Source organism: Erythrobacter sp. NFXS35 (assembly GCF_040148725.1).
Classification (GTDB): domain Bacteria; phylum Pseudomonadota; class Alphaproteobacteria; order Sphingomonadales; family Sphingomonadaceae; genus Erythrobacter.
The window spans coordinates 224,455-338,820 of the sequence record NZ_JAGDEB010000001.1; the positions used below are offsets into that span (position 1 = coordinate 224,455).

The 114,366-nt window shown below is 64.6% G+C and carries 106 protein-coding genes (2 of these 106 cut by a window edge); 75 read left to right on the forward strand and 31 right to left on the reverse strand.

The genetic code is table 11. The features are described 5' to 3' along the window. A protein-coding gene (ypfJ, locus tag J3454_RS01150) for a KPN_02809 family neutral zinc metallopeptidase (RefSeq protein WP_349511923.1) crosses the window boundary here: on the reverse strand, nt 1-683 show its 5' portion. The gene continues 181 nt to the left of window position 1, outside the view; 683 of the gene's 864 nt are visible here — the first part of the coding sequence; it begins with the start codon at nt 681-683; the stop codon falls past the left edge of the window. Between the two features lie 105 nt (nt 684-788). On the opposite strand from ypfJ, the gene J3454_RS01155 reads away from it, so the two are divergent. The 5 genes from J3454_RS01155 (at nt 789) to J3454_RS01175 (ending at nt 6,348) form a co-directional block, all read left to right on the forward strand. Next, nucleotides 789-1,541 (forward strand): 3-hydroxybutyrate dehydrogenase, encoded by a 753-nt coding sequence (locus J3454_RS01155; RefSeq protein ID WP_349511924.1) that lies wholly within the window; start codon nt 789-791, stop codon nt 1,539-1,541. Continuing rightward, nucleotides 1,538-3,055: a M28 family peptidase gene (locus J3454_RS01160; protein WP_349511925.1), complete on the forward strand. Its 1,518-nt coding sequence runs from the start codon at nt 1,538-1,540 to the stop codon at nt 3,053-3,055. Before J3454_RS01155 ends, J3454_RS01160 begins: the two co-directional genes overlap by 4 nt. A gap of 87 nt (nt 3,056-3,142) precedes the next feature. Beyond that, on the forward strand, nt 3,143-4,597 hold the full coding sequence (guaB, locus tag J3454_RS01165) for an IMP dehydrogenase (RefSeq protein ID WP_349511926.1): 1,455 nt from the start codon (nt 3,143-3,145) through the stop codon (nt 4,595-4,597). Between the two features lie 9 nt (nt 4,598-4,606). Then, a complete protein-coding gene (locus J3454_RS01170) occupies nt 4,607-5,785 on the forward strand; it encodes an RsmB/NOP family class I SAM-dependent RNA methyltransferase (RefSeq protein WP_349511927.1) in 1,179 nt (392 codons plus the stop codon). 62 nt (nt 5,786-5,847) lie between these two features. Continuing rightward, on the forward strand, nt 5,848-6,348 hold the full coding sequence (locus tag J3454_RS01175; RefSeq protein WP_349511928.1) for a tetratricopeptide repeat protein: 501 nt from the start codon (nt 5,848-5,850) through the stop codon (nt 6,346-6,348). 6 nt (nt 6,349-6,354) lie between these two features. Here J3454_RS01175 and J3454_RS01180 read toward each other — a convergent pair whose 3' ends face one another. Further along, the gene (locus tag J3454_RS01180; RefSeq protein ID WP_349511929.1) at nt 6,355-6,834 is read right to left on the reverse strand and encodes an RNA pyrophosphohydrolase; all 480 of its coding nucleotides are present in this window, start codon (nt 6,832-6,834) and stop codon (nt 6,355-6,357) included. Beyond that, on the reverse strand, nt 6,831-7,778 hold the full coding sequence (locus J3454_RS01185) for an alpha/beta hydrolase (protein WP_349511930.1): 948 nt from the start codon (nt 7,776-7,778) through the stop codon (nt 6,831-6,833). Before J3454_RS01185 ends, J3454_RS01180 begins: the two co-directional genes overlap by 4 nt. A gap of 110 nt (nt 7,779-7,888) precedes the next feature. Here J3454_RS01185 and J3454_RS01190 point away from each other — a divergent pair, with 110 nt between their 5' ends. From J3454_RS01190 to J3454_RS01200, 3 genes are all read left to right on the forward strand, one after another. Further along, a complete protein-coding gene (locus tag J3454_RS01190; protein ID WP_349511931.1) occupies nt 7,889-8,884 on the forward strand; it encodes a metal-dependent hydrolase in 996 nt (331 codons plus the stop codon). A 169-nt stretch (nt 8,885-9,053) separates the two neighbouring features. Then, a complete protein-coding gene (locus tag J3454_RS01195; RefSeq protein WP_349511932.1) occupies nt 9,054-10,445 on the forward strand; it encodes a cryptochrome/photolyase family protein in 1,392 nt (463 codons plus the stop codon). A gap of 67 nt (nt 10,446-10,512) precedes the next feature. Next, a complete protein-coding gene (locus J3454_RS01200) occupies nt 10,513-11,730 on the forward strand; it encodes a serine hydrolase domain-containing protein (RefSeq protein ID WP_349511933.1) in 1,218 nt (405 codons plus the stop codon). Between the two features lie 17 nt (nt 11,731-11,747). Here J3454_RS01200 and J3454_RS01205 read toward each other — a convergent pair whose 3' ends face one another. The 3 genes from J3454_RS01205 to purF form a co-directional block, all read right to left on the reverse strand. Next, entirely contained in the window at nt 11,748-12,110 is a 363-nt protein-coding gene (locus J3454_RS01205) for a PilZ domain-containing protein (RefSeq protein ID WP_502878555.1), read from the reverse strand. 117 nt (nt 12,111-12,227) lie between these two features. After that, the gene (locus tag J3454_RS01210) at nt 12,228-12,944 is read right to left on the reverse strand and encodes an SDR family NAD(P)-dependent oxidoreductase (protein ID WP_349511934.1); all 717 of its coding nucleotides are present in this window, start codon (nt 12,942-12,944) and stop codon (nt 12,228-12,230) included. A 5-nt stretch (nt 12,945-12,949) separates the two neighbouring features. After that, a complete protein-coding gene (gene purF / locus J3454_RS01215; protein ID WP_502878556.1) occupies nt 12,950-14,437 on the reverse strand; it encodes an amidophosphoribosyltransferase in 1,488 nt (495 codons plus the stop codon). A gap of 300 nt (nt 14,438-14,737) precedes the next feature. Here purF and J3454_RS01220 point away from each other — a divergent pair, with 300 nt between their 5' ends. From J3454_RS01220 to dnaE, 5 genes are all read left to right on the forward strand, one after another. Continuing rightward, complete coding sequence (locus J3454_RS01220; protein ID WP_349511936.1) at nt 14,738-15,991, forward strand: lipoprotein-releasing ABC transporter permease subunit; 1,254 nt, start codon at nt 14,738-14,740, stop codon at nt 15,989-15,991. Next, nucleotides 15,984-16,664: an ABC transporter ATP-binding protein gene (locus tag J3454_RS01225; RefSeq protein WP_349511937.1), complete on the forward strand. Its 681-nt coding sequence runs from the start codon at nt 15,984-15,986 to the stop codon at nt 16,662-16,664. The genes J3454_RS01220 and J3454_RS01225 overlap by 8 nt, the downstream gene beginning before the upstream one ends. Nucleotides 16,665-16,715: 51 nt before the next feature. Next, the gene (locus J3454_RS01230; RefSeq protein WP_349511938.1) at nt 16,716-17,003 is read left to right on the forward strand and encodes a hypothetical protein; all 288 of its coding nucleotides are present in this window, start codon (nt 16,716-16,718) and stop codon (nt 17,001-17,003) included. 24 nt (nt 17,004-17,027) lie between these two features. Continuing rightward, nucleotides 17,028-17,507 carry a glutathione peroxidase gene (locus tag J3454_RS01235; RefSeq protein WP_349511939.1) on the forward strand — a complete coding sequence of 160 codons (480 nt, stop codon included), beginning with the start codon at nt 17,028-17,030 and terminating at the stop codon, nt 17,505-17,507. Nucleotides 17,508-17,582: 75 nt separating this feature from the next. Next, nucleotides 17,583-21,191 (forward strand): DNA polymerase III subunit alpha, encoded by a 3,609-nt coding sequence (gene dnaE, locus J3454_RS01240; protein WP_349511940.1) that lies wholly within the window; start codon nt 17,583-17,585, stop codon nt 21,189-21,191. Between the two features lie 69 nt (nt 21,192-21,260). Here dnaE and J3454_RS01245 read toward each other — a convergent pair whose 3' ends face one another. After that, nucleotides 21,261-22,394, reverse strand: coding sequence for an OmpA family protein (locus tag J3454_RS01245; RefSeq protein WP_349511941.1), 1,134 nt, complete (start codon nt 22,392-22,394; stop codon nt 21,261-21,263). 246 nt (nt 22,395-22,640) lie between these two features. On the opposite strand from J3454_RS01245, the gene J3454_RS01250 reads away from it, so the two are divergent. Genes J3454_RS01250 through J3454_RS01260 form a run of 3 tightly spaced genes read left to right on the forward strand, consistent with a single transcriptional unit; the run spans nt 22,641 to nt 25,189 of the window. After that, a complete protein-coding gene (locus tag J3454_RS01250) occupies nt 22,641-24,251 on the forward strand; it encodes a long-chain fatty acid--CoA ligase (protein WP_349511942.1) in 1,611 nt (536 codons plus the stop codon). 11 nt (nt 24,252-24,262) lie between these two features. Continuing rightward, nucleotides 24,263-24,730: a DUF411 domain-containing protein gene (locus tag J3454_RS01255; protein ID WP_349511943.1), complete on the forward strand. Its 468-nt coding sequence runs from the start codon at nt 24,263-24,265 to the stop codon at nt 24,728-24,730. Nucleotides 24,731-24,754: 24 nt separating this feature from the next. Then, entirely contained in the window at nt 24,755-25,189 is a 435-nt protein-coding gene (locus J3454_RS01260; RefSeq protein ID WP_349511944.1) for a DUF1330 domain-containing protein, read from the forward strand. Nucleotide 25,190: 1 nt separating this feature from the next. Here the strand turns inward: J3454_RS01260 and J3454_RS01265 are convergent, their stop codons facing one another. The 4 genes from J3454_RS01265 to J3454_RS01280 are packed head-to-tail and all read right to left on the reverse strand — an operon-like array spanning nt 25,191 to nt 29,419. Next, nucleotides 25,191-26,288: a PA0069 family radical SAM protein gene (locus J3454_RS01265; protein WP_349511945.1), complete on the reverse strand. Its 1,098-nt coding sequence runs from the start codon at nt 26,286-26,288 to the stop codon at nt 25,191-25,193. Nucleotides 26,289-26,328: 40 nt separating this feature from the next. After that, nucleotides 26,329-26,859 carry a molybdenum cofactor biosynthesis protein B gene (gene moaB, locus J3454_RS01270; RefSeq protein WP_349511946.1) on the reverse strand — a complete coding sequence of 177 codons (531 nt, stop codon included), beginning with the start codon at nt 26,857-26,859 and terminating at the stop codon, nt 26,329-26,331. Further along, complete coding sequence (locus J3454_RS01275) at nt 26,859-28,616, reverse strand: lytic transglycosylase domain-containing protein (protein WP_349511947.1); 1,758 nt, start codon at nt 28,614-28,616, stop codon at nt 26,859-26,861. The genes moaB and J3454_RS01275 overlap by 1 nt, the downstream gene beginning before the upstream one ends. Beyond that, nucleotides 28,613-29,419, reverse strand: coding sequence for a uracil-DNA glycosylase family protein (locus J3454_RS01280; RefSeq protein WP_349511948.1), 807 nt, complete (start codon nt 29,417-29,419; stop codon nt 28,613-28,615). Before J3454_RS01280 ends, J3454_RS01275 begins: the two co-directional genes overlap by 4 nt. 125 nt (nt 29,420-29,544) lie before the next feature. Here J3454_RS01280 and J3454_RS01285 point away from each other — a divergent pair, with 125 nt between their 5' ends. The 7 genes from J3454_RS01285 (at nt 29,545) to J3454_RS01315 (ending at nt 37,517) form a co-directional block, all read left to right on the forward strand. Further along, complete coding sequence (locus J3454_RS01285) at nt 29,545-31,194, forward strand: electron transfer flavoprotein-ubiquinone oxidoreductase (protein WP_349511949.1); 1,650 nt, start codon at nt 29,545-29,547, stop codon at nt 31,192-31,194. A gap of 130 nt (nt 31,195-31,324) precedes the next feature. Beyond that, nucleotides 31,325-32,128 (forward strand): 4-(cytidine 5'-diphospho)-2-C-methyl-D-erythritol kinase, encoded by an 804-nt coding sequence (locus J3454_RS01290; RefSeq protein ID WP_349511950.1) that lies wholly within the window; start codon nt 31,325-31,327, stop codon nt 32,126-32,128. After that, nucleotides 32,125-32,841 carry an N-formylglutamate amidohydrolase gene (locus J3454_RS01295; RefSeq protein WP_349511951.1) on the forward strand — a complete coding sequence of 239 codons (717 nt, stop codon included), beginning with the start codon at nt 32,125-32,127 and terminating at the stop codon, nt 32,839-32,841. Before J3454_RS01290 ends, J3454_RS01295 begins: the two co-directional genes overlap by 4 nt. A 42-nt stretch (nt 32,842-32,883) precedes the next feature. Further along, entirely contained in the window at nt 32,884-34,605 is a 1,722-nt protein-coding gene (gene ilvD / locus J3454_RS01300; protein ID WP_349511952.1) for a dihydroxy-acid dehydratase, read from the forward strand. Next, nucleotides 34,586-34,936 carry a hypothetical protein gene (locus J3454_RS01305; RefSeq protein ID WP_349511953.1) on the forward strand — a complete coding sequence of 117 codons (351 nt, stop codon included), beginning with the start codon at nt 34,586-34,588 and terminating at the stop codon, nt 34,934-34,936. The genes ilvD and J3454_RS01305 overlap by 20 nt, the downstream gene beginning before the upstream one ends. Continuing rightward, nucleotides 34,933-36,324 carry an NAD(P)H-hydrate dehydratase gene (locus J3454_RS01310; protein ID WP_349511954.1) on the forward strand — a complete coding sequence of 464 codons (1,392 nt, stop codon included), beginning with the start codon at nt 34,933-34,935 and terminating at the stop codon, nt 36,322-36,324. Before J3454_RS01305 ends, J3454_RS01310 begins: the two co-directional genes overlap by 4 nt. Beyond that, nucleotides 36,321-37,517 carry a class I SAM-dependent RNA methyltransferase gene (locus tag J3454_RS01315; protein ID WP_349511955.1) on the forward strand — a complete coding sequence of 399 codons (1,197 nt, stop codon included), beginning with the start codon at nt 36,321-36,323 and terminating at the stop codon, nt 37,515-37,517. The genes J3454_RS01310 and J3454_RS01315 overlap by 4 nt, the downstream gene beginning before the upstream one ends. Here J3454_RS01315 and J3454_RS01320 read toward each other — a convergent pair. Genes J3454_RS01320 through J3454_RS01335 form a run of 4 tightly spaced genes read right to left on the reverse strand, consistent with a single transcriptional unit; the run spans nt 37,514 to nt 40,404 of the window. Then, nucleotides 37,514-38,305 (reverse strand): hydrolase 1, exosortase A system-associated, encoded by a 792-nt coding sequence (locus J3454_RS01320; RefSeq protein WP_349511956.1) that lies wholly within the window; start codon nt 38,303-38,305, stop codon nt 37,514-37,516. The genes J3454_RS01315 and J3454_RS01320 overlap by 4 nt on opposite strands. Then, on the reverse strand, nt 38,302-38,988 hold the full coding sequence (locus J3454_RS01325; RefSeq protein WP_349511957.1) for an alpha/beta hydrolase family protein: 687 nt from the start codon (nt 38,986-38,988) through the stop codon (nt 38,302-38,304). The genes J3454_RS01320 and J3454_RS01325 overlap by 4 nt, the downstream gene beginning before the upstream one ends. 12 nt (nt 38,989-39,000) lie before the next feature. Then, nucleotides 39,001-39,297 carry an acyl carrier protein gene (locus J3454_RS01330; RefSeq protein ID WP_349511958.1) on the reverse strand — a complete coding sequence of 99 codons (297 nt, stop codon included), beginning with the start codon at nt 39,295-39,297 and terminating at the stop codon, nt 39,001-39,003. Between the two features lie 54 nt (nt 39,298-39,351). Continuing rightward, nucleotides 39,352-40,404 (reverse strand): GNAT family N-acetyltransferase, encoded by a 1,053-nt coding sequence (locus J3454_RS01335; RefSeq protein WP_349511959.1) that lies wholly within the window; start codon nt 40,402-40,404, stop codon nt 39,352-39,354. Here J3454_RS01335 and J3454_RS01340 point away from each other — a divergent pair. The 12 genes from J3454_RS01340 (at nt 40,403) to J3454_RS01395 (ending at nt 55,593) form a co-directional block, all read left to right on the forward strand. After that, complete coding sequence (locus tag J3454_RS01340) at nt 40,403-41,962, forward strand: acyl-CoA ligase (AMP-forming), exosortase A system-associated (RefSeq protein WP_349511960.1); 1,560 nt, start codon at nt 40,403-40,405, stop codon at nt 41,960-41,962. The genes J3454_RS01335 and J3454_RS01340 overlap by 2 nt on opposite strands. Further along, the gene (locus J3454_RS01345) at nt 41,959-43,185 is read left to right on the forward strand and encodes a pyridoxal-dependent decarboxylase, exosortase A system-associated (RefSeq protein WP_349511961.1); all 1,227 of its coding nucleotides are present in this window, start codon (nt 41,959-41,961) and stop codon (nt 43,183-43,185) included. The genes J3454_RS01340 and J3454_RS01345 overlap by 4 nt, the downstream gene beginning before the upstream one ends. Before the next feature lie 203 nt (nt 43,186-43,388). After that, complete coding sequence (locus J3454_RS01350) at nt 43,389-44,030, forward strand: XrtA/PEP-CTERM system exopolysaccharide export protein (RefSeq protein ID WP_349511962.1); 642 nt, start codon at nt 43,389-43,391, stop codon at nt 44,028-44,030. Nucleotides 44,031-44,046: 16 nt separating this feature from the next. Then, entirely contained in the window at nt 44,047-45,567 is a 1,521-nt protein-coding gene (locus tag J3454_RS01355) for an XrtA system polysaccharide chain length determinant (protein ID WP_349511963.1), read from the forward strand. Between the two features lie 19 nt (nt 45,568-45,586). Continuing rightward, nucleotides 45,587-46,594 carry an AAA family ATPase gene (locus tag J3454_RS01360; RefSeq protein ID WP_349511964.1) on the forward strand — a complete coding sequence of 336 codons (1,008 nt, stop codon included), beginning with the start codon at nt 45,587-45,589 and terminating at the stop codon, nt 46,592-46,594. Between the two features lie 2 nt (nt 46,595-46,596). Further along, a complete protein-coding gene (locus tag J3454_RS01365) occupies nt 46,597-48,240 on the forward strand; it encodes a preprotein translocase subunit YajC (RefSeq protein ID WP_349511965.1) in 1,644 nt (547 codons plus the stop codon). A 16-nt stretch (nt 48,241-48,256) separates the two neighbouring features. Then, nucleotides 48,257-49,453 carry an XrtA/PEP-CTERM system-associated ATPase gene (locus tag J3454_RS01370; protein WP_349511966.1) on the forward strand — a complete coding sequence of 399 codons (1,197 nt, stop codon included), beginning with the start codon at nt 48,257-48,259 and terminating at the stop codon, nt 49,451-49,453. 2 nt (nt 49,454-49,455) lie between these two features. Further along, nucleotides 49,456-50,406: an XrtA system polysaccharide deacetylase gene (locus J3454_RS01375; RefSeq protein WP_349511967.1), complete on the forward strand. Its 951-nt coding sequence runs from the start codon at nt 49,456-49,458 to the stop codon at nt 50,404-50,406. Next, complete coding sequence (locus tag J3454_RS01380) at nt 50,403-51,464, forward strand: FemAB family XrtA/PEP-CTERM system-associated protein (protein ID WP_349511968.1); 1,062 nt, start codon at nt 50,403-50,405, stop codon at nt 51,462-51,464. Before J3454_RS01375 ends, J3454_RS01380 begins: the two co-directional genes overlap by 4 nt. Next, nucleotides 51,465-52,685, forward strand: coding sequence for a TIGR03087 family PEP-CTERM/XrtA system glycosyltransferase (locus J3454_RS01385; protein WP_349511969.1), 1,221 nt, complete (start codon nt 51,465-51,467; stop codon nt 52,683-52,685). It begins immediately after the preceding gene. After that, entirely contained in the window at nt 52,675-53,685 is a 1,011-nt protein-coding gene (gene xrtA / locus J3454_RS01390; RefSeq protein ID WP_349511970.1) for an exosortase A, read from the forward strand. The genes J3454_RS01385 and xrtA overlap by 11 nt, the downstream gene beginning before the upstream one ends. Nucleotides 53,686-53,697: 12 nt before the next feature. After that, on the forward strand, nt 53,698-55,593 hold the full coding sequence (locus tag J3454_RS01395; protein WP_349511971.1) for an XrtA/PEP-CTERM system amidotransferase: 1,896 nt from the start codon (nt 53,698-53,700) through the stop codon (nt 55,591-55,593). Here the strand turns inward: J3454_RS01395 and zapE are convergent. From zapE to J3454_RS01415, 4 genes are read right to left on the reverse strand one after another with little or no spacing between them, the layout of a single operon-like run. Continuing rightward, nucleotides 55,590-56,711 carry a cell division protein ZapE gene (zapE, locus tag J3454_RS01400; protein WP_349511972.1) on the reverse strand — a complete coding sequence of 374 codons (1,122 nt, stop codon included), beginning with the start codon at nt 56,709-56,711 and terminating at the stop codon, nt 55,590-55,592. The two genes, J3454_RS01395 and zapE, sit on opposite strands and share 4 nt — an antisense overlap. A 9-nt stretch (nt 56,712-56,720) precedes the next feature. Continuing rightward, on the reverse strand, nt 56,721-57,203 hold the full coding sequence (locus J3454_RS01405) for a PaaI family thioesterase (RefSeq protein WP_349511973.1): 483 nt from the start codon (nt 57,201-57,203) through the stop codon (nt 56,721-56,723). Further along, nucleotides 57,200-58,156: a cupin-like domain-containing protein gene (locus J3454_RS01410; RefSeq protein WP_349511974.1), complete on the reverse strand. Its 957-nt coding sequence runs from the start codon at nt 58,154-58,156 to the stop codon at nt 57,200-57,202. The genes J3454_RS01405 and J3454_RS01410 overlap by 4 nt, the downstream gene beginning before the upstream one ends. After that, nucleotides 58,156-58,935 (reverse strand): succinate dehydrogenase iron-sulfur subunit, encoded by a 780-nt coding sequence (locus tag J3454_RS01415; protein ID WP_349511975.1) that lies wholly within the window; start codon nt 58,933-58,935, stop codon nt 58,156-58,158. The genes J3454_RS01410 and J3454_RS01415 overlap by 1 nt, the downstream gene beginning before the upstream one ends. A gap of 245 nt (nt 58,936-59,180) precedes the next feature. Here J3454_RS01415 and J3454_RS01420 point away from each other — a divergent pair, with 245 nt between their 5' ends. Beyond that, nucleotides 59,181-59,927: an SDR family NAD(P)-dependent oxidoreductase gene (locus tag J3454_RS01420; RefSeq protein WP_349511976.1), complete on the forward strand. Its 747-nt coding sequence runs from the start codon at nt 59,181-59,183 to the stop codon at nt 59,925-59,927. A gap of 7 nt (nt 59,928-59,934) precedes the next feature. Here J3454_RS01420 and J3454_RS01425 read toward each other — a convergent pair whose 3' ends face one another. After that, nucleotides 59,935-60,945, reverse strand: coding sequence for a D-alanine--D-alanine ligase family protein (locus tag J3454_RS01425; RefSeq protein ID WP_349511977.1), 1,011 nt, complete (start codon nt 60,943-60,945; stop codon nt 59,935-59,937). Between the two features lie 144 nt (nt 60,946-61,089). On the opposite strand from J3454_RS01425, the gene J3454_RS01430 reads away from it, so the two are divergent. Both J3454_RS01430 and J3454_RS01435 read left to right on the forward strand, forming a co-directional pair. Then, complete coding sequence (locus J3454_RS01430) at nt 61,090-62,553, forward strand: hypothetical protein (protein WP_349511978.1); 1,464 nt, start codon at nt 61,090-61,092, stop codon at nt 62,551-62,553. A 66-nt stretch (nt 62,554-62,619) separates the two neighbouring features. Beyond that, nucleotides 62,620-63,252 (forward strand): class I SAM-dependent methyltransferase, encoded by a 633-nt coding sequence (locus tag J3454_RS01435; RefSeq protein WP_349511979.1) that lies wholly within the window; start codon nt 62,620-62,622, stop codon nt 63,250-63,252. 72 nt (nt 63,253-63,324) lie between these two features. Here the strand turns inward: J3454_RS01435 and J3454_RS01440 are convergent, their stop codons facing one another. Next, nucleotides 63,325-66,198 (reverse strand): Rne/Rng family ribonuclease, encoded by a 2,874-nt coding sequence (locus tag J3454_RS01440; RefSeq protein ID WP_349511980.1) that lies wholly within the window; start codon nt 66,196-66,198, stop codon nt 63,325-63,327. A gap of 426 nt (nt 66,199-66,624) precedes the next feature. On the opposite strand from J3454_RS01440, the gene J3454_RS01445 reads away from it, so the two are divergent. From J3454_RS01445 to J3454_RS01475, 7 genes are all read left to right on the forward strand, one after another. Beyond that, nucleotides 66,625-67,539: an N-acetylmuramoyl-L-alanine amidase family protein gene (locus J3454_RS01445; RefSeq protein WP_349511981.1), complete on the forward strand. Its 915-nt coding sequence runs from the start codon at nt 66,625-66,627 to the stop codon at nt 67,537-67,539. Between the two features lie 37 nt (nt 67,540-67,576). Next, nucleotides 67,577-70,114, forward strand: coding sequence for a penicillin-binding protein 1A (locus J3454_RS01450; protein WP_349511982.1), 2,538 nt, complete (start codon nt 67,577-67,579; stop codon nt 70,112-70,114). Nucleotides 70,115-70,171: 57 nt separating this feature from the next. Beyond that, on the forward strand, nt 70,172-70,705 hold the full coding sequence (locus J3454_RS01455) for a peroxiredoxin (protein WP_349511983.1): 534 nt from the start codon (nt 70,172-70,174) through the stop codon (nt 70,703-70,705). An 89-nt stretch (nt 70,706-70,794) separates the two neighbouring features. Beyond that, nucleotides 70,795-71,922, forward strand: a complete 1,128-nt coding sequence (gene prfB / locus J3454_RS01460; RefSeq protein WP_349511984.1) for a peptide chain release factor 2 — start codon at nt 70,795-70,797, stop codon at nt 71,920-71,922. A gap of 98 nt (nt 71,923-72,020) precedes the next feature. Further along, nucleotides 72,021-72,674, forward strand: a complete 654-nt coding sequence (locus tag J3454_RS01465) for a class I SAM-dependent methyltransferase (RefSeq protein WP_349513120.1) — start codon at nt 72,021-72,023, stop codon at nt 72,672-72,674. Between the two features lie 89 nt (nt 72,675-72,763). After that, nucleotides 72,764-74,167, forward strand: coding sequence for an NAD(P)H-dependent flavin oxidoreductase (locus J3454_RS01470; protein ID WP_349511985.1), 1,404 nt, complete (start codon nt 72,764-72,766; stop codon nt 74,165-74,167). 2 nt (nt 74,168-74,169) lie between these two features. Next, nucleotides 74,170-74,628 (forward strand): GNAT family N-acetyltransferase, encoded by a 459-nt coding sequence (locus J3454_RS01475; protein WP_349511986.1) that lies wholly within the window; start codon nt 74,170-74,172, stop codon nt 74,626-74,628. Between the two features lie 21 nt (nt 74,629-74,649). Here J3454_RS01475 and J3454_RS01480 read toward each other — a convergent pair whose 3' ends face one another. After that, nucleotides 74,650-75,672 (reverse strand): 2-hydroxyacid dehydrogenase, encoded by a 1,023-nt coding sequence (locus tag J3454_RS01480; protein ID WP_349511987.1) that lies wholly within the window; start codon nt 75,670-75,672, stop codon nt 74,650-74,652. 108 nt (nt 75,673-75,780) lie between these two features. Between J3454_RS01480 and J3454_RS01485 the strand changes: the two genes are divergently transcribed. Then, complete coding sequence (locus J3454_RS01485; protein WP_349511988.1) at nt 75,781-76,278, forward strand: SH3 domain-containing protein; 498 nt, start codon at nt 75,781-75,783, stop codon at nt 76,276-76,278. 148 nt (nt 76,279-76,426) lie between these two features. Here J3454_RS01485 and J3454_RS01490 read toward each other — a convergent pair whose 3' ends face one another. Further along, on the reverse strand, nt 76,427-77,623 hold the full coding sequence (locus J3454_RS01490) for a thiolase family protein (RefSeq protein WP_349511989.1): 1,197 nt from the start codon (nt 77,621-77,623) through the stop codon (nt 76,427-76,429). Between the two features lie 203 nt (nt 77,624-77,826). Here J3454_RS01490 and J3454_RS01495 point away from each other — a divergent pair, with 203 nt between their 5' ends. From J3454_RS01495 to J3454_RS01610, 24 genes are all read left to right on the forward strand, one after another. After that, the gene (locus J3454_RS01495) at nt 77,827-79,257 is read left to right on the forward strand and encodes a coniferyl aldehyde dehydrogenase (RefSeq protein WP_349511990.1); all 1,431 of its coding nucleotides are present in this window, start codon (nt 77,827-77,829) and stop codon (nt 79,255-79,257) included. Between the two features lie 143 nt (nt 79,258-79,400). Further along, a complete protein-coding gene (gene ndhC, locus J3454_RS01500) occupies nt 79,401-79,775 on the forward strand; it encodes an NADH-quinone oxidoreductase subunit A (protein WP_296717084.1) in 375 nt (124 codons plus the stop codon). Further along, nucleotides 79,772-80,389: a NuoB/complex I 20 kDa subunit family protein gene (locus J3454_RS01505; protein WP_349511991.1), complete on the forward strand. Its 618-nt coding sequence runs from the start codon at nt 79,772-79,774 to the stop codon at nt 80,387-80,389. The genes ndhC and J3454_RS01505 overlap by 4 nt, the downstream gene beginning before the upstream one ends. Nucleotides 80,390-80,399: 10 nt before the next feature. Beyond that, nucleotides 80,400-81,191, forward strand: coding sequence for an NADH-quinone oxidoreductase subunit C (locus J3454_RS01510; RefSeq protein ID WP_349511992.1), 792 nt, complete (start codon nt 80,400-80,402; stop codon nt 81,189-81,191). Beyond that, on the forward strand, nt 81,188-82,399 hold the full coding sequence (locus J3454_RS01515) for an NADH-quinone oxidoreductase subunit D (RefSeq protein WP_349511993.1): 1,212 nt from the start codon (nt 81,188-81,190) through the stop codon (nt 82,397-82,399). Before J3454_RS01510 ends, J3454_RS01515 begins: the two co-directional genes overlap by 4 nt. A gap of 35 nt (nt 82,400-82,434) precedes the next feature. After that, entirely contained in the window at nt 82,435-82,611 is a 177-nt protein-coding gene (locus J3454_RS01520) for a hypothetical protein (RefSeq protein ID WP_349511994.1), read from the forward strand. Then, the gene (gene nuoE / locus J3454_RS01525) at nt 82,604-83,272 is read left to right on the forward strand and encodes an NADH-quinone oxidoreductase subunit NuoE (protein ID WP_349511995.1); all 669 of its coding nucleotides are present in this window, start codon (nt 82,604-82,606) and stop codon (nt 83,270-83,272) included. The genes J3454_RS01520 and nuoE overlap by 8 nt, the downstream gene beginning before the upstream one ends. Continuing rightward, nucleotides 83,272-83,442 carry a hypothetical protein gene (locus J3454_RS01530; protein WP_349511996.1) on the forward strand — a complete coding sequence of 57 codons (171 nt, stop codon included), beginning with the start codon at nt 83,272-83,274 and terminating at the stop codon, nt 83,440-83,442. The genes nuoE and J3454_RS01530 overlap by 1 nt, the downstream gene beginning before the upstream one ends. Beyond that, nucleotides 83,439-83,582 carry a hypothetical protein gene (locus J3454_RS01535; protein ID WP_349511997.1) on the forward strand — a complete coding sequence of 48 codons (144 nt, stop codon included), beginning with the start codon at nt 83,439-83,441 and terminating at the stop codon, nt 83,580-83,582. The genes J3454_RS01530 and J3454_RS01535 overlap by 4 nt, the downstream gene beginning before the upstream one ends. Beyond that, on the forward strand, nt 83,579-83,779 hold the full coding sequence (locus J3454_RS01540) for a hypothetical protein (protein WP_349511998.1): 201 nt from the start codon (nt 83,579-83,581) through the stop codon (nt 83,777-83,779). The genes J3454_RS01535 and J3454_RS01540 overlap by 4 nt, the downstream gene beginning before the upstream one ends. Next, nucleotides 83,766-85,058, forward strand: coding sequence for an NADH-quinone oxidoreductase subunit NuoF (gene nuoF, locus J3454_RS01545; RefSeq protein WP_349511999.1), 1,293 nt, complete (start codon nt 83,766-83,768; stop codon nt 85,056-85,058). Before J3454_RS01540 ends, nuoF begins: the two co-directional genes overlap by 14 nt. Next, complete coding sequence (gene nuoG, locus J3454_RS01550; protein ID WP_349512000.1) at nt 85,058-87,073, forward strand: NADH-quinone oxidoreductase subunit NuoG; 2,016 nt, start codon at nt 85,058-85,060, stop codon at nt 87,071-87,073. Before nuoF ends, nuoG begins: the two co-directional genes overlap by 1 nt. After that, nucleotides 87,070-88,209, forward strand: coding sequence for an NADH-quinone oxidoreductase subunit NuoH (gene nuoH / locus J3454_RS01555; RefSeq protein ID WP_349512001.1), 1,140 nt, complete (start codon nt 87,070-87,072; stop codon nt 88,207-88,209). Before nuoG ends, nuoH begins: the two co-directional genes overlap by 4 nt. 52 nt (nt 88,210-88,261) lie before the next feature. Further along, nucleotides 88,262-88,762: a hypothetical protein gene (locus J3454_RS01560; protein WP_349512002.1), complete on the forward strand. Its 501-nt coding sequence runs from the start codon at nt 88,262-88,264 to the stop codon at nt 88,760-88,762. Further along, nucleotides 88,759-89,244 (forward strand): NADH-quinone oxidoreductase subunit NuoI, encoded by a 486-nt coding sequence (gene nuoI, locus J3454_RS01565; protein WP_349512003.1) that lies wholly within the window; start codon nt 88,759-88,761, stop codon nt 89,242-89,244. Before J3454_RS01560 ends, nuoI begins: the two co-directional genes overlap by 4 nt. 133 nt (nt 89,245-89,377) lie before the next feature. Then, nucleotides 89,378-90,001 carry an NADH-quinone oxidoreductase subunit J gene (locus J3454_RS01570; RefSeq protein ID WP_349512004.1) on the forward strand — a complete coding sequence of 208 codons (624 nt, stop codon included), beginning with the start codon at nt 89,378-89,380 and terminating at the stop codon, nt 89,999-90,001. Next, entirely contained in the window at nt 89,998-90,318 is a 321-nt protein-coding gene (gene nuoK, locus J3454_RS01575; protein ID WP_349512005.1) for an NADH-quinone oxidoreductase subunit NuoK, read from the forward strand. Before J3454_RS01570 ends, nuoK begins: the two co-directional genes overlap by 4 nt. A 7-nt stretch (nt 90,319-90,325) precedes the next feature. Then, nucleotides 90,326-92,383 (forward strand): NADH-quinone oxidoreductase subunit L, encoded by a 2,058-nt coding sequence (nuoL, locus tag J3454_RS01580; protein ID WP_349512006.1) that lies wholly within the window; start codon nt 90,326-90,328, stop codon nt 92,381-92,383. Between the two features lie 14 nt (nt 92,384-92,397). Then, nucleotides 92,398-93,948 carry an NADH-quinone oxidoreductase subunit M gene (locus J3454_RS01585; RefSeq protein ID WP_349512007.1) on the forward strand — a complete coding sequence of 517 codons (1,551 nt, stop codon included), beginning with the start codon at nt 92,398-92,400 and terminating at the stop codon, nt 93,946-93,948. After that, on the forward strand, nt 93,948-95,426 hold the full coding sequence (gene nuoN, locus J3454_RS01590; protein WP_349512008.1) for an NADH-quinone oxidoreductase subunit NuoN: 1,479 nt from the start codon (nt 93,948-93,950) through the stop codon (nt 95,424-95,426). The genes J3454_RS01585 and nuoN overlap by 1 nt, the downstream gene beginning before the upstream one ends. Beyond that, entirely contained in the window at nt 95,423-96,148 is a 726-nt protein-coding gene (locus J3454_RS01595) for a biotin--[acetyl-CoA-carboxylase] ligase (RefSeq protein ID WP_349512009.1), read from the forward strand. Before nuoN ends, J3454_RS01595 begins: the two co-directional genes overlap by 4 nt. Nucleotides 96,149-96,165: 17 nt before the next feature. Beyond that, nucleotides 96,166-96,960 carry a type III pantothenate kinase gene (locus J3454_RS01600; RefSeq protein ID WP_349512010.1) on the forward strand — a complete coding sequence of 265 codons (795 nt, stop codon included), beginning with the start codon at nt 96,166-96,168 and terminating at the stop codon, nt 96,958-96,960. A gap of 37 nt (nt 96,961-96,997) precedes the next feature. Continuing rightward, on the forward strand, nt 96,998-98,653 hold the full coding sequence (locus J3454_RS01605) for a ribonuclease J (RefSeq protein ID WP_349512011.1): 1,656 nt from the start codon (nt 96,998-97,000) through the stop codon (nt 98,651-98,653). Then, nucleotides 98,653-98,937, forward strand: a complete 285-nt coding sequence (locus tag J3454_RS01610; RefSeq protein WP_349512012.1) for a DUF1467 family protein — start codon at nt 98,653-98,655, stop codon at nt 98,935-98,937. Before J3454_RS01605 ends, J3454_RS01610 begins: the two co-directional genes overlap by 1 nt. Here J3454_RS01610 and J3454_RS01615 read toward each other — a convergent pair. Continuing rightward, a complete protein-coding gene (locus tag J3454_RS01615; RefSeq protein WP_349512013.1) occupies nt 98,934-101,489 on the reverse strand; it encodes a coiled-coil domain-containing protein in 2,556 nt (851 codons plus the stop codon). The two genes, J3454_RS01610 and J3454_RS01615, sit on opposite strands and share 4 nt — an antisense overlap. A 70-nt stretch (nt 101,490-101,559) precedes the next feature. On the opposite strand from J3454_RS01615, the gene J3454_RS01620 reads away from it, so the two are divergent. From J3454_RS01620 to J3454_RS01635, 4 genes are all read left to right on the forward strand, one after another. Continuing rightward, nucleotides 101,560-101,871 carry an Hpt domain-containing protein gene (locus J3454_RS01620; RefSeq protein ID WP_349513121.1) on the forward strand — a complete coding sequence of 104 codons (312 nt, stop codon included), beginning with the start codon at nt 101,560-101,562 and terminating at the stop codon, nt 101,869-101,871. 109 nt (nt 101,872-101,980) lie between these two features. Then, entirely contained in the window at nt 101,981-103,189 is a 1,209-nt protein-coding gene (locus tag J3454_RS01625) for a hypothetical protein (protein WP_349512014.1), read from the forward strand. 40 nt (nt 103,190-103,229) lie between these two features. Next, on the forward strand, nt 103,230-104,174 hold the full coding sequence (locus J3454_RS01630; protein ID WP_349512015.1) for a hypothetical protein: 945 nt from the start codon (nt 103,230-103,232) through the stop codon (nt 104,172-104,174). Continuing rightward, on the forward strand, nt 104,175-105,596 hold the full coding sequence (locus tag J3454_RS01635; RefSeq protein WP_349512016.1) for a sensor histidine kinase: 1,422 nt from the start codon (nt 104,175-104,177) through the stop codon (nt 105,594-105,596). It abuts the gene before it with no gap. 9 nt (nt 105,597-105,605) lie between these two features. On the opposite strand, the gene J3454_RS01640 is transcribed toward J3454_RS01635, so the two are convergent. Genes J3454_RS01640 through gltX form a run of 3 tightly spaced genes read right to left on the reverse strand, consistent with a single transcriptional unit; the run spans nt 105,606 to nt 108,603 of the window. Then, nucleotides 105,606-105,803 carry a hypothetical protein gene (locus J3454_RS01640; RefSeq protein ID WP_349512017.1) on the reverse strand — a complete coding sequence of 66 codons (198 nt, stop codon included), beginning with the start codon at nt 105,801-105,803 and terminating at the stop codon, nt 105,606-105,608. A gap of 21 nt (nt 105,804-105,824) precedes the next feature. Further along, complete coding sequence (locus tag J3454_RS01645) at nt 105,825-107,111, reverse strand: citrate synthase (RefSeq protein ID WP_349512018.1); 1,287 nt, start codon at nt 107,109-107,111, stop codon at nt 105,825-105,827. Nucleotides 107,112-107,166: 55 nt separating this feature from the next. After that, nucleotides 107,167-108,603, reverse strand: a complete 1,437-nt coding sequence (gene gltX, locus J3454_RS01650) for a glutamate--tRNA ligase (protein WP_349512019.1) — start codon at nt 108,601-108,603, stop codon at nt 107,167-107,169. 65 nt (nt 108,604-108,668) lie between these two features. On the opposite strand from gltX, the gene J3454_RS01655 reads away from it, so the two are divergent. Further along, nucleotides 108,669-110,924 carry a ComEC/Rec2 family competence protein gene (locus J3454_RS01655; protein WP_349512020.1) on the forward strand — a complete coding sequence of 752 codons (2,256 nt, stop codon included), beginning with the start codon at nt 108,669-108,671 and terminating at the stop codon, nt 110,922-110,924. 23 nt (nt 110,925-110,947) lie between these two features. Here the strand turns inward: J3454_RS01655 and lexA are convergent, their stop codons facing one another. The 4 genes from lexA to trpC all read right to left on the reverse strand — a co-directional run. Further along, nucleotides 110,948-111,631: a transcriptional repressor LexA gene (gene lexA, locus J3454_RS01660; RefSeq protein WP_349512021.1), complete on the reverse strand. Its 684-nt coding sequence runs from the start codon at nt 111,629-111,631 to the stop codon at nt 110,948-110,950. Nucleotides 111,632-111,821: 190 nt separating this feature from the next. Further along, entirely contained in the window at nt 111,822-113,003 is a 1,182-nt protein-coding gene (locus tag J3454_RS01665) for a molybdopterin molybdotransferase MoeA (protein WP_349512022.1), read from the reverse strand. Continuing rightward, complete coding sequence (gene moaC, locus J3454_RS01670) at nt 113,000-113,509, reverse strand: cyclic pyranopterin monophosphate synthase MoaC (protein WP_349512023.1); 510 nt, start codon at nt 113,507-113,509, stop codon at nt 113,000-113,002. The genes J3454_RS01665 and moaC overlap by 4 nt, the downstream gene beginning before the upstream one ends. A gap of 177 nt (nt 113,510-113,686) precedes the next feature. Continuing rightward, on the reverse strand, nt 113,687-114,366 hold the 3' portion of the coding sequence (trpC, locus tag J3454_RS01675) for an indole-3-glycerol phosphate synthase TrpC (protein ID WP_349512024.1). It continues 115 nt past the right edge of the window; the window shows 680 of its 795 coding nt (coding positions 116-795); the start codon falls outside the window, past its right edge — the gene reads right to left on this strand; it ends in the stop codon at nt 113,687-113,689.

Sequence of the window (114,366 nt, forward strand, 5' to 3'; positions counted from 1 at the left end):
CCCGGTTCTATCGCCGAACGGTTCTTGCCCGCCCACATCCCGGCATAGCAATCTGCTTGAAGTTCCATCGCCACCTGAAGCCGGTTCGACTGCGACGGGTTGCGCTGCTGTTCGCTTCGCACTTGGGCGGCCAGACCGGTGATGTTCTGGATATGGTGCCCATATTCATGCGCGATCACGTAAAGCCGCGCGAAATCGCCGCCGGTGCCCGCCATCTGTGCCAACTGGTCATAGAAGCTTGTGTCGATATAGATCCCCTGATCTGCGGGGCAGTAGAACGGCCCCGACGCCGATGAAGCGCTGCCGCAGCCTTCGGTCGTCACCTGTCCGCCGCGATACAGATCGAGCACCGGGCGGGAAAATGCGATGCCGTTGCGATCGAACGTTGCCGCCCAGGTGGCATTGAGGCTGGCGAGCGCGGCGCAGGCCTCGGTGGCATAGGCGCTGGTGGCGCAGACTTCGGCCTCGCTCATGTCGCTGGCGGGGGCGGTTGCCGGGGCGGTCTGCTGCTGCACGCCTTCCACCAGTCCAATGGTCTGCGTCGGGTCGATTCCGAACACCAGCGCGCCGACCAGCGCAATCACCAGAGTGCCGCAGCCGATCCCGCCTGCACGGCGCGCGCCGCTGCCCCCGCCGCTGGAGCGAACCTCGATATCGGCTGTGTCGAACGGGCCCAACCGCATGAAAATCTCCTGCTGCGTGCATGGCACTGAGCAATTTGCTGGACAGCCGCTTTCCACGCGGCAAAAGCGAATGCAATTGGCCATGACGTGCAGGAGTTGCGGTGAATGCTCAAGGGTAAGCGCGCACTCGTAACCGGATCGACTTCGGGAATCGGGCTGGCTGTCGCGCGCGCGCTGGCGGCCGAAGGTGCCGAAGTGATTCTCAACGGGTTGGGCGACGCCGATGCCATCGCGCTGCTGTGCGATGAACTGGGCGCGACCTATCATTGTGCCAACCTGATGAACCCGGACGAGATCGCGCAGATGATGGCGGCGGTCGGCCCGGTCGATATCCTGGTCAACAATGCCGGGATGCAACACGTCGCCCCGGTGGAGGATTTCCCGCCCGAGAAATGGGACGCGATTCTGGCGCTCAACCTGTCGGCGGCGTTCCACACCACCCGCCTGGCCGTGCCGGGAATGAAGGCGAAGGGTTGGGGCCGGATCATCGCCACCGCCAGCGCGCACTCGCTCACCGCCTCGCCGTTCAAAAGCGCCTATGTCGCGGCCAAGCATGCCATGGCGGGCTTTACCAAGACCATTGCGCTGGAACTGGCCACCCACGGCATCACGGCAAACTGCATCAGCCCGGGCTATGTCTGGACCCCGCTGGTGGAAAACCAGATCCCCGATACCATGACCGCGCGCGGGATGACCCGCGAACAGGTGATGAACGACGTGTTGCTGGCGAAACAGCCGACCAAAAGCTTTGTCCTGCCAGAAGATGTTGCCGCGCTGGCGGTGTTCCTGTGCGGCGATGCGGCGCGCAACATCACCGGCGCGAACTACGCCATCGACGGGGGCTGGACGGCCGAATGAGCGGGCCGGCGAACGGGGCGCCTGCCCGGCTGCTCATCATGTTGCTGGCAAGCCTGCTGCTTGCCGCCTGTGCACGCGCGCCGATCGCCAGCATTCCCGTATCCGAGCGTGCTGGGATCGAGGAACGCCTGCGGGCCGATATTGCCAAGCTGGCCAGCGACGAATTCGCCGGACGCAAGCCGGGCACCGTGGGCGAGGAAAAGACGCTTGCCTATCTCGAACAGCGGTTCGCCGAGACCGGGCTATTATCGGGGACCGGCGATCCGGGCAGTTACTGGCGCGCGCCGGTCGATCTGGTGTCTGCGCGACCACTCACCAGCAAGCTGCAACTGGCGCGCGGGCGCACTGCGCTGATGGTGCCGGAGGAGGACGGGGTCGCCTTCACCCGCCGCCGCCGCGCGCTGGCGGCGGGCGGCCCGGCAACAGGCGTGCCGGTGGTGTTTGTCGGCACCGGCGAAGGCCCTGTATCCCCCGATACTGTCGCGGGCGCGGTAGTGGTGCTGTTGGGCGCCGAGGGACCGAACCCGTCGCGCAGGGCCGAGCCTTTCCGCGACCGCGCGACGGCTGTGCTGACCGTGCTGCCAGATGCGTCCGCGATCGCTCGTCTGCGGGCGGCAAACGATGTGGAACGGGTCGAACTGGCGAGTGAGGAAGTCGACACGCTCGGCGCCTATGTCACCGACGCCGCGCTCGCCAAAGTGCTGGGCGCGGCCAACTGGCAGCGCCTGAAGGCCCGCAGCAGAGAGGCGGATTTCACTCCGATCGAAATCCAGCTCGCGATCAGCATCGATGCCGCCGCCGACCGGCGCGAGTTCACCAGCCACAACCTTGTCGGTGTGATACCGGGCACTGTGCCGGGGGCGGGCGCGGTGCTGGTGCTGGCGCATTGGGATCATCTGGGCGAATGCGGCCCGCCCGAAGCGGCTGACCGGATCTGCAACGGCGCGGTCGACAATGCCAGCGGGCTTGCGGTGATGCTCGAACTGGCACGGCGGCTGAAATCCGGCCCGCCGCTGGAGCGTGACGTCTATTTCCTCGCCACCACCTCAGAGGAGGCCGGGTTGCTCGGTACACGCGCCTTTGTCCGGAACCCGCCGGTGCCACTCGACGATATTGTGGCCGCCTTCAACCTCGATATGCTCGCGCTGGCGCCGGCGGGCGCGCCGGTGGGATTCGTCGGCGAGGGACGCACCGCGCTCGATCCGCTCATCCTTGCCGAAATTGCGCGCAGCGGGCGCAGCACCGGCGACAAGGCGCTGGCGGAAAGCTTCGTGCCCCGGCAGGATGGCTGGGTGCTGCTGGAACAGGGCGTCCCTGCAGTGCTGCTGTCGAGCGCCTTCGGCAGCCGCGCGGTGCTGGGACCGTTCCTCGCCAACGACTACCACGATCCGTCCGACCACCCCGAGGGGATCGCGCTGGGCGGCGCCATCGACGATCTGCTGCTGCACGAGGCGTTGGTGCGCGTGCTTGCCGATCCGGCGCGCTATCCGGCACCCGAAACGGGCGCACCCTAGCGCAATTGCAAAACCGCGGTTACATGGGCCGCCACGAATCTCCCCCCGATTCCCTCGCCCGCACGCGAACCTACGAAAGTGGCACCCATGGATATCCCGCTCGGCCTGACCTTTGACGACGTGCTGCTCCGCCCGGCGGAAAGCAGCGTGCTGCCGAGTATGGCCGATACCAGCACGCGGCTGACGCGCGATATTGCGCTGAATATCCCGGTGCTGTCCTCGGCGATGGATACCGTGACCGAAGCCGACATGGCGATTGCGATGGCGCAATTGGGCGGCATCGGTGTGCTGCACCGCAATTTCGAAGTTGCCGACCAATGCGCCGCGGTGCGCGCCGTGAAGCGCTATGAGAGCGGCATGGTAGTCAATCCGATCACCATCGACCCCGATGCGACGCTGGGCGAAGCGCAGACGCTGATGCAGCTTCACCGGATCAGCGGGATTCCGGTGGTTGACGCAGGCGGCAGGCTTTGCGGCATTCTGACCAACCGCGACGTGCGCTTCGCCGAAAACCCGATGCAGCCGGTGCGCGAGCTGATGACGACCGAAAATCTCGCCACCGTGCCATTGGGCACCGGGCAGGAAGATGCGCGCCGACTGCTTCACCAGCGCCGGATCGAAAAGCTGCTGGTGGTCGACGATGCCTATCACTGCATCGGCCTGATCACGGTGAAAGACATCGAAAAGGCCGTGAATTACCCGCACGCGACCAAGGACGGCACGGGCCGTTTGCGTGTGGCTGCGGCAACGACCGTCGGCGAATCCGGGTTCGCCCGTACCGAAGCGCTGGTGGATGCCGAGGTCGATGTGATCGTGATCGACACCGCCCACGGCCACAATGTCGAAGTCGCCCGCGCGGTCGAGCGGGTGAAGAAGCTGTCCAACGCGGTACAGGTGATCGCGGGCAATGTCGCCACGGCTGAGGCCACCCGCGCGCTGATCGATGCCGGTGCCGATGCGATCAAGGTCGGGATCGGGCCGGGATCGATCTGTACCACCCGCGTTGTCGCCGGCGTGGGCGTGCCGCAGCTGACCGCGATCATGGAAAGCGCCGCCGAAGCCGCCAAATCGGGCGTGCCGGTGATCGCCGATGGCGGCCTGCGCACCAGCGGCGATGCGGCCAAGGCATTGGCGGCGGGCGCTTCCAGCGTGATGATCGGATCGATGCTGGCAGGCACCGCCGAAAGTCCGGGCGAGGTGTTCCTGTATCAGGGCCGCAGCTACAAGGCGTATCGCGGCATGGGCAGCGTCGGCGCGATGGCGCGTGGCAGCGCCGACCGCTATTTCCAGCAGGACGTCAGCGCGATGAAGCTGGTGCCCGAGGGGATCGAGGGTCAGGTGCCGTTCAAGGGCCCGGCATCCGATGTCGTCCACCAGCTGGTCGGCGGAATCAAGGCGGCGATGGGTTACACCGGCTCGGCCACGATTCCCGAGTTGCAGAAGCGCGCCCAGTTCGTGCGGATCACCAATGCCGGGCTATCCGAAAGCCATGTGCATGATGTCGCCATCACCCGAGAGGCACCCAATTATCCAACGCGATAGGACATTCCCATGATCCCCGCCGCACGTATTCAAGCGGCGATCGAGCTGCTCGACACAATCATTCCTGCCGCTCGCGGGAAGGGCGCACCCGCTGACCGCATCATCGCCGAATATTTCCGCGCTCGCCGCTACGCCGGCTCTAAGGACCGGCGTGCGGTGCGCGATCTGGTCTATCAGGCCATTCGCCTGTGCGGCCCGGTGCCGGAAAGCGGGCGAGCGGCGATGCTGGCCGTGGCGGGGCAGGACCCGGCGATTGCGGCCCTGTTCGACGGATCGCCTCACGGCCCCGCACCGCTGACCGAGGGCGAGCCGGTAGCGAAGACCGGCCTTGCACCCAAGTGGCTGGCAGCCGCCATGCGCGCTTCGGGGCTGGGCGGGCCGGAAATCGCCGCGCTGCTGGACCGCGCCCCGCTCGATCTCCGGGTCAACGCCCTGAAGGCCGACCGCGCGACGATTGTGCTGCCCGAAGCGGGCGAGCCACTCGCCGCGCCGCAAGGGCTGCGGTTCGCCTCGGGTACGCAGGTCGAACAGTGGGACGCTTTCACTCAGGGCCTGATCGAGGTACAGGATCACGGCAGCCAGTTGATCGTGGATGCGCTGCCGGTGGAGCAGGGTGACACCATCATCGACCTGTGCGCAGGCGCAGGCGGCAAGACGCTGGCGCTGGCGGCACGACTGAACAACGCGGCCAGCATCGTTGCGGCCGATACCGACAAACGCCGACTGGGCAATCTGGCTCCGCGTGCCGAGCGGGCCGGGGCGCAGATAGACAATATCGTGCTGCTCGATCCGACCCGCGAGATGCGGGCGCTGGGCAACTGGGCGGGCAAGGCTGATCACGTGCTGATCGACGCGCCGTGTTCCGGCAGCGGGACATGGCGGCGCAGCCCGGAAGGGCGCTGGCGGCTCGACCCGGCGGAACTGGCACGATTGAACGCGCTGCAGGATCACGTGCTGGACATCGGCTCCTATCTGGTCCGCCCGGGCGGAACGATGGCCTTCGTCACCTGCTCGGTGCTGGATGCCGAGGGGCCGGACCGCATCACCGCCTTCCTCACCCGCCATCCCGGCTGGCAGACGACCCCGCTGGCGCTGCCACTGGGCCGTGCGCGCGGGCAGGGCCACAGGCTCGATCCGCTCCATGACGGGACGGATGGTTTTTTCATCGCCTGCTTGCGTTCACCATGATAGCCTAGCATCTTATGACCCAGCCATCCGGTTCCCGGTCTCAAGCCCTGAAGGAGCTTCTGATGCGTTTCGCGCCTGCTGCCGCCGCTCTCTCCCTATGCCTTGCCATCTCGGCGAGCGTGATCAATGCCGGTGCAAGCGACAACCCGGATGCGCGTGCAGAGGCGCTGGTGGCGCAGGGTCAAGCGGCACTGGCTGCGGGCGAGACGCAGGCGGCGGTGGACGCCTTCGAAGCCGCGCTGGCGGTGGATCCGGGCTATACCCCGATCTTCATCGACCTTGCCGAAGCCGCGCGCCAGCAAGGACTCCAGGGCAAGGCGATTCGCTACTACCGTGAGGCGCTGGAGCGGGATCCGGGCAATTTCGCCGCGATATCGGGCGAAGGCGCGGCGCTGGTGGAAAAGGGCGCGCTGGAAAAGGCCAAGCGCAACCTTGCCCGCCTGCAAAGCCTGTGCGGCGATGCCTGCCCCGAAACGGTTGCGCTGGAAAGCAGCATCGCACGCGGTGTTCCGGCACGGCTGGCGGCGGATACCGCAGCCGAAGGTGCCGCTGTCAGCAACTGACGCGGGTCAGATAAACTCGCGGAATTCCGCCAGCACCGCAGTGTAGACATCGCGTTTGAAGTCCACGATCACGTCGGGCAGCAGCCCCGGCGCGATCCAGCGCCATTGATTGAATTCGGGCGGATCGTGCGCTTCGAGGTCGATATCGGCATCGCTGCCGAGGAAGCGGCCGAGGAACCAGTGCTGTTCCTGCCCGCGATATTTGCCCTTCCACACCCTGCCCAGCAATTCGTCCGGTATGTCATAAAGCAGCGGGCGCGAGGCGGGCGCGACCACTTCGACCAGATGCGCGCCGATGCCGGTTTCCTCTTCCAATTCGCGCAGCGCGGCGGTGCGCGTATCTTCGCCGGGATCGATCCCGCCCTGCGGCATCTGCCAGAAGCCGTGCGCCTTGCGGTCGATCCGCTGGCCGACAAACACGAGCCCCTCAGCGTTCAGCAGCATGAAGCCCGCGCAGGGGCGATAGGGCAGCTTCTCGCGGTTCATGCCGGGTTTGCCAGCATGAATGTCATGGCCGCGGCAATCCGCTCCACGTCGGCCTGTGTGCTGGGCACGGCAGCCCGCAGGTTGGTGAAGCTGTGCGTCACCCCGTGCATTTCAATGAACAGGCAATCGCGCCCGGCATCTACCAGCGCCTTGGCATATTCGCGGCCCGAATCGCGGATCGGATCGAGGCTGGCGGTGACGACGATGGTCGGCGGCGCGTTGCTGTGGTCGCCCAGGATCGGGAAGCCGCGCGGGTCGCTGCGGTCGGCGCCGTAAGCCGCATCGAAGAAGCCCATGGTGTCGGCTGTGAGCAGGAAGCCTTCGCTGAACGCCGCCATGCTGCCCGACCCCTCGGCATCGGCGACCAGCGGGAAGATCGGCACTTGCAGCACCACCGGCACGGCTGCGGGGTTTTCGCCAAGCAACTGGCTGACGACGACCGAGGCATTGCCCCCGGCGCTGTCGCCGATGGTGACGATGCCGGTCGCCGCGCGGCCCAGTTCTGCGGGGCTGCCTGCCACCCAGCGCGCCGCCGCCTCGCAATCGAGGATCGCGGCAGGGAAGGGCGCTTCTGGCGCGCGGGCATAGTGGACGGCGACCACCGGCAGATCGAGCAAACCCGCCAGTTCGGTGCACAATGCGTGGTGCGTGTCGAGATCGCCGATCACGAACCCGCCGCCGTGGAAGAACATCACCACCGGGCCGGGCTGGCGCATCTCGCGCGCGTCGTAGAGACGCAGCGGTATGTCGCCTTCGGGGCCGGGACAGGAAAGGTCGCGGATCACGGCAAGGTCGCGGGCAGGGCGGTCGGCCATTCCGTGCAGAGCCACATAGGACGCGCGCGCTTCCTCCAGCGTCATTTCCGCCATCGTCGGCCCACCCATCGCGGCGAGCGCATCGATGAAGGCTTTCATGTCGGAGCGGATATAGGGGGCATCGGTCATTATGGTTCTCTCCCGCAAATTCTTTGGCCGTGCGATAGGCGAGGGAGCAAGACTTTTCCAAGCGCATTTGCACTCGCCGCAGCGGCGCGGGCGCGCTAGGCAGCGAAGCGATGGATAATCTGACACATAGCCTTGTCGGCGCGGTGCTGGGGCAGGCGGGGCTGAAGCGCACCACCGGGCTTGCCATGCCCGCGCTGATCATCGGCGCGAACCTGCCGGACGTGGACGCGGCGTGCTTCTTCTGGCTGGAGGGAACCGAGCATCTCGCGTTTCGCAGAGGCATCACCCACGGCCCGCCCGCGCTGCTGCTGCTGCCGCTGATACTGGCGGGGCTGCTGTGGGCGTTCGACCGCTGGCAGACGCAGCGCGGGAAGCGGCCCGAGGGGCGGCTGCCGGTGCGGTTCGGGTGGCTCTATGCGATGGCCTTCATCGGCTGCCTCAGCCACCCGTTCTTCGACTGGCTCAACGTCTACGGCATCCGGCTGCTGGAGCCGTTCTCCTCGCAATGGTTCTACGGCGACACGCTGTTCATCATCGACCCGTGGCTGTGGGCGCTGCTGATCGGCACCGTGTGGTGGTCGCGGCGGCGGGAGAGAGCGGGGGACGAGTGGATGCGGCCCGCGCGGGTGGGGATTGCAGCGGTGCTGGCGTATATCGGGGTGAACGGGGCGATTTCCTTCGCCGAAGTCCACCGCGTTCGCTCCAACGACATGGGCGACACGATTGCCGTCATCGCCAGTCCCGTTCCGTTGGCCTTCTGGAAGCGGGAGGGGCTTGTCGGAGGCGAGGGCGCTTGGCTGGTAGCTCGCGATAAATTGGCATCTGTTGAGCCCGATGCGCCAGGCGACAACAGGAGCGCCGCAGACAGCGCCCCATTTTTCACGCCGATCGCTGATAAACTGTGCAAGCTCCGCGACCTCACCGAGGCCCGCCGCACCAACTCCCAACTCGGCGCCTTCCTGTTCTGGTCACGCGCGCCCTTTGCGATCCGCGCGCCAGACGGCTCGGTGATCCTCTACGACGCCCGCTTCTACGATCCGCGCGCGCGGGGGCGGTTCTCGGTCGCGCTGCCGGATGTCCGGTGTGAGGAACTACCTGCGCCCTGACAGCGTTGCGCTCGCATCTCCCCTCCCCGTGGGGAGGGGGCGGGGGTGGGGGCTCGGCGGTTCGTTATCGCACGGTCGGAGCGCCCCTCTCCAAGCTGCGCTAGCCCGCTGGGCGGGCAAGCTTCGCTATCCTCTCCCCGCGCGGGGAGAGGGCAAGTAAGGAACCCTTGTGCCAGATACACAACTCGTATGGCTGCGGCGTGATCTTCGGCTGGCTGACAATCCGGCGCTCTATCACGCGGCCAAGGCGGGGCCGGTGGTGTGCGTTTACGTGCTCGACGATGAGAGCGCAAAGCACCACGCCTATGGCGGCGCGTCGCGCTGGCGGCTGCATCATTCGCTCAGCAGCCTTGCACAGAGCCTCGAAGCGCGTGGCAGCAAGCTGATCCTGCGGCGCGGCGATGCGGCGGAGGTGCTGACCGAACTGGCGCAGCAAACAGGCGCAGCCACCATCCACGCCAACCACCACTACGAACCGTGGTGGCTGAATTGCGAACGTAAGCTGGCGAAAAGCCTCGACCTGCAACTCTATCATGGCAACTATCTGATTGTGCCGGGCAGCATCACCACCGGGACCGGCGGGCAGTACAAGATCTACACCCCCTTCAGCCGCGCAGTAAGGGCCGAATTCCCGCCGCGCGATGAACTCCCCGCGCCCGAAATCCTGTCCTCGCCCGATAGCTGGCCCGCCAGCGACGACCTCACGACATGGAGCCTGCTCCCCACCAAGCCCGACTGGTCAGGGGGCCTGCGCGACTTCTGGCAGGTCGGAGAAGAGGCCGCGCAGGAACGCCTGAACTGGTGGCTCGATCACGTCGACGACTACGACGACAAGCGCAACCACCCCAGCGTCGACAAGGTCTCGCGCATGTCGCCGCACCTCCACTGGGGCGAGATTTCGCCGGTGCAGATCTGGCATGCTTTCAAGCACAAGCGCTCGGACGGCTGGCGCACCTTCGAAGGCGAGCTGATCTGGCGCGACTATGCGCAGAACGCGATCCTGCAATTCCCAAAGTATGCGACGCAGAACTACCGCGAGGATTTCGACCGCTTCCCATGGCGCGATCCGGCGACCGACGAAAGCGCCGCGCGCGACCTGAAAGCATGGCAGCAGGGCCGCACCGGCTACCCGATCGTCGATGCCGGGATGCGCCAACTGTGGCAGACCGGGTGGATGCACAACCGCGTGCGGATGATCACCGCCAGCTTCCTTATCAAGCACCTGCTGATCGACTGGCGCGCAGGCGAGCAGTGGTTCTGGGACACGCTGGTGGACGCCGATTATGCCTCCAACGCCACCAACTGGCAGTGGACGGCGGGGACGGGGGTCGATTCCAACATGTTCAGCCGGATCATGGCCCCGCTGACCCAGTCGGAGAAGTTCGACGCGGCGCGCTATATCCGCGAATACGTGCCCGAACTCGCCAAGCTGGACGAACCCGCCATCCACGATCCCGAGGAATTCGGACGGCGACCGCAAGGCTATCCGCGCAAGATCATTCCCCACAGGGCCGCGCGCGAGCGGGCGTTGGCGGCGTTGAAGCTGATGAAGCAGGGCTGAGTGGGCTTGCCCCGGTGTGCTGCACCCGCTTATGCACCTTCGCACAACATTTGAGAGGGCGAGTGACATGGGCGCAGCACAGCGGATTGAAGGAATGGTATCGGGCGCAGCGTTAGCGGCGCTGCTGGCGGGTTGTGCGGGCAGTTATGCTCCGGCGCAGGGCGTCGCCGCCGCCCCGCCGCCGCTGCCCGCCAAGGTCGCGATTGTCCAGCCTCCGGCGCGCGACGAGTCCGATTTGCAGGTCCTGTTCTGGAACGACGCCCAGCGCGCCGAGCGATTCCGCGTGATGGAGCAGTGGTTCGCAGGCCACGAAGTCCCCGCCGCCAAGACCCCGCGTGCGCTGCCCGAGGGCGCGCCGCTCAGCGCACAACTTCAGGCCGACCTGAAGGCGCTGATGGCGGAAACCAACGCCGCCGGGATCATGGTGCTGGAAGACGGCAAGGTCCGCTACGAGGCCTATGGCCTCGGCCTTGGCGAGGCTGATCGCTGGACCAGCTTTTCGGTCGCCAAGAGCTTCACCTCGACCCTGCTCGGCGCGGCGGTCAAGGACGGCTTCATCAAAAGCCTGTCCGATCCGGTCACCGATTACATCCCCGCGCTGGCGGGTTCGGCCTATGACGGGGTTACCGTGCGCCAGCTTGCGACCATGACCAGCGGTGTCGCGTGGAACGAGGATTACACCGATCCCGGCAGTGACGTCGCGCAGATGAACCGCTTCGTGGTCGAATACGGCCCCGATGCCATTGTCGCGCAGATGAAGGCGCTGCCGCGCGAGGCTGAGCCGGGCACGAAGTGGGTCTACAAGACCGGCGAGACAAACCTGATCGGCGTGCTGGTGGAGAACGCAGTCGGCTTGCCGCTGGCCGAATATGCCAAGTCGAAGATCGTCGATCCGGCGGGCTTCGAAGGCGACATGTTCTGGATGGTCGACCCGCGCGGCGGCAATATCGCCGGGTGCTGCCTGTCATTGCGCCTGTCGGATTATGCCCGCATGGGCCAATTCGCGCTCGAAGGCGGCAAGGGCGCAGTGCCCGCAGGCTGGTTTGCCGAAGCGACCGACAGCGTTGTCGATTTCGGCGATAACGGTTTCGGTTATGGCTACCAGTGGTGGACCTATCCGGGCGGCGCTTACGGCGCGCAGGGCATTTTCGGCCAAGGAATCACGCTGGTGCCCGAACGCGGGCTGGTGGTTGCCTATGTCGGCAACTGGTCGCGGGCGAGCGGCGGGCCGGAGCGGCGCAGAATGCTGGAACTGATCCAGAAGATTGCGGAAGAAGCCAAGTAACCAACGTCCGGCCCGTGTCAGATCACCTGCCGATAGACCCCGATATTGCTGTAACGCTGCAGGATATTGTCGTGCACGATCGGGCTCAGCAGCTCGTTGAAGGCGCAGCCGACGATGCAGTTGTCCCACCACACGACCTCGGCCTGAAGCGATTCGAGGCCGGGCAGTGTAAGCCAGCACACCTGGCCATCATGCATCCGGTTTATCGAAGCAGCGGAGAAGCCCGAGATCGACAGATCGTGAACCACACTCTGGAACGCCCGCCCGCCCGATGCGCGCAAGGTCGCCGGAATGGTCAGGCGGGTGCGGGGCGCGCAGCGATCCTCCTGCGCGGCGAGGCGATAGGAATTGGTTTCCGGTGGCATCGCGTTGAACCTCATGTCAGTCGATCGCTGCTGCGTGCAGTGCGTTCTGACAAAGATTGCCCGCAAAATCCCTAAGGACACGTGGCGAGGTGAGGTTAACGTCCCGGTAGGCAGCAGAGATTCTGCCGCGCGTCAGTCGATCCGTTCGCGGTGCAGGCTGTCGAACCCTTCGGTCAGCAGCGCAACGATGCGGTCGGCCACCACCTCGGGCGATTTGACCGTCTTGGGGTCTTCGCCCGGATAGGCGCGGGCGCGCATCTCGGTGCGGGTCGCGCCGGGATCGATGATCGCCACCCGCACTTCGCCGGCGCGTTCACGTTCGGCTGCGTAAGTTTCGAGGATGTTGTCGAACGCGGCCTTGGTCGCGCCATAGGCTCCCCAATAGGCGCGCGGCGCAGCGCCCACGCTGCTGGTGAGGCCGACCACCCGCGCGCCTTTGGCGTTGCGCAGCATCGGATCGAATCCGGCAAGCAGCGCCTGTGTGGCGACCACATTGGTCAACAGCGCCTGATTGAACTGCTTCGGTTCGGCCTGCGCAATCGGTGTCAATTCCGGCAGATAGGCCGCTGCAATCACAAGGATATCGAGGCTGTTCCAGCGCCCTCCTATGGCGCCCGCGAGGCGCGTGACCGCATCCGGCTCGGTCAGGTCGAGCGGCGCGATGGTGGACGTGCCGCCCAGATCATGGATCGCGTCCTCGACCGCCTCCAGCGCTTTGACTTTGCGTGCGACGAGGATGACATGCGCCCCGGCTGCGGCCAGTGCCTTGGCGGTGGCGGCACCGATCCCGCGGCTTGCGCCGGTGACGAGCGCGGTACGCCCGGAAAGCGGTTTTGCAGTATCGGTCATGGCAATTATGCGGCCTTCGGGTCAGCGAAAGGGAGTTCGGCGGTCTTCTGCTCGGCCAGCGCGAGATCGGTCAGCGATGTGGGGTATTCGCCGGTGAAGCAGGCATCGCAGAATTGCGGGCGTGCGTTGTCGCGCTTCTCACGCCCGACCGCGCGGTAGAGCCCGTCGATCGAGATGAAGGCGAGGCTATCGGCCTTGATGAATTCGCGCATCGGCTCGATCTCCATGCGCGCGGCCAGCAGCTTGGAACGTTCGGGCGTATCGACTCCGTAAAAGCAGCTATGCGCGGTCGGCGGGCTGGCGACGCGGAAATGGACTTCGGCTGCGCCCGCTTCGCGCATCATCTCGACGATTTTCATGGAGGTCGTCCCGCGCACGATCGAATCGTCGATCAGCACAATACGCTTGCCTTCGACCAGCGAGCGGTTGGCGTTGTGTTTGCGTTTCACGCCCGAATGGCGCGCCCCGTCTGATGGGGCAATGAATGTGCGCCCGACATAGTGCGAGCGGATGATGCCGAGTTCGAACGGCACGCCGGAGGCTTGTGCAAAACCGATCGCGGCAGGCACGCCGCTGTCGGGCACCGGCACCACCAGATCGGCTTCGCACGGCGATTCGAGCGCGAGCTGCGCGCCGATGGCCTTGCGCGCTTCATAGACGCTGCGCCCAGCGAACACGCTGTCGGGGCGGCTGAAATAGACGTGTTCGAAGATGCAGGGGCGCGGGGCCGGACTACCGAACGGACGGACCGAGCGGATTTCACCGGCGAAATCGACCATCACCAATTCGCCCGGTTCGACTTCGCGGATGAACTCGGCCCCGACCACGTCGAAGGCCACGGTTTCGGAGGCAAACAGGATCGCATCGCCCATCCGCCCCATCACCAGCGGACGGATGCCGAGCGGGTCGCGGCAGGCGATCATGCCTGCAGGCGTCATCACGATCAGCGCATAGGCGCCCTCGACCAGACGCAGCGCGTCGACCAGACGATCGGCGATGGTGGGATAGCGGCTGGTGGCGACGAGGTGGATGATCACCTCGGTGTCCGACGTCGACTGGAAGATCGAGCCCTTGTTGACCAGATCCTTGCGCAGCGTGCCAGCGTTGGAAATATTACCGTTATGCGCCACGGCAAAGCCGCCGCTGGCGAGATCGGCATACAGCGGCTGGACATTGCGCAGGCCTGCACCGCCGGTGGTGGAATAGCGCACATGGCCCGCCGCCATATGGCCGGGCAGTTCGGCAATCGCTTCGGAGGATGAGAAATTCTCCGCCACATGGCCCAGCCCGCGCCGGACGAAGAATTCCTGCCCGTCATAGCTGACGATGCCGGCCGCTTCCTGCCCGCGATGCTGCAACGCATGCAGGCCCAGAGCGGTCGCCGCGGCAGCATCGGACGCGTTGATCGCGCCAAAAATCCCGCATTCCTCGCGCAGCTTGTCGCCATCCGCATCAAGGAAGGGGTGTGTCATATTTGAGGGTGTCATCGGCATCACCAGACCTGTCCGCAGCATTGCTTCCGGGGCGCACCGCTCCAATGGCGATGTGACGGATCAATTACAAGGGATAGCGGGCCGCGCTTACCCGCCTTTTTGCTGACCCGTGTGTGACAACCGGCGGGGCAAGCGGCGACCATCGCGTCCGATGACCCCGTCCTCAATCAGCGAAGCGGTAGGACAACAAGCCCGTCCTCAAGTAGCGAAGCGGTAGGACAACAAGGACTCACGGGATTGCGGCCTTCGCGCGGTCGCACTACAGGCAGCGTTCACCTTACAGGCGGCACTGACCCTCTCATGCTATCCCCCTTCGAATGGATGATCGCCAAGCGTTACCTCTGGCCCGGCAAGGGCGAAGCATTCATTGCGCTTGTCGCCGGCATATCGGTCGGCGTGGTGATGCTGTCGGTCGCCATGCTGGTGATCGTGATGAGCGTGATGAACGGCTTTCGCGCCGAGTTGCTCGACAAGATTGTGGGGCTGAACGGCCATGCCATCGTCCAGGCCTACGGGGGGCGGATCGACGATTGGGAAAGCGTGCTAGAGAAGGTCAGGGCCACTCCGGGCGTCACTGAGGCCTCGCCGCTGATCGAACAGCCGCTGCTCACCAGCTTCGGCGGGCGGGTCGAGGCGGTGTTCGTGCGCGGGCAGACCGATGCAGACATCGCTGACCTCGGCGACAAGGTGGTGCTGGGCGACATGGGCAGCCTGTATGAACCTTCGGCGCAAGGCGGCGCGGGCCGTGTCGCGATCGGAACGCGGCTGGCACAGAATATCGGCGCGCGCGTGGGCGATACCATCACCATCATCAATCCGCAGGGGCGCACGACGCCCTTCGGCACCTCCATTCGTCAGGTGGGCTACGAGGTTGGGGCGATCTTTGAAGTCGGCATCTATGATTACGACGAGAAGTTCGTCGTCCTGCCGATCGCGGATGCGCAGACCCTGCTGCTGATGGGCGATTCCATCGGTATGATCGAAGTCACTGTGGACGACCCTGACCGCGTGGGCGAAATCCTTGCTCCGGTGCAGGACGAGCTGGCGGGGCAGGCGGTGATCGCCGACTGGAAGACGATGAATTCAGCGCTGTTCGAAGCCTTGCAGGTGGAACGCGTGGCGATGTTCTTTGCGCTCTCCTTCATGGTGCTGGTGGCGGCGTTCAACATCCTGTCGAGCCTTGTGATGCTGGTGCGCGCCAAGACCCGCGACATCGCGATCATGCGCACAATGGGCGCATCGCGGCGCAGCCTGCTCAAGATCTTCGTCACTACCGGCACCACCGTGGGCGCAATCGGGACGCTGGCAGGGCTGGCGCTGGGCGCAGTCGTGCTGTTCTTCCGCGAACCGATCGTCGATATCATCGCCTTTACCACCGGGCAGGAAATCTGGGACCCCGAGGTGCGGTTCCTGTCCACCCTGCCTTCGCGCACCGATCCGTGGGAGATAGCCGGGATTGTCACGCTGGCGCTGGTGATGAGCTTCCTTGCGACGCTCTATCCGGCGCTGAAGGCTGCCAATACCGATCCGGTGCAGGTGCTGCGTTATGAATAGTGGTGCTCCTATCGTTGCGCTGAAGGGGCTGAAGCGCAGCTTCGAACAGGGCGGGCAGCGGATCGACGTGCTGCGCGGGGTCGATCTCGACATCATGCCGGGCGAGATCGTGGCGCTGCTCGGCCCGTCGGGTTCGGGCAAATCGACCATGCTGCAAGCGGTGGGCCTGCTCGAAGGCGGGTTCGAAGGATCGATCAGCGTGGCGGGCGAGCGTGCCGAAGACCTCGCCAGCGATCAGCGCACCCGGCTGCGGCGCGAGCATCTGGGCTTCGTCTACCAGTTCCATCATCTGCTGCCGGATTTCGACGCGCGCGAGAACGTGGTGATGCCGCAGATGATCCGCGGAGTGCCGCGCGCCGAATGCGAGGCGCGGGCCGACAGCCTGCTCACCAGCCTCGGGCTCGGGCAGCGCCTCAGCCACCGTCCCAGCCAGCTTTCGGGCGGGGAGCAACAGCGCGTCGCGGTCGCGCGCGCGCTTGCGAACCGCCCCACGCTGGTGCTGGCGGACGAGCCGACCGGCAATCTCGACGAGGCCACCGCGGACAATGTCTTGGCCGAGTTTCTGTCGCTGGTGCGCGGTGAAGGCAGCGCTGCGCTTGTAGCGACGCATAACGAACGCCTCGCCGCGCGCATGGATCGTGTCGTCCGCTTGAAGGAAGGCGTGCTGATCTAGGTTAGGATTTTGCGCGCGCATCCCGGCAGGGTCGGCGCAGGAGATTTGACCATGGCAGACCACCCCAGCACGTCCGGCGGAGAGACACTCAAGACCGGCGAAACCGCCTGGAACGATCGTGCCGCGCTTCATCCCGCCGATGGCGCCGATGGCGTGTTCGACGGCGGCAAGGCGCTCAGCCGCGGCACCTTTGCCGAGATGATTCGGCACCTTGCCAGCTTGCCCGCCGAAACCCGCCGGAATTACGCGATCGAGAAGGCTGGCGACCGGCGATATTCCGCCGATGAAGCAATGGCGCTTGCCTCGCACCCCGATTTCCCCGCACAAGACCCCGGTTGATACAACGCCCACCGGGGGGAATGCATGACCACGATTGCCGATTTCACCGTCACCACCAATCGCGGTGAACCGCTCGACCTGTCGGCCAAGCTCGGCACAGTGCTGTTGGTGGTCAACACCGCCAGCAAGTGCGGCTTCACCCCGCAATATGACGGGCTGGAAAAGCTGTTCCAGCAGTTCAACGACCGTGGGTTCGAGGTGCTGGGCTTCCCCTGCAACCAGTTCGGCGGGCAGGAACCGGGCAATGCCGACGAGATCGCGGAGTTCTGCAAGGTCAATTTCGGCGTCACCTTTCCGCTGATGGCGAAGGTGGACGTGAACGGCCCCGACGCATCGCCGCTGTTCGACTGGATGAAGAAGGAAGCCAAGGGGCTGATGGGATCGACCTCGATCAAGTGGAACTTCACCAAGTTCCTGGTCGACCGCGAAGGCAATGTGGTGAAGCGTTACGGGCCGCAGGATACGCCCGCGAGCATCGCCAAGGATATTGCTAAGCTGCTGTAGATTTATCCCGTGCCTGTGGAGAATTAAGGCGCGGCGGCGCTTCCGAAATCGGCGCAAATTTCTAAAATGCGCGCCATGCCCTTTGCCCCCTTCGTCCCGCTGCGCGTGCTGTCGTCCTTCTCGATGCTCGAAGGGGCGATCGATCCCAAGGGCATTGCCAAGCTGGCGAAGGAACGCGGCTATCCCGCGATCGCGATCTGCGACCGCAATGGGCTGTATGGCATCATGGCCTTCGCGGGCGCGTGCAAGTCCGAAGGCGTGCAGCCGATCATCGGCGCGCTGGTGGGCGTGGCGCGCGAAGGGGTGGAAGGGTCCGGCGCGCGGGCAATCGACTACCTGCCGCTGCTTGCGCAGGACGATGAAGGATACGAAAACCTGTGCCACCTCGTATCGGTCGCGCATCTTGAGCGGCCGTTGGAGTTGGAGCCCCATGTCACGCTGGCTGATCTTCGCGGTCGGACCGGCGGGCTGATCGCGCTGACCGGCGCGGGCGAGGGCGGGCTGACCCGCCTTCTTGCCGATGGCCAGCACGATGCTGCTGCGCGGCTGGCCGATGCGCTGCAATCGCTGTTTCCGGGGCGGCTCTATGTCGAACTCGCACGCGGCGGCGATCCGGTTTGCGAGCGGGCCGAGGAGGCGCTGATCGAACTCGCCTATGCCCGCGATTGGCCGCTGGTCGCAACCAATCCCGCGAACTTTGCCGAGCCGCACGAATACAGGGCGCATGATGCGATGCTGTGCATTGCGAATTCGACTCAGATCGAGGCCGAGGATCGCCCGCATTCCAACCCGCAGGCGTTCGTCAAATCAGCCGCTATGATGCAGGAACTGTTCGCCGATCTGCCAGAGGCAACCGCCAACAGCCTCGTCATCGCCCAGCGCTGCGCCTTCGCGCCGCCGTACCGCAAGCCGATCCTGCCCAGCCTAGCAGGCGATCTGGCGGGCGAGGCGCGGATGCTGGCGGAGGATTCGCGGGCAGGTCTGGTGGAGCGACTGGCGCCCTATTACCCGGAAGCCTGCCGCGCCGAACTGGCCGAAGCGGTGCACTTCACGTCCGCCGATGCGCTGGCCGAGGCAGAAGCCTCCTTTGCCGCGCTCGGTGAGGCGGGGGTGTTCGCCGAGGTGCTGGAATACAAGCGCCGGGTGGAATTCGAGATCGACGTGATCGTGGGCATGGGCTTTCCCGGTTACTTCCTGATTGTGGCCGACTTCATCAAGTGGGCCAAGGATCAGGGCATCCCCGTGGGGCCGGGGCGCGGTTCGGGCGCGGGCTCGGCGGTCGCCTGGGCGCTGACCATCACCGATCTCGATCCGCTGCGGCTGGGCCTGCTGTTCGAACGCTTCCTCAATCCTGAACGCGTGTCGATGCCCGACTTCGACATCGACTTCTGCGAAACTCGCCGCGGCGAGGTGATCCGCTATGTGCAGGCCAAATACGGCACCGATCACGTGGCCCAGATCATCACTTTCGGCAAGCTGAAGGCGCGCGCCGTGCTGCGCGATTGCGGGCGGATCCTGCAGATGAGCTACGGGCAGGTCGACCGGCTCTGCAAGATGGTACCCAACCATCCGACCGACCCGTGGACGCTGCCGCGCACGCTAAACGGCGCGGCCGATTTCAAGCGTGAGTATGACAATGACAAGGACGTAAAGCGGCTGGTCGATCTGGCGATGCAACTGGAAGGCATGCCGCGCAATTCATCGACCCACGCGGCGGGCGTGGTGATCGGTGATCGCCCGCTGGCACAATTGGTACCGCTCTACCGCGATCCGCGTTCGGATATGCCGGTGACGCAGTTCGACATGAAGCACGTCGAAAGTTCCGGGCTGGTGAAGTTTGACTTTCTCGGGCTGAAGACGCTGTCGGTGCTGCGCAAGGCAGTCGACCTGCTGGGGCGGCGCGGGATTACTATCGATCTGGGCGCGCTGCCACTCGACGATGCGGCGGTCTACGATCTGATGAAGGCTGGTAACACCGTCGGCGTGTTCCAGCTGGAATCCGAAGGGATGCGGCGCACGCTGAAAGCGGTGAAGCCGACCAATTTCGGCGACATCATCGCACTGGTCTCGCTGTACCGGCCTGGCCCGATGGACAACATTCCGCTGTTCGGCCAGCGCAAGGCGGGCCTTGTCCCGATCGAATATCCGCACGAGAAGCTCGAAGGCATCCTGGCGGAAACCTACGGCATCTTCGTCTATCAGGAACAGGTGATGCAGGCCGCCCAGGTGCTCGCCGGTTACTCGCTCGGCGACGCGGACTTGCTGCGCCGCGCGATGGGCAAGAAGGTGCAGGCCGAAATGGACGCCCAGCGCGGGCGGTTCGTCGACGGCTGCAAGGCGGTCTCCGGCATCGAGGCCAAACGCGCCAACGAATTGTTCGACTTGATCGACAAGTTCGCAGGCTACGGCTTCAACAAGTCGCACGCGGCCGCCTATGCGCTGCTTGCCTACCAGACCGGCTGGTTGAAGGCGCATTATCCGGAGGAATTCTACGCCGCCTCAATGTGTTTCGACCTGCACCAGTCGGACAAGCTGAACATCTTCGTCGACGATGCGCGGCGTTATCCGAATGGTGATGGCGGGGTCGCGGTGCTGGCGCCGGACATCAACGCCTCCGAAGCGCGCTTCAGCGTCGAGCAGACCGACAAGGGCTACGCGGTGCGCTATGCGCTCGCCGGGATCCGCAATGTCGGCGAAAAGGCGATGGAATCCATCGTCGCCGAGCGTGCGGCCGGCGGGCCGTTCAGCAGCCTCAAGGACTTCTTCGAGCGTCTGCCGCAGGGCACCATGAACCGCCGCCAGCTCGAAGGGCTGATCTGTGCGGGCGCGCTCGATGCGCTGGAGCCGGATCGCGCGCTGCTCTATGCCAATGCCGAGCTGTTGCTGGCGGTGGCCGACGCAGCCATGCGCGAACGCTCGAGCGGACAGGCGGCGCTGTTTGGCGGTGAGGATACCGCAACCGAAGATCTGCGCCTTCAACCGTGCGAGCCGTGGAACCGGAATGAGCGTATGGCGAAGGAGCGCGAGAATTTCGGCTTCTACTTCTCCGCCCATCCGGTGCAGCAATATCGCGATGTCGCCTCGGCCAATGGCGCGCGCACCTATCAGAGCCTGATGGAATCGGGCGCGCCGGCGGGCGGGCGCGGTTCTGCGGTGATGGCGGTGCTGATTGAAGGCATCACCAAGGCTCGCACCCGCAAGGGCGGCACCTTCGTGCGCGCGGATTTCTCCGACTCTTCGGGTCAGTTTGCCGCCGCCTGTTTCGAAGAGGCGCTGGTGCCGCAGTTCGAGCGCTGGGCAGAGGAGGGCGAATGCCTGCTGCTGACGGTCGAACTGGATGCGCCTAGCCCGGATGAGCCGCCGCGTCTGACGGTTCGCGGTGCGCGGCCGTTGGCGGGGGTGGTGGGATCGACCCCGATGCAGTTGAAGGCGGATATCTCCACGCCCGAAGCGCTGCTCGAACTCAAGATCGCGCTCGATGTCGAGGATGGTGGCCAATTCCGCGGCAACGGCGAGGTGCTGGTCAGCCTCACGCTGGAACAGGGCGGTCACGCGCAGATGCGGCTGGGCCGCAACTTCCTGCTGAGCGGCGAACTGGCCGAGCGGCTGGCCGAGGTGCCGGGGATCGCCGATGTCGAACTGGCGCCATTGAAAAGCAAAGCGAGCCTGCGCCTCGTCGCCTGAAGCTTTCAGAGCATGAAAAAGGGGGCGGATCGCTCCGCCCCCTCATTCGATTATCGGGCAAGTTGAACCTTACATCCCCGAACCGGGGCCGTAGGTCACTTCCACGCGGCGGTTCTGCGGCTCGCGCACACCATCGGCAGTGGGCACGCGCGGCTGGCTTTCGCCGAAGGCTTCGCTTGCGATGCGTCCGTCCGGAACGCCGCGTGCGGACATGTAGCTGCGAACGGAGTCGTTACGCCGTGCCGCCAGGTCCATGTTGTACCTCTGGCTGCCGACCGTGTCGGTGTGCCCGGCCAGCATCACTCGCGCCGTGCCGCAATTGGCGTAGGCCGTGATCGCATTATTGAGGATGGTCGCGGCTTCTGCCGTGATCTCCGATTCGTCGAATTCGAAGAATACGATGTACGGCCCTGTGTTGCACTGAGCCTGCGGCGGGGGTGGCGGCGGAGGCGGTGGCGGCGGCGGCGGCGGCGGGGGAGGCGGCGGCGGCGGCGGGGGCGGCGGCGGTGCAGCTTCCCTTCCGCCGAAATTGTACACCAGGCTCGCCAGGATCGAGTGGGCATCATAGTCGATCTCGAACGGGGCACCGTTAGCGGCCGTCAGCCCGAGATTGTCGATCCTGAAATACCGATACTTCAGGCCGAGATCGATATTGTCGCTAACCGGGAAGCGCATGCCGGCAAGACCCTGCCACGCAAAGCCGACCGCATCATCGTCGACCACCGTGCCGACACCTGCGACTTCGACCGGCAGGTTCACTTCGGCAATACCCGCGCCGCCGCCTGCGAAGACCTGAAACCCGTCGTCGCTGCCGAATTCGACCAGCCCGTTGACCATGCCGCTCCAGATTTTCAGGTCGCGCTCGTTTTCTACCACCGTGCCCGACGGAACCGTCACACCGCCCGGCAGGATTCCGGAATTGACCACGGTCAGGCTGTCATAGGAATTGCGTTTGTAGCCGCCCTCAGCCTCCAGCCGGAAGGCGCCGAAATCATATCCGACCACGATATCGGCATCTATACCGATGTTTGTATCGGCAAAGGCGGCATTGGTCTGGGGATCGGTATCGGCCAGATCGATATCGACCTGATCTTCAAGGCTGATGCCCCCGTTCACCCCGACATAGACCTGCCCATCGCGTGCTTGAGCTGGTGCGGCGATCATGGTCGCTGCGCCTGCCAGCAACAGTGCTGTCTTTTTCATTGCGTATTTCCCTCAATTTGAACGTGCGATCGGACTCTAAGCGATCTGTGTGCCACTGGCATGACAAGCGTCATGGCCCGGCACCCCACGCATCAGCGTCCCGAAACGGAAAATGTTTCATACCGTTACGATGAATTGTGGCGGTGATCTGGCGAACCGATTGCCAATCGCGGTTGCGGGAGGCATGAAAGCTGGGGCAGGCTCGGCGGCAAGCTGAGTGAAAAGCAAAAACGCAGGAGAGAGACCATGGCCGCAGGCAAGCTCGGGGCGATGCAGGACTGGACGATGCGGGTAACGCACGTGATCGACCATGCCGCGCGCGAAGCACCATCGCGCGAGATCGTGACCCGCTGGGCCGATGGCAGCGAAACACGTACCGACTGGGCGGGTATCCGCCGCGATGCGCTGAAGATGGCGCAGGCGTTGCAGGCACTCGGCCTGAAACCGGGCGACAAGGTGGCGAGCCTCGCCATGAACCATTCGCGCCATCTGGTGAGCTGGTATGGCGTGGCTGGCATGGGCGGGGTGCTGCACACGGTGAACCCGCGCCTGTTTGACGATCAGCTCGAATATATCGTGAACCACGCCGAAGATCGCGTGCTGTGCTACGACGCGGCATTCCAGCCGATTGTCGACCGGATGCGCAGCCGCTGGCCGATGGTCGAACATTACATCTGCTACGATTCGGGCGAACACGCGCCCGCGTTCGAAGACTGGATCGGCGCGCAGGACGGCCAATTCGAATGGGTAACCGGACCGGAAAACGATCCGTGCATGATCTGCTACACCAGCGGCACCACCGGCAATCCCAAGGGCGTGCAATACGAACACCGCTCGACCGTGCTGCACGCGATGTCGGGCCTGCAGCCAGCGGCGTTCAATTTCTCCAGCGCCTCTGTGATGCTGCCCGTGGTGCCGATGTTCCACGCGGCAAGCTGGGGACTGCCCTATGCCGGTGCGATGGCGGGGATCAAGTTCGTGTTCTCGGCGGTGAACGATCCCGCCGTGCTGCATGATCTGATGCTGCGCGAAAAGGTCACCGACAGCGCGGGCGTGCCGACTGTGTGGCTGGCGCATTTCCAGTATTGCGATGCCAACGGCCTCGACCTGCCGCCGCTGAAGGCCGCCACCATCGGCGGTTCGGCTGCGCCCAAGTTCATGATCGAGCGGCTGATGAAGAACGGCACCCGCGTCCAGCACGCCTGGGGGATGACTGAAACCAGCCCGATCGGCACCGTCGGCGGGCCGACATGGGACTGGGATACGCTCACCTTTGAAGAGAAGGTCGCCAAGACCGCGATGCAGGGCCGCCCGATCTTCGGCGTGGAACTGCGCACCGTCGATCTTGACGACATGGCGACCGAACTGGCCCGTGACGGCGTGACCAGCGGTGCGCTGCAGATTCGCGGGCCGTGGATCATCAAGCGCTATTTCAAGGCCGAGCAAGACGCGGCCAACAACGCAGGCTGGTTCGACACCGGCGATGTCGGCATCCTTCACCCCGACGGCACTTTGCAACTGACCGATCGCACCAAGGACGTGATCAAATCGGGCGGCGAGTGGATCAGTTCGGTCGAGCTGGAAAACGCGGCAGCGGGCCACCCTGCCGTGGCCGAAGCCGCCTGCATCGGCGTTTACCACCCCAAGTGGGACGAGCGCCCGGTGCTGTTTGTGGTAAAGAAGGCGGGCGCCGAACTGACCGCCGACGATGTGATCGAACACCTGAAGCCGATTGTCGCCAAGTGGTGGCTGCCCGATGCGGTCGAATTCGTCGACGATATCCCCCACACCGCCACCGGCAAGATCAGCAAGAAAGACCTGCGTGACCGGTTCAGCGAGTATACCTTGGAAGCGTGAGGGAGAGACCCATGAGACGTTCACGCATTGCCGCCCTGTTCGCGCCGATGGCGCTGCTCGCCTGCACTTCGTCTGCTGCGGCCAGCGTCATCGCGGTAGCCAAGACTCCGTGGTGCGGATGCTGTTCCGAATGGGTTGACCGGATGGAAGCGGCTGGCTTCATGCTCGAGGTGCGTGATGTGCCTGATACTGCCCCTGTCGCCACCGAAGCGGGCGTGCCGGACAATCTGCGATCATGCCACACCGCCATGGTCGAGGGTTATGCAATCGAAGGACACGTCCCGGCCGAGGATATCCGCCGCTTGCTGGCCGAGCGGCCCGATGCGGTGGGGTTGAGCGTGCCGGGGATGCCGATCGGATCGCCGGGAATGGAGCAAGGCGACCGAGTGGACCGTTATCACGTCGTCCTCATCATGCGCGACGGGCGCCACAAGATCTGGTCAACCCGCGGCGGTCCGGCGCCTGTGCACGCCCACTGATAGAGGGCAGGGAGAAAACACCGCATGACCCAATTCTACATTGATCCTTCGCCGGCCAACTTCCAGGCCTTCAAGGACCTGCCGCGCGAGGAGCCGATCCACATGCTCAACCTGCTGCGCTACCGCGACCATGCAGAATTTCCGGAGGGTCACGAGCACGCGAGCAAGGGCTGGAGCGGGCGGCGCGCCTACCAGGAATATGGCAAGACGAGCGGCCCGATATTCAGCCGCGTCGGCGGCAGCATCGTCTGGCGCGGCGCGTTCCAGACCATGGTGACCGGGCCGGACGACAAGGACTGGCACGACGGGTTTGTTGCGCAATATCCCAATGCGGGCGCGTTCTTCGAAATGATCAAGGACGCGGAGTACCAGAAGGCCGTGGTGAACCGCACCGCCGCGCTGGTGGACAGCCGCTTGATGCGGTTTGCGCCGGGGGAAGTTGGCGGGGGGTTCGGGTGAGCTAAAGCAGCCGCAACTGCCCACCCACCTTGGGCGCACTGAACCGCGAGCAATCCAGTTCGAACCGTGCTTTCCCGATCCCCGCCCGCTTGCACGCTACCTTGAACCGCGAGCGGATCAGGTCGGGCCATACGCCTTGCGGGTTAAAGCGACTGTGAAAGTTCGGATCATTGTCGCGGCCCCCTCGTATCTCCCTAACAATGCTCATCACCTTGCCCGCACGTTCGGGGTAGTGGACGGCGAGCCATTCGCGGAACAGCGGCGCGACCTCGTGCGGCAGCCGCAGCGGAATCCAGCCGACGCTTTGCACGCCCAGTTCCGCCACGCGAGCGATGATGCCTTCGATAAATTCATCGGTGATCGCGGGGATGATCGGCGAGATCGAGCAATGCACCGGCACGCCCAGTTCCACCAGCTTGCCCAGCGCCGCCAACCGCTTGGCAGGCGCAGCGCAGCGCGGTTCGAGCTTCCCGGATAGGACCGGATCGAGGCTCGTCACCGAAATCGCCACTGCCACCAGATTGTCGCGCGCCATCGCTGCGAGCAGATCGGCATCGTCCAGCACGCGGTCGGACTTGGTGGTGATGGTGACGGGGTGGCGCGTTTCCAGACACACTTCAAGGATCGCGCGGGTAATGCGGTAATCGCGCTCGATCGGCTGATAGGGATCGGTGTTGGTGCCGAGGGCGATGGGCTTAGGGGTGTAGCCGCGCTTCGCCAGCGTTGTCCGCAGCAACGCCGCAGCGTTGGGTTTGGCGAACAGCCGCGTCTCGAAGTCAAGCCCGGGCGAGAGGTCGTGATAGGCGTGGGTGGGGCGGGCGAAGCAATAGACGCAGCCGTGCTCACACCCGCGATAGGCGTTCACCGAACGGTCGAACGGCACATCGGGCGATTGGTTGAAGGTGAGGATCGACTTGGGCCGTTCCTCGGTCACCGTGGTGCGCAGCTTGACCGGCGGGCCTCCTTCCTCTTTGGCCAGTGTCTCGACATGGTCGCGCCAGTCGCCGTCCACATCGCGCGCAGCAAGGCCGAAGCGGGTGGGGACCGCCCCCGATTGCGCACCGCGCCCTTTGACTGGAGAATGTTTCACGTGGAACATTTACGGAACAAACGGCGCGATGCCAACCCCGAAGAAGGGTTCAGACCTCCCGCAACCGCGGCATCAGGTCCACGAAATTGCAGGGCCGGTTGCGGCTGTCGAGTTGCTCCGCCAGAATCCCGTCCCACCCGTCCTTTACCGCGCCGTTCGATCCGGGCAGGGCGAAGATATAGGTGCCCCGTGCCACTACCGCGCAGGCGCGTGACTGGACTGTGCTGGTGCCGATGGACTTGAAGCTGAGCCAGCGGAACAGCTCACCGAAGCCGGGGATGTCGCGTGCATCCGCGATCATCGCAAGCGCCTCTGGCGTCACGTCGCGCCCCGTCAGGCCGGTGCCGCCGGTGCTGATCACAGCGTCGATGGCGGGATCGTCGATCCATGCCTCGAACTGCGCCGCGAGGCTGGCCGCGTCATCCTTTACGATGGCACGCGCGGCGAGATTGTGGCCCGCGCCAGTTACGCGTTCGGCGAGAATATCACCGGACGAATCGGTATCCGGCGTGCGCGTATCCGACACGGTCAGGACCGCAATGTTGATCGGCTTGAACGTCAGCGTCTCGTCGATCGCCATTACGGTTCGCGCCGCGCCGAGCGGATCGTCTGACCTTGCGGAAACTCCGGCCAGCGTCCTTGCGCCAGCGCGCGGCGGCTAGGCGATTCCGCCCCTGCGGCGCGCTCGTACATCCAGTAATTGCGCATCACGATCGCGACATAGCCGCGGGTTTCCCAATAGGGGATCGATTCCATCCACAGCAGCGGATCGTTCTGGTCGTTGATCTCGTAATTCCAGCGCGAAACCGGGGTCAGGCCCGCGTTATAGGCCGCCATGATCTTGGGCAGCGCGCCGCCGGTCGCCGGGTGATCGCGCAGCATCGCCAAGTGGCGCTGGCCGTATGACAGGTTGACCTGCGGATCGTTGAGATCGGCATAGCTCGCGCCCAGATTGAGCCGTCCGGAGTGATCGCGCGCAGTGCCAGGCATGATCTGCATCAACCCGCGTGCATTGGCCGGGCTGACGGCGTTGGCGCGGAAGTTCGATTCCTGCAGCGCGTGCGCGAAAGCGAGCGAGGGATCAACCTGCCAGCCGTCCACCGGCTGCCACCGCGCCACGGGAAAGCGCAAACTTGGATCGCTGCGGGTGCCATAGGGTGCATTATGCGCCATCCACAGCTGGGTGGCGGGCAGGCCCAGTTCGCGGGCGAACCGGGTGAGTGCGCCATACTGTTGGGCCGGGCCGATCTTCGCTTCGTGGCGCAGCACCTCGTCGGCCAGCGCAGGGCGATCGATCTCTGCCAGCGCAGCGGCGACGCGGACATTGCCGCGATAGGACAGTTGCTCCCAGTCCTGCCGCCCGAATGCAGCCGGCGGGGCATGGGCGGGCAGTTCGATGCCAAGCTGGTCGGCGGCGAGCATCCCGTAGAGCGTTTCGTGCATCTGCGCGGCGGCGGAAAGATACTGCGCCGCCCGATCCGGCTCGCGGCACCGCACGGCGGCCCGGTGCGCCCAGTAATGCCCGGCAGCGGCGAGTTCGGGATTGGATGCGCGTGCGGCGGTGCGGGCAAAGGCATCGCCTGCGTAAGAGCAATGGCCCATCCGCCATGCGGCCAGCCCTTCGACCCACGCGCCTTCGGCCACCCATTCGCCCGAACCTTCGGCGACCATGCGCGCCAGTTCCAGCGCGGCGGCGTCGTTGTTCTCGATATAGTGGCTCCACGCCACCCGCTGGCGCCACTCGGCGCGGGCATCGCTGGATAGCTGCCAGTCGGCCTCGGTCAGCAGGCGCTGGGCCTCGGCGGGATTGTCGCCCTTGATCGCTTCGAGGATGGCAGAGGCGGTGGCGGAGGGCATTGTGCCGTCATTGACCGTGCGCGGCAGGATGCGCTTGGGCGCGGAAGGCTGGCGGGCGAAGCCCTGTTCGGCAGGCAAGGCGGGCAAATATTCGACCCCGCGCTTGGCGCCCATTCGCGCGATCTGTTCGGCCTGCGGAAGCTCCACCCCGGCGCTGAACCATGCGCTGATCTGTTCAGGCGCGACCTTGGGGCTGTTGGCGTGGGTATAATATTCGGCGCGCGCCATCTGGGTCAGCACGCCATCGGGCCGGGCGGCCAACAGCGCCTCGACCAGCGTCCATTCTTCGGCATCGATTGCGGCGAACAGTTGACGGTAATGCGCACGCTCATCAGCGGAGAGCACTGCGGAGACGGCGCCAACATCCTGCCCGGCATTATCCCAGCGCGCTACCAGATCGCCCGATTGCGCGGCTGCGGATACCGGCAGAGCCAGCGCCGCGAGTGCGAACCCGGCAAGTGACAGATGCGCGCGTTTCATTGTGTCGCCGACCATTCCATCCATCTCCGCCAGAACCGCGCTTTCAACCGGGGCACATCCATCATCGCTTCAAGCGTTTCGCTCATCAAAGTCGGAACCTTACCTGCTGTATGGTTGATTTCGCGTAAACCATTCGCTGCGTCGTCGGACAGCATCGGACCGAGCGCGGTTCCCAGAACCAGCAGCCGCTGCGGCGCGGCAAGCGCGATGTGATGCGCGGTTACCGCATCCATTCCTCCCGCTGCACAGGCGGCAAGATCGGCCATCGGCGTGTGACATGCCAGCGCGCTGGCAACATAGACTGCGCCTTCGTCCAGCCCCATTGCTGCGATGATATTGGCAAGCAGGCGGCCCTGCGGCCCTTCGAGCAGCCGTTCACGGTCGCCTTGCTCGGGCTGGGGTACCAGCACCATCAGCGCCGCACCCTTTTCCCCGCGCGGAGCGATCCGGGGATAGCCCTGCGCGGTGTCGAGCCCCGGCGCGTTCAGCCACCAGTCGCGGAAAGCGGCGCAATCGGCCGGGGCCGATTCGCCCAGCAGGTCGCGGCGGAGCGGGCCGGGTGCAGCGGGCTGCGGTGCGGTGCGGGCCGGAACCGCAGCCTCGTTGCCGGCAATGCCGGGTGCCTTGCTTGGCTGGCGACGCGCGCCTGCCCGTGATTTGTCGGGGATTGCGGCGAGCGCCGGCGCCGCCGCGGCCAACCACGCCGTAGCGTCATCGGCGAAGTCGCAGTCCACCCCGGCCGCCTGCCACCAGGCAAAAGCGGCCTCGAATTCGCGCGCAAGGGTCAGGTCTGGGCGGGTCATCAAGGGGTCATGCTATCCAACGCAGGTCTTGACTGTCCGAAACCCAGTTAGCAAGTGGGCGGGACGAGCAATTCGCCGGAATGTGCGGCGCACGCGCCAAAACTATCAAGGATCAGGAAAGCCCCATGAGCGAACGTGAATCAATGCCCTGCGATGTCGTGATCGTCGGCGGCGGGGTCGCGGGCCTCGCGGCGGCGATCAAGCTCAAGCAAATTAATGCCGAACTGGAAGTGATCGTGCTGGAGAAAGGCTCCGAAATCGGAGCGCATATCCTGTCGGGCGCAGTGGTCGATCCAAAGGCGCTGGACGAACTGCTGCCTGAGTGGCGCGATCAAGGCTGTTCGATGGCCGAAACCCCGGTGACGGATAACTGGCACTGGGTCCTGTCGGAAAAGGGCAAGTCCTCGCTTCCGCACGCGATCATGCCGCCGCTGATGAGCAATAAGGGCTGCTACACCGGATCGCTCGGCAATCTGACCCGCTGGCTGGCCGAACAGGCCGAAGCACTGGGTGTGATGGTATTCCCCGGCTTCCCCGCCGCCGATGTCATCATCGACGATGAAGGTCGCGTTGCGGGCGTCATCACGCAGGACATGGGCGTTGCCGCCGATGGCAGCCACAAGCCCGATTACACCCCCGGTATGGAAATCCACGCGAAATACACGCTCTTGGCCGAAGGCGTGCGCGGCAACCTGACTAAGCGGATGAAGGCTAAGTACGACCTCGAAGCCAATTGCCAGCCGCAGGTTTACGGCCTCGGCATCAAGGAATTGTGGGACATCGATCCTGCAAAGCACGTGCCGGGCCGGGTGATCCACACGCAAGGCTGGCCGCTGACCGAAAGCGACACGTGGGGCGGGGGCTTCATCTACCATCAGGCCAATGGTCAGGTGGCGTTGGGCTTTGTGACCGCGCTCGATTACAAGAACCCTTGGATCTCGCCGTATCAGGAGTTCCAGCGCTGGAAGCTGCACCCTGCGGTCCGCGAGATCCTTGAAGGTGGCAAGCGCGTCTCTTATGGCGCGCGCGCAATCAACGAGGGCGGCTGGCAGTCAGTGCCGAAGCTTGCCTTCCCCGGCGGCGCGCTGATCGGCTGCGCGGCGGGCTTCGTCAACGTGCCCCGGATCAAGGGCAGCCACACCGCGATGAAGAGCGGGATGCTGGCGGCGGAATCCATCGCAGCGGCGATTGCTGCGGGGCACGAGAAAACCGAGCTGATGGAGTATGACACGGCGCTGCGGTCAAGCTGGATCGCGGACGAATTGAAGAAGGTGCAGAACGCCCAGCCGGCGGTCGCCAAGTACGGCAACGATCTCGGGACCGCATTGGCCGGCATCGACATGTGGATGCGCACGCTCAAGATCGGCCTGCCGATCGCGATGAAGCACAAGCCCGATTACACCTATACCGGCCGCGCCGATCTTTACCCGAAGATCGATTATCCCAAGCCCGATGGTGTGATCACCTTCGATAAGCTGACCAACGTCGCTTACAGCTACACCAACCATGCCGAGGATCAGCCGGTCCACCTGCAGGTGAAGGACTGGGAGCTGCAGAAGGAAAGCGAGCTTGAGGTGTATGGCGGCCCATCGGCGCGCTATTGCCCGGCGGGGGTCTATGAATGGCTGACCGACGAAGCCACAGGCGAACCCAAGTTCCAGATCAACGCGCAGAACTGCGTCCACTGCAAGACCTGCGACATCAAGGACCCCAACCAGAACATCAACTGGGTGACGCCAGAGGGTGGCGGCGGGCCAAATTATCCGAATATGTGATGGGGCTGCACATCTTTGTCATTGCGAGCGCAGCGAAGCAATCCAGCATCGAACGTGTCGCTCTGGTGCATCGTTAGAAACTGGATTGCTTCGTTGCCTTCGGCTCCTCGCAATGACGAAAGTTTGAAGTTTGCCCACCACCGAAACCGCCTACGCCAAGATCAACCTCGCGCTGCATGTCCGCAGGCGGCGGGAGGACGAGTATCACGAGCTTGAGACCCTGTTCGCCTTCGTCGATGCGGGCGATGTGCTGAGCGCGTCGGCTGCCGCAGCCGACAGCGTCACCACGCTGGGTGAGTTTGCGGGCGTGTTGGACAATCCCTTCGACAATCTTGTTGCCAAGGCGCTGAACGCGCTTCCGCGCCCGCAGGGCCTTGCGGTGACGCTGGAGAAGAACCTGCCCGTTGCGGCTGGCCTTGGCGGCGGGTCGGCGGATGCTGGGGCGGTGTTCAGGATGATCGAGGCCCTGCATGGCTTGCCTGATGATTGGCCCGCGCGGGCGGCCAAACTCGGCGCGGATGTGCCCGCCTGCGTCCTCAGCCGCACCCATATCGGCCTCGGCACCGGCACCGAGCAGCTTGCGGTCGAAGACGACCTCGCCGGAACTCCCGTCCTGCTGGTCAACCCGCGTGTGCCGCTCTCGACCGGGCCGATGTTCAAGGCCTGGGATGGCAAGGACAGGGGCGCTTTGTCGGAAGGCTCAGCGTCCAAGATTGCAAGGGAAGGGCGCAACGACCTCGAAGCGCCCGCCATTTCGCTGTGCTCGGTGATCTCCGATGTGCTGGCCGCTCTGGGAGCGACCGCGCCGTGGCTCGCCCGCATGTCTGGCTCGGGCGCGACTTGCTTTGCGCTCTACGAGACGATTGAAGCCCGCGATGCGGCGGCGGCGGCGATGCCGGCGGAGTGGTGGACCATGGCGGGGCGGCTGCGGTGAGCGAAGCCTTCCGCCAGCTTGGAATGCCCGCGCCGGGCGGGATCGTCTGTGTTGTCGATCACGCTTCCAACGACGTTCCGCATGACATCGACTTGCGGATTCCCGCGCACCTGCTCGGCGAACACATCGCCGTCGACATCGGCACTGCCGAAATTGCCGAAATCCTGAGCCGAGACCACGCCATTCCCGCCCATATCGCCGCCGTCAGCCGTCTTGTGTGCGACCTCAACCGGGAGGAAACCGCCCCCGGTCTTGTCCCCGAAGCCAGCGATGGGCACCCGATCCCCGGCAATGTCGGCGCGGATCGCGAGGCGCGCCTCGACCGCTTCCACCGCCCCTATCACACTGCGCTGGCGCAATGGCTGGACAAGGCCGAACCCGCGCTTATTCTCTCGCTCCACAGCTTCACCCCGCGCCTTGCCGCGCGAGAGGAGGAGCGTCCGTGGCAGATTGGTGTGCTTTACAATCAAGACGACCGCGCCGCACACATCGCCATCCGCATGCTCACCGCCGAGGGGCTGAACGTGGGCGACAACCTCCCCTATTCAGGGCGCGATCTCAATTACACCATGAACCGCCATGCCGAAGCGCATGGACGCCCCTATCTCGGGATCGAGATCCGCCAGGATCTGGCGCAGACTTCCGCAGATCATGCGCGCTGGGCGTTGCGATTGGCGGATGTTGCGCAAAGGGTTGCGTTGGAACTGGCTTGAAGGCAGGGGAAGTTTCAGAAAATCCCCGCAACAGGAAATCTTATGTCGTCCAGGTTTGACAAGTCGAAGCTCCCCAGCCGCCACGTCTCGGTCGGGCCGGAGCGCGCCCCGCACCGCTCCTATTATTACGCGATGGGCATGACCGAGGAAGAAATCGCCGCGCCCTTCGTCGGCGTGGTCAGCGCGGGCAACGATTCCGCGCCCTGCAACACAACCTTGAACGCGCAGGCCGATATCTGCCGCGAAGGCGTGATCGCAGGCGGCGGCACCCCGCGTCGGTTTAACACCATCACCGTCACCGATGGCATCGCGATGGGCCATCAGGGCATGAAAAGCTCGCTCATCAGCCGCGAGATCATTGCGGATTCGGTCGAGGTTTCGGTTAGAGGCCATTGTTATGACGCGCTTGTCGGCTTTGCGGGCTGCGACAAGAGCCTGCCGGGCATGATGATGGCGATGCTGCGGCTCAATGTTCCGTCGATCTTCGTCTATGGTGGATCGATCCTGCCCGGCACCCATCGCGGCGCCGATGTGACCGTCGTCGACGTGTTCGAGGCGGTCGGGCAATACGCTGCCGGCAACTGCCCGCTGACCGAGCTGATCGCACTGGAAAAGGTCGCCTGCCCCGGCCACGGCGCGTGCGGCGGGCAGTTCACCGCCAACACCATGGCCTGCGTCGGTGAGGCGATCGGTTTGTCGCTGCCGAACAGCAACATGGCGCCCGCTCCTTACAGGTCGCGTGACGACATCGCCGTCGCCGCAGGCAAGCAGGTCATGGAACTTGTCGCCATGAACCTGCGCCCGCGTGATATCTGCACCCGCGAAGCTTTCATGAACGCCGCACGGGTGGTCGCGGCGACAGGCGGGTCTACCAACGCCGCGCTGCACCTGCCCGCCATGGCGAGCGAGGCGGGCATCCACTTCGACCTTTTCGACGTTGCCGAAGTCTTTAAATCAACGCCTTACATTGCTGACCTGAAGCCCGGCGGGAAGTATGTCGCCAAGGATATGCACGAGGCGGGCGGGGTCTACATGGCGATGAAGACGCTGCTCGATGGCGGGTTCATCGATCCCAATCCGATCACCGTCACCGGCAAGACCATCGGCGAAAACCTTGAAGAGATCACCTGGAACCCCGATCAGAAGGTGTTCTACGATGTGAAGACCCCGATCACCCCCACCGGCGGCGTGGTCGGCCTCAGCGGCAGCCTCGCGCCTGACGGGGCGATCGTGAAGGTTGCTGGTATGGCGCGGCTGCAATTCAGTGGCCCGGCGCGGGTGTTCGAATGCGAAGAAGATGCCTTCGCCGCCGTCGAACGCCGCGACATTGCCGAAGGTTGCGTGATCGTGATCCGTTACGAAGGCCCACGCGGCGGCCCCGGCATGCGCGAAATGCTGTCGACCACCGCCGCGCTTTACGGGCAGGGTATGGGCGAGAAGGTGGCGCTGATCACCGATGGGCGCTTTTCCGGCGCAACGCGCGGGTTCTGCATCGGGCACGTCTGCCCCGAAGCCGCCGATTGCGGCCCGATTGCGATAGTCGAGGATGGCGACATCATCAGCATCGATGCCGAAGCCGGTACGATCGAACTGGACGTTGCCGCAGACGTGCTCGACGAGCGCCGCAGGGCGTGGCAGCCACGCTCCAACGATTTTCAGGCGGGCGCATTGTGGCGCTATGCCCAGAATGTCGGGCCGGCGCGCTATGGTGCGCTGACTCACCCCGGCGCCAAGGCGGAAACCCATGTCTTTGCGGATATCTAGCGCGGTCGTCCTTCTGCCGCTGGTGGCGGCCTGCGCGGCGGAAAGCCCGCTGCCGCCCGGCGACGCGGTCGATTGCGCGATTGGCGCAGGCGCGGATTTGTCCCCGGTCTGCACGATGGAATGGGTTTCGGGTTCGGCTGAGGTGGTGCTCCATCATCCTGACGGCGGCTTCCGGCGGTTGGCCCGTGATCCCGCCAGTGGCGCGCTCGCGCCGCTGGATGGGGCCGATCCGCTTGTTCCCGAAGCGAGCGCGGGCGAGGTTGAGCAATTCGCCGTGGGCGCCGATCGCTATCGAATTGCGCGCAAGCTGCTGGCCCCGCCGGTGCCGTGACCGCCGCGCAGGTCCTTACCGCCGCACAGATGCGGGACGCTGAACAGGCGCTGTTCGATGCAGGGACGAGCGTTGCGGAATTGATGGAGATCGCGGCAAGGGGCGCGGCTGAGTGGATCCGGCGCGTGGCCGCGGGGAGGAGCGTCACAGTGCTGTGCGGCCCCGGCAACAATGGCGGCGATGGCTATGTTATCGCACGTATTTTGCGTGAGGCTGGAAACGCGGTGGAAGTCATCGCTCCCGTTCCTCCGGCAACCGATGCGGCGAAAGAGGCACGACGCCGCTGGGGCGGGGCGGTCGCGGGTGCAGGGAATGGCGTGCAGGGCGATGTCTTCGTCGATTGCCTGTTCGGATCGGGCCTCGCCCGCCCGCTGGTGGCCGAACATGCGCTGCTGCTGCGCGATCTGGCCGTGCGCCACCGCTACAGGGTTGCGGTGGATGTGCCGTCCGGCATCGCGAGCGATAGCGGCGCGGCGCTGAACGAGCGGCTGCCGCGTTACGATCTGACGCTGGCGCTGGGCGCATGGAAGTTCGCGCATTGGAGCCTGCCGGGCCGCGCGCTGATGGGGCAGATGCGTCTGGTGCCGATCGGTATCGCGGCGATCGAGGGCGCGGCGTTGCTGGTCGAACGTCCGCAGCTTGCAGCGCCTGCTGCCGATAGCCACAAATACCGCCGTGGTCTTGCTGCCATCCTTGCCGGAGCAATGCCGGGGGCGAGCCTGCTGGCCGCTGCCGCCGCGCAGCATGCGGGGGCCGGCTATGTGAAGTTGCTCACCCGCGAAGCCGATCCGCGCACCCCGCCCGATATCGTCGCACACACCGCGCCGCTCGAAGAAGCGCTGAAGGATGATCGCATCGCGGCGGTGCTTATCGGACCGGGATTGGGGCGCGACGGGGCGGCCAGGACGATGCTCGGCGAGGCTTTGCGCCATGCCCGAGGACTGGTGCTGGATGCCGATGCGCTGGTGCTGCTCGCGCCCAATATGCTCGCCAGAACTATGCCGATCCTTGCCACGCCGCATGATGGCGAACTGGAAACCCTGTGCCGCAATTTCGGGGTGATCGCGGAAGGACGCCGCGCCCGGGCGCTGGCGCTGGCGAAGGTCAGCGGCATGACGGTGCTTGCCAAGGGGCCGGACAGTGTCATCGCCGCGCCCGACGGTCGGCTCGCGCTGGCCCCTCCTTCGCCGAGCTGGCTCTCGGTCGCGGGGACGGGCGATGTCCTGGCCGGGATCGCCGTGAGCCGCATGGCGACGGGGAGTGATCCCTTCCCCGCTGCATGCGAGGCGGTTTGGCTCCACGGTGAGGCCGCACGGCGGGCCGGGGCGGCCTTCACGCCATCGCAGCTTGCCGAACGGGTGGCAGAGGCGCTAGCGGCGGCGCTGTGACCCTTTCAGAACTCATTATCCGCCTCGCCGCCAAGGGCGATGGCGTAACCGCCTCTGGCCGCCATGCATCCGGATCTGTGCCGGGAGATACCGTCGATGCCGAAGGAGCTGTCGTTCCCGGGCCGCACCACATCGCGCCCGCCTGCCGCCACTTCGCCACCTGCGGCGGGTGCCAGTTGCAACACGCCGATGATGCGGTGCTGGCCGATTTCGTGCGCGACCGGGTGGTGAACGCGGCCAGCGGTCAGGGGCTGGAGCCGGCCGAACTGCTGCCGGTGCACCTTTCACCCCCCGCCAGCCGGCGCCGCGCCGGGCTGCACGGTCTTCGCACGGTGCGCGGAGCGGTGCTGGGCTACCGCGAGGGCGGATCGCACCGCGTCGTCGATCTGGCCGAATGCCCGGTGCTGCATCCCGCACTCGCCGCGATGATCGCTCCGCTGCGGCGGTTCGTGGCGGCGCATGGCCCCAAGGGGATGGTGGGGATCGACCTGACGCTCGCCGATCAAGGGGTCGAGGCGAACCTGACGCAGTTCCCGCTCGAAGGGCTGGGGCCGACCGAAGCAGCGCTCGATTTCGCGCGCGAACAGGGGTTGGCGCGGCTGACTATCGATCAGGGCTATGGCCCCGAAACCCTGTGGGAGCCCGAGCCGGTGACGGTGACGCTGGCGGGCGTGCCGGTGGGCCTGCCGCCCGGTGCGTTCCTGCAAGCCACCGCCGACGCGGAAAGCCGCATGGTCGCCGATGCCGCCGCCTGGATTGGCGACGCGCGGATGGTTGCCGATCTGTTCGCGGGGCTCGGCACATTTGCTTTCGGCTTGCGTCAGGGGCGCAAGGTGCTGGCCGTGGAGGCCGAACGCGCTGCGCATCTCGCCTGCAAGAGCGCCGGGGCGCTGGCGGGCAACACTGTTCTGGCGCTGCACCGCGACCTGTTCAGAAACCCGCTCCAGCCTGCGGAGTTGAACCGCTTTGATGCCGTGCTGCTCGATCCGCCACGTGCAGGCGCGCGGGCGCAGGTGGCCGAGATTGCCGCCAGCACGGTTCCCCGCGTTGTCTATGTCAGCTGCAATCCATCAAGCTGGGCGCGCGATGCGGCGACATTGGCCGAGGCTGGCTTTCGCCTGACGAAACTTCGCCCCGTCGGCCAATTCCGCTGGTCGACCCACGTCGAACTGGTCAGCCTGTTCGAGCGTTAGGAACGTAAGGCCGCGAGGATCTGCGCTTGCAGCCAGTCGCGGTGCTCCGGCTCGACATAGGCATGGCCCGCGCCTTCGCAGCGCCGGATGCGGGGATCGGATGCGTCCCATGCCGCCGCGAACACTTGCGCAGTGCGATCTGCAGTGGCGAGCAGGATGCGCACATCGCCATCAAAGCGCGCCAGCCCTTCGCGCATTTCCTTTGCAAGGTCGGACGGTTCCCCCGCAGCAGCGACCGAACGGATCAGCCCCCGCGCCAGCTTGCCCAGATTGACGCCCCCACCCAGTAAGCGGGCAACCTCGCGCGGGTTCTTGAGTTTTTCGAGGTAGCGGGCGCGGATCGCGGCGGGGGGCGGGGCGGTATCGGCCGGTTCGCCGTCGGCTTCCTGCTCGATCGTCCAGGGGTTCGACAAGACCAGCCCCGCCAACCCTTCGCCGCCCGCCAGCATCAGCGCCGAGGCGGCATCACAATTGCCGAAAGCAACCACGCGGGTGACATTTGGCGTGATTGCGCGGAAGGCCTCGATTGCAGCAGCGATGTCCTTGGCCGAATGGCGGAAGCCGCGGTTCTCACCCTCGCTGTCGCCAACGCCGCGCCGGTCGAAGCGAAACACCGGAAACCCTGCGCGGGCGATGCGCGCTGCGAGGTGCGCCTGCCCGGAAAAAGCGCCCGAGCGGATCTCGTTGCCGCCGCTGACGATCAGCAGCCCGGTGGTGCCGGGCGCTGTGTCGAGCGTTGCGGCAAGGTGCAACTGCCCGCAGCCGAAAGACAGCGGCAGGCGGCTCATTCGCTCTCCCCCGTCAGGTCGTTGGCGATAAGCGCGGCGAGAGCATAGGCCTGCGCGCGGTCCTCGCCCGGTTCGGCCCGCAGCCATAATCCGGGCCCGCCGAGCGCAGCTTGCGCGATATCGCACTGCCTCTTGGCCAGCGCCGGTTCGGCGGTTTCGAGGTCGCGGATCATGGCGGCGCCCAGCGACCAACCGCCAAGCGTCAATCCTTCGGTGCGGCCGAGAGCCATCAACGCATCGGTCTTTTCCTCGCGCCCGGCCTCGCGTGCGGCGATGGTGCGGGCGCGGATCATGCCGCGCAGCAGCTTGGGGCCGGATTGTGCGGCATAATGCCAGCCGGGCAAGGTCGTGGGCGCCACCAGCGCCCCGGCGCGCAGGCCAAGCACATGGGTCGCGGCAAAGGTGGTCGCCGCAGCTTGCATCCCTGCTTGCCAGGTCGCGAGGGTCTGCCCGCCGAGCGGCGCTAGGCTGTCATTGCATCCGGGCAGATCGGGTAGGAAGCTGTCGATCCCGACTGCGTCGAGCCGCCGCATCACCTCGACCGTGAAGCGCCGCAGCTTGTTCGCCTCGTCGAACCATGCCGGACACACCAGCACGCGCCGCGCACGACCGCGATCGAAAGCGACCAGCAATTCGTCGATGGTCGCGCCGTCAGGCCCTGCGATGGTCCACGTGAAAATCACGAGGGCAGGGGTCTAGCGGGAGGCAAGTTTGGCCTGTGCGAAGGCTCGCAGTGCGCCATAGGTTTCCAGCATCTCGCCATCGACATCGTCATCCTCGATCACGATGCCGAGGCGGTCTTCCATCTCGGTGAGCAGGCCGGCGACCGCCATCGAATCCAACTCGGGCAAATGACCGAACAGGCCGCTTTCCGGCCTGAATGCAGCCGCCTGCGCCGGATCGAGGCCGAGCACGTCGGCGATCAGGCCCTTGAGTTCGGTATCGAGCGCTGCCGCTTCGGCTTCGCTCGGGATGGTTGGAATACTGTTCATCGGCTTGCCCAAAATCCCTGCCATGATCGCTTGGCGCGACCGTGGCCGCGGGGCTTAGCCATGCATAGCCGCGGGTGCAAGCGCTGCGGGGGTGGGCGCGCGGCGCAACCGACGCAGGATTCGCTTGGCGAGCGGGGGCCAGGCTTGTGGCTGTGCCGGGTCGAGACAATCGATGCGGAACCGTGGACGAACATCTTCCATCCAGTCGGCCTTGTAGCTCTGGTCGCCGGTGCCGAAATCGACCAGATTGACCTTGTCGATGTCGATCACGTGCCGGAACAATGCCGCGCTCAGAATGGTGCCAGCGGATAAAGGCTTATGGCTCTCAAGGTGGGCGAGCTTATGGATGTAGGCGATTGAATTCTCGACTGTCCAGCATTGTGCGGCCACAGCCGTCCCATCCGCCCGCGCCACGCCAAGCCGCAACCGGCCCGCCGCGCCTTCGGCCTCGGCAAAGGCGCGCAGCATGGCGGGCTGGTCTTCAGCGGGTTTCCAGCTGGCGGCATAGATCGCTTCGTAATCGGCCCACACGCCCTCATCAAACCGGGTGAGCACCTGCGTTTCGACCTTCTTCGCCTTGCGTTTGAGGGTGGTGCGCAACTGTCCGGGACGGCTTTCCCAATATTCGGCAAAGCTGCGCCCGCGCACCGGCAGGACGTGATTGGTGTCGCACGGTTCGACCGTTACGCGCCAGCCCGCAGCACGAAAAGCGCGGGCGAGCCGCTCTGCCGATCCATCCTCGCCCGGTACGGGTTCCAGCGTCACGCGGTGGCCGCGGGTTTTCAAATCCTGCGCAATCGTCTCAAGCAGCCGGTCGCCCGTCGGGCCTGCGGGGGCAAGCTGACGCCAGATAAAGCTGTACCAATTGCGCAACGGCACAATCCGCCCGTGATCATCGGTCAGCGCCAGCGCGGCGGCGCTATCGGCATCGTTGGCCCCCCTTTCGGAAGCGAACGCGATCAGCGGGGTCAATCCGGTATCGGCCAGCAGCGCATACCATTCAGCCCGGTCGAACGGTGCTTGCTCTGCGGACGCACTGATCGCTTGCAAGACGTTAACGCTATCGTGATACCGCGCTTCGACCACTGAAAGAATGCTCCCGACCATGCCCGACCAGCCCGATCCTGCTCCGCGTCCGCTCGATCACCTTGCCGAACTGGCGGGGTCGGCGGGGTATGGGGACAGGCCCGCGCTGGGCTTGCGCGAGGGCACGCTTAACCACAATCAGTTAAGACAGCGTGTCGCTCGTCTTGCCGGATGGCTGGCGCAGATGGTGCCGACACGCGGAGCGCGGGTGGCAAGCTGGGCGGCCAAGGGTGAGCTTACCTGCATGCTGCCGCTGGCTGCGGCGCGGGCGGGACTGGTGCATGTGCCAGTGAATCCGCTGCTCAAACGCGCGCAAGTGGCGCATATCCTTGCCGATAGCGGGACGCGGCTGCTGATCGGGACGGGATCACGGCTTGCCAGCCTTGAACCCGGCGATCTGCCGCCTGGTTGCGCGGGCATTGGCGAGAGCGAGGCCTTGGCGAGCGCCGAGGCGGCAGACCGCGAGTTGGGGGCTTCCGAGGCCGACCCGGCGGAACTGGCCGCGATCCTCTACACCTCCGGCTCCACGGGCAAGCCCAAGGGGGTGATGCTGAGCCACGCCAACATGTGGCTCGGCGCGGTCAGCGTAGCGCATTACCTCGGTTTGGAACGTGACGATGTGACGCTGGCCGTGCTGCCACTATCGTTCGACTACGGGCAGAACCAGCTCTTGAGCACATGGTTTGCGGGCGGCTGCGTCGTGCCGCTCGATTTCCTGTTTCCCAAAGATGTCGCCAAGGCATGCGCGAAGCATCAGGTGACGACGCTGGCGGCGGTGCCGCCCTTGTGGGTGCAACTGACCGAGCTTGACTGGCCCGAGGATGCCCGCGCGCCCTTGCGGCGGCTGACCAATAGCGGCGGGGCGCTGACGGTGGATCTGGTCAAGGCGCTGAGGGGCCTGTTCCCGCAGGCAGATCTGTTTCCGATGTACGGCCTTACCGAGGCGTTCCGGTCGACTTTCCTTGATCCGGCTCTGGTCGATTCCCATCCCACTTCAATGGGTAAGGCCATACCCTTCACAGAAATTCTCGTCATCGACGATGCAGGTGGGGTGGCGGCTGATGATGAGGAGGGCGAGCTTGTCCATTGCGGGCCGCTGGTCGCGCAAGGATACTGGCAGGATGCGCAGCGCACTGCCGAACGCTTCCGTCCCGCGCCCGCGGCCTCAACCTATGGCGGCACTGCCGTATGGTCGGGCGACAGGGTGCGGCGCGCTCCGGACGGCTTGCTCTATTTCGCCGGGCGGCGCGATGCGATGATCAAGAGCGCGGGCAACCGCATCAGCCCGCAGGAGGTCGAGGATGCCGCGCTGGCGACCGGACTGGTGGTCGAAGCCGTCGCGCTGGGTGTGGCAGACGCAAGGCTAGGGCAGGCGGTGCATCTGGTGGTGCGCATCGCCGGGGAGCATGGGGGCGACGAAGCCGCACGCGCAGAACTGCCCAAACGGCTCCAGCGCGAACTGCCCAATTTCATGCAGCCGCAGCATATCCATTGGCGCGCGGCGATGCCATTGAACCCCAACGGCAAGATCGACCGCACCGCCTTGCAGGCCGAACTTACACAGGAATTTGCATCATGAAACCTGTCGGCCCCATCCCTGCCGGTTACGATGCTATCGGCGGCGAACTCGCAATCGGCGGCAAGCGCGCCAGTGAACTCGTGGCCGATGCCGGACGCACCCCGCTGTTCGTCTATTCCCGCAAGCATCTCGATGCACGCGTGGCGGAGTTGCGCGCCGCGCTGCCGGGGCGGGTGGGGATCAATTACGCAGTTAAAGCCAACCCGCATCTGGCGGTGATCGGCCACATGGCGCCGCTGGTGGACGGGTTCGACATTGCCTCCTCAGGCGAGCTCGCGCTGTGCGCCGCAGTAGGCATCGATCCGGCGCGGATCAGCTTTGCAGGTCCCGGCAAGCGCGATGACGAGTTGGAGGCTGCAATCGCCCTAGGCGTGACCCTGAACTGCGAAAGCGAGGGCGAGGGCCGCCGTGCGCTCGCCATCGGCCAGCGGCTCGGCAAACCGCCCCGAATCGCGATCCGGGTCAATCCCAGTTTCGAGTTGAAGGGTTCGGGTATGAAGATGGGCGGCGGAGCCAAACAATTCGGCGTCGATGCCGACAAGGTGCCGGCGCTCGCTCGCTGGCTGATCGGCGAAGGGGCCGAATGGCGCGGCATGCACATCTTCACAGGAAGTCAGGCGCTGAATGCAGACGCGATCATAGAAGCGCAGGGCAATGTGTTGGAACTGGCCGCGAACCTTGCTGAGGATATCGGCCACGGCTGTCCCAAGCTCAACATCGGCGGTGGCTTCGGCATTCCCTATTTCCCGGGCGACGAACCGCTCGATCTGGCGCGCGTCGGCGCGGCGCTGGCCGAGCGGACCGGAAGCCTGCCGCCTGTGCTGGAGGCCAGCGAATTATGCGTCGAACTCGGACGCTATCTGGTGGGCGAGGCGGGGGTGTACCTGACCCGCATCATCGACCGTAAGGAAAGCCACGGCACCACCTATCTCGTCACCGATGGTGGATTGCATCACCAATTGGCCGCGTCGGGCAATTTCGGCACTGTCGTCCGCCGCAATTATCCTTCAGCAATAGCAACGCGCTACGGGGCACAGCCGACAGAGGAAGTGAACATCGTCGGCTGCCTGTGTACCCCGCTGGACCGGCTCGCCGATGCGGCGTTGATGCCTGCGGCGGATGTCGGCGATCTGGTCGCGGTGTTCTGCGCCGGTGCCTATGGGGCGAGCGCCAGCCCGTCCGCGTTTCTGGGCCATGGTCCGGCAGCCGAAATGCTGGTTTGATCCGCCTGCGCGGCAAGCGTCGTTAACCCGCGCCAATGGGGTGTCCCGATCCGGGAAACCTCGGGATTTGCCGCTGTATAACTAACAATATGTTCACCATTTCCGACGAGAAGAGCCCGATGTTCCGGCGATGACGGATTGCAGGTCGCTCCTGCTGCGTGTCCGAAGCCGCCGAACGCAGAACTGGCCAAGGATTCTCGTCAATGCCCCAATCGCTGCCCCTTTACCGCCTTGCCGCACTCACTCTGGCGCCGCTGGCGCTGGCGGCCTGCGCAAGCGGCGGCAAGGAATTGCCACCGGCGAACTACAGCGACACACCGATCGCGCCGAGCGAGGAATACACCATCGGCCCGCTTGACGAGATCACCATCCACGTCTGGCGCAACCCCGAACTCAGCGCCGACAAGGTGCGCGTGCGCCCCGACGGGCGGCTGACTATACCGTTGGTGCAGGACATCCCGGCGGTCGGCAAGACCTCCACCGAGCTTCAGGACTACATCGCAGGCGAATTGGCGCAGTATATTGAGCAGCCGATCGTATCGGTGATCGTCAACACGCCCGAGGGGAATTTCACCCAGCAGGTGCGCGTGATCGGTGCGACCCCGCAGCCCGCTTCGCTGCCGTTCCGGGCGAATATGACTGCGCTCGACGCGATGATCGCTGTTGGTGGCTTGAGCGAATTTGCGGCTGGCAATCGTTCCAAGCTGATCCGGCAGGATCGCGAAAGCGGCAAGCAGGTCGAATACCGGGTCCGCCTGTCCGATCTGATCCGCCGCGGGGATGCCAGTGCCAATGTCATGCTGATGCCGGGCGATACGATCATCATCCCGGAAAGCCGGTTCTAAGAGGGCACCTGCGCCAATGAGCGAGATCTTCGATGAACTGCGCGCGGCGCTGTGGACCGTCTGGCACAGGCGCTGGATGGCGATTGCGATTGCCTGGGGCGTCTGCCTGCTGGGCTGGCTGGTGATCGCGATGATTCCCAATGCCTACGAATCCAAGGCGCGGGTCTATGTCGATGTCGAGGATGTCTTGTCCAAGCAGCTCGGGATCGCCGGTGACGGCAAGGAAGAAATCACCCGCGTGCGCCAAACCTTGTCGAGCGCGAAGAACCTCGAAAAGGTGATTACCGCCACCCGTCTGGGCGAAGGCATTACCGAGCGCGGCGCGCTCGACGCTGCCATTTCCGAGCTTGAAAAGAAGGTGAAGGTAACGAGCGAGCAGGACAACCTGTTCGAGATCACCGCCGAAATCGGGCGCAGCAACTTGTCCGAGGCCGAAAACGCCGTGCTTGCGCGCGATGTGGTGCAGAAACTGCTAGATATCCTCCGCGAGGAACACGTTGCGGGCAACCGCGCCGGGATTGCGCAGGCGATTACCGATCTCGAACGTCAGCTCGACGGCCGCAAGCGCGAACTGGAAGAGGCCGAGCAGCGCCGCCTGACCTTTGAAGCGGAATATCCCGATCTCGTTGGCGGCTCGGCCAGTCTATCCAGCAAGGTACAGCAATCGCGCGCCGATCTGCGTGCGGTGGATGCCGATCTTGCCGCTGCCGAAAGCGCGCTGGCCGCAATCTCCGGCCAGCTGGCCAACACCCCGCGCACCATCATCGGCGGACGTGACGCGACCGGCCCGCGCGCCGCCCTGCAACAGGCGCAGACCCAGCTCGCCGAATTGCGGTCGCGCGGGTTGACCGATAACCACCCAGATGTCGTCTCCACCACCAAGCAGGTGCAGATCCTCGCCAGGCAGGCTGCGGCAGCGGGGGAGGATGCGGGCGGCACTCCCAATCCGGCGTGGTCGTCGCTGATGGCGATCCGTACCGAGCGGCAGGCCAATGTCGAGGCGCTGCAGGCCCGCCGTGCCGCGTTGCAAAGCGATTTTGCCGCACTGATGGCCAGTCAGGCGTCCGAACCGGCAGTCGCCGCCGAAGCCAACCGCATCAGCCGCGATTATGATGTGCTGCGCGAAAACTATGAAAAACTGCTGCAAGACCGCGAGGCATTGCGGACGCGTGGGCAGGTCGAAAGCAAGGCGAGCCAGTTCCGGTTCGACGTGATCCAGGACCCGACCGTGCCGCGCAAGCCCGCCGCGCCGAACCGTCCGCTGCTGCTGCTGGGCATACTTATTGTCGGGCTTGGCGCAGGGACTGCGACCGCATGGGGGCTGGGGCAGCTTAAATCGAGCTTCGCCACCCCGCAAAAGCTGGAGCGTGAGTTCGATCTGCCGGTGATCGGCTCGATTTCACTGACGATCTCCGAAGCCGCCCGCACGCTGGAGAAAAAGCGCCTGAAGCAGTTTGCCGGAGCCTGCGGCGGGCTCGTGGGCATTTTTGTGATCCTTGTCGCCATCGAGATCGTCTCGGTCGGGACGATTGCGTGATGATGACGGGACAACCGCGATGACCGAACAGGGCAAGATCAACCGCGAAGGTGCAAGGCCTGCGTCGCTGTTCGAGCGCGCCGATAGCGCCTTCGGGCTCGGTCCGTTGGGTACAGGCCCGACGCTGCCGCCGGTACCGCCGATCCCCGAGCCGTTGCGCCGCCCAGCCGCGCCGCAGCCGCAAGCGACCCCGGCCCCGCTGACCGCCACGCCTCCCGTGCAGGCGCAAGCCCGTGCCGAGCCTCAACCTCAACCTCAACCGCAGCCTCAGCCCGAAGCTGTGCGCGCGGTCGCCTTCTGCGGGCCTGACGCCAGCATCGACCGCGATCATCTGCGCAGGGGCGGCCTGATCGTGCCCGAAGACCCGGTTTCCGGCCTGCTGGAGGAGTTCCGCATCGTGAAGCGCGAGCTGCTCGCCGATGCACGGTCTGGCGATACGCCGCTGGCCCGCCGCATTCTGGTGTGCTCGCCGCATCCGGGCGAGGGCAAGACCTATTGCGCCATCAACCTCGCAATCGCGCTTGCCGCCGAACGCGATCTGGAAGTGCTGCTGGTCGATGCCGACGTGGTCAAGCCGGACGTGACCCGGCATCTCGGGATTGAGGCCGGGCAGCGCGGGCTGATGGATGCGCTCGCCGATCCGTCGGTGGCGCCGGAAAGCCTCGTCATTCGCACCGACATTCCGGGCCTGTTCGTGCTGCCCGCCGGAACCGCCAACACGCTGGATGCCGAATATCTCGCCAGCGCGCATACCGGCGAAGTGCTCGACCGGCTGACCGAGGGCGCGCCGAACCGGATTCTCATCTTCGACACGCCGCCCGCGCTGGCGGCCTCGCCTGCGGCGGAACTTGCCGGGCACGTCGGCCAGGCGCTGCTGGTGGTGCGCGCCGATGAAACCGGCCGGGCGGCGCTGGAAGACGCGCAGCAGCTGCTTTCGGCCTGCGGGGATATCAAACTGCTCCTGAATGCGACGCGCTACAGCCCTTCGGGGCGGCGCTTCGGCAGCTATGGGGCCCGAGGGAAATGAGTATGCGTGCAACCCTTCTTGCATTGCCGCTGGTGTGCGCCAGTCTGCTGACCGCCGCTCCAGCCCATGCTCAGGCCCAAGGTCAGGGACAGGAACAGGGTCTCGGCGGGGAGCAGCGATCCAATCGCTTGATCCAGCCCTATATCGAAGTCGGACAGGTGATCTCGGCCCAGCTTTCGCCGGGCGACGAGGTGCTGACCTTCACGCAGGTCGCCGTCGGGGTCGATCTCAACGTGCAGGGCCGCAATTCCGGTGCCGCGGTTTCGCTGCGGTATGAACGCAATATCGGCTACGGCGATGACAGTATCGATACCGACACCATCAGCGGCGTGGCACGCGGATCGCTGGCGTTGATCCCCAATGCTCTGACCTTCGAGGCGGGCGGGCTGGCTGCACGCACCCGGCTTGATGCGGGCGGCGGCACCACCGCCAACCCGCTCGTGCGCGAGGACGCCGAAAGCCGCTTTTACAGCCTTTATGCCGGCCCCACTCTGGCGACCCGCGTTGGCGCTGTTAACCTGACCGGCGTCGGACGGGTGGGCTATAACCGGTTCGAAAACGATGCGCTGCTGGTGGACGCGCAAGGCGCTCCGGTCGATGTGTTCGATGACAGCACGACCTATCTGGGCCAGATCAGCGCTGCGACCGGCGCTGGCGATCTGCTGCCCGTAGGTCTCGCGGTAACGGCGGGCGGCTTCCAGGAGGATATCGGCAACCTCGACCAGCGCGTTCGCGACCTTTACGTGCGCGGCGACGTGACCATGCCGCTCGGCCCCAGCCTCGCGCTGGTGGGCGGCCTGGGTTACGAGAATGTCGAGATTTCCAGCCGCGATGCGTTGCGCGATACCGATGGCAATCCGGTGATCGGCGACGGCGGCCGGTTCGTGACCGATTCTGCCGCGCCGCGCATCATTGCCTTCGATGTCGACGGGTTGCTGTGGGATGTCGGCGTGCTGTGGCGACCGAGTTCGCGCACCTCGCTTGAGGCGCGGGTGGGTGAGCGTTACGATTCCACCACCTATTACGGCACCTTCACCTATGTTCCGAGCCAGCGCAGCGCCTTTGCTGTCAATGTCTATGACGGGGTGACCGGCTTTGGCGGCTTGCTCAACAATTCGCTGGCCGGACTGGACAGCGATTTCGAGGCGATCCGCAATCCGGTGACCGGCGATTTCGGCGGGCTGGTGAACGGCACTGAAGGCCAATCGATCATCGGCGGGCTCGGCTCGGTGCGTTCGTCGGCGTTCCGCGGGCGCGGCGTGCGGGCTTCCTATCAGCGCCGAATGGGCCGCACGACCGCGGCGCTGGGCGCTGGCTATGACCGGCGCACCTTCATTTCCGCACCCGGCACTGTGCTCGCCGCGCTCGATGGCCTGACCGACGAAAGCTATTACGTGATCGGTGGCCTCACCCGCCAGGTGGGGCGCAGCGCCAATCTCACCACCAATGCCTATGTCAACTGGTTCGACGCGGCCGGAAACGGCGGCGATGTCACCGCGATGGGCGCATCGGCAGCCTATAACCAGTCGATCACCCGCCGTCTGACCGGCCGGGCGGCGCTCGCGATCGACTATTTCGACAGCGAATTCAGCGCCGAAGACTTTGCCTTCGCCACCGCACTGGTTGGCCTGCGTTACGATTTCTGACGGGGAGCGACCGCTCATGTACGAACAATATTATGGTTTCACCGCTCGGCCATTCCAGCTGACGCCCGATCCGCAGTTCTATTTCGAGAGTGTCAGCCATAAGAAGGCGATGAGCTATCTCGGCTATGGTCTGGCGCAAGGTGAAGGCTTCATCGTCATCACCGGCGAGGTGGGGGCGGGCAAGTCTACACTGGTGGCGCACCTGATGGAGCGGGTCGATCCGGCGGCGCTGACAGTGGCGCAGGTCGTGACCAGCGCGCTGGATGGCGAGGAACTGGTGCACGTCGTCGCGCAGGCGTTCGGGCTGGCGGTCGAAGGGCACGACAAGGCTGGGGCACTGGGCGCCATCGAACGCCACCTGCAGGACGAGGCCCGCGCCGGGCGGCGTTGCCTGTTGGTGGTGGATGAATGCCAGAACCTCGATCTCGCCGCGCTCGAAGAACTGCGGATGCTTTCCAACTTCCAGCTCGGATCTCACCCGCTGCTCCAAAGCCTGCTGCTGGGCCAACCCGAATTCCGGCGTCTGCTGGCGCATCATCCGGGGCTGGAGCAACTGCGCCAGCGGATTATCGCCTCGCACCACCTCGAAGCGCTCGATGAAGACGAAGTATCCGATTACGTGCGCCACCGGCTTGGCCATGTTGGGTGGGACGGGCATCCGGGCGTGACTGAAGAGTTGCTTGAAGCGCTCTATCGCCACACCGATGGGATCCCGCGCCGGGTCAACCAGGTGATGAACCGCCTGCTGCTGCTGGGCGCGATCGAGGAACGCAGTGATTTGACGCTGGCGATGCTCGATGAGGTTGTGGCCGAGATGGCAACCGATCAGACCCGCGGCGCGCAAGGCCACGGCGATCTGCGGACGGCACCGGTCAGCGCGCTGCAGAATGCCGCACCAGCAATCACCGATAAGCCCGCAAGCACCTCCGACAGCCTGCCAGCGGTCGAGGTCGCCGCGCTGCTGGCGGATCGCGATGCCCGCACCGCAGAACTTGAAGCCGCCATCAGCGAATTGCAGGCCGCAGGCATTGGTCCGCGCGAGCAGGGCGGAGAGGCGCTCTCGCCCGAGGAAACCCTTATCGCCGAAGCGCGTTTTGCCGCGGAACTGGAGCGCATCGAATTGCGGCTGGAAGAGCAGGAGCAATCCTTCCGCCACGTGCTCGCCATGTTGATCGAGTGGCTCGAGGACGACCCTTCGCGCGAGGCTGCGTGACAGTGAACGCGCCGCTTCATCCCCTGCCCGAGCCTGCCGCCCCGTTCCCTGCCGCCCCGTCAATCGTCAACGGTCTTTCGGTCGATGTCGAGGACTGGTTTCAGGTGGGCGCGTTCGAGAACGTCATCGCCCGCAGCGATTGGGACGCGATCGGCACGCGGGTTGAGGACAACGTCGCACGCATCATCGACCTGTTCGCCGAGGCCGATGTGAAGGCGACCTTCTTCACGCTGGGTTGGGTGGCGAAACGCCATCCCGCTATGATCCGCCGGATTGCGGAGGCAGGCCACGAAATCGCCAGCCACGGTTATGACCACGCGCGAGTGTTCACCTTCTCGCGCCGCGAATTTGCCGAGGATATCCGCAAGGCGCGCGACATCCTTCAGGATTGTTCGGGCGTAGCGGTGACGGGCTACCGCGCGCCGAGCTTTTCGATTGACCATCGCACGCCTTGGGCCTTCGCCGAACTGGCCGAGCAGGGCTATGCCTATTCCTCCAGCGTCGCCCCGGTGGCGCATGATCACTATGGCTGGCCCGAGGCCCCGCGCTTTGCCTTCCGCCCACTGGCGTGGTCGCCGCTGGTCGAGCTTCCGGTGACCACTGCCATGCTCGCCGGGCGGCGGGTGGCGGCAGGCGGCGGGGGCTTCTTCCGGGTGCTGCCCTATGGCTTTTCGCGTTGGGCGATCCGGCAGGTGAACCGCGACGAGGGACGTCCGGCGGTGTTCTATTTTCATCCATGGGAAATCGATCCCGACCAGCCGCGCGTCGCGCACGCGCCGCTGCGCTCGCGCATTCGGCATTACGCCGGCCTAGCCAGGATGGCCGACAAGCTGCGCGGGTTGGTGCACGAATTCCGCTGGGGCCGGATGGACATGATCGCCCACCGCGAGGCTGCGCGGGCGGGCGAGTTGCCGGTGCCTGCCGACAGCAGCGCAGAAGAGTTTGCGGCATGAATGCGCCGGTGAAAGCTGGACAGCAGGTGCGCGCTCTCGATTGGCGCGATGCGGACGAGTTGCGCCGGATCGAGGGTTTCGTCGCCGAACACGCAGCAAGCCTGTTCCACCGCCCGGCATGGTTGCAAGGGGTGGAGGTGGGCACGGGCCAGCGCGCCGCCGGGCTTGTCTGCGAACGGCTCGGCGTGGTCACCGGCTGGTTGCCGCTGACCGAGGTGCGATCCGCCTTGTTCGGCAAGGCGTTGGTGTCCAGCGGCTTCGGAGTCGGCGGCGGGATGATCGCGGATAATCCGGATGCGGCGCGAGTATTGGCAAGGGCAGCGGAAGATCACGCCATGCGCGGCGGTTTTGCCGGCATCGAACTGCGCGGCGGGCCGGTGCCCGAGGCATGGGAAGCGTGGAACGACAGGCATTGCGGCTTCCTCCGCCCGCTCGCCCACAGCGACGAGGCCGAGCTCAACGCGATCCCGCGCAAGGCCCGCGCCGAGGTGCGCAAGGGGTTGGCGCTGGGGCATCGCGTGACCATCGGGCGAGGGGCGGATGATCTGGCTGCGCATTACGCCTGCTACAGCGCTAGCGTGCGCAATCTCGGCACGCCGGTGTTTCCGCGCAGGCTGTTCCGGGCGATGCTGGAGGCTTTTCCGGACAGCAGCGACATCCTGACCGTGTGGGACGCCGATACCCCACTGGCGAGCGTGCTCAGCTTCTATCACGAAGGCGCGGTGATGCCGTTCTGGGGCGGCGGCACCTTTGCCGCCCGCGCGGCGCGCGCCAATGAGCGCATGTATTACGAGCTGATGCTCCATGCGCGGGCGAGGGGCATGACCTGCTTCGATTTCGGGCGCTCCAAGACGGGCAGCGGGCCGTATGCCTTCAAAAAGAACTGGGGCTTTGCGCCCCAACCGCTGACCTATGGCGCATGGACCGCGCCGGGGGCGCGGGCGCGCAACATCGACCCCACCGACGCCGGCTACAGCCGCAAGATCGCGCTATGGAAGAAGCTGCCGCTGCCCATCGCCAACATTCTGGGGCCGTGGATCGCGCGCGGGCTCGCGTAGATGGGCGAGATCCTGTTCCTTGCCCACCGCGTGCCATTTCCGCCCGATCGCGGCGACCGGATCCGTTCGCATCACTTGCTCAAGGCGCTGGCGCGGCTCGCCCCGGTGCATGTCGGGTGCTTCGCCGAAGGTGAGCGCAATGGGGAGGCTGCGCTGTCTGAGGTGGCGACTTCGCAGTGCATAGTCCCACGCGGGAAGCCGTTGGCGCTTGCCGGTGTCGAAGCGATTCTGGCGGGCAAGCCAGTCAGCCTGACCGGGTTCCATTCGCACACGCTTGCCGCGTGGGTGCGGCAGACAATCGCCGCGCGCGACATTGGCGCTATTGTCGTATTCTCCGGCCAGATGGGGCAATATGTCCCGGCGGACTTCAAGGGCCGGGTGGTGATTGACCTGTGCGATGTCGATAGCGCCAAGTTCGCCAGCTACGCCGCAGCGGGCGAGCGCGTGTGGCTCAACGCCCGCGAGGCGCGGTTGCTGGCGGCGGAGGAAGAACGGCTCGGCCACCGCGCCGATGCGACGCTGCTGATCTCCGAGGCCGAGGCCGCGCTGTATCGCAGCCGGCTCGCAGTGCCCGATGGCGCCAATGTGCAGGTGATCGGCAACGGGATCGATGCGGATGCGTTCGATCCGGCGAAGGTGGGCAGCCATACGCTGCTCGCCGGATTGTCAGGGCCGCATTTCGTTTTCACAGGCCAGATGGATTACCGCCCCAACGAACAGGCCGCGCTGTGGGTGATCGAGGCGCTGATGCCGAAACTGCGCGCACGCTACCCCGACGCGCTGTTTCACGTTGTTGGTCGCAATCCGACCGCCCGGCTGATGGCGCAGCATGGCTTGCCGGGTGTGCAGGTGTGGGGCGAGGTGCCCGATGTGCGCCCGTTCCTTGCCGCTGCCGACGTGGTGCTTGCGCCGCTCCTGATCGCACGCGGGGTGCAAAACAAGGTGCTGGAGGCGATGGCGATGGCGCGCCCGGTGGTGCTTACCGCCGAAGCAGCCACCGGAATCGCGGCCGAGGACGGTAAGCACTGGCAGGTATGCGAAGCCGATCCGGCCGTCATGTGCGCGCGGCTTGTGCCCCTCCTTTCTGACCCGGATGCACGCTCGCGCATGGGCGCGGCAGCGCGCCGGTTCGTGATCGAGCAGCATGGATGGGCGGCGATGCTGGCACCGCTGGCGGCACTACTGGGCATGGATGGCAAGGATGTGCGCGATGCCGCCTGATCGCGCCGCACTGGCCGTGCCGGAAACCACGCTGTTCGCCCGCGTCCCGACGCCGTGGCGCACGCCATTGGCCGCACTCGCCGCCGTCTGGTTCGCGCTGCTGCTGGTGACCGCGCGCGAATGGGGCGAGATGCTGCACCAATGGTGGAACATCGACACTTATAATCACTTGCTGCTGGTCCCGTTCATCATCGGCTGGCTGGCGGTGTTGAAAGGTGGTGAACTGGCGTCGATCACGCCAAAAGTATTTCTTCCCGGTCTTGCGCTGGTCGCCGCAGCGCTCGGACTGTGGTGGTTTGGCGGTGCCAGCGGGATTAACCTTCTCGCCCATGCCGGAGCCGTCGGCGCGCTTCAGGCGGCGCTTGTCACCGTGCTTGGCCTGCGCGCCGCGCTGCTGCTGGCCCTACCGCTGGCGATGGGCGTATTCCTTGTGCCGTTCGGCGACGAGATTATTCCGCCGCTGCAATTCATCACCGCCGACATCGCCATTGCGCTGACAGGGTGGAGCGGCGTTCCTGCCCGCATCGATGGCATCTACATCGATACGCCTGCGGGCCTCTTCATCGTCGCCGAAGCCTGTTCGGGTGTGAAGTTCCTGATTGCCATGCTGACGCTCGGCGTGCTGGTGTGCTTCACCCGGTTCGAAAGCTGGTCGCGCCGCGCGGGTTTTCTCGCCGCTTGCATCATCGTTCCGATCCTCGCCAACGGGGTGCGGGCATGGGCGACAATCTATGTCGCGCAGCATATCGGAGCGGAAGCGGCGACAGGGTTCGATCACATTGTCTATGGCTGGATCTTCTTCGCCATCGTCGTCGTCGTGCTGCTGGGGATGACATGGCGGTATTTCGAGCGTGAGCCGGACGAGAATGGCTGGCGCTCGGCAACGCTGGCGCGGTGGCACTGGCTCGACCGCGCCGAATCCCGCCGGTTTGCGCCGACCAGCGCTGCACTCGCGATTGCCGGTATGGCTGCGATTGCCGCACTCGGCGCCATGCTCTAGGCGCTCGCCGGTATGTGCGGGATTGCCGGGATCTTTCATGCGGAGACGCCCAAGCCGGTCGATCCCGCGCGGGTTGAGCGGATGTGCGATGCATTGGTGCATCGCGGGCCGGATGGGGCGGGGGTGTGGACCGACCACGGCGTCGGGCTCGGTCATCGCCGATTGTCGATCATCGATCTTGCCGGATCGCCGCAGCCGATGCATTCCGCAGATGCGCGTGCGGTGATTGTCTTCAATGGGGAAATCTACAATTTCCGTGAGCTTCGCCGCGAGCTGGAGCAGGCGGGCTTCACCTTCCGCACGGCCGGCGATACGGAGGTGATCCTTGCCGCGTGGCAGCGCTGGGGACCGGATTGCCTCAGCCGGCTTGACGGTATGTTCGCTTTCGCGCTGTTCGACCGCGAGAAACGCCAGCTGTTCCTGGCGCGCGACCGGTTCGGGGTGAAACCGCTGTTCATGACGTACCTGTCGGATGGCAGCATCGCCTTCGCCTCTGAACTCAAGGGCCTGCTTGCGCACCCGCTGTTACGCCGCCGGGTCAATCCGCAGGCGTTGGAGTCCTACATGACGTGGGGCTATGTGCCCGACGCGCATTCGATCCTCGCAGGGGTGGAAAAGCTGCCTGCCGGGCATTTCTGGCTGCTGCAGCAAGGCCGCGCGCCGGGACGTCCGCAGCGCTGGTGGGACATCGATTTCACCAGCCGTGAGCGCGGGAGCGAGGCCGATCTGTCGGCGCAACTGGTGCACCTGATGCGCGAAGGCGTCCGCTCGCGCATGGTCGCCGATGTGCCGCTCGGCGCGTTCCTTTCCGGCGGGGTGGATTCTTCGGGCGTGGTTGCGCTGATGAGCGAGGCGTCGAGCCAGCCGGTGCAGACCTGCTCGATCGGGTTCGACGTCGCCGCCTATGACGAGACCAGCTATGCCCGTCAGGTCGCTGCCAAGTTCGGCGCGGATCATCAGGAACGGATCGTCGCCACCGATGATTTTTCCGCCATCGACCAGCTTGCTGCGATGTTCGACGAGCCGTTCGCCGATGCCTCGGCATTGCCCACGTGGCGGGTGTGCCAATTGGCCCGCGAGCGGGTGACCGTGGCGCTGTCGGGTGATGGCGCGGACGAGGCGTTCGCGGGCTACCGGCGGCAGGTGTTCCACCACCACGAGGAACGCGCGCGCGCCGTGCTGCCCGCTGGCTTGCGCGGGTCGCTGTTCGGCACGCTCGGACGCGCATGGCCCCAGGCCGATTTGGCGCCGCGTCCGCTGCGTGCCAAGGCGACGTTGCTGGCGCTCTCGGAAAGCGGGGAGGAAGGCTACGCACGTGGACTTTCGGTCACCACGCCGGAAACGCGGGCGGGGCTCTATTCCGACGCCTTTACCTCCAGCCTCGCAGGGTTTCGCGGTGAGGACGAGTTGATCGCGCTTATGCGGCGCGCACCGGGCCGATCCGGCCTCGACCGTGCGCAATATGCCGATCTCACCTTCTGGATGCCCGGCGACATTCTTACCAAGGTCGACCGTACCAGCATGGCGGTGAGCCTCGAGGCGCGGGAACCGCTGCTCGATCACCGTCTGGTGGAGTTTGCCGCACGCCTGCCCGAAGGGATGCGCGTTAAGGGCGGCACGGGCAAGTATCTGCTCAAGAAGTCGCTCGAACGCTATTTACCGCAGGATATTCTCTACCGGCCCAAGCAGGGCTTCGTCACCCCGATTGCCGAATGGCTACGCGGGCCGCTTGCGGGCGCGGCGCGGGGGATTGCCAGCGGCGGGCTGGCCCAGACCGGCTTCTTCGATCCCAAGGCCATCGCTGCGCTGGCAGAGGCGCACATCGCGGGCCGGACCGACCATTCACGGACCCTTTGGCAATTGCTGATGCTGGAAAAGTCGCTCGAACGGCTTGGGGTGTCCTACTAACCTTCGGCGCCGTGGCCCAGCGCCATGTATTCATTGCTCTGCATTTCATTGAGCCGGCTAACCGTGCGCTCGAACTCGAACGCACCGTCGCCCGCCTGATACAGCTCCTCGGGCGCAGCGGCGGCGGTGACGAACAGCTTCACCCGATTTTCGTAAAGTGCATCCACCAGCTTGGTGAAGCGGATCGCCTCGTTGCGGTTTTCCGGCCCCATCTTCGGTACACCGACGATAATGACGGTGTGATAGGCCTGCGCGATGGCGAGGTAATCCGCCGCGCCGCGGTTTGCGCCGCACAGCTTCTTGAAGCTGAACACGCCCACGCCCTTGAGGCTCTTGGGCACATGCAGCGTGCGTCCGCCGCCCAGATCGAGCTCGCCGCTCGGCACGTGGGCCGCATCGTCCGGATCGAAGTCGGTGAGGCGGAAGAACGCCTCGCGCACCTGCGCGGTGGCCGCATCGCCGATGGGGGAGTGCCAGGTTGCCAGCCCGCCGATCCGGTCCAGCCGGTAATCGGTCGGGCCGTTGAGGCTCAGCACGTCCATCCGCGACTCGACCAGATCGATGAAGGGCAGGAACAGCGAGCGGTTAAGTCCGTCCTTGTAGAGGTCTTTGGGCGGGCGATTGCTGGTGGTGACGATCACCGTGCCGCTTTCCATCAGCGCGGCGAAGAATCGCCCCATGATTGCAGCATCGGCGGTGTTGTTCACCACCATCTCGTCGAACGCGAGGCACCGCAGCTTTTCACCCATCCGCAGCGCGACCGCTATCAAGGGGTCTTGCTGCTGAGCCCTGCGCTGTTCTGCGACCAGACGATCGACCTCGAGCATGAAGGCGTGGAAGTGAACGCGGCGCTTGGCCGGAATCGCGAGCGTCTCGACGAACAGGTCCATCAGCATCGACTTGCCGCGTCCGACGCCGCCCCAAAGGTAGACACCGCGCGGATCGCGCGTGGAGGCTGCCGTTCCGGTCAGGCGGGCGAACAGGCCCCGTTTGGGCGGCGGGGCTTCCAACTCGCGTTGCAGCAGGTCGAGCCGTTCGGCAGCTGCGCGCTGATCCGCATCGGCGCGCAATTCGCCGCTGGCGATCATTGCATCGTAACGGGCAAGCAATCCGGTCACAGCGATGCGTCAACCGCGCGAGCGCATCTTGCGCACGATGCCTGAGAAGCTGGCGATGATGTCCTCGCCGCCGTCATCGCGGGGTTGCACCGCGAAGCCGCGCAGGAACAGCATCCGCCCGGTCTCGCGCACGATCTCGCTCACCGCGTCGAGCGGCCGCGAGGGATCGCCCGCGCCCACGAACTGCGTCGACAATTCCACCGTTACCGAGGGCCCGGCTTCGCCACTGCCGTTGATGTGCATGGCCGCGAACAAGGCGATATCGATCAGCCCCAGCGTCACTGCGCCGTGAATATTATTGGTCAGATTGGTGTGGCGTCGTTCCGGAAACATTCGCAGGCGGCACAGGTGCGCTTCCTTGCGGACCCGCATTTCGCCCAGCACCGCCGTGTTGAAGCGGGTGGGATCGGTGAGATTCCAGCTGTACCAACCATCCTCGCCCCCTGCGACTTCGGGTGCGAGGGGCGCATGATCGAAGGCGGCCACGCTCACCACTGGGCTGCCTCGGCGAGACGTTCCGGTGCGAAAGCTACTTCGATCAGTCGGCGGTGTTCGGGCGAAGCCGCTTGCCCCTCTTCGCTTGCCTGTACGCTGGCGAGGAACTGTGAAGCATTTTCCGGGACCACGAAGTTGTAGCTCAAGGTGATGGAGTGGCTAAGGCTGCGGACGTGATGCCACCAGTGCGGAGGGATGATGAGCATGTCTCCCGGTTCGATGATTGCTTGAAAGATCGGGCGTCCGGCCAATTGCGGGAAGCGCTCGTAATCGGGAGATTCGGGATCGAATCCCTCGTTTTGCGGATCGTCGCTGTCATAGCCGGGCATCAGATTTATGCGTTTGCGCCCTTCGAACTGCGCAAGGCTGCCGATCGTCCCGTGAAGGTCGCAGTGCCACGGGGTGATTGTGCCCTTCCGGCTGAGGTAAAGCGTCCGGTACGAATTGTCCGTCACCTTCTCCAGTGCGGCATAGGCTGACTTCTCCATGCCTTCGAACAGGTCACGCGCGCCGCGTGGATACTGCCCGACATCGTTCCGCATACTGGCGTGTTTGGTAAGGCCTTCCCAAATGAAGCTCCACAGGCTTTCCGGGTCAGCGGGAGGGGTGGGCGTCGGCCGGTAATCGCTGTCGATCCAGAAACCCGAGAGCGAACTGACCGGTTGGTCGAGTTTGGCGATGAAATCCCCGAGCGAGGTCGCCCTGCCGCCGCACCAGTCGTAAAAGCCCATCTGCACGAACCCGAGGTCGGCACCATGCTCGCGCGCGAAGGATTCCATCGACCAGTTCGCAAGCGCGGGCCAACCTGCGGTCGCATCGGTGAAGATCACCGGATGATCGGGGCCGGCTGCGAAGTAGGATCGCACTTGCGCGTCGTCTTGTGCCGAGCCCCGTTCGATCGCAACGGCATCCGGCTGTGCCGCAGCGCAAGGCGTTGAGGCCGGCGGCATTACAGGCTGCGTTCGGCCATCATCTTCTTGGTTTCGGCAATCGCCTTGGCCGGATTGAGGCCCTTGGGACAGACGTTGGCGCAGTTCATGATGGTGTGGCAGCGATACAGCCGGAACGGGTCTTCCAGATCGTCGAGCCGCTCGCCTGTCATCTCGTCGCGGCTGTCAGCCAGCCAGCGATAGGCCTGCAGCAGGATCGCCGGGCCGAGGAACTTGTCGGAGTTCCACCAATAGCTCGGGCAGGCGGTCGAACAGCAGGCGCACAGGATGCATTCGTACAACCCGTCGAGCTGTTCGCGCTGCTCGGGCGATTGCAGCCGCTCCTTCCCGCTCGGCGTCGGGGTGACGGTCTGCAGCCACGGACGGATCGAGGCATATTGCGCATAGAAGTGCGTGAAATCGGGCACCAGATCCTTGATCACGTCCATATGCGGCAGCGGGGTGATGCGAATTTCGCCCTTCAGATCCTCGATCGCGGTGGTGCAGGCGAGGCCGTTCTTGCCGTTCATGTTCATCGAACACGATCCGCAAATGCCTTCGCGGCATGAACGGCGGAAGGTCAGCGTCGGGTCGATCTCGTTCTTGATCTTGAACAATGCATCCAGCACCATCGGGCCGCAATCGTCGAGATCGAGTTCGAACTTGTCGTAACGCGGGTTCTGGCCGCTGTCGGGATCGTAGCGATAGACCTTGAACGACTTGACCCGGCCGCCAGCAGACTTGTGCACCTTGCCGTCGTTGCGGATCTTGGAATTCTTGGGGAGAGTGAAGGTCGCCATTGAGTGATCCCGTTGTGATTTGCACCCTATCTAACGCCTGATCCCTGTGAGGCAAGCGGCGGGTGCGGCACAGGTGTTGCACGCTTTCGCACACAGGTTGAACACCGCGGCGCGAGCATGTTGGAGACACATGAGACACTGTCCAGGGATCGAAAAACCTCGTGGGCGATGACCGCGCGGCAGGCGCGGGTACGATAGCAGCAAAAAGGGCGGAACCAGCGGGACATGCCAGTGCTTTAGCTGGCATGGATGATGTAGGACAGCAGGCGCAGCAATGGCCGCGCAGCGCGGCGGTGTTCGGCGCTTCGGGAGGCATCGGGCGTGCGCTGTGCGAACGTCTGGCGGCGCATGGGACCAGGCTTATCCACGCCGGATCGCGCGGCGGCACGCAGCCGGCGGGCGCAGGCTATCGCCCGTTCGCCTTCGATCTCACCGACGAAACTAGCATCGCGGCCGCAGCCGAAACGATGCGCGACGACCCGCCCGAATGGGTGATCGTGGCGACCGGCGCGCTGACGCTGCCCGGAGGCACAGGCCCGGAACGCACCTATAAGCGGCTCGATGCAGCCGCCATGGCCGAGGTGCTGGCACTGAACACCATCGGCCCCGCGCTGATCGCGAAGCACATGCTACCGCTGATGCCGCGCGGCCAGCGCTTCGTGTTTGCGGCGCTGAGCGCGCGGGTGGGTTCGATTTCAGACAACCGATTAGGCGGATGGCATTCCTACCGCGCCTCGAAGGCCGCGCTCAACATGCTGTTGCGCAACTTCGCGCTGGAGATGGCACGCACCCACCCCGACGGCGTGATCGCAGGGCTGCACCCCGGCACGGTCGATTCCGCGCTGTCACAGCCGTTCCAGTCCAACCTGCCCGACGGCCAATTGACCGCGCCGGCGGAGGCCGCCGAAAATCTCGTCGGAGTGCTGACCCGGCTCGGGCCGGAGCATTCGGGCCGGGTGTTCGATTTCCGCGGAGACGAAGTCTCGGCCTGACAGGTTCTCAGCGGGCGAGCAGTCCGTGGCGTGCGAGGCCCTCTGCCACCAGCGTTTCGATCAGCTGCTCCTGCGTCCAGCCCGCCAGCACCGCTGCGCGGCCGAACACCTTTTGCGACCACAGGTTGCAGTTGAGGTTCAGTTCGAGAAACTGCACATCGCCCGTTTCCTCGTTCACGCGGAATTCGAAGCGGCCATAATCGAACGGGCGGTATTCCTCCCACGCCTTGTGCGTCAGTTCGGTGATACGGGCAACGATCGCCGGATCAGTGAAGGGGTCGAGCGAGTACTTCTGGCTGCGGTCGACCAGATCGCGCTTTTCGTAATAGGTGCGCAGATGCGCCGGATCGGCCTGCCGGAAAATCATCATTGGCAGGATTTGCGGTTCGCCATTGATGGTGATGACCGGCACTTCGACATCGCTGCCTTCGATGAAGGGCTCGACAATAGCGTCATGACGGTCGGCGTGGGTGCGCTGCACGGCCGCCTTCACACCGGCCCAGTCATGGGCGTCCTCGACCCCCCAGCTGGCCGAAGAGGCGTTGGGCTTGATGACATAACGGGTCGCCTGCGGGCACTTGTCGGCGGTGATCGGCGCGCCCTGACGGTAGATCGCCCAGGGCGCGGTCGGCACGCCCGCATCGCGGACCGCACGCTTGGCAAGGTGCTTGTCGTCCGACAGCCCGCGCAGGATCGGACTGGCGCCGAGATAGGGAATGCGCGCGCGTTCGCACAATAGCGGCAGCAGCATTTCCGAATTGAAGAACCCGGCGCGGTTCAGCAGCGGAAACACGAAATCGACCTTGGGCGGATCGAACAGCACTTCGTGCGTCTGCGCGACCATCAGGTTCAGGCCCAGCCCCTCCAGCGTCTGGCGCATCTCGCGGTGGTAGAGCGCATGGTTGCCGTCTTCGGGGTGCAGTTCACCCTCCCACAGCGCGTTCTTGGCGATGAACAGGATGGTCAGCCGCTCCTTGGCGTCCTCGGGGATGCGGAGCGGTTCGGGGAATGGGGTCATGGATCAGTGCGCCTCTTGCGGGAAGTGGCGCGGTTTAGTCCTGCAGGCGGGCGTGCGCCAGATGCATTTTGCGGTTTTATTGATGGCCCGCATTCTTTAGAGCCGCGCGGGTTCCCAGCAGTTTGCACGCGAAAGGCTGCCATCTTGCCCCCTCTCAATCGCCCGCTCGCCGGGCTCGACGCTTCCGAGGATGCGCTGGCGCTGATCGCGGCGCTGGCCGATGGGGGCGATGCGCGGATCGCGCTGGACCCGGCGACAGGCCTCAACCGCTATCTCTCCGCGCCCCATCCGCGCGATGTGCTGGCCTATTCCTCCTCGACCGTGAGCGACATTTCCGCCGATGCCTTCGCGCATCTGCTGGAGAATGCGAGTGCGCGCGCGGCGCTTCCCTATGGCGCAAGGCTGGAAGCGCTGCGGGGTCGAATCAGAACTGCCTATGGCATAGGCGCGGAGGCGGAGATCGTGTTCGCTCCGTCCGGCACCGATCTCGAATATGTCGCGCTGGCGCTGGCATTGGGACGCGGGGCGGCGGGCATTCACAATGTGCTGCTAGGCGCGGACGAGATCGGTTCGGGCTGCATCCATTCCGCGCATGGACGCTTCTTCGCTGACGAAACCGCGCTGACCGGCGACGTCGGGCCGGGCGAGGACGTGGACGGCGTGGGCGCGATCACGCTGGTCGACGTTCCGGTGCGCTGCCCGGACGGTGCGGCGCGCAGCAGCGCGGAAATCGCCGCCGGCATGGGGCTTGAAATCGCAACGGCGCGCGCGGCCGGTCGGCATAGCGTCGTCCACTGCGTCCACGGCTCCAAGACCGGCCTTGTGCTGCCTGCGCTATCCGATCTCGACGGGTTGATGGCGGAGTTCGGCGACGACGCGACCTTCGTGGTCGACGCCTGTCAGGCGCGCATCACCAGCGCGGCGATCGCCGATTACCTCGCGCGCGGGGTGATCGTGCTGATGACCGGTTCGAAATTTGTCGGCGCGCCGCCGTTCAATGGCTGGGCGCTGGTGCCTGCAAGCCTGTCCGCAGGGGCAGCGCCGCTGCCGCAGGGTTTTGCCCGCATCTTCCGCCGCGCGGAATGGCCTGCAGGGTGGCCGGGTTCCGATGTGCTGGAGGACAGCGCCAATACCGCGCTCGCGCTCAGGCTGGAAGCGGCCTTGTTCGAGATCGAGCGGTTTCAGGCTATCCCAATGGCGCGGGTCGATGCAATGATCGCCGCCTTCGAAGCGGCGCTGCGAACACATCTGATGGTGCCGCTGGGCCTGTCGCGGGTGACGCCGGGGAGCGAAGACGACGGCGACAGCCCGATCGAAATGCGCACGCTGGCGACGCTCGATCTGTCCGCCTTGCCGGGGCTCGAAAGCTTCGATGCTGCCCAGTCCGCGCACAAGGTGCTGGCGCTGGATGGCATCAGGCTCGGTCAGCCGGTCAAGTGCGTGCGCGTGAACGGGGGCTGGGGCGGCACGATGCGGGTCGGGCTGTCTATGCCGCAGCTGACCCGCTGGAACGGGCTGGCGGGGGATGCGCTTGCAGGCGAACTGGCGCAGGACATGGTGCGGATTGCTGCGGCCCTTGCCGGAGTGGCCAAGCGAACCGGAGCCTGATCGGCCTTCCCGGACGCGCAATTTGGGCTAGTATAGTCCGGCGGGCGCGGATGGAGGGAAGGGCACATGAGCCTTAAAAGCTGGTACGAAGCGAACGTGATGCCGCGCCTGATCACCTGCGCCTGTTCGCAAGGGCAGGTGATGAAACGCCGCAGCGCAGTGGTGCCGCTGGCACGCTGCGATGTGTTCGAGTTGGGCTGCGGCGGCGGGATCAATCACGAGTTCTACGACCCGGCAGCGATCACCTCCTATTCCGGGATCGATCCGCATGAAGGCCTGCTGGACAGCGCCCGTGCAGCGGCGCGGGACAAGGGCTGGACAGCCGACCTGCGGCAGGCGCGGGGCGAGGCGATTCCCTTTGCCGATGCCAGTTTCGATTGTGCGGTGTGTACCTTCACCTTGTGCTCGGTCGACGATCCGGCGCAGGTGATGGCCGAGATGCGCCGCATTCTGCGCCCCGGCGGGCAGTTGCTGTTCCTCGAACATGGCCGCGCGCCCGATCGCGACGTGGAGCGCTGGCAGGAACGGATCGAGCCGGTGTGGAAACCGCTCGCCGGGGGCTGCCATCTCACCCGTCCAATCGGCAGCGCACTGATTGGTGCGGGCTTCGCAGTCGATCAACTGGGCGAGGGCTATACCCCCAAAGCGCCGCGTTTCGCCGGGTGGATGGAGTGGGGTGTCGCCCGCAAGCTGCAATAAAAAGGGCGGGAGAGGTTGCCCGCTCCCGCCCTTGTTCTTTCGGAATGACCCGCAGCTTATTTGCCGCCCGGTCTATTCGCCAAACGTGCGCTGCCACCAGCCGCGGCGCGGCTTGGCGTCGGCGGCGGGTTCGGATTCGGTTTCCGCCGGAGTATCGGCGGCCTTGGCCCTGCTCCGGCGCTTCGGCTTGGGCGTTTCCTCGGCCATGGCTTCGGCGGTTTCGGGTGCGCCGTCCGGTCCGGCGACCACAGCCATGTCCTCCTTGACCTGTTCGGACAGGGCTTCGGCTGCAGTCGAATCGTCAGCGGGAGCCTCGGCGACCTTGGGCTTGCGCGGTGCGCGCTTGCGCTTCGGCTTCTCGGCCGGCGCTTCCTCGGCGGCAGGGGTTTCCGACGCCGCCGCATCTGCTGCGAGTTCGGGCGCGAGTTCCGTAGCCACTTCGGCTACCGGCTCGGCTTCCTTCTTCTTGCGCGGCGTACGGGTGCGCTTGGGCTTTTCGGCGGGTGCTTCCGCCGCCGCTTCGACCGCTGCGGGTTCGGTAGCGATCTCGGGCCCGGCAGCGGGCGCGGCCTTATCGGCATCGCCGCTGTCGTGGCCGCCTTCATTGCCATTATCGCGAGCCTCGCCTTCGGCACCATCCCCATTATCGTCACGACGCTTGCGCCCACGACCGCCGCGCCGACGGCGCTTCTTGGGACGGTCTTCGCCATCGGCTGTTTCGCCGTTGTCGGAGCCGTTCGCCTCAGCGCGATCTTCGGCGTCGTCTTCGCCGCTGTTGTCGCCATTATTGTCGGTGTCGTCGCCGCCTTCGCCATTGGCATCGTCGTCGTCGCGATCCTGCCGGATGCGATTGCGCCCGCCACGGCGACGCCGGCGCTTTTTCTTGCGGCCGCCATCATCATCGCTGTCGCTGCGTTCGCGGCGGGGTGCCTGCGTGCGCTCTTCGTCTTCGGCGACGTCGTCTTCCTCCTCGGGAAGATCCTCGTCCTCGTCCTCGTCTTCGTCGATGATCGGATCGAAGCGCGGTGCCTGCGCCGGACGCGGACCGGCGCTGGAGACGCTCATCTTTGCGCCTTCCTCCTCGCCTTCGGGCACGACTTCGACGGTGACGCCGTAACGCTGTTCGATCTCGACCAGATCGGCGCGCTTTTCATTGAGGAGATAGATCGCCGCTTCGGTGCTGGCTGCCAGCCGGATCACGGTTCCGCGACCCTTGGCCGCTTCGTCCTCGATCAACCGTAGTGCCGAAAGACCTGCCGAAGATGCGGTGCGCACGAGGCCCGTACCGTCGCAATGCGGGCAAGAGCGGGTGGTGGCTTCCAGCACCCCGGTACGCAGCCGCTGTCGGCTCATTTCCATCAGCCCGAAGCTGGAGATGCGACCGACCTGGATGCGCGCGCGATCATTCTTGAGCGCGTCCTTCATCGCCTTTTCGACTTTGCGGACGTTGCCCGAATACTCCATGTCGATGAAGTCGATCACGACCAGACCGGCCATGTCGCGCAGGCGCAGCTGGCGGGCGATTTCCCGCGCCGCTTCAAGGTTTGTGTGCAGCGCAGTCTGTTCGATCCCGTGTTCCTTGGTGGAACGCCCGGAGTTGATGTCGATCGACACCAGCGCCTCGGTAGGATTGATGATCAGATAGCCGCCGGATTTCAGCTGCACCATCGGATCGTACATTGCGCGCAGCTGATCTTCGGCGCCATAGCGCTGGAACAGCGGAACGGGATCGGAATAGGCTTTCACCCGGCGCGCATGGCTGGGCATCAGCATTTTCATGAAGGCCTTGGCCGACTTGTAGCCGTCCTCGCCCTCGACCACGACTTCTTCGATTTCCTTGTTGTAGATGTCACGGATCGCGCGCTTGATGAGGTCGCTGTCCGAGTGAATCAATGCCGGTGCAACCGAGGCCAGCGTGTTCTCGCGGATCTCGTCCCACACGCGGGCGAGGTAATCGAAGTCGCGCTTGATCTCGGGCTTGGTGCGGCTCATCCCGGCGGTGCGCACGATCAGGCCCATGGAGCGCGGCAGCTTGAGATCGGACACCATGTCCTTCAAGCGCTTGCGATCGCTGGTCGAGCTGATCTTGCGGCTGATGCCACCGCCGCTAGAGGAGTTGGGCATCAGCACGGTGTAGCGCCCGGCGAGGCTGAGATAGGTGGTCAGCGCCGCGCCCTTGTTGCCGCGTTCTTCCTTGACGACCTGCACCAGCAGCACCTGACGACGCTGGATGACGTCCTGGATCTTGTAACGGCGGCGCAGTTCCTGGCGGCGGGCGCGAACCTCGTCGACCTGCTTGGCGCGGCTGCGGTTGCTGTTGCCGCCGTTGTTGCCTTTATCGCCGCCCTTGTCGCCGCGATTGCCCTGACGGCGACGTCCGCGCCGACCGCGACCGCGATCCCGATCGTTCGTCTCGCCGTTGTCGCCTTCGCCGTTTTCGTCGCTGTCGCCGTTGTCGTCTTCGCCGTTATCGTCGTCCGAACTGCCGTCTTCGATGGTCGAGACGTCGTCCTTGTCCGAGGTATCGACTTCCTCGACGCCGTTTTCGGCAAAGTCTTCGGCCAGCGCTTCGCCGCTGTCGTCCTCGGCGTCGTATTCGTCGCCGGGCGAAATGCCTTCGTCCTCGTCCTCGTCGCGCAGCCGGGCCTCTTCCTCGGCGGCCTCGGCCTCTTCGGCCAGCAGCGCGTCACGGTCTGCCTTGGGGATCTGGTAGTAATCGGGATGAATTTCGCTGAAGGCGAGGAACCCGTGGCGATTGCCGCCAAAATCGACGAATGCCGCCTGCAGCGAAGGTTCGACCCGGGTTACCTTGGCAAGGTAGATATTGCCTTTGATCTGCTTGTGTTCGGCAGATTCAAAATCGAATTCCTCAATCCTGTTGCCTGTAAGAACCGCCACCCGTGTTTCTTCCGGGTGGCGCGCATCGATAAGCATGCGCGTTGCCATTAATTAGTCTCCATGCGTCCGGCCTGACCCGCGAGCGGGATATGAGGGGACGCCAATTGTGGGATGATCCGGACAGCCCTGCGTGGCGACCGGAAGGGATAGTCACACCGTGCCCGAAAGGGGCGGAAGGCGCGAAGCTCGTGTCTGCAATGACAGGATCGCGGCGGATCGCCGCGCTTCGGCCCGCAAAAACACAGGCTGCCAAAGCGCGCGCTGTGCTGGTTTGCGGGGAAAAGCGTCTTGTCACTGCATCAACCTGTTCATGAGCCGGGCGCCACAACAAAAAGTGAACCCGGCATCAGAGGGGGGCCGTTCGGGTGCAGGGGCACCGGATTGCAACCACTCTGGCACCAACGCTAGCACTGTGGGGCAAGGCCCGCAACTCTATTGCTTTATCATGAGGCAAGAACGTAAGCCGGTTGCGACATGAGTGTACGTACCCTGTTGCTGATCGTGTTGCTGTCGCCTGCACTGCTGGTGGGCGGCGCGGTGGCTATGGGCCTGACGATCCCGATGCCGCATTGGGGGCGCGATTATGTGCAGCGCTTCATGCTGGAGGGCGAGACCGTGCCGCTCGATCTGCCGCAGATCGCCGGACCGGACGATTCCGCGCTGCCGCTGGTGGTGATCGATGCCGGGCATGGCGGACGTGATCCGGGTGCGATCGGCACGGACGCCGAGGGGCGTGAGGTGCATGAAAAGGACATAACGCTGGCGCTGGCGCTGGCGCTGCGCGAGGAATTGCTGCGTTCGGGCCGTGTGCGGATTGCCCTGACACGCGCTGACGACCGCATTCTGCCGCTGTCCTATCGGCCGGAAATCGCCCGCCTGCTCGACGCCGACCTGTTCGTGTCGATCCACGCCGATTCCGCCGGGACGCGCGAGGATGTCAGCGGGGCGAGCATTTACACCTTGTCCGCCGATGCGTCGAGCGAGGCCGCCGCCCGGTTTGCTGCCCGCGAAAACGATGCCGACCGGCTGAACGGTATTGCGATCGAGGGGCAAAGCGAGGTGGTGAGCGCCATTCTCGTCGAATTGTCGCAGCAGCGCACGCAGGAGGACGCGATAGAGTTTTCCCGTCTGGTGCTGCGCGAAGGCGGCGAACGGCTCGCCTTCCATCCCCAGCCGAGCCGTTCCGCCGCGCTCGCCGTGCTGCGCGCGCCCGACGTGCCTTCGGTTTTGTTCGAAAGCGGGTTCGTGACCAACAGGCTCGACCGGGCGCGCCTGACCACGCCCGAAGGGCAGGCGCAATATGCGGCCGTGCTGGCACAGGCAATCCGGATCTACTTCGCGCGCCGCAGCGATATCGGGGATCCGCAACAGGACGGCGAAACCGGCTAGCATTGTCGGCCACCTGCGTGCTACTTGCGCGGTTTCCATGACTGAGCAGACCCCGCTATCTTCTTCCGCATCGGAGACCCTGTCGACCGGTGCCTACGCCCGCTACCGCGTCAACCGCGATATCCGCGGGGCATTGGCGTGGTTCGGCGAAAAGTGGCGCGGCAGCATCCTGTTCAAGATCGCGGCGGGCCTCTGCGCACTGGGGCTGGTACTATGGATCGCCGTGTTCGTGTGGCTGGCGAGCGATCTGCCCGAGGCCGAGGCGCTGCTGGTCTACGAAACCCCGCTGCCGACGGTGGTGCGCGGGAATGATGGCGCTATCGTTCACACCTATGCGCGTGAGCGGCGGGTGCAACTGCAATATGCCGATTTTCCCGAACAGCTGATCGAGGCCTATCTGTCGGCCGAGGACAAGACGTTTTTCACCCATGGCGGCATCGACTTTTTCGGCACCGCGAACGCGGTGTTCGACTATGCCAGCAAGATGGGATCGGGCGAGCGCGCGGTGGGCGGATCTACGATCACCCAACAGGTCGCCAAGAACCTGCTGCTGGGCGATGAGTATTCGGTGACGCGCAAGGCGAAGGAAATGATCCTCGCCGGGCGGATCGAGCAGGTGCTGACCAAGCAGGAAATCCTCGAGCTTTATCTCAATGAAATCCCGCTTGGACGGCGTTCGTTCGGGGTGCAGGCGGCCGCACGCGCCTATTTCGACAAGGATGTCGCCGATCTCGACCTGCACGAGATGGCGTTTCTTGCGATTCTGCCCAAGGCGCCCGAACGCTATGGCCGCAAAGGTCAGGAGCAGGCCGCGCTCGCACGGCGCAATTTTGTCCTCGACCAGATGGAGAACAACGGCTTTATCACCGCCGCGCAGGAGGCCGCAGCCGCAGCCGAGCCGCTCGGGCTGATCACGCAGCGCAGCGAACGCAGCGTCGATGCGGGCTATTTTCTCGAAGAAGTCCGGCGCGAGCTGATCGACCGATTCGGCGAAACCGCCGAGGACGGGCAGAACAGCGTCTATGCAGGCGGGCTATGGGTGCGCACATCGCTTGATACGGACATCCAGCTGGCCGCCCGCGATGCCTTGCGCGAAGGGCTGCTGCGCTATCACGGCGGGCGGGCCTGGACCGGGCCGATCGCCACCATCGACGTGGGCGACGGCAATTGGGCCAGCCAGCTGCAAAGCTCACCGCTCGGCATCAGTTACAAGGACTGGCGCATCGGCGTCGTCACCAGCCGCAGCGGCAGTTCGGCGCGGATCGGCTTTTCGGACGGAACCGAAGCGCCGCTGACGAACCTTCCCGACCGCCTCAAGGCCGGTGACGTGATCGCCGCCAATCCGGCCGGAAGCACATGGCAGGTTCGCACCATCCCCGAAGCGCAGGGCGCGCTGGTTGTGCAAAACGCGCAATATGGCCGGGTGTTGGCGATGCAGGGCGGGTTCGACAACCGCTTGTCCGATTTCAACCGCGCGACGCAGGCGATGCGGCAGCCGGGTTCGACGATCAAGCCGTTCGTCTATGCCACCGGGCTCGACAGCGGCATGACGCCTTCAACGCAGATCGATAATTCGCGCTACTGCTATTATCAGGGTGCCAACCTCGGCGAAAAATGCATTCGCGGCGGGCGGGCGGGGCAATTCCCGCTGCGTTACGGGCTCGAGCAATCGCAGAATATCATGACCGTGCAGATCGGCATGACGGCGGGAATGCCAAATGTCGTCAAGGCGGTGGAGAAGCTCGGCATCGGCGACTTCGACCCCTATCCTTCGACCGCACTGGGAGCGGGCGAAAGCACGCTGACAAAGATGGTCGCTGCTTACGGCGCTCTGGCCAATCACGGACGGCTCAATCCGCCGACAGTTATCGATTATGTACAGGATCGCCGCGGCAAGGTGCTGTGGCGCGCAGATACGCGCAATTGCCGCGGCTGCAGTATGGCCGAATGGGACGGCGAGCCGATGCCGCGTTTCGGGCTGAAAGGCGAACAGGCGATGGATGCGCGCACCGCGTTCCAGGTGATGCACATGCTGCGCGGCGCGGTCAGCCGTGGGACCGCGACAGTGCTCAATCCGCTGAAGCTGCCGCTGTTCGGCAAGACCGGCACCACCACCGGCCCGAAGGACGTGTGGTTCATCGGCGGTACGCAGCAGATGGTGGCGGGGGCTTACGTCGGCTTCGACCAGCCGCGCAACATGGGCGGTTATGCCTATGGCGGCACGATCGCTGCACCGATCATCAAGAGCATGATCGAAAAAACCCGAGACAAGTGGTCGGACGTGCCGCCCGTCGCGCCCGAGGGCGTGCGGATGGTGCGGGTCGATCGCCGAACCGGCAAGCGGGTATTCGAAGGCTGGCCGACAGATGACCCGCGCTCGGCGATCATCTGGGAAGCCTTCAAGCCCGATACCGAGCCGGAGCGCTTCACCCGGCAGGATGAAATTGCGGCGCGGCGCAACGAAATCCTCCAGCTGCTTCGCGCCGGTCGCGAGAGCGCCGCAGGCGCGGTGGTCGATAACGATAGCCCTGAAAGCCGCCGCGATTTCGTGATCGATCAGGGCGGAATCTACTAATGCCCACCTGCTTCCCGCGGACGGGGAACCGCCGTCGGCAATGAAGGTTATGTGCTCATGAACAGACAGCTCACCTTGCTCGCCGCCGCCGCACTTGCTGCCGCCGGTTTTGCCATCCCGGCCTCGGCCGAATTGCCCATGGGCGAAAAGGCGCCCGCCTTCACCACGCGCGCCGCGCTGGCCGGCAAGGAGTTCGGCTTTTCGCTCAGCGCCGCTTTGGCGAAGGGGCCGGTGGTGCTGTATTTCTATCCCAAGGCGTTCACGCAGGGTTGCACGCTCGAAGCCAATGCCTTTGCCGACGCCATGCCGCAGTTCAGGGCAGCGGGTGCGAGCGTGATCGGCATGTCGAACGACGACATCGAAACACTGAAACGCTTCAGCCGCGAAGAATGCCGCGATGCATTTCCGGTCGGCGTGGCGGGCGGCAAGGTAACCGAAGCCTATGACGTGGCGCTCGGCAAATCGGGGCTGACCAGCCGCACGTCCTATGTCATCGCGTCTGACGGGCGGATCGCTGCGGTGCATTCGAACAGCGATTATCGCGGGCATGTGGAAAAGACGCTCGCAGCGGTGCGGGCGCTCGGGAAGTAGGCAGGCTACACGCCGCTTCCGCCGCTTTACAATCGCGCTGCCCGCGTTAAGCGCAAGGCGCAAATCTGGCATCACTTTAAGGATCGATCATGCGGGCCGAGGCCCAGGCTTATATCAACCGGATCGAAGCGGCGCTGGTGTTGGTGCGCCAGTCGCTCGACTGGGAGCGTGCGCTGCGGCGGCTCGACGAACTCAATGCGCGGGTGCAGGATCCGACCCTGTGGGATAATCCCAAGCAGGCGCAGGCGATCAGCCGCGAACAGAAGACGCTGGAAACCGCCGTCAACACGGTAAACGAGATCTCCGCCGAGATGCGCGACGCGGTCGAATTCATCGAAATGGGCGAGGCCGAGGGCGAAGACGCGATTATCGACGATGGCATGGCCACGCTCGCCTCGCTGGCCGACCGCGCCGATGCCGACAAGGTGCAGGCGCTGCTGTCGGGAGAGGTCGACGGCAACGACACCTATCTCGAAATCCACGCCGGCGCGGGCGGCACCGAAAGCCAGGACTGGGCGGAAATGCTGCTGCGGATGTATGCCCGCTGGGCGGAGCAGCGCGGGTTCAAGGTCGAAACGGTCGAGTATCAGGCGGGAGATCAGGCGGGGATCAAGTCCGCCACACTGCTCATCAAGGGCGACAACGCCTATGGCTATGCCAAGACCGAAAGCGGCGTCCACCGCCTCGTGCGAATCAGCCCCTACGACAGTTCGGCCCGGCGCCACACCAGCTTTTCCAGCGTGTGGGTGTTCCCGGTGATCGACGACACGTTCGAGATCGACATCAACCCCGCCGATCTGAAGATCGACACCTACCGCGCGTCAGGCGCGGGCGGGCAGCACGTCAACACCACCGATTCCGCGGTGCGCATCACCCACCAGCCGAGCGGCATCGTGGTCGCCAGCCAGCAGGATCGCAGCCAGCACAAGAACCGCGATATCGCGATGAACATGCTGAAAGCGCGGCTTTACGAGGCCGAAATGCGTTCCCGCGAGGAGGCCGCCAGCGCCGAACATTCGGCCAAGAGCGACATCGGATGGGGCCACCAGATCCGCTCCTACGTGTTGCAACCTTATCAGATGGTCAAGGATCTGCGCACCGGCGTCGTTTCGACCTCGCCCGACGCAGTGCTCGACGGCTCGATTGATCCGTTCATTTCGGCCGCTCTGGCGCAGCGGGTGACGGGCGAGACAGTCGAGATCGAGGACGTGGAGTAATCGTGCGCGCTTCCCGCTGGCAGGCTACGGCGCGCGCATCGGGCCTGCTGGTCGCAGGCGCGCTGGCGCTTGTCGGATGCGACCGGATCGTGCCGATCATGGCGGACCCAACCGATGGCGCGATCGACTTTCCCGAGCCCGATCGCCCGGTGGTCGAGGTGGTTTCCTACCAGTTCGCGGATGAAGACGCCCGCGACGAACGCAACGAGGCGCAGGTGGTGATGGATCTCGCCGATATCCGCCCCGGCATGACCGTGGCCGACATCGGTGCAGGTGAGGGCTATTACACCGTCCGTCTGGCGGAGCGCGTCGGCGAGGATGGGCGCGTGCTGGCGCAGGACATCAGCCGCGAGGCACTGGAACGGCTCGGCCGCCGGGTCGAGCGCGAACGGCTCGAAAACATCTCGATCAAGCTGGGCAAGCCTGACGATCCGCAGCTGCCTTCCGACAGTTTCGACCGCATTTTCCTTGTCCATATGTACCACGAAGTGACCGACCCATACGCGTTCCTGTGGCGGATGTGGCCTGCGCTGAATGCCGACGGACAAATCATCGTGGTCGAAAGCGATAGCCCGGTGGGCCGCCACGGCTTGCCGCACACGCTATTGTTCTGCGAATTTGAAGCGGTCGGCTATGTGCTGGTCGAATATCTCGAACGGCCCGACATCAAGGGCTATTTCGCCAGGTTTCAGCGCGGTAAGGCGCGCACCCGGCCAGAGGCGATCCGGCCCTGCAGCACGGGGCAGGAGTAAACCCGCCGCCAGACGTTGCGGGCAGCGCCGCACGACACTATGTCACCACCATGTAATGCGCGTCAGAGAGGCGCGAAGGGGAGTTTTCATTGTTCAAGGGACTTAGCCCGATCGTTTATGGCGGGCGTGAAGTGTGGCCGCTGGTCGAAGGCGGCAAAGGTGTATCGGCGACCAATCACGCCAGTTCCGGCGCATGGGCGGCTGCGGGCGGTATCGGCACGGTCAGCGCAGTCAATGCCGACAGCTATGACGCGGATGGAAACCCGATCCCGCAAATCTATCACGGCAAGACCCGTGAGGAACGGCACCAGGAGCTGATCCGCTACGCCATCGACGGCGCAACCACGCAGGTAAAGCAGGCCTACGAGATTTCCGGCGGCAAGGGCGCGATCAACATCAACGTGCTGTGGGAAATGGGCGGGGCGCAGGCCGTGCTCGAAGGCGTGCTGGAGAATACACGCGGCATGGTGGCGGGTGTCACCTGCGGCGCGGGGATGCCGTACAAGCTGGCGGAGATCGCGGCGCGCTTCGACGTTGCCTATCTTCCCATCATCAGTTCGGGCCGCGCCTTCCGCGCATTGTGGAAGCGTTCCTATCACAAGGTGCCCGATCTGATGGCGGCGGTAGTCTATGAAGACCCGTGGCTGGCGGGCGGTCACAATGGCCTGTCCAACGCCGAAGACCCGACCAAGCCCGAAGACCCGTACCCGCGCGTCAAAACCCTGCGCGACATGATGCGCGCCGAGGGCGTCAGCGATGACGTGCCGATCGTGATGGCGGGCGGGGTGTGGTACCTGCGCGAATGGGAGAACTGGATCGACAATCCCGAACTCGGCAAGATCGCCTTCCAGTTCGGCACGCGGCCCTTGCTTACCCGCGAAAGCCCGATTCCGCAGATTTGGAAGGATATGCTGCGCACGGTCGAACCGGGCGACGTGCTGCTCCACAAGTTCTCGCCCACGGGTTTCTATTCGAGCGCGGTCAAGACCCCGTTCCTGTATGACCTGATGCACCGGTCCGAACGCCAAATCCCGTTTTTCAAGCGCGGCGAGGAAGAAGGCACGGTGCAATTGGGCGAGGAAGGCAAGGCCCGCAGCTTCTGGGTCATGCCCGAAGACAAGGCCCGCGCCGAAATGTGGATGCGCGCCGGTCATACCGAGCCGCTGAAAACCCCCGACGGCACGATCATCTTCGTCACCCCGGAATCGCGCGACACGATCCGCACCGATCAGCAGGAATGCATGGGGTGCCTTTCGCATTGCGGCTTTTCGAGCTGGAAAGACCACGACGATTACACCACCGGCCGCCTCGCCGACCCGCGCAGCTTCTGTATCCAAAAGACCTTGCAGGACATCGCCCACGGCGATGATCCGGATAACAACCTGGCCTTCGCGGGCCATTCGGCTTACCGGTTCAAGCAGGACCCGTTCTACTCCAACGGCTACACGCCGAGTGTTGGCGAATTGGTCGAGCGGATTTTGACGGGGAATTGAGGTTGGACATCCGCATTGCCGATTTCGACGATGCGGATGTTTGCGAGCTGATCGTCCTTCATCAGCGGCGCGCTTACGATGCGTCGCCGCCGGGCACCTCTTTCGCCTTGGATTTGGCGGGCTTGCAGCGACCTGAGATCACGCTTTTCGAACTGCGTGAAGGCTCCCGATTGCTCGGTATCGGTGCCTTGATGACGCTTCCGGACCGGACAGGTGAGGTCAAGTCAATGCGCACCGCCGACGGCGCGTTGCGGCGAGGAATCGGCGCCGCCATTCTCGTCCATATCGAGGCCGAGGCGCGCCGTCGCGGCTATACAAAGATCGTGCTCGAAACAGGGAACAGTGAGGCTTACGCGCCCGCGAACGCGCTCTATCGGCGGCATGGTTTTACCAGACGCGGCCCGTTCGGCGACTATGCCGCAACCGGGTTCAATATCTTCTACGAAAAGGTTTTGGAGTAAGCGTGACTGGGCGGTGCGAGGTCAGCCCCGCACCAGCGCCGTCAGCACCTGATCGGGCGGCCGGTGCCCATCGGCCCACATGCGGATATTGGCGATCACTTTGTGACCCGAATCCTCGCGGCCCTCGGCCGTGGCGCTGCCGATGTGGGGGAGGGTCATCACATTGGGGTGTTCGATCAAGCGGCGGTCGACGTTCGGCTCGTCCGGGTAAACGTCCAGCCCCGCGCCCGCGAGATGACCCGATTCCAGCGCCGCGATCAGCGCGTCCTGATCGATCAACTCGCCGCGCGCGGTGTTGATGATGCTGCCGCCCAGCTTCATCAACGCGATCCGCCGCGCGTCGATCAGGTGCCGGGTTTCCTCGGTCAGCGGGCAATGCAGGGTGAGGATATCAGCCTCGCCCATCAGCGTATCGACATCGCCGACGTAACGTACGCCCAGCATCCGCTCGACCGAGTCGGGCAGGGCTTTGCGGTTGGTGTAAGCGATCTCCAGCCCGAAGGCGCGGGCGCGGTGGGCGACCGCCTGACCGATCCGGCCCATGCCGATAATGCCCAGAACCTTGCCCGCCAGCTTGCGCCCGAGCAGGCCTGACGGCGTCCAACCGGTCCACTCGCCGCGCCGCACCAGCTGTGTGCCTTCACGAATCCGGCGCGGCACGCCGATTATCATCGCCATCGCCAGGTCGGCAGTGTCATCGGTGAACACGCCAGGCGTATTGGTGACGAGGATCTTGCGCGCAGCGGCTGCGGCCAGATCGATATGTTCCGTTCCCGCGCCGAAATTGGCGATCAGGCCCAGCCGCGCGCCCGTGCCCGCGATTAGATCGGCGTCAATCCTGTCCGTCACGGTCGGCACCAGCACATCGCAATTCCGCATTGCGGCGGACAGCTGATCGCGGGTGAGGGGGATGTCGGATTCGTTCAGTTCCACGTCGAACAATTCGCGCATCCGTGCCTCGACCTCGGGCACCAGATGGCGCGTGACGATCACGCGGGGACGCTCAAGGGGAGTGCGGGCGAGCGGGGTGCGGCTGTCGGGCATGGCTATCGGCTAATGCCACTGGCCCCACGCGGTCAAGGTGTGATGCTGCCGGATTTGCATCAAGGTGTGCTTGAAAACCGCGTCCCAGTCCGGCTATCGCGGAGGGCAATGATGGGACTTCGCGTTTTTGCCGTGCTCGGCCTGTGCCTGCTTCTGGGGTTCGTGATCGTGTGCGATCCGGCCAGCGCGCAGGATCGCGAAGTGCCCTACTGGGCAAGCCTTCGCTATGACGAGGTGCGCATGCGCGTCGGCCCGAGCGAGGAATATCCGATCGAATGGATCTACAAGCGCAAGGGGCTGCCGGTTAAAGTGGTGCGCGTGCGCGAAGGGTGGCGGTTCGTCGAGGATCCCGAAGGGATCAAGGGCTGGATCGCCCGCAGCCAGCTCGATCCCGATCGCGGCACTATGGTCGTTGGACAGGGACTAGCCGACATCCGCGCCGCGCCTGCTGCAAGTTCCGCTTTGCGTTGGCGGGCCGAACCGGGCGTGGTCGGAAGGCTCGGCGGCTGCCGCGAAGGCTGGTGCGAGATCGATGTCGCTGGACGCAATGGCTGGGTCAATGCCGAGCGGCTGTGGGGAATAGAAACTCTGCCGGGCGACGAATAGCCGCCCGGCAGGCTTTTCGTTTAGCGCTCAATCGGCTGGAAGTTCCGGCGGCTCTACCGGGTCGGGTTGCGGCGAAGGTTCACACCTCGCCGTTGTCCCGGCCGCAAGCAGCAGCATCAGCGCGAGAAGAGCCTTGCGCGCCACCATGTCACACCAGTTCGACCGCGACCGCGGTGGCCTCACCGCCGCCGATGCACAGCGCCGCGATGCCGCGAGTCTTGCCGTGGGTCTTGAGCGCGTTGAGCAAGGTCACGATGATGCGCGATCCGCTTGCACCGATCGGGTGGCCGAGCGCGGTACCCCCGCCGTTGACGTTGATCTTGTCGTGCGAAATGCCGAGGTCGCGCATCGCGAACATCGCTACGCAGGCAAAAGCCTCGTTCACTTCAAACAGGTCGACATCGTCCACGCTCCAGCCTGCCCGCTCCAGCACTTTCTGGATGGCGGGGATCGGCGCGGTGGTGAACTTGGCCGGGGCCTGGGCATGGGCGGCGGTGGCGATCAGCCGGGCGACAGGTGTCAGCCCCTTCGCCTTTGCCACGCTGTCGCGCGTCAGCACCAGCGCAGCGGCACCATCCGAAATCGAGCTGGAGGTCGCCGCTGTGATCGTGCCGTCCTTGGCGAAGGCGGGCTTCAATTGCGGGATCTTGTCCGGGCGGCCCTTGCCCGGCGCTTCGTCATGTTCGACCGTGACTTCGCCAGCGCGGGTGATGACGGTCACCGGCACGACTTCGCCCGCAAATGCGCCGCTGGCAATCGCCTTGTTCGCACGAGCGAGCGATTCGATCGCGTAATCGTCCATGTCCTCGCGGGTCATCTGGTACTCGTTGGCGGTGTCCTGCGCGAAGGTGCCCATCGCGCGGCCGGATTCGTAGGCGTCTTCCAGCCCGTCGAGGAACATATGGTCGTACGCGGTATCATGGCCGAGCCGCGCGCCGGAACGGTGCTTTTTCAGCAGGTAGGGCGCATTGGTCATGCTCTCCATCCCGCCGGCCACCACGATGTCGATGGTGCCGCTAGCGAGCGCTTCTGCGCCCATGATGACGGTCTGCATTCCCGATCCGCACACCTTGTTAACGGTGGTGGCCTGCACCGAAAGCGGCAGACCGGCCTTGATCGCCGCCTGCCGTGCCGGGGCCTGACCTAGCCCGGCGGGCAGCACGCAGCCGATATAAGCGCGGTCGATTTCTTCGCCTGACACCCCGGCGCGGTCGACAGCGGCCTTGACCGCGACAGCGCCGAGATCGGTTGCGGAAACGTCCGCCAGAGCGCCCTGCATCGCGCCCATCGGGGTGCGGGCGTAGGAGAGGATCACAATCGGATCGGCGGGGGAAAGCTGGGTCATGGCAAAATCCTTGCATCAGGATGGAATATCTGGGGCAGGCTCTAATGCTGCGTTGCGGTATTGGCAATCAACTGGGTGGGCAATCGGGTTATCCGATGGTCTGACACATTAATCGGTTTCGGCGCCTAGCTTGCACCGACCGGCGGTTTGGGCGAAGATGCGTCGCAAATCAAAACGCATCAATGTCCGAATGGGAGAACGACATGGCTGACGATCGCCGCGAAGAACTCGAAGCGTTGCTGGCCCGGCAACGCGCCGCCTTCACCGCCTCGCGCCCTGAGCCGATGTCCCAGCGCAAGGACCGCATCCGCCGGGCAATTGCGCTGGTCAAGGATCACGGTGAGGAATTCGCCAAGGCGATGAGCGCCGATTTCGGCAATCGTTCGATCCAGCAGTCGATGTTGACCGACATCGCCACAACCGTGGGCGCAGGCAATGATGCGCTGAAGAACGTCGACAAGTGGGCGAAGACCGAAAAGCGGAAAGTGCAGTTCCCGCTCGGCCTGCTCGGTGCCAGGGCCGAAGTGCGGTATGAACCCAAGGGCGTGATCGGCATTCTATCCCCCTGGAATTTCCCGCTGCAACTGGCGTTCGGCCCGCTGATGCAGGTGCTGGCGGCGGGTAACAGGGCGATGATCAAGCCGTCCGAATTCACCGAGCGTACCAGCGAGCTGATGGCGCAGCTGACAGCGGAATATTTCACGTCCGAGGAAGTCGCGGTTATCACCGGCGGACCGGAGGTCGCGGCGGCGTTTTCCTCGCTGCCGTTCGATCACCTCGTTTTCACCGGCTCGACCGCGACCGGTCGGCGGGTAATGCAGGCGGCAGCGGAAAACCTGGTGCCGGTCACGCTGGAACTGGGCGGCAAATCGCCGGTCATCATGGGCCGGAGCGCCGATTTTGCGCGTGCCGGAGAGCGGATCGCGATCGGCAAGATGATGAACGCCGGCCAGATCTGCCTCGCGCCCGATTACATAATCGTGCCAGAAGACAAGCAGGACGAGGCCATTGCCGGGGTCGTTGATGGCGCGAGCGCGATGTACCCGCGCCTGCTCGACAACGACGATTATGCCTCAATCGTGTCCGACCGCCATTTCGAACGGTTGCAGGGTCTGGTCGAAGATGCGCGGGGCAAGGGCGCCGAGGTGATCGAGGTCAACCCAGCTGGCGAGGACTTCTCCAACGCCAACCAGCGCAAGATGCCGCTCACCATCCTCAGGAACGTCGACGAAACGATGGCCGCGATGCAGGAGGAAATCTTCGGCCCGGTGCTGCCGGTGATGACCTACAAGGCGGTCGATCAGGCGGTGGATTATATCAACGAACACGACCGTCCGCTCGGCCTCTACTATTTCGGCGAGGACAAGGGCGAGCAGGAGCGCGTGCTCACCCGCACAATTTCGGGCGGAGTGACAACCAACGATGTGGTGTTCCATGTGTCGATGGAGGACCTGCCGTTCGGCGGGGTCGGCCCATCCGGCATGGGTTCTTATCACGCGATCGAGGGTTTCCGCGAATTCAGCCATGCCCGCGCCGTCTATCACCAGCCGAAGATCGACATCGCCAAACTCGGCGGTTTGAAGCCGCCCTATGGATCGGCCATTGAGAAGGCCACGGCCCGCATGATGAAGTAGGGCGCGCGCGGATTTTCGCGCTCGCCCGCAAGAACTGTTCGATTTCGTGCAACGCCGCTAAGGGCTTTTGCCCGAGTCGCGGGCTTGCGCGGTGCGCGCGAGAGGCTTAGGGCGACCTCGGGATTAACAGCTTGGACATCGCCGTGATCGATCTCAGCCAGTATCTGCCGATACTGTTATTCATTCTCATCGCCTTCGGGTTGTCGATCCTTTTCGTGGTCGCGCCGATGGCGGTGTCGCGGCTGACGGGCGCGCATAATCCGACGGCCGACAAGCTGAGCGAGTATGAATGCGGCTTCCCCGCGTTCGAGGATGCCCGCAGCCAGTTTGACGTGCGGTTCTACCTCGTGGCGATCAGCTTCATCGTATTCGATCTCGAAGCCGCGTTCCTGTTTCCCTGGGCGGTCAGCCTCGGGCAGACGGGTTGGGTCGGATGGGGCGGGATGATGGTGTTCCTGTTCATCCTCGCCGTCGGGCTTGCCTATGAATGGAAGAAAGGGGCGTTGGATTGGGAATGAGTACCAAGGACACCATCCCCGCCGTTGCCGGAAAGCTTTCGGTCAATCCTGCGCTGCATGGCAGCCGCCTGCAGGACCCTGCGGTCGCACGTGATGCGAACGCGCCCACCGGACTGCCCGATGCGGATTTCTTCAACTCGCTCCAGAGCGAGGTCAACGACAAGGGCTTCCTTGTCACCTCGACCGAGGATCTGTTTCAGTGGGCGCGCACCGGCAGCCTGTGGTGGATGACCTTCGGGTTGGCGTGCTGCGCGGTCGAGATGATCCACGTCAACATGCCGCGTTACGATATGGAACGTTTCGGCGTCGCCCCGCGCGCTTCCCCGCGCCAGTCGGACGTGATGATCGTTGCGGGCACGCTGTGCAACAAGATGGCTCCGGCGCTGCGCAAGGTCTACGACCAGATGTCGGACCCCAAATATGTGATCAGCATGGGTAGCTGCGCCAATGGCGGCGGCTATTACCATTACAGCTATTCGGTGGTGCGCGGCTGCGACCGGATCGTGCCGGTCGACATCTATGTTCCCGGCTGCCCGCCGACCGCAGAGGCGCTGCTTTACGGCGTCATGCAGTTGCAGCGGAAAATCCGCCGCGTCGGCACGATCGAGAGATAAGGCGAAGCTCATGGCCGTCCTCCATTCCGCCCCGAAGTACGCTTCGAACGAAGGCGTGATCGACGCAATCAGCGAAAGCATCAGCGTGTGGCTGATCGACGCTGCCGAAGCGCATGGCGAGGTGTCGTTCCGCGTCTGGCGCGACGACATTGCCCGCGTGCTGCAAACGTTGCGAGATGATCATGCCTATCAGCAGTTGATGGAAATCGCAGGTGTCGATTACCCCGACCGGGCCGAACGGTTCGAAGTCGTGTACATGCTGCAAAGCCTGACCAAGAACCACCGCGTGATGGTGAAGTGTTCGGCGGACGAGAACACGCCGGTGCCGACCGTCACGACGCTGTGGCCCAACGCGGGCTGGCTCGAACGCGAGGTGTTCGACATGTACGGTGTCACTTTTGCGGGCAATCCCGATCTGCGCCGCATCCTCACCGATTACGGCTTCGAAGGGCATCCTTTCCGCAAGGACTTCCCGATGACGGGCTACACCGAACTGCGCTATTCCGAGGAGGAAAAGCGGGTGGTGTATGAACCGGTCGAACTGGCACAGGAAATGCGCAGCTTCGATTTCCTTAGCCCTTGGGAAGGCGCGGATTACGTGCTGCCGGGCGACGAGAAATCGCGTGGAGAACCGCGTGTGGACGAGGTGAAAACCACCGAGAACACCAAGCAGACCGGCGCCGGACCCAAGGCTGACGAAAGGGCCGCCAAGCCTGTGTCGCCCGGCTCGCCCGATCTCAAGGACACCGACAAGAAAGCGCCCCCCGCGCCCGAGGACACCTCGAAGGAGGGCGGACGATGAGCATGCAACGCGAAGAATCGCTCACCACCACCGGCGAGGTGATCTCCAATTACACGATCAATTTCGGCCCCCAGCACCCGGCCGCGCACGGCGTGCTGCGGATGGTGATGGAGCTGGACGGCGAAGTGATCGAACGGATCGATCCGCATGTCGGCCTGCTGCATCGCGGCACCGAAAAGCTGATCGAGCAGAAGACCTACCTGCAGGCGCTGCCCTATTTCGACCGGCTCGATTACTGCTCCCCGCTGTGCATGGAGCATTCGTGGGTGCTCGCGATCGAGAAGCTGCTCAACATCGAGGTGCCGCTGCGCGCACAATATCTGCGCGTGATGTTCGCCGAGCTGACCCGCATCTGCAACCACATGCTCAATATCGGCGCGCATGTGATGGACGTGGGCGCGATGACGCCCAACCTGTGGGTGTTCGAACTGCGCGAGGATTGCCTCAACTTCTTCGAGCGCGCGTCGGGCGCACGCATGCACAGCGCTTGGTTCCGTCCCGGCGGCGTGCATCAGGACGTGCCGGAAAAGCTGCTGGTCGATATCGGCGACTGGCTCGACAACCGCTTCTTCCAGCTGTTCGAAGACGCGATGAGCCTCGTGGTCGACAACCGCATCTTCAAGCAGCGCAATGTCGATATTGCCGTTGTCAGCCGTGATGATGCGGTGGCGTGGGGCTTTTCCGGCCCGATGATCCGCGCGGCAGGCATTCCGTGGGACCTGCGCAAGAGCCAGCCCTATGATGTCTATGACCGGATGGAGTTCGACATTCCGGTCGGCACCAATTCGGACTGCTATGACCGGTTCATGGTGCGCGTGAAGGAAGTCTACGAGAGCGCCAAGATCATCAAGCAGTGCCTGCGCGATATGCCGCAGGGGCCGATTGCCAGCACCGACGGCAAGGTTTCCCCGCCCAAGCGCGGCGAGATGAAGCAGTCGATGGAAAGCCTGATCCACCACTTCAAGCTCTACACCGAAGGCTTCCACGTGCCAGCGGGCGAGGTCTACGTCGCGACCGAAAGCCCCAAGGGTGAATTCGGCGTCTATCTCGTCAGCGACGGCACCAACAAGCCGTATCGCTGCAAGATCCGCCCTACGGCGTTCTCGCACCTTCAGGCGATGGAGTTCATGTCCAAGGGCCACATGCTGCCCGACGCGACCGCCATTCTGGGCGCGATCGACGTCGTGTTCGGGGAGTGTGATCGGTGAGGGCTGTCCGATTTGCTCTAACGGTGCTTGGCATCATGGCTGCCATCGCCATTGCCAAGGTGGCCCAATATGCGTCCGTGGATGCCTTTGGTGATCGCCTCGGGTTCAACTGGGCGTCTACGATTGGCCTCGTTCCGGTATTGGCGATCTATTGGTTCGCAGCAGCGAAACGACCGGACCTGTTCAAATTCAAGGGCAAACAGCGTGGCTGACCGTACCCCCGCTCCCGACACTCCCGAACTGCGCGCCCGCTGGGGCGACTTCGCGTGGACGCCGGAGAACAAGGCAACCGCCGATTGGCACATCGCCAAGTACCCCGAGGGGCGGCAACGCTCGGCGGTGATGCCGCTGCTCGATCTCGCCCAGCGGCAGGTCGGCGCGGAGACCGATACGCAAGGCTGGTTGCCGCTGCCGGTGATCGAATACGTGGCGCAATATCTCGGGATGCCGGTGATCCGCGCGCTCGAAGTCGCCAGCTTCTACTTCATGTATAACCTCAAGCCCGTCGGCAAATTCCACGTGCAGGTGTGCGGCACCACGCCCTGCATGCTGCGCGGCAGCGACGACATCATCGCCGCCTGCAAGAAGCGCGGCATGGAGAAGGGCCACGTTTCGGCAGACGGGCTCTGGACCCTCACCGAAGTCGAATGCATGGGCAATTGCGCCACCGCGCCGATGGTCCAGATCAACGACGACAATTACGAAGACCTGACGCCCGAACGCCTCGATGCGGTGCTGGATGCGCTTGCGGCCGGACAGCAACCCAAGGCTGGCACGCAGGAGCCGGGTCGGCACACGTCGGAGCCTGCAGGCGGGCCGACGACGCTGAAAGAAATGGTCACCGAGAACCACGATTATCGAGGCGAGTGGTGATGGGGAACAAGCTTCAAGCTGGTGGCGGGCTTATCGGCCTGATGTTTCTTGCGCTGGGTATCTTCGAGTTCGTGCAGGGTGATCGCTGGGTGGTCTGGATTCTGCTGGGCTTCCTGTTCGGCGGCTTCGGCGCGGCCGGCAGGTTGCTGAAAGGCAAGGGGCAGGCATGACCGAAGCCGTCTCCATCATCGGCGCGCTGCTGCTGGCCTTCCTCGCCTACAAGGTGCTGATGGGCCTGATGCGCGTCGGGGTGATTATCCTCATCCTCGTGGTGCTGGCCGCGCTGTTCAATCAGGGAGTGATCGGATGACCGGCGGGACGCTTTCATTGGCGCTCGGCGGACTCATCCTGTTTGCGGTGGGCGCCTATCTCAGCGCGACCGGAGCCCTGAGTCAGGGGATCGTATTCATGGCGGCGGCTCTGGCTTTGCAGATCCTGTCATTGGTGCGGCTGAGGCAGGCCAGGAACAAGATTGTAAATAAGGACGACGGCGATGCTCGCGGATAAGGACCGCATCTTCACCAATGTCTACGGGTTCCAGGACTGGGGCCTGAAGGCAGCGCAGGCGCGCGGCGATTGGGACGATACCAAGGCGCTGCTCGCGCGCGGGCCGGACGCGATTGTCGAAGAGATGAAAGCCAGCGGCCTGCGCGGACGCGGCGGGGCGGGTTTCCCAACTGGCTTGAAGTGGTCCTTCATGCCAAAGGAATCGCGTGACGGTCGTCCGAGCTTCCTCGTCATCAACGCCGACGAATCCGAACCCGGCAGCTGCAAGGACCGCGAAATCCTGCGCCACGATCCGCATAAATTGATCGAAGGCGCGCTGGTCGCGGGCTTCGCGATGCGCGCGCGGGCGGCCTATATCTACGTGCGCGGCGAATATATCCGCGAGGCGGAGGTGCTTCAGGCTGCGATCCAGCAGGCTTACGATGCGGGCCTGATCGGCAAGAACGCCTGCGGTTCTGGGTATGACTTCGACGTGTTCATGCATCGCGGCGCGGGCGCCTACATCTGCGGCGAAGAAACCGCGATGATCGAGAGCCTCGAAGGCAAGAAGGGCCAGCCGCGCCTCAAGCCACCGTTCCCTGCGGGCGCGGGGCTGTATGGCTGCCCCACCACGGTCAACAATGTCGAGAGCATCGCGGTTGCGCCGACGATTTTGCGGCGCGGGGCATCGTGGTTCTCCAGCTTCGGGCGTGAGAACAACAAGGGCACCAAGCTGTTCCAGATCAGCGGCCACGTGGAAAAGCCCTGCGTCGTCGAAGAATCGATGAGCATCCCGTTCGAGGAACTGATCGAAAAGCACTGCGGCGGCATTCGCGGCGGGTGGGATAACCTGTTGGCGGTGATCCCGGGCGGTTCCTCCGTGCCGCTGGTCCCGGCAGCACAGATCCGTTCGGCACCGATGGACTTTGACGGGCTGAAGGAACTGGGCTCAGGCCTCGGCACCGCGGCGGTGATCGTCATGGACAAGTCCACCGACATCGTCCGCGCGATAAGCCGCCTCAGCTATTTCTACAAGCACGAAAGCTGCGGCCAGTGCACCCCTTGCCGCGAAGGCACGGGCTGGATGTGGCGCATGATGGAGCGCCTGCGCACCGGCGATGCGGCCATCGAGGAAATCGATATGCTGCACGAGGTCACCAAGCAGGTCGAAGGCCACACCATTTGCGCCTTAGGCGATGCCGCGGCGTGGCCGATTCAGGGGCTGATTCGCCATTTCCGCCCCGAACTGGAGCGGCGGATCGTGGAGCATAATGCCAAGTTTGCAGAGGCAGCCGAATAATGCCTAAAGTCAGCGTAGACGGTCAGGAAATCGAAGTCCCGGCGGGGGCGACTGTGCTGCAGGCGTGCGAGCTCGCCGGCAAGGAAATCCCGCGTTTCTGCTATCACGAGCGCCTCAGCATCGCGGGCAATTGCCGCATGTGTCTGGTAGAGGTGAAGCCCGGGCCGCCCAAGCCGCAGGCCTCCTGTGCGCTGCCCGCTGCCGAGGGTCAGGAAATCCGTACCGATAGCCCGATGGTCAAGAAGGCCCGCGAAGGGGTGATGGAGTTCCTGCTCATCAACCACCCGCTCGATTGCCCGATTTGCGATCAGGGCGGCGAGTGCGATCTGCAGGATCAGGCGGTCGCCTATGGCCGCGGCGGCTCGCGCTATCACGAGAACAAGCGCGCGGTGACCGAGAAATACATGGGCCCGCTGATCAAGACGATCATGACCCGCTGCATCCACTGCACCCGCTGCGTGCGCTTCTCCGAGGAAATCGCGGGCGTGGACGAGATCGGTGCTCTATTCCGCGGCGAGGATATGCAGATCACCACCTATCTCGAACAGGCGGCGGCGCATGAACTCAGCGCCAATGTCATCGATCTGTGCCCGGTCGGCGCGTTGACCAGTGCGCCTTACGCGTTCGAGGCGCGGCCGTGGGAATTGAAGAAAACGCTCAGTATCGACGTTTCCGACGCGGTGGGGGCGAACATCACGCTCCATTCGCGCGGCCGGGAAGTCATGCGCGCGCTCCCGCGCATCAACGACGACGTCAATGAGGAGTGGCTGAGCGACAAGGGCCGCTATCAGGTCGATGGGCTTTCCAAGCGCCGGCTCGACCGCGTCTGGGTGCGCCGGGATGGCAAGCTCCAGCCCGCCGAATGGACCGAAGCTTTCGGCATGATCGCGGGCGCTTTGGAGGGCGATAAAGCCAGCATTGCGGCAGTGGCGGGCGATCTGCTGGATGCCGAAACGATGTTTGCGACTAAGACGCTGGTCAATGCCTGCGATTCGCAGATGACCGAAGCGCGTCAGACAGGCATGACCTACGACGTGTCGAACCTTGCCGCGGTCAATTTCAACAGCACCTTTGCGGGGATCGAAACTGCTGACGCGATCCTCATCATCGGCAGCAACATCCGCTGGGAAGCTGCGTTGCTCAACGTCCGCCTGCGCAAGGCGGTGAAGGCGGGGGCCAAGGTCTACATCATCGGCCCCGAATGGGACCCGACCTATCCGGCGACCTTCCTCGGTTCTGATCTCAAGATATTGAACCGCGTGCCCAAGGAATTGGGTGACGTCATGAAGTCGGCCAAGCGCCCGGCAGTGATCGTCGGCGCGGCGGCGCTGGCCAAGGGCGCGCTTCCTGCGGCGCTCAAGCTGATCGACAAGTTCGGCCTCGTGAAGGCCGATTGGAACGGTTTCAATGTGCTGCACATTTCGGCAGCGCGCATGGCGTCGCTGATGCTGGACTTCACGGTTCCGGGCGGCATGGCCGACATCGCCAAGGCAGCGCCCAAGGTGCTGCTCAGCCTCGGCGCGGACGAAATGGATTATGCGCCCTACGCAGGGTCGCTGAAGGTCTATATCGGCCACCACGGCGATAAGAGCGCGCATCACGCCGACATCATCCTGCCCGGTGCATCCTACGCCGAAAAGGACGGGACCTACGTCAACACCGAAGGCCGGGTGCAGTTCGCCGAGAAGGCCGTTTTCGCTCCCGGCGACGCGCGCGAGGATTGGACGATTTTGCGTGCGCTCGCCGATGCGCTGGGTGTGACGGTCGGCTTCGACAGCTTCGCCGCATTGCAGAGCAAGATGATCGCCGCCGTCCCCGCTTTGGGCGAAGAAGGCCTCGCCGATTACGGCGCGCTGCCCAATGCGGACTCTGGCGCCAAGGCCGAAGGTGAAGTCGCAGGCTACCCGGTGAAGGATTTCTACCTCACCAATCCCATCGCCCGCGCCAGCGCGGTAATGCAGCGCTGTTCGGATGAACTGCTGCACGGCGCCGATGCGAAGGAGGCTGCGGAATGACCGCCTTCTTCCAATCGCTCGGCCTAAGCTACGAATGGGCTTGGAGCATTGCCACCATTGCGGCGATCGTCATCGTCGCGCTGCTCGTCATGTTCAGCGTCGCCATGGTGATCTATGTCGACCGCAAGGTGATCGGTGCAGTGTCGATGCGGCGTGGGCCAAACGTGGTCGGGCCGTTCGGCCTGCTGCAAAGCTTCGCTGACGGGCTCAAGGTATTCCTGCAGGAAACCATCATCCCGACCGCCGCGAACAAGGGCATCTTCCTGCTCGCGCCGGTGATCACCTTTACCGTGGCGCTCGCCGCGTGGGCGGTGATCCCGTTCTGGGACGGAGGGGTGATCGCCAACATCAACGTGGGCCTGCTCTACATTCTCGCGATCAGTTCGCTTAGCGTTTATGGCGTGGTGATGAGCGGGTGGGCGTCGAACTCGAAATACCCGTTCTTCTCGGCGATGCGCGCCGCGGCGCAGATGATCTCCTACGAGGTGTCGATCGGCTTCGTGCTGGTGTGCGTGGTGCTGTTCGCCGGCACCTTCAACATGAGCGGGATCGTGTATGCGCAGCAGGGCTTCGGGCTGGGCGTGATCAACGCCTATGTGGTGCACCCGCTGTTGTTCCCGATGTGGGTGGTGTTCTTCATCTCCTCGCTGGCCGAAACCGCGCGCGCGCCGTTCGACCTCACCGAGGCGGAAAGCGAGCTGGTCGCGGGCTACCAGACCGAATATTCCTCGATGAGCTTCGCGCTGTTCTGGCTCGGCGAATATGCCAACATACTGCTGATGTGCTCGCTGAACACGCTATTGTTCTGGGGCGGATGGCTGCCGCCGATCGACTGGGCGCCGCTTTATCTGGTGCCGGGGATCGTGTGGTTCCTGCTCAAGACCTTCATGTTCTTCCTGATGTTCAGCTGGATCTGGGCGACGGTGCCGCGCTACCGCTACGACCAGCTGATGCGCCTCGGGTGGAAGGTGTTCCTGCCGATTAGCCTGCTGTTCGTCGCGGTGACCAGCGGGTGGCTGATGGCGACGGGGCATTTCGACCGGCCGCCTGACTTCGTGCCTGATCCTGCCGCAGTTCCGCCCGCATTCGTCGAAACCGCCCCTGCGCAGCCTGAAGCTGCGAGAGCCCGGTCATGAGCGTCGTTCTCCAACTCATCATGGCGACGGGGCATTTCGGGGGGCAGGTGAGATGACTGTAATTGCCCTGCTGACCGCCTTGGCGGTGCAAACGGCAGAACCGCCCCCGATTGAGTTAAGGCGTGCGCCCGATCCTCTCACGAAGGCTCTCCCCGATCGGCCATGGGATGGACGGAACTACTCCCTGCGGTGCAAGGTATCGAGCAACGAAGGGCGGCAGAGTGAATTTGCTTTGGTGCTGGATAATCACGGGTCTGCGGAAATCTCAGGAGATATCCATCTCGGCCTCGATACAAAGCGGCGGGTACTGTTCAATGAACTCCTGCCCAATAGATACTCGTCTGCCGAAGACACTGATGTCCTTTTAAGGTTAGTAGGATTCGATGGCGGCAATCTGAGCGTCGTTGGCGTCCAGCAGACGTTTTTGCGGGGCCAACTGCAATCGACATCATTCGTCGCGACTCATACGATCCAATCCGATGGAATTCCCAATTCGCACCAAGCGATGGGTTTCTGTTTTCCGACCAGCAGTCCAACTGAGGCCACCCAATGAGCGTTGCCCACCTCATCAAGTCGTTCACCCTCTGGGAATTCCTCAAGGCGCACGCCTTGACGATGAAGTATTTCTTCAAGCCCAAGGTGACGATCAATTACCCCTTCGAAAAGTCGCCGCTCTCCCCGCGCTTTCGCGGCGAGCACGCGCTGCGGCGCTATCCGAACGGCGAGGAACGTTGCATCGCCTGCAAGCTGTGCGAGGCCGTCTGCCCCGCGCAGGCGATCACCATCGAGAGTGAACCGCGTGAAGACGGCAGCCGCCGCACCACGCGGTACGACATCGACATGACGAAATGCATCTATTGCGGCTTCTGCCAGGAAGCCTGCCCGGTGGATGCCATCGTCGAGGGGCCGAATTTCGAATACGCCACCGAAACCCGCGAGGAGCTGCTCTACGACAAGGCCAAGCTGCTTGCGAATGGTGACAAGTGGGAACGGGCCATCGCGGCCAATCTTGAAGCCGACGCCCCCTACCGCTAGGGCGCGCCACAGAAAACACGAACCGCTCGGGCCGGGCTCCGGCCAGACCCGCGCACACGCATTTTGGGATCAGTAAGGACGGCTTCTCCCTTCGCCACGCAAAGCGGGCGGATCGGAAAGGTTGGGGACCAGCATGATACAGGCCATCGCCTTCTATTTCTTCGCGACCATCGTGGTCGCCGCCGCCGTGATGACAATCATGTCGAAGAACCCCGTGCATTCGGTCTTGTGGCTGATCATGGCGTTCTTCAATGCTGCTGGCCTGATGGTGCTGGTGGGGGCGGAGTTCATCGCGATGCTGCTGGTGATCGTCTATGTCGGCGCGGTGGCGGTGCTGTTCCTGTTCGTGGTGATGATGCTCGACATCGATTTCGCCGCGATGCGCGCAGGCTTCAGCCGCAACGCGCCGCTGGGGTTGGCGGTGGCAGCTGTGCTGTTGGCCGAACTGCTGCTGGCAGCGGGCGCATACAGCGCGGGCGGCATCCAGCTTGGCACCCCTGATGGCATCGCGGTGCAGGCGACCGGGGTAAGAAATATCGAGGCGCTGGGTGCGCTGCTGTATGGCCGCTACATCCTGCTGTTCGAAATTGCGGGCATTATCCTGCTGGTGGCGATGATCGGTGCGATCGTGCTGACATTTCAGGCGCCCAAGCCCGGCGCGCGCGCGCGGCAGGATGTCGACAAGCAGACCCGCCGCCGTCCTGAGGATGCAACTGTCATGAAAAACCCGGAGATCGGGCAGGGGGTCGAGCTATGATCAATCCAGGTGGCATCGGCATCGAACATTACCTCACCGTAGGCGCGATCCTGTTCGTGCTCGGGGTGCTGGGCATTTTCCTCAACCGCAAGAACGTCATCGTCATCCTGATGGCGGTCGAACTGATCCTGCTGGCGGTGAACATCAACCTTGTCGCCTTCAGCGCCTTCATGCAGGACCTTGTGGGGCAGGTCTTCGCCATGCTGGTGCTAACGGTGGCGGCGGCGGAAGCTGCCATCGGACTTGCCATTCTGGTGATCTACTTCCGCGGCCACGGTTCGATCGCAGTCGACGATATCAACCGGATGAAGGGATAAACCGCCCGTGCATCCCATTCTCATAATCGTTTTCGCGCCGTTGCTCGCTGCCCTGATCGCAGGGCTGGGCAACCGAATGATCGGCAATGTGGCGGCGAAATCCGTAACCACCGGCGCGTTGTTCCTGTCGGCGGGCCTGAGTTGGCCGATTTTCCTCGGCTTTCTCGGCGGCGATCAGAATGCCGAAGTGATCGAAGTTCTGAAATGGGTCGAAAGCGGCTCGCTGAACTTCGACTGGTCGCTGCGTGTTGACGCGCTTACGGCGGTGATGCTGGTTGTGATCAACTCGGTCTCAGCGCTCGTGCACCTCTATTCTTGGGGGTATATGGAGGAGGACCCGGATCAGCCGCGGTTCTTCGCCTACTTGTCGCTGTTCACCTTCGCCATGCTGATGCTGGTGACGGCCGATAACCTGGTGCAAATGTTCTTCGGTTGGGAGGGGGTGGGCCTTGCCTCCTACCTGCTGATCGGGTTCTGGTTCAGGAAGCCGAGCGCGGGTGCCGCGGCTATCAAGGCCTTTGTGGTCAACCGCGTGGGCGACCTCGGCTTCATGCTCGGTATTTTCGGCACGTTTCTGGTGTTCCAGACCACCTCGATCACCGAGATCCTAGCCGCTGCTCCGGCGATGAGCGGATCGACCATCACCTTCGTCGGCATGCGCCTGTATACGATGGATATCCTGTGCATTCTGCTGTTTATCGGCGCGATGGGCAAATCGGCGCAGCTGGGCCTGCACACGTGGCTGCCGGATGCGATGGAGGGGCCGACCCCGGTGTCCGCGCTGATCCACGCCGCGACCATGGTGACGGCGGGCGTGTTCATGCTGTGCCGCCTGTCGCCGATGTTCGAAACCGCGCCGACCGCATTGACCATCGTTACCATCGTGGGCGCTGCCACCTGCTTCTTCGCAGCGACCATCGGCACGACCCAGTGGGACATCAAGCGGGTGATCGCCTATTCGACCTGCTCGCAATTGGGCTACATGTTTTTTGCTGCCGGCGTTGGCGCTTATGGCGTCGCGATGTTCCACCTGTTCACGCACGCGTTCTTCAAGGCGCTGCTGTTCCTCGGTGCAGGCAGCGTGATCCACGCGATGCACCACGAACAGGACATGCGCTATTACGGCAATCTGCGGAAGCACATCCCGTTGACCTTCTACGCGATGCTCGCGGGCACGCTGGCGATCACCGGCGTCGGTGTCCTGGGCGTGTTCGGCTTTGCAGGCTTCTATTCCAAGGACGCGATCCTGGAAGCAGCATGGGCGCGCGGCACAGGCGTATCCCAGTTCGCCTTCTGGGCGGGCGCCATCGCCGCTTTGCTGACCAGCTTCTATTCGTGGCGCCTGATGTTCCTCACCTTCTGGGGCAAGCCGCGCTGGGCGTTGTCGGAGCATATCCAGCACGCCGTCCACCACGGCCACGACGATCCTGACCACGCCAACCCGCCCAAGCAGGAAGACGCTGGCCACGACGCGCAACATTCGGTGCCCTCACCGCATGAGGACGACGGCACGGCCGGCTACCATCCGCATGAAAGCCCGGTCTCGATGCTGATCCCGTTAGGGGTGCTGACGCTGGGCGCAATCTTTGCAGGCTTCGCGTTCAAGTATGATTTCATCGACGGCGAGGCTTTCTGGGGCGGCTCGATCTACTTCAACGAAAATCTGATCCACGCGCTGCACGTCGTGCCGCTGTGGGTGAAGCTGACCGCAACCATCGTGATGCTGCTGGGCCTTGCTGGCGCCTACCTCGCCTACATTGCCAAGCCCGATATACCCGGCAAGTTCGTGGCTACCTTCTCCGGCTTGCACAACTTCGTCTACCGCAAGTGGTATTTCGACGAGTTGTATGACGCGATGTTCGTCAAGCCGGCCTTCTGGTTCGGGCGGCAGTTCTGGAAGCTCGGCGATATCGGCACGATTGATCGCTTTGGTCCCAACGGCATTGCCTGGGTGGTCGATCGCAGCGCTGGCGCGGCCAAGTCCATCCAGTCGGGCTACGTCTACACTTATGCGTTGATCATGCTGCTCGGGCTGGTCGCCGCTATCACCTTCGTTCTGCTTTAGGAGCGCGCTTCGTAATGGAAGGCCTTCCCATCCTGTCACTGATGATGCTCGTGCCGCTTGCGGGCGCGCTGGCGTGCCTGTTCGTGGGCGCGAACCTTGCGCGCTGGGTCGCACTCGGGGCGACGCTTGCCACCTTCGGCCTGGGTATCGTCCTGTGGTCCAGCTACGAGATTGGCGGCCCGCAATGGCAGTTCACCGAGCGCGCCGATCTTTTTGCGGGCTTCAGCTACGCACTGGGAATCGACGGAATTTCGCTGCTGCTGATCATGCTCAGCGTGTTCCTGATGCCGATCTGCATCCTTGCCAGTTGGGACGCGATCAAGAAGCGCGTCGGCGAATACATGGCGGCCTTTCTGTTCATGGAAGTGCTGATGATCGGCACCTTCGCGGCGCAGGATCTGTTCCTGTTTTATGTCTTCTTCGAAGCGGGCTTGATCCCGATGTATTTGATCATCGGCGTGTGGGGCGGGGACAACCGCATCTACGCGAGCTACAAGTTCTTCCTGTATACTTTGCTCGGGTCGGTGCTGATGCTGATCGCGATGTTCTGGATGGTGGCCGAAGCGGGCACTTCCGATATTCCGACGCTGATGCAATACGACTTCCCGGCAGGGGCGCAGACATGGCTATGGCTGGCCTTCTTCGCGAGTTTCGCGGTCAAGGTGCCGATGTGGCCGCTGCATACCTGGCTACCCGATGCGCACGTGCAGGCACCAACCGCAGGATCGGTTATCTTGGCGGGCGTGCTGCTGAAGCTGGGCGGATACGGCTTCATCCGGTTCAGCCTGCCGATGTTTCCCGAAGCATCCGCCGATTTCGCGTGGCTGGTGTTTATCCTGTCGATGATCGCGGTGGTCTATACCTCGCTGGTCGCGCTGGTGCAGGCCGACATGAAGAAGCTGATTGCCTATTCCTCGGTCGCGCACATGGCGATTGTCACCGTCGGCCTGTTCGCCTTTAATGTGCAGGGGCTTGAAGGCGCTGTGATCATCATGCTCTCCCACGGCCTCGTTTCGGGCGCGCTGTTCCTGTGCGTGGGCGTGATCTATGATCGGCTGCACACCCGCGAGATTGCACGCTATGGCGGGCTGGCGATCAACATGCCCTATTACGCGCTGTTCTTCCTGCTGTTCACCATGGCCAGCATCGGCCTGCCGGGCACCAGCGGGTTTGTCGGCGAGTTTCTGGCGTTGGCGGGCATCTACCAGACCTCCAGCCTTGTTGCGCTGGTGGCGACCACCGGCATCATCCTCGGTGCCGCCTACATGCTCTATCTCTATCGCCGTGTGGCATTCGGCGGACAGGTCAACGAAGATGCGGCCGCGATGCGTGACATTTCGGCGCGCGAGTGGGCGATGATGGCGCCGATCGCTGCAGCGGTGCTGTGGATGGGAGTTTACCCCGAAAGCTTTCTCGCGCCGATGCGTGCAGACATCGCGGTGCTCGATGCCCGCCTTGCCGCCGCTGCTCCCGCTTCCGATGCGAGCCTCGCGCCCGGCGCTCCGCGTGACGAAGCCGCCAATGCGCTCCACCACGATAATGCCGCCGGGGAGGGCGCACACTGATGGACTTCGCGCCTTCTTTTGCGCTGATCGCATCTGAACTGCTGCTGGTTGCGGCGGGCCTTGTGCTGCTGTTGGTGGCCGCATGGGCCGGGGACAAGGCCGCGCGCCTCGTCACCATTCTCGCCGCTGCGGCCCTGTTTGGTGCGGGCTTCATGCTGGTGCCGGGCCTCCATTTCGGAACCGACGGCCCGGCCACGCTGGCGTTCGGTGGGCTGATGAAGGTCGACAGCTTCGCCTTGTTCGCCAAGGCGCTGATCTATCTTTCCGCCATCGGCGCGCTGATGGTCGCCCCCGCCTTCTTCAACAGCGCCGCTGCCGGAACCGAACGGGTGATGCGCGCCGAATATCCGGTGCTGGTGCTGTTCGCGACCGTCGGCATGAGCATCATGGTTTCGGCCAATGATTTCATGAGCCTGTATCTCGGGCTCGAACTCAACAGCCTCTCGGCCTACGTGTTGGCCGCGATCCTGCGGCGCGATACGCGCTCGGGCGAGGCGGGGCTGAAATATTTCATGCTGGGCGCGCTGGCCTCGGGCATTCTGCTTTACGGCATGAGCCTGCTCTACGGCTTTACCGGCGGCACCGGCTTCCTTGCCGTGCGGGCGGGCCTGACCGGGGAATTGGGCACCGGCGCGTTGTTCGGGTTGATATTCGTGTTGGCCGGCCTTGCGTTCAAGATCTCTGCCGTGCCGTTTCACATGTGGACGCCCGACGTTTATGAAGGCGCGCCGACGCCGGTGACAGCCTTCTTCGCCACCGCGCCAAAGGTTGCCGCGGTCGCCCTGACCGCCCGTGTGGTGTTCGAGGTGTTCGGCGGGCAAGTCGACGCGTGGCAACAGATCGTGATGTTCACCGCGCTCGCTTCGATCATCTTCGGCGCGTTGGGCGCGATCGGTCAGGAAAACCTCAAGCGGCTGCTGGCCTATTCCTCGATCAACAATATCGGATTTATCCTGCTCGGCCTTGCGGTCGCCAATCAGGACGGGGCGAGCGCGATGCTGGTCTATCTGTTCATCTATGTCGCGATGAGTCTCGGCAGCTTCGTCGCGCTGCTGATGCTGCGCGGCGAGGATGGCGCGCTGTTCGAAACCTTCGCCGATATCCGCGGCCTTTCGGTCACGCAGCCGGCCATTGCCTGGGCGCTGCTTTTCTTCATGTTCAGCCTTGCGGGCATTCCGCCGCTGCTCGGCTTCTACAGCAAGTTCGTGGTGTTTCAGGCCACGATCGAGGCAGGTCTGGTCGCATTCGGCGCGATTGCCATCGCTGCGAGCGTGATCGGGGCGTTCTATTATATCAAGTTCGTCAAGGTGATGTTCTTCGATGAACCGGTCGGCGCCGTTACCGGAAAGAGCCCGGCGGGGCACTGGGCGCTGCTGGGGCTGACCGCAGCGATCATCTCGCCGCTCGGCTATCTGCTGACCCCGTCGCTGACCGATTTGGCGGACAAGGCCGCCGCGTCCCTGTTCCTTACGGTTTGACGACCCTTTCGCCTATCCATCTGGTCGAGGAGACCGGCTCGACCAATGCCGATTGTGCCGCCGCGATCCGCGAGGGTGCGAACTGGCCTCATGGGCAGTGGCTGGTTGCACGCCGCCAGAACGCCGGTCGCGGACGGCAGGGACGCGAATGGTTCGACGGCGCAGGCAATTTCATGGGATCGACTGTGATAGTTCCCCAAGAGGGCGATCCGCCGCTTGCCTCGCTCAGTTTCGTCGCCGCGCTGGCAGTGCGCGATGCTGCTGCGGGTGTGCTGAAGGAGGGTGCCGAACTTGCGCTCAAGTGGCCCAACGACGTGCTGCTGGACGGCGGCAAGCTGTCGGGTATCCTGCTTGAAATGGTGCGCGGGCAGATCGTCGCCGGCATCGGGGTCAACCTCGCGCGTGCGCCGCAATTGCCGGACCGCAAGACCGCCGCGCTGGCCGATGTCGTAACCCCGCCGCCGTTGGAGGACTTCGCTGCCAGTCTTGCGCAAGCCTTCGCCCACAGGCTTGCACATTGGCGCAGTGGCGGTCTTGGCTCGACGCTTCACGCCTTTCTTGCAGGGTCGATCCATGCGCAGGGCGCGCCGCTCACCGTCCACGATACCGACGGGTCTAAACTCTCCGGCAGCTTTGCGGGGCTGGACGAAAGTGACGGCGCGCTGCGGCTGCGCTTGGCGGATGGCAGCGAACGTGTCATTCGCGCCGGGGACATTTCGTGAATACAGGAGTCCGTCCAATGCTTCTCGCCGCCGATGTCGGGAACACCAATGTCGTCTTCGCGCTGTTCGAACCCGGCGTTGACGGGGCGTATACGATCCGCGCGCGCTGGCGCATTGCCACCGACCCGCGCCGCACCGGTGATGAATACGCGGTCTGGCTGCTGCAATTGCTCAAGATCGAAGAGGTCGAGCGCGATCAGATCACCCAGATCATCGTCGCTTCGGTGGTGCCGCGCGCCGATCACAACCTGACCGTATTGTGCCAGAAATATTTTGGCATCACGCCCATGTTCGCAGGGCAGGACAAGGCGGCGTGGCGCTTTGCCATTGATGTCGACCAGCCCAGTTCATTGGGGGCGGACCGCGCGCTCAACATTCTTGCCGCGCACCATAAATACGGCGGCGATCTGATTGTGGTCGATTTTGGTACCGCGACCAAGTTCGAAGCGGTCGACTTCACCGGGGCCTACAAGGGCGGATCGATTGCGCCGGGGATCAACCTGTCGCTCGATGCATTGGTGGGCAAAACGGCAAAGCTGCCACGCATCGCCATTCGTGCGCCCGGCACCCGCAGCGTCATCGGCCGCAACACCGAAGACCAGATGCTGATCGGCGTGTTCTGGGGCTACGTTGCGATGATGGAAGGGATGGTCGAACGGATGAAGTCCGAAATCGGTCGTCCGGCAAAGGTTGTAGCTACCGGCGGGCTCGCCATATTGTTCGATGACGCGACCGAGATTTTCGATCACGTCGATGCCGACCTGACCTTGGACGGCCTCGCCATTCTTGCGCGGCAGGCGGAAACCGCCTGAACCATCCCGCGCTCCTCCTGACAGAACCGGATACACCTTGAAGAAAGATTTTACGCCCGAAGACGAATTGCTGTTCCTTGCGCTCGGAGGCTCGGGCGAGATTGGCATGAACGTCAATCTCTATGGCTGCCAGGGCAAGTGGCTGATGGTCGATCTGGGGATGACCTTCTCCGGCACCGAATATCCCGGTGTCGATCTGGTATTCGCCGATCTCGATTTCATCGAGGAGCGGGTCGAAGATCTGCTCGGGATTGTGCTGACCCATGCGCATGAAGATCACATCGGCGCGGTGCCGTACTTCGCAGGCGAACTGGGCGTGCCGCTGTATGCCACGCCGTTCACCGCCGATCTCGTGGCGCGCAAGCTGGAAGAAGCCGGCCTGCTCGGCAAGGTCGAACTCAACATCATCGAGGACGATCACGGCGAAATCGACATCGGCCCGTTCACGGTCAGCTACCTGCCGCTGGCGCACTCGATTGCGGAAGGCAACGCGCTGCTGATCGACACCCCGCACGGACGGATTTTCCACACCGGCGACTGGAAGCTCGATGAAGAGCCGATCATCGGCGAACCGACCACGGAAGAAGAACTGCGCGAAATCGGCGATGAAGGCGTGCTGGCGCTGGTGTGCGATTCGACCAATGTGTTCAATCCGGAGCCTTCCGGTTCCGAAGGCGCGGTGCACCGCGCGCTGATGGAGGAAGTCGCCCGACACAAGGGCAAGCGCGTGGTCGTGACCACATTTGCCAGCAACGTCGCGCGCCTGCATACGCTGGGCGAGGTCGCACGCGAGACCGGGCGGCAGATCTGCGTCGCCGGACGCTCGCTCGACCGGATTATCGAGGTCGCGCAGGACAATGGCTATCTCGAGGACTTCCCGACCCCGGTCAATTTCGATACCGCGATGGGGCTGCCGCGGGGTGAGGTGCTGATCATTGCGACCGGCGGGCAGGGCGAGCCACGCGCCGCGTTGGGCCGCATGGCGGACAGTAATCACCCGATCGAACTGGTCGCGGGCGATGTGGTGCTGTTCTCCTCGCGCCAGATTCCCGGCAATGAAATCCCGATTGGCAAGATTCAGAACCAATTGGCCGCGCGGGGCATTCAGATGGTGACCGACCGGCAGGCATTCATTCACGTTTCGGGGCATCCCGGCCGGCCGGAACTCGAAGCGCTCTACGAATGGCTGCGGCCCGAGGTGCTGGTGCCCGTTCACGGCGAAATCCGCCACATGGCCGAACAGGCGCGGGTCGGCAAAGCTGCGGGCATTCCGTCGCAGGTGGTGCAGAAGAACGGCGATCTCGTCCGCCTTGCGCCAGGCAAGCCGGGTAAGCTGGCCGAAGTGCGGGCCGGAAGGCTTGTGCTCGATGGTGATATCATCTCGCCTGCCAATGGCGATGCGATGGTGATGCGTCGCCGGATTGCGCAGGACGGCGTACTGGTGGTGGTGCTGGCGCGCGGGCAAGCGCCACTGGTGGAAGCGATCGGCCTGCCGCTGGACGAGGACTTGCCCGATTTCCTCGCCGAGGCTGGCCGCGACGTGCTTACCGCGATCAATCGGCTCAAGGGCAAGGATACCCGCGATCCGGCGGTGATCCACGAAGCCGCGCGGCTTGCCGCACGGCGCGCCGCGCAGCGCTGGTCTGGCAAGAAGCCGCAGGTGCGCGTGGTCATGCCCGGAGCGCCTGCCTGATGCAGATCACCTCGATTGCGGCGATTTACTTTCTGTTCTGGGTGATGAGCGCCTTCATGATGCTGCCCTTTGGCGTGCGCACCGCCGATGAGGCGGGCGAGGCTACGGTGCCGGGTCAGGCGGAAAGCGCACCCGTTAACTTCCGGCCGGGCAAGCTGGCGTTGCGCGCGACCGTCATCGCGGCGGTGTTCACTGCGTTGTTCGTCACCAATTACAATTATGGATGGGTCACGATTGCCGATATCGACATCTTGCCCAAGCCACCGGGGACCTTGGCGAACTAGCTCCTGAACCGCTTGATCGATTGCGCCAGCACGACATACAGCTTGCCCATGTCCGAGCCCAGCATCGTCACAGTCAGCACGTGACCGTCGCGGGTCGACAGCGTCGAACGCAGCAACGCCTCGAAATCATGGATGTAGCGGCTGACATTGGCCTTGAAGGCATCGTCCTGTTGGTAAAGCTCGGCAATGTCGCGTGCCGCGCCTTTGTCGATAAGTCGCACTGCGCGGCGGGTGAAGATGCCGCGATCTCCCTTCAGATAGGCGTCCCACGCCGTATCGGCGACTTCCGTGGACAACGCTCCGGCAATGTCGATCGACGCCGAATTGAGGCTGTCGGTGATCAGCGCCATGCGCCGGGCAAAGTCGTTGTTGACCTGCTCCTCGGCCAGTTCGCGCGCGCGGCTGATGCGCTGTTCGAGGTTGCCGGTCAACTCGTTCACCCGCACCAACTGGTCGCGCAGCTGGATCACAGCCTCGCGCCCGACCCCCGAAGCATGGGAGGCGGACTGTTCCAGCTTACCGATCGTGGCGGCGCTTTCATTGCGCAACGCCCGTTCGAGCGCCTGCACCGCCTCCGCCCCGATGCTCTGCGCCAGCACGGTTGCCTTTTCGCGCGCGCCTTCGTCCAGAGTGGCGAAGGTCTGAGCGATTGACGCTTCCAGCGTTGCCAATGCTTCGCGCAGGCGTTCCTGCGTGTCACCGGCCAGTGTGCCGCTTTCCTCTGCCAGCCGCGCAAACCCGCCGCGCAGCCCTTGCAGCCGCGCGAGCGCTTCGTCCGATTGGTCGGCCAGTCGCGCTTTGAAACCTTCGATGGCTGCGTCTGCCGCGTCGATTTCGCTACGGGTCTTTATGAGGTAATCCGACAGGTCGCTGCCCTGCTGGCTGGTTCGCAGCATTAACTGGCTGACCTCGCCCGCACGGCCCTCCACTGCGGCAAGGTTCTGCCCTGCGGCGGATATGGCCTGCTGCAGGTCTTCGCGGCTTGTGCGCGCTCCCGACTGGATGATCTCCAACAGCCGTACACCGCCTTCGGTCAGTTCGGCCAGTTGCGCCTCGGTCTGCGCCAGAGCGATGCGCTTGGCCGCCAGCTTTTCGTTCAGCATGTCCAGCCCGTCGGCAAGGCTGGTACGCGCTGCATCGCCCTGATGGCTCACCTCGCCGAGCAACACGCCGAACTGGTCGAGTTGTGCAGCGATTGCTTCGCCGTGCGCCACCAGCTTCTCGGTATCGGCCACCTGCGCCTCGCGCCGCTGGACGAGGGCATCGTCGAGAGCGGCGAGCCGCTGGGCCAGCAATTCGCTGGCCTGCGCTTCGCGGGTTTCGAATTCGGCCTGACTTTTCTCAAGCCGTTCCTGCAACAAACGTGCGCGTTCGGCGAACTGGTTTTCATAGCGCTCGGCTTCGCCGCGCAGCTGGATAATCCGCTGTTCGGCATCGCCGCTGGTCGTCCGGTCAAGTTCGTCGACCAGCTTCAGTTTCTCCACCAGCCCCTGCTGAAGTTGCGCAAACATCCCGGCGATGCGACCACTGGCCTGTTCTTCGGCGGTTCGCAGCTGCTGTGACAACGCATCGACTTCTCCACCGAAGGCTCCGCTGCGCTGGCGCAGCGCATTGATCGCTTCGGTCTCCGCCCCGTCGAGCCTCGCGCGGTAGGCTTCGGCATCTTCCTGCAAGGCGGCGAAGCGCTGCGCCAGCGTGGCTTCGATCCGGCTCATCTGGGCATTGAACCCGGTAAGCGTTTCGTCCACCCGGGCGGTGAGACCGGCCACTTGCGCTTCGCTGGCATTACCGAACTCACCGAGCCGCGTGAAGCCGGACACAAGGCGATCGAGTTGATCCTGCGCCTTGTTCCCCGCGCCGCCGATCTGGTTGGCGACATCGCGTGCGGCGTTGGCGATCACCGGTAGATCGTCGCGCAGCCGGTTCATGTTGCCGAGCGCGGTTTCACTGGTGCTACCGATGGCGTCCACCTGCGCGCCATTGGTAGTGATAAGCTGCTGCAATTCCGCTGCATGGGTCGCAATACGCTCGGCCGCGATACGGCCCAGCGATTCCAGATCGCGCGATTGAGCGGCGAGGAATTCGCGGGCGAGGCTGAGTTCGCGATTAACGACCTTGAGCCGCTGTTCCAGCTCTGCGCTTTCGCGGCTGAGCAGGGCGGCGCTGGCGGCAAAGCGGTTCGCCTCGGCACGCGATGATCGCATCGCCAGCAGCCAGACCACTCCGATAAGCGCCACAGGCACCGACCACGCAACGATCCAGCCGGCCCACGCCGTAGGGGGAGCGCCAGCCATTACTTCGCCGCTGATAGCCCAGCCGAAAAAGCCAGTCCACCCGGCGATCGCAACCAGGGCGAGGGTTGGGGCCATCCAGCCGAAGCGCGACGGGGCGTGGGCCTCCGGTTCGCTCTCCAACCAAGCCTCATCCAGCAGCATCTCGCTGCTGTCGGGGGCAGCATCGCTGACGCCGGATTCCTGCGCTAAATTCGTACCGGTCGCGTCGTCCGCGCCGCTCCTGCGCCCCAAAGCGCGCATCTGATGCCGTTCTGCCATGCGCGCTTCATACCACAGCCTCAAACGGGATAAACCCTGCTTTAACCAAATGCGTGTTAGCCCTCTCGCCATGGCCTATGACAACGGAGCTCTGGATGCGACGCTCGCCGCGGCTGCGGGCGACAATGCCGTGCTGATGCGCGAATTGCGCGCGGCGTTTCTGGAAAGCGCTGCGCGTCAGCTAGATCTGCTCAAGCGGGCGCGGTGCGATGGCAACTGGAACGTTGCGGCGATGCGCCTTAAAGGACTTGCGGCGAGTTTCCATGCCGACGAATTGCTCTCGGCAGCCGAACATGCGCTCAATGCCGCGCCCGGTGAACCGCTGGCGATCCGCGAAATCGAGGCGGTGCTGGCGCGTTTCAATCGGTCGGTCCGGCGCTGAACCGCCAATTCGCCCGTGAATTCGGGCAAATTTACCCTCGCACGGCTTGAACCGCTGAAGCGAAACCGCCAATCCGGGGATCATCGATCCCTCGGCGAAAGGCGGCAGGATGCGCACGGCCCTGATTGCGGCCCTCAGACATAGTTCGAACGGCCCCTTGCGTGCTGCATTGCCACTCGCTGGGCGCAGTGTCCTCGCCCGTCAGGTCGATTTGCTGCAGGCGCACGGTTGCGAGCGAATCCTGTGCCTGTGTGATCGGATCGATGACGAAATCCTGCGGGTGCAAACCGCAGTTGAGGCGTCGGGCGGCACATTTCAGGCCTTGCGCGGGTTTCTCCATCTGCCGGCAATGATCCGCGGCGACGAGGAATTGGTGATCCTTGCCGATGGTCTGGTGCCGGATCCTGCCACGGTGCGCGCCCTGTTCGCGGCCGAGCCGCAGTCGCCGCGCTTCGTTGCCTGCCTGCCTGCCGAAAGCCCGCTGGTGAGCCGACATCCGGATGATTTCGAACGGATCGATGCAACCCGCCATTGGGCCGGGCTGCTGGTGATGCGCGGCGCGCCGGTGCAGCATCTGGCCGATTTCCCGCCCGATGCCGATGCGATATCGGTCTTGCTGCGGCTCGCGCTGCAGGCCGGAACGCCGTGCCGCGCGCTTCCTGAAGAACGCGCCGCCACGGAAGGCTGGCTGCTGGCGACCGACGAGGCTGCACTGATGCAGCAGGAACAGGCGCTGATCTCCCGCGCGGCGGGCATAATCGACTGGCACAGGCCGTCGCTGGCGACAGCGCGAATGGCCGCGCGCGCGCTAACTTCCCGAGCGCTGGGGCGTGGACTTGTGCGTGGGCCGATGATTGCGCTGCTGGCGGCGGCGACGCTGCTGCTGGGAGGGGTGGGTGCAAGCGGGTTGGGGCTTGCTTCGGCGGGGCTTGCGCTTGCCGCCCTGGGCGTGTTCGGGGCAGCGCTGGCAGATGCGCTCGCAGCGATGCGACGGCACTTGCTGGGCGACGGGTTTTCGCCGCGTTTGCTGGCGCGGTTCGGACTGGCAGTCGACATTCTCGCTGCAATTGCCTTGTTGCTGGCGCTTTCGCCGGTGCCCTTTGCTGAGCCGTTGGCGGTACTGGGGCCGATCACGATCGGGCTGGCACGGCTCGTGATCCGGGACCGGTCCTTCGCACCGGTCACCGTTCTGGCAGACCGCGCGCTGCTGCTTGGCGCCCTTGCACTCGCTGCCGCGTTCGACCTGCTGCCGTTTGCCACCGGGTTGACCGCACTGGTTCTGCTGGGCGGATTGCTGCTGCGCCGCCAGCCGAACTGAACTAACGCTGATTTAACTATGCGCCGTTTATGGCGGCAGGATGGGCGATGAACCAACGGCAATCGCGACCGCGAGTCGGGTCGAGACGATTCTGCGAGAGAACCTCGTGCGGGAAAACCGCGCGATCGACGCTGTCGTGCCGGTGCTGCGCCACCTCCTGGTGAGCGAGGGCCAGAGGCTGGTGAGTGATGCGATTCTCGCGCGGGTACGCGGAATGCTGTCCGATCTCGCCGCCCAGCTATTGGCTGCCGCGGACGGGCGCGACCCGGCGCTGAATGTCGTGGGTCGGATCGATGCCGATGCGCGCGACGCCCTGGCTGAAAGTCTCGCCGCGGATCGCGGCTTGCTGACGCTATGCCATGCCCTCGCAGTCGAGAGCCACCTGGCTGAACGCATCCACCTGCAGCGCGGGATCGACCCGGTGCTGAGCCCGCTGCTGCAGGAACTGATCGCTTCGGACGAACCGGTGATTGCCGAACTGGCGATGAACCTGCTCGCCGCGCAATCGCGCTTCATCCAGAGCCAGCGCCGCATGGAACTGCCGCTGTCCGAGCTGCCAGCCGAATTGTTCCATGCCGTTCTGTCGGCCCATGCAAACCCGCGCAGCGACACCGCTGCTGGCGAGGCGCTGGCGCGGTTCCAGCAGAATTATGATGAAGCGACGACCCGGATCGGGCTGCTGGCCCGGCTTGTTGCGGCCATGCGGCGCGGTGCGGTGGCGGCGCTGGCGCTCGATCATGCCGGTCTGGGGCTGTTCGCCAGCACGCTAGCGGCGCTCTCCCGGCAGCCGCGCGCGCATGCGGTGCTGGCGTGTCACGAACAACAAGGCGCGCGTCTGGCCTTGGGCCTGCGAGCGGCGGGGCTTGGGCCAGACGCGATCGAGCGGCAGTTTCTGCTGGTCGATCCGGCGGCCCGGATGCCAAGCGACCTCGCCGCGATCTCGTCCGATCGGGCGCGCATCCTGCTGGACGCGGCAGCGGGCTGAGTGACCAGCGTGGATCACCGCGATAGCCTGCTGGGCGCCCACGGTTTGACCGATGCGCGCGATTGTCTGATCAGCGCCGATGAGCCGCTGGCCGATTTGCAGGCGCGCTGCGGCGGGCGGGTGCCAGGGCCACTGGCAATCCCTGAACTGCGCGAGCTGGTGCGTCAGACCCGTGAGATGGGCCTGAAGCTGGCGAGAGCATTCACCGCCTTCGACGGCGAAGCCCTGGTGACCGGTTTTGCGCGGATACATCCCGCCAGCAAAGCCGCAGGCGGCGGCTGCGAAGTGCTGGTTGAGAATTGGCAGCGCAGCATGCAACCGACGCCGGATGGCCGCGAATTCGCGGAGCGCCTTGACGCGATTGACCGCGCCACCGCCGAAGTCAGCGCCCGGCTTGACGCGCGCCAGCGCGTGCAGGTGCTCAGTGCGCTGGCAACCGATGCGCTCGAACTGCAGGCCGTCAGCTTGACTACGCCGGGCCGGGTATGGAGCGAGCTGGTCGAATTGAAGGGCATCGCGCATCAACAACCGTTGCATTGGCGGCTGCTAGATGGTGCGGCTTGCCGCTTTGACGGGTCGCAACGGCAGTGGCGGGCACGGCTGATCCCACTCGGCCCTGACCTGCAGACGCCGACCGGGTTCGAACTGCTGCTGATCGCCGAAGAGCCGCTGTCGCCGGCACAGCTCGCGGAGGAAAGCGGCGAGGGCGGTGAGGCCACGCCGACGCGGCTGATCGGCAGCGCGCTCGCCCCAGTGCTGCGTCAGCCGGTGGCGCGGATCATCGCCAATGCCGAGACTATTCGCGCGCGGCTCGCCGGGCCATTGCGGGAAGAATACAGCGAATATGCCGGCACGATCGCCGGCGCAGGGCAGCACCTTGCAGCGATGCTGGACGATCTGGCCGACCTCGAAGTGGTCGAAACTCCCGGATTTTCCACCGTGCGCGAGAGCGTCGACCTTGCCGATGCGGCGAGCCGGGCTGCGGGTATTCTCGGGATGCGTGCCCGTAATAGCGACATTAGCCTGATGGTATCGGGCGATCGCGGCGCGGCGGTGGCGACCGCGGAGTTTCGCCGGGTGCTGCAGATCCTCATCAACCTGATCGGCAATGCGATTGCCTATTCGCCGGGCGGGAGCACGGTTACGATTACCGCACACGCTTCGGATTCCGCAACCGGCGGGGGCGGCACGGTGACCGTGAGCGTTGCGGATGAAGGGCCGGGGGTCACGCCCGAACAGGCGGAGCGCATCTTCGACAAGTTCGAACGGCTTGGGCGGGACAATAATGGCGGCAGGGACAACGGATCGGGGCTTGGCCTTTACATCTCGCACCGCCTGGCAGCGGCAATGGACGGCTGCCTGACGGTCGAACGCGCGGACAGCGGCGGGGCGCTGTTCAGGCTGGAGCTGCCTGCTGCCTGAGGCAGATAATCAGTGGCGCCGGTGCGGGACTCTGCTCGCGCCCCACAAGATCCCACCGCCGACAAGCGCGGTCAGCGCGCCGTAAAACACCCATTCACGCTGCGCGAGCATGAAACTGCCCGCAGGCCAGTCCAGCAGGCCCAGACCCTGCAAGGCCCAAAGGGCGCCGAATGCGATCAGCAAGCCGCCGAACGCCTTCAGCGCCATTCGGAACATTGCTGCCGCGCCTCAGCGCTTGTCGAGAGGGATGTAATCGCGCTGCGTCGGGCCGGTGTAAAGCTGGCGCGGACGGCCGATCTTCTGGCCGGGATCGGAAATCATCTCGTTCCACTGTGCCACCCAGCCGACGGTGCGCGCCAGCGCAAACAGCGCGGTGAACATCGTGGTCGGGAAGCCAATCGCCGACAGGATGATGCCCGAATAGAAATCAACGTTCGGGAACAGCTTCTTCTCGATGAAATAGGGATCGTTGAGCGCCAGTTCTTCCAGCCGCAGCGCGGTTTCGAACAGCGGATCATCGACTTTCAGCGCATCGAACACCTCGCGCACAGTCTTCTGCATCACCGTGGCGCGCGGATCGTAGTTTTTGTAAACGCGATGGCCGAAGCCCATCAGGCGGAACGGATCGTTCTTGTCCTTCGCGCGCTCAATATAGTGCGGGATGCGGTCAGGCGTACCGATTTCCTTGAGCATGTTGAGCGCAGCTTCGTTGGCGCCGCCATGCGCAGGGCCCCACAGGCAGGCGATGCCCGCAGCGATACAGGCGAACGGGTTAGCGCCCGACGAACCGGCCAGACGCACGGTCGAGGTCGAAGCGTTCTGTTCGTGGTCGGCGTGGAGGATGAAGATCCGGTCCATCGCCTTTTCGACCGCCGGGACCACCTCGTATTCCTCGGCCGGAACGCCGAAGGTCATCTTCAGGAAGTTGCCCGTGTAGGACAGCTTGTTGTCCGGATAGATGAAGGGCTGGCCGATGGCGTACTTGTAAGCCATCGCCGCGATCGTCGGCATTTTGGCGATCAGGCGGTGCGAGCTGATCTTCCGGTGTTCGGGATCGGAAATGTCGGTGCTGTCGTGATAGAACGCCGACAGCGCGCCGACCACACCGCACATGATCGCCATCGGGTGCGCGTCGCGGCGGAAACCCCGGTAGAACGTCATCAGCTGTTCGTGCAGCATAGTGTGACGGGTGATGGTGTAGTTGAAGTCGTCCATCTCCGCCTTGCTTGGCAGTTCGCCGTTGAGCAGCAGATAGCTGACTTCCATGAAGCTGGAATCCTCGGCCAGCTGGCCGATCGGATAGCCGCGGTGCAGCAGTACGCCTTCGTCACCGTCGATATAGGTCAGCGCACTTTCGCAAGATGCGGTCGAGGTGAAGTCGGGGTCGAAGGTGAAGGCACCCGTCTGCGCATAAAGCTTGCGGATGTCGATCACATCGGGGCCGGTGCTGCCCTCGAGCACGGAATAATCGAAGCTCTTCCCGCCGAGTTCGAGTTTCGCCAGCTTGTCTGCCAAGGTCTGTCTCCTGTCCAAATTCTTTGCTCGTTTCCCGCTCTTTACGCCGCCTGCCCTAAGCAGCCTGGGCGTCGAGCCGGGCGAGAGCTTCTTCCCGTCCCAGAAGGACCAGAACATCGAAAATACCGGGTGAGGTCGTCGTCCCGGTCAGCGCAGCGCGCATCGGCTGCGCCAGCTTGCCAAGGCCCAATCCCAGTTCCTCCGCAAGCGATTTCGTAGTGGCTTCGAGTGCCTCGCTTGTCCAGTCGTTTTCGCCCCGCAAACGCTCGCAAATTTTGCGCAAGCTGGTGCGCGCATCGGCATCGAGCAGTTGGGAGGCTTTTTCGGTCAATTCCAGCGGCCGCTTGGCGAACAGGAATGCCGATCCTTCAACGACTTCGTTGAGGTTCTTTGCGCGCACTTTGATCACCGGCATGGCCGTTTCGAGCAGCGCTGCGTCGGCATCTTCGCCGATCCGCGCTGCCACCAGCGCGGCCAGTCGCGCATCATCGGCTTCGCGCAGGTAGTGCCCGTTCAGATTGTCGAGTTTCTTGATGTCGAACCGCGAAGGGCTCTTGCCGACGCCATCCAGATCGAACAGCTCGACCGCCTCGTCGCGGGTGATCTCCTCGCGGTCGCCGTGGCCCCAGCCCAGACGAAGCAGGTAATTGAACAGGGCTTCGGGCAGGATACCAAATTCGTCGCGATACGCCTCCACCCCCAATGCGCCGTGGCGCTTGGATAGCTTGGCCCCGTCGGAGCCGTGGATCAGCGGGATGTGGGCATAAACCGGATCGGGCCAGCCGCCCTCGATCGCATGCATCGCGCGGATGATCGGCAGTTGGCGGAAGGCGTTGTTCAGGTGATCGTCGCCGCGGATCACGTGAGTGACGCCCATGTCATGATCGTCGACCACCACCGCCAGCATGTAGGTCGGCGTGCCGTCAGCACGCAGGATGATGTAGTCGTCGATTTCCTCGTTCCGCACCGTCACTGCGCCCTGCACCCTGTCATGGATGGTGGTCTCGCCCTCGTTCGCGGTCTTCAGCCGGACGGTGAATGGCGTGCCTGCAGGCGCTTGACCCGGGTCGCGGTCGCGCCAGCGTCCGTCATAGCGCAGTGGTTGTTTGTTGGCGCGCTGTTCGGCGCGCATCGCTTCGAGTTCTTCGGAGGTGGCAAAGCATTTATAGGCATGGCCCGCCTCGAGCAATTGCAGCGCCACTTCGGCATGACGCTCGGCACGGTCGGACTGGAACAGCGGCGGCGCGTCATAATCCAGACCGAGCCAGTCGAGCCCATCGATGATCGCGTCGATCGCTTCCTGCGTCGAACGCTTGGCGTCGGTATCTTCGATCCGCAGCAGCGTGCGTCCGCCGTGATGGCGCGCATAAAGCCAGTTGAACAGCGCCGTGCGCGCGCCGCCGATATGCAGGAAGCCGGTGGGCGACGGCGCGAAGCGGGTCACAACCTGCGTTGCCGACGTATCCGCTGGGCTGCTGCTTTCGCTTGCCATTGCCTGTCACTTCCTGTTCACTTTGAGCGGCTTGGCATGGGCCTTGCCGGTCAGGGGGCGAGCCGATGCGCGATGCGCCAATCATTCCGATGGGGGACGATCCCGGCAGCCAGCCTGCCGCTCGCGTCGCGTCGGCGCGGCCTTGGCAAAGCGGCGCGGGATTGTCCAGCGTGGTAGCACGGACGCTCGCCCAACTGGCGCGCAGCATCGCCGATCATGCCGAACGGTTTCTCGCCACTGCCGGCTTCGACCGCGCACCGTGGCTGGCGGTGCTGTTCATGGGCGGGATCATGGCCTGGTTCGCCTTGCCGGGGCAAGATTACTGGCTGGCGGCAATGGCAGCGGCGGGCGGGCTGGCTGCGACGGTATCAATCCTTTGGCCCGATACGAAGGGCGCTTTCGATGAGCGGGTGAACCTGCGAAGCGCGCTGATTGCCGGGGGACTGGTGTTCGCGCTGGGCATTGCAGTTATCTGGGCGCGTTCCGAAATTGTCGGGGCCGAGGCGATCGAGAGGCCCGGCGTTGCGCTGCTTCAGGGTCATGTGCTGGAGCGCGAGGATCAGCCCGCCGATGGCCGGATTCGCCTGACATTGGCGGTGCGCGATGCCGCAAGCCTGCAAGCCTATAAGGTGCGGATCAATGTACCGTTTGACGCGCTTGCCGGGCAATCCGCCGGTCCTGCGCTGGCCGAGGGCGCGGTGGTCCGGCTGCGGGCGCGACTGATGCCGCCTGCGAGCCCAATGTTGCCGGGTGCCTATAATTTTGCCCGCGCGGCGTGGTTCAAGGGCTTGGCGGCCACCGGGAGCGCGATTGGCCCGGTCGAACTTGTCCGCCCCGCAACGCAGCAGGGTGGACTTGCCGATATACAACGAGCGCTATCCGCCCATGTGCGAACGCGGGTCGAAGGATCGGCAGGCACGATCGCCGCCGCCTTTGCCAGCGGCGACCGCGGCAGCATCGCGCGTGCAGACGAGGAGGCGATGCGCGATTCGGGCCTGACCCATCTGCTTTCGATCAGCGGCCTGCATGTCAGCGCCGTGATTGCCGCTGCCTACCTTGCAGTGTTGAAGCTGCTCGCGTTGTCGCCCGCACTGGCTTTGCGCGTGCGGCTGCCTGTCGTGGCAGCAGCGGGCGGGGCATTGGCGGGGATCGGCTACACCTTGTTGACCGGCGCCGAGGTGCCGACGGTGCGCAGCTGCGTTGCCGCCATGCTGGTGCTGATCGCGTTGGTGCTGGGCCGCGACGCATTATCGGTCAGGATGGTGGCGGTGGCGGCAGGGTTCGTCCTGCTGCTCTGGCCGGAGAGCGCTATCGGACCAAGTTTCCAGATGAGCTTTAGTGCGGTGCTTGCGATCATCGCCTTGTCGACGAGCACGCCGGTGCGCGCCTTTCTTGCCGCGCGCGAGGAGCCATGGTGGGCGCGGATTGGGAGGCGGGTGGTGATGCTGTTCGTCACGGGCATGGTGATCGAACTGGCGCTGATGCCGGTGGTTTTGTTCCACTTCCACCGCGCGGGGCTTTACGGAGCGCTCGCCAATGTTATCGCCATTCCGCTTGTTACGTTCATTGCGATGCCGCTGATCGCATTGGGGCTGCTGTTCGATCTGGTGGGGGCAGGTGGGCCATTCTGGTGGCTGGTGCAGTATTCTCTCGACCTGCTGCTGGGAATTGCCCACTTCACCGCGAGCCAGCCGGGTGCGGTCAAGCTGATGCCGCAGATCGGCGGAACGGCTATCGCGCTGTTTGCGGGCGGAGGGCTTTGGCTGGCGCTATGGACAGGACGGGCGCGTGTCCTGGGCCTCTTACCGATTGCCGCCGCGAGCGTTCTGACGATCCTGACTCCAGTCCCAGATATACTGGTTTCGAGTGACGGGCGGCAGGTCGGTATCACCATTTCCGGGGCTGAAGGGGATCGGCGGTTGCTTTCCCTCCGTGACAGCCGTTCCAATTATGCACGCGACAATCTGATCGAACTCGCGGGGGTAAAGGGCAATCCGGTTCCGCTTGCCGAATGGCCGGATGCGCGGTGTTCGGATGCGTTCTGCACACTGGTGATCAAACGTGGCGGCCGTGACTGGGCGATATTGATGGCGAGAAGCCGCGCCCGGGTGGAGGAGCGCGCGCTCGCCAGCGCCTGCACCCGCGCCGACATCGTCATCGCCGAACGATACCTGCCGCGTTCCTGTCGCCCGCGCTGGCTCAAGGCCGACAGACGGCTGCTCTCAGAAACCGGCGGGCTATCGATCAACCTGGATCGCCAGACGTTCGACACCGTGGCCGAGCGCGAAGGGCAGCATGGCTGGTGGCGCGGTGGCGGCTAGAAACACGCCCCCGCGCCCACCTGTCAGTGATAGCGGCGCAGCAGCCCGGCAAGCTTGCCCTGCACCTGCACTTCGTCAGGCCGATAGACTTGTGCTTCGTAAGCGGCGTTGGCCGGATCGAGCCGCACCTGCCCGCCGTCCTTTCGCAGATATTTGAGCGTTGCTTCCTCGCCGCGCACCAGCGCCACCACGATCTCGCCGTCGCGGGCGGTATCGGTGCGGCGTACCAGCGCATAGTCGCCGTCGAAAATGCCGGCTTCGATCATGGAGTCTCCGGACACTTCGAGCGCGTAATGCTCACCCGGACCGAGCAGCGCTGCGGGGACAGGCAATGTATTCTGACCTTCGAGCGCTTCGATCGGAGCCCCTGCCGCAATGCGGCCATGGAGCGGCAGTTCGATCACGTCATTGGCCGGTTCTGGCGCAGCGGTGCGGGCAGCGGGCGGCGTCATCGCAATCACATTATCGGCTGCGCTCCGCACCGGGGTCGAATCCTCTGGCTGCCGGATGACTTCGAGCGCGCGCGCCCGGTTGGGCAACCGACGAAGAAAGCCGCGTTCTTCCAGCGCCGAAATCAGGCGATGAACGCCCGATTTGCTCTTAAGGTCGAGCGCCTCCTTCATTTCCTCGAAACTCGGCGAGATGCCGGTTTCCTCCAGCCGCTGCTGGATGAAGCGGATCAGTTCGTGCTGCTTGGCGGTCAGCATTGATCAAAACTCCCATACTTGCATCCAAACCCCGCCACAGCGACGGTAGATGCGGTTCTGCGTGCGTGCGTCACGCGGCACCCAAATATCCAAGGTGCACTTTTCGTTCGGCGATATAGTGAACGAACAAAGAACAATTAGGCAACCGCCATGGGAGTGTCAAGCGCCATGCGCCGCAGAATCCCGCAATTCAGCCATTCCGGAGGTAGAGCACCGGAACCGGATCGCCAGGGGCAGCCGCCGGAGCGCCTGCGGGCCGATCGATCAGGCAATCGGCGGCGGCCAGCGTCGCCAGCGCGCTCGAATCCTGCGCCCCGGCATGGGACACACTGCCGTCTTCGCTAACCGCCCGCAGGAACTCGCGCCGCTTGCCGGCAGCGGGCAACATCGCGCCAGCGCGCATCGTCACCGACCGCGGCAGGGGTGAAGGATCGCCCAGCGCCGCCCGCACCAGCGGCAGGGCGAACAGGAACGCCGTGACGAAGCTCGACACCGGATTGCCCGGCAGGCCGAGGATCACTTGCGCACCGCGCCGCGCCACCAGCAGCGGCTTGCCGGGTTTGATCGCGACCTTCCAGAACGCGGTTTCGGCCCCCCAAGCGGCGAGTGCGGGCTTTATCAGGTCGTGATCGCCCACCGATGCGCCGCCCGATGTGATGAGGATGTCCGCTTCCTCCGCCGCCGCCAGCGCCCCGGCGAGGGCGGTCATGTCGTCACCGATCGGTCCGAGCCGCTGCACATCGCAGCCCCAAGGCGCGATCATCGCGGCGATCATCGCGCCGTTGCTGGCGGGGATTTGATGGGGCAGGCAATTGGCGGGATCGCTCGCAAGTTCATCCCCGCTATCGAGCACCGCAATTCGGACCCGACGTCTGGCCGCAGCCATGCCATGCCCGCCAGCAAGTAACAGTGCCATCCGCGCCGGGGTGATGCACGTGCCGCGCGCAAGCAGCAGGTCGCCGGTCGCAAAGTCGAAGCCGCGTTTGCGGATATCGCGTCCGGGCGGCGGCATGTCACTGGCGCGGATGGCGCCGTCTCGAACCTCGGCATCCTCCTGCAGCAGCACCCGGTCGGCCCCCTCGGGCAGCATCGCGCCGGTCGAGATACGGACGCACTGCCCAGCGGCCAGTGTCTTTGAAAACGGCGCACCTGCACGGCTTTCGCCGATCAGTCGCCACGGTCCTTCACCGGGTGCGAGTGCATAACCATCCATCGCCGACAGATCGGCAGCGGGCTGGGTGCGCGCGGCGCGGATATCTTCGGCACAATAGCGGCCGAGCATCGCTTCAACAGCAACTCGCTCGACCGGCAGGACCGGCGCCAGCGCCAGCAGCTGCCTCTGCGCTTCCTCCAGACCGAGCAGATCGCTCAAGCTGCGCTCACGTCCGGCGCGTTCCAGTCACCCGACTTGCCGCCGGTCTTTGCAATCAGGCGTACATCGCCGATCACCATGCCCTTGTCGATCGCCTTGGCCATGTCGTAGATCGTCAGCAATGCGACGCTGACAGCGACCATCGCTTCCATCTCCACGCCCGTGCGGCCGGTGAGCGAGGCAGTAGCGGTCGCGCGGATCGCGCACGAACCGTGGGTATCCTCGTAAGCGAAATCGATGCTGACCGCTTCGAGGCCGAGCGGGTGACACAGCGGGATCAGATCGCCGGTGCGCTTGCCCGCCATGATCCCGGCGATGCGCGCGGTGCCCAGAACATCGCCCTTGGGCGCATTGCCTGCGCGGATCGCGGATAGGGCCTCTGCCGACATGGTGACAAGCCCCGATGCGACTGCGCGGCGCCGCGTCGCCGGTTTGCCGCCGACATCGACGATGCGCGCTGCGCCGTCATCACCGAGATGCGTGAGTCGGGAGCGGTCTTCGTTCATCCTGATACCCGCAAGGCTTTCCGAACGCGCCTGTAGGAGACACATGAGACACTGTCCAAGGAACGAAAATCCGCCCCTTCGGCATCAGGGACGCGGACGGCAGGCGGAAACGTTCTTGGCGCGGTCATGGTGCCGTTGTTGCCCGATTTTGGCAATGTAGGACAGTCTGCGATAGAATCAGCCTTCGCCTTCGAGCAGGGTGCGCGTGGCGACCGCGATATCGGGCTGGCGCATCAGGCTTTCGCCGACAAGAAAGGTGCGCACGCCCGCCGCCCCGAGCCGTTCGATGTCGGCATGGGTGTTGATCCCGCTCTCGCCGATCAGCAGCGTGCCTTCGGGCGCGAGCGGGGCGAGGCGTTCGGTGACGGCGAGACTGGTGGTGAAGGTCTTGAGATCGCGGTTATTGACCCCGATCAGGCGCGACTTGAGGACCGTCGCGGCGCGTTCCATTTCGGCTTCGTCGTGCACTTCGACCAGCACGTCCATGCCGAGTTCGGCTGCCGCCGCTTCGATTTCGGCCATCAGCGCGTCGTCAAGCGCGGCGACGATAATCAGGATTGCGTCGGCGCCGATCGCGCGCGCTTCAAGGCATTGCCACGGATCGACCATGAAATCCTTGCGCAGCACTGGCAGGGTGCAGGCGGCGCGGGCGGCGACGAGGTAATCCTCGTGCCCCTGAAAATAGGGCGCATCGGTCAGAACAGATAGGCACACCGCGCCGCCTGTCTGGTAGGCGGCAGCATGCTGGGCGGGGCGGAAATCGGCGCGGATCAGGCCCTTGGAGGGGCTGGCCTTCTTGATCTCTGCGATCAGCGCATAACCGGTGGCGGCGCGGGTGCGCAAGGCGGCTTCGAACC

Excerpts from the sequence above, each read along its gene's own strand:
- J3454_RS01155 (WP_349511924.1), top strand. The coding sequence starts at position 789 with ATGCTCAAGGGTAAGCGCGCACTCGTAACCGGATCGACTTCGGGAATC.
- J3454_RS01160 (WP_349511925.1), top strand. The coding sequence starts at position 1,538 with ATGAGCGGGCCGGCGAACGGGGCGCCTGCCCGGCTGCTCATCATGTTG.
- guaB (WP_349511926.1), top strand. The coding sequence starts at position 3,143 with ATGGATATCCCGCTCGGCCTGACCTTTGACGACGTGCTGCTCCGCCCG.
- J3454_RS01170 (WP_349511927.1), top strand. The coding sequence starts at position 4,607 with ATGATCCCCGCCGCACGTATTCAAGCGGCGATCGAGCTGCTCGACACA.
- J3454_RS01175 (WP_349511928.1), top strand. The coding sequence starts at position 5,848 with ATGCGTTTCGCGCCTGCTGCCGCCGCTCTCTCCCTATGCCTTGCCATC.
- J3454_RS01180 (WP_349511929.1), bottom strand. The coding sequence starts at position 6,834 with ATGAACCGCGAGAAGCTGCCCTATCGCCCCTGCGCGGGCTTCATGCTG.
- J3454_RS01185 (WP_349511930.1), bottom strand. The coding sequence starts at position 7,778 with ATGACCGATGCCCCCTATATCCGCTCCGACATGAAAGCCTTCATCGAT.
- J3454_RS01190 (WP_349511931.1), top strand. The coding sequence starts at position 7,889 with ATGGATAATCTGACACATAGCCTTGTCGGCGCGGTGCTGGGGCAGGCG.
- J3454_RS01200 (WP_349511933.1), top strand. The coding sequence starts at position 10,513 with ATGGGCGCAGCACAGCGGATTGAAGGAATGGTATCGGGCGCAGCGTTA.
- J3454_RS01205 (WP_502878555.1), bottom strand. The coding sequence starts at position 12,110 with ATGAGGTTCAACGCGATGCCACCGGAAACCAATTCCTATCGCCTCGCC.
- J3454_RS01210 (WP_349511934.1), bottom strand. The coding sequence starts at position 12,944 with ATGACCGATACTGCAAAACCGCTTTCCGGGCGTACCGCGCTCGTCACC.
- purF (WP_502878556.1), bottom strand. The coding sequence starts at position 14,437 with ATGCCGATGACACCCTCAAATATGACACACCCCTTCCTTGATGCGGAT.
- J3454_RS01220 (WP_349511936.1), top strand. The coding sequence starts at position 14,738 with ATGCTATCCCCCTTCGAATGGATGATCGCCAAGCGTTACCTCTGGCCC.
- J3454_RS01225 (WP_349511937.1), top strand. The coding sequence starts at position 15,984 with ATGAATAGTGGTGCTCCTATCGTTGCGCTGAAGGGGCTGAAGCGCAGC.
- J3454_RS01230 (WP_349511938.1), top strand. The coding sequence starts at position 16,716 with ATGGCAGACCACCCCAGCACGTCCGGCGGAGAGACACTCAAGACCGGC.
- J3454_RS01235 (WP_349511939.1), top strand. The coding sequence starts at position 17,028 with ATGACCACGATTGCCGATTTCACCGTCACCACCAATCGCGGTGAACCG.
- dnaE (WP_349511940.1), top strand. The coding sequence starts at position 17,583 with ATGCCCTTTGCCCCCTTCGTCCCGCTGCGCGTGCTGTCGTCCTTCTCG.
- J3454_RS01245 (WP_349511941.1), bottom strand. The coding sequence starts at position 22,394 with ATGAAAAAGACAGCACTGTTGCTGGCAGGCGCAGCGACCATGATCGCC.
- J3454_RS01250 (WP_349511942.1), top strand. The coding sequence starts at position 22,641 with ATGGCCGCAGGCAAGCTCGGGGCGATGCAGGACTGGACGATGCGGGTA.
- J3454_RS01255 (WP_349511943.1), top strand. The coding sequence starts at position 24,263 with ATGAGACGTTCACGCATTGCCGCCCTGTTCGCGCCGATGGCGCTGCTC.
- J3454_RS01260 (WP_349511944.1), top strand. The coding sequence starts at position 24,755 with ATGACCCAATTCTACATTGATCCTTCGCCGGCCAACTTCCAGGCCTTC.
- J3454_RS01265 (WP_349511945.1), bottom strand. The coding sequence starts at position 26,288 with ATGTTCCACGTGAAACATTCTCCAGTCAAAGGGCGCGGTGCGCAATCG.
- moaB (WP_349511946.1), bottom strand. The coding sequence starts at position 26,859 with ATGGCGATCGACGAGACGCTGACGTTCAAGCCGATCAACATTGCGGTC.
- J3454_RS01275 (WP_349511947.1), bottom strand. The coding sequence starts at position 28,616 with ATGAAACGCGCGCATCTGTCACTTGCCGGGTTCGCACTCGCGGCGCTG.
- J3454_RS01280 (WP_349511948.1), bottom strand. The coding sequence starts at position 29,419 with ATGACCCGCCCAGACCTGACCCTTGCGCGCGAATTCGAGGCCGCTTTT.
- J3454_RS01285 (WP_349511949.1), top strand. The coding sequence starts at position 29,545 with ATGAGCGAACGTGAATCAATGCCCTGCGATGTCGTGATCGTCGGCGGC.
- ilvD (WP_349511952.1), top strand. The coding sequence starts at position 32,884 with ATGTCGTCCAGGTTTGACAAGTCGAAGCTCCCCAGCCGCCACGTCTCG.
- J3454_RS01305 (WP_349511953.1), top strand. The coding sequence starts at position 34,586 with ATGTCTTTGCGGATATCTAGCGCGGTCGTCCTTCTGCCGCTGGTGGCG.
- J3454_RS01320 (WP_349511956.1), bottom strand. The coding sequence starts at position 38,305 with ATGAGCCGCCTGCCGCTGTCTTTCGGCTGCGGGCAGTTGCACCTTGCC.
- J3454_RS01330 (WP_349511958.1), bottom strand. The coding sequence starts at position 39,297 with ATGAACAGTATTCCAACCATCCCGAGCGAAGCCGAAGCGGCAGCGCTC.
- J3454_RS01340 (WP_349511960.1), top strand. The coding sequence starts at position 40,403 with ATGCCCGACCAGCCCGATCCTGCTCCGCGTCCGCTCGATCACCTTGCC.
- J3454_RS01335 (WP_349511959.1), bottom strand. The coding sequence starts at position 40,404 with ATGGTCGGGAGCATTCTTTCAGTGGTCGAAGCGCGGTATCACGATAGC.
- J3454_RS01345 (WP_349511961.1), top strand. The coding sequence starts at position 41,959 with ATGAAACCTGTCGGCCCCATCCCTGCCGGTTACGATGCTATCGGCGGC.
- J3454_RS01350 (WP_349511962.1), top strand. The coding sequence starts at position 43,389 with ATGCCCCAATCGCTGCCCCTTTACCGCCTTGCCGCACTCACTCTGGCG.
- J3454_RS01355 (WP_349511963.1), top strand. The coding sequence starts at position 44,047 with ATGAGCGAGATCTTCGATGAACTGCGCGCGGCGCTGTGGACCGTCTGG.
- J3454_RS01360 (WP_349511964.1), top strand. The coding sequence starts at position 45,587 with ATGACCGAACAGGGCAAGATCAACCGCGAAGGTGCAAGGCCTGCGTCG.
- J3454_RS01365 (WP_349511965.1), top strand. The coding sequence starts at position 46,597 with ATGCGTGCAACCCTTCTTGCATTGCCGCTGGTGTGCGCCAGTCTGCTG.
- J3454_RS01370 (WP_349511966.1), top strand. The coding sequence starts at position 48,257 with ATGTACGAACAATATTATGGTTTCACCGCTCGGCCATTCCAGCTGACG.
- J3454_RS01380 (WP_349511968.1), top strand. The coding sequence starts at position 50,403 with ATGAATGCGCCGGTGAAAGCTGGACAGCAGGTGCGCGCTCTCGATTGG.
- J3454_RS01385 (WP_349511969.1), top strand. The coding sequence starts at position 51,465 with ATGGGCGAGATCCTGTTCCTTGCCCACCGCGTGCCATTTCCGCCCGAT.
- xrtA (WP_349511970.1), top strand. The coding sequence starts at position 52,675 with ATGCCGCCTGATCGCGCCGCACTGGCCGTGCCGGAAACCACGCTGTTC.
- J3454_RS01395 (WP_349511971.1), top strand. The coding sequence starts at position 53,698 with ATGTGCGGGATTGCCGGGATCTTTCATGCGGAGACGCCCAAGCCGGTC.
- J3454_RS01410 (WP_349511974.1), bottom strand. The coding sequence starts at position 58,156 with ATGCCGCCGGCCTCAACGCCTTGCGCTGCGGCACAGCCGGATGCCGTT.
- J3454_RS01415 (WP_349511975.1), bottom strand. The coding sequence starts at position 58,935 with ATGGCGACCTTCACTCTCCCCAAGAATTCCAAGATCCGCAACGACGGC.
- J3454_RS01420 (WP_349511976.1), top strand. The coding sequence starts at position 59,181 with ATGGATGATGTAGGACAGCAGGCGCAGCAATGGCCGCGCAGCGCGGCG.
- J3454_RS01425 (WP_349511977.1), bottom strand. The coding sequence starts at position 60,945 with ATGACCCCATTCCCCGAACCGCTCCGCATCCCCGAGGACGCCAAGGAG.
- J3454_RS01435 (WP_349511979.1), top strand. The coding sequence starts at position 62,620 with ATGAGCCTTAAAAGCTGGTACGAAGCGAACGTGATGCCGCGCCTGATC.
- J3454_RS01440 (WP_349511980.1), bottom strand. The coding sequence starts at position 66,198 with ATGGCAACGCGCATGCTTATCGATGCGCGCCACCCGGAAGAAACACGG.
- J3454_RS01445 (WP_349511981.1), top strand. The coding sequence starts at position 66,625 with ATGAGTGTACGTACCCTGTTGCTGATCGTGTTGCTGTCGCCTGCACTG.
- J3454_RS01450 (WP_349511982.1), top strand. The coding sequence starts at position 67,577 with ATGACTGAGCAGACCCCGCTATCTTCTTCCGCATCGGAGACCCTGTCG.
- J3454_RS01455 (WP_349511983.1), top strand. The coding sequence starts at position 70,172 with ATGAACAGACAGCTCACCTTGCTCGCCGCCGCCGCACTTGCTGCCGCC.
- prfB (WP_349511984.1), top strand. The coding sequence starts at position 70,795 with ATGCGGGCCGAGGCCCAGGCTTATATCAACCGGATCGAAGCGGCGCTG.
- J3454_RS01465 (WP_349513120.1), top strand. The coding sequence starts at position 72,021 with ATGGCGGACCCAACCGATGGCGCGATCGACTTTCCCGAGCCCGATCGC.
- J3454_RS01480 (WP_349511987.1), bottom strand. The coding sequence starts at position 75,672 with ATGCCCGACAGCCGCACCCCGCTCGCCCGCACTCCCCTTGAGCGTCCC.
- J3454_RS01485 (WP_349511988.1), top strand. The coding sequence starts at position 75,781 with ATGATGGGACTTCGCGTTTTTGCCGTGCTCGGCCTGTGCCTGCTTCTG.
- J3454_RS01490 (WP_349511989.1), bottom strand. The coding sequence starts at position 77,623 with ATGACCCAGCTTTCCCCCGCCGATCCGATTGTGATCCTCTCCTACGCC.
- J3454_RS01495 (WP_349511990.1), top strand. The coding sequence starts at position 77,827 with ATGGCTGACGATCGCCGCGAAGAACTCGAAGCGTTGCTGGCCCGGCAA.
- J3454_RS01505 (WP_349511991.1), top strand. The coding sequence starts at position 79,772 with ATGAGTACCAAGGACACCATCCCCGCCGTTGCCGGAAAGCTTTCGGTC.
- J3454_RS01510 (WP_349511992.1), top strand. The coding sequence starts at position 80,400 with ATGGCCGTCCTCCATTCCGCCCCGAAGTACGCTTCGAACGAAGGCGTG.
- J3454_RS01515 (WP_349511993.1), top strand. The coding sequence starts at position 81,188 with ATGAGCATGCAACGCGAAGAATCGCTCACCACCACCGGCGAGGTGATC.
- J3454_RS01520 (WP_349511994.1), top strand. The coding sequence starts at position 82,435 with ATGGCTGCCATCGCCATTGCCAAGGTGGCCCAATATGCGTCCGTGGAT.
- J3454_RS01530 (WP_349511996.1), top strand. The coding sequence starts at position 83,272 with ATGGGGAACAAGCTTCAAGCTGGTGGCGGGCTTATCGGCCTGATGTTT.
- J3454_RS01535 (WP_349511997.1), top strand. The coding sequence starts at position 83,439 with ATGACCGAAGCCGTCTCCATCATCGGCGCGCTGCTGCTGGCCTTCCTC.
- J3454_RS01540 (WP_349511998.1), top strand. The coding sequence starts at position 83,579 with ATGACCGGCGGGACGCTTTCATTGGCGCTCGGCGGACTCATCCTGTTT.
- nuoF (WP_349511999.1), top strand. The coding sequence starts at position 83,766 with ATGCTCGCGGATAAGGACCGCATCTTCACCAATGTCTACGGGTTCCAG.
- nuoG (WP_349512000.1), top strand. The coding sequence starts at position 85,058 with ATGCCTAAAGTCAGCGTAGACGGTCAGGAAATCGAAGTCCCGGCGGGG.
- nuoH (WP_349512001.1), top strand. The coding sequence starts at position 87,070 with ATGACCGCCTTCTTCCAATCGCTCGGCCTAAGCTACGAATGGGCTTGG.
- J3454_RS01560 (WP_349512002.1), top strand. The coding sequence starts at position 88,262 with ATGACTGTAATTGCCCTGCTGACCGCCTTGGCGGTGCAAACGGCAGAA.
- nuoI (WP_349512003.1), top strand. The coding sequence starts at position 88,759 with ATGAGCGTTGCCCACCTCATCAAGTCGTTCACCCTCTGGGAATTCCTC.
- J3454_RS01570 (WP_349512004.1), top strand. The coding sequence starts at position 89,378 with ATGATACAGGCCATCGCCTTCTATTTCTTCGCGACCATCGTGGTCGCC.
- nuoK (WP_349512005.1), top strand. The coding sequence starts at position 89,998 with ATGATCAATCCAGGTGGCATCGGCATCGAACATTACCTCACCGTAGGC.
- J3454_RS01585 (WP_349512007.1), top strand. The coding sequence starts at position 92,398 with ATGGAAGGCCTTCCCATCCTGTCACTGATGATGCTCGTGCCGCTTGCG.
- nuoN (WP_349512008.1), top strand. The coding sequence starts at position 93,948 with ATGGACTTCGCGCCTTCTTTTGCGCTGATCGCATCTGAACTGCTGCTG.
- J3454_RS01600 (WP_349512010.1), top strand. The coding sequence starts at position 96,166 with ATGCTTCTCGCCGCCGATGTCGGGAACACCAATGTCGTCTTCGCGCTG.
- J3454_RS01610 (WP_349512012.1), top strand. The coding sequence starts at position 98,653 with ATGCAGATCACCTCGATTGCGGCGATTTACTTTCTGTTCTGGGTGATG.
- J3454_RS01615 (WP_349512013.1), bottom strand. The coding sequence starts at position 101,489 with ATGGCAGAACGGCATCAGATGCGCGCTTTGGGGCGCAGGAGCGGCGCG.
- J3454_RS01620 (WP_349513121.1), top strand. The coding sequence starts at position 101,560 with ATGGCCTATGACAACGGAGCTCTGGATGCGACGCTCGCCGCGGCTGCG.
- J3454_RS01625 (WP_349512014.1), top strand. The coding sequence starts at position 101,981 with ATGCGCACGGCCCTGATTGCGGCCCTCAGACATAGTTCGAACGGCCCC.
- J3454_RS01630 (WP_349512015.1), top strand. The coding sequence starts at position 103,230 with ATGGGCGATGAACCAACGGCAATCGCGACCGCGAGTCGGGTCGAGACG.
- J3454_RS01640 (WP_349512017.1), bottom strand. The coding sequence starts at position 105,803 with ATGGCGCTGAAGGCGTTCGGCGGCTTGCTGATCGCATTCGGCGCCCTT.
- gltX (WP_349512019.1), bottom strand. The coding sequence starts at position 108,603 with ATGGCAAGCGAAAGCAGCAGCCCAGCGGATACGTCGGCAACGCAGGTT.
- J3454_RS01655 (WP_349512020.1), top strand. The coding sequence starts at position 108,669 with ATGCGCGATGCGCCAATCATTCCGATGGGGGACGATCCCGGCAGCCAG.
- lexA (WP_349512021.1), bottom strand. The coding sequence starts at position 111,631 with ATGCTGACCGCCAAGCAGCACGAACTGATCCGCTTCATCCAGCAGCGG.
- moaC (WP_349512023.1), bottom strand. The coding sequence starts at position 113,509 with ATGAACGAAGACCGCTCCCGACTCACGCATCTCGGTGATGACGGCGCA.